Consider the following 113804-nt stretch of genomic DNA (forward strand, 5'->3'; position numbering starts at 1 on the left):
TCCACTGCCTGCCCAACGCCTGGCCATATCCCAGGAGTTGACGACCTGTCCTTATGTCACATTGACATGAGCCGCGAGTTCGTTCATATTTCTGCGCATGTGGTCTAGTCATGCCGCCTCCTGCAGCGCCGCCATCGAGCTGGCGCTGATCGGCGTGACCGCGCTCTGCGTGGCCGACATCCACTGTCGCTGACGCCGCCCCCTGGCGTTCGCGTCGCGACCTTTCTCCTTCCTCTCCGTCCGTGACCCCGGTCACGGATTTTTCGACGACCCGACGCCGGGGCCGACGTCTGTCCATGGACGTCTCACTCCTCGTCCACTTGTCTCACTCTTCGAGAAACCCTCGAACCATCCCCGAGAGGTCGTCATTCCGATGCGTCAACCGTCCGTCATAGCGCGCCGCGTGGCCGCGGCATCCGTCAGCCTGGTCGTGGCCGCGGGCGCCGCCGCCTGCGGTCCGAAGGACAGCGGTGCGAAGGGCTCCGGTGGCGACTCCACGCCCCACAAGGGCGGCACGCTGACGGTTCTGAACTCCGAGCCGCAGACCGACTTCGACCCCGCGCGCCTCTACACCTCCGGCGGCGGAAACGTCCCTTCGCTGGTCTTCCGCACCCTGACCACGCGCAACCGGGCGGCCGGCGCGGCCGGCGCCAAGGTGGTGCCCGACCTCGCCACCGACACGGGGCGTCCCAACAAGGACGCGACCGTGTGGACGTACACCCTGAAGAAGGGCCTGAAGTACGAGGACGGCACTCCGATCACCTCGGCCGACATCAAGTACGGCATCGAGCGCTCCTTCGCCCCCGAACTCTCCGGTGGCGCGCCCTACCTGCGCGACTGGCTGGTCGGCGCGGCCGGCTACCAGGGGCCGTACAAGGACAAGAAGGGCCTCGCGGCGATCGAGACGCCGGACGAGCGGACCATCGTCTTCCATCTGGACAAGCCCGAGGGCGAGTTCCCGTTCCTGGCCACCCAGACGCAGTTCGCGCCGGTCCCCAAGGCCAAGGACACCGGCACCAAGTACGAGGAGCACCCGGTCTCGTCCGGCCCCTACGAGGTCGTCAAGAACGAGAACGACGGCGAGCACGTGCTGCTCAGGCGCAACCCGAACTGGTCCGCGGCCACCGACGACCAGCGCAAGGCCTACCCGGACACCATCGACGTCCGCTCCGGCCTCGACTCCTCGGTGATCAACCAGCGGCTGTCCGCGTCCCAGGGTGCGGACGCCGCCGCCGTCACCACGGACACCAACCTCGGACCGGCCGAACTCGCCAAGGTGACCGGCGACAAGGAACTGGCCGCGCGCGTGGGCACCGGCCACTTCGGCTACACGAACTACATCGCGTTCAACCCGACCGTGAAGCCGTTCGACAACCCCAAGGTGCGCGAGGCCATCGCCTACGCCGTCGACCGCTCCTCGGTGGTCAACGCGGCCGGCGGCAGCGCCCTCGCCGAGCCCGCCACGACCTTCCTGCCGAACCAGAAGTCCTTCGGGTACACGCCGTACGACCCCTTCCCGGCGGGCGCGTCCGGCAACGCGGCCAAGGCCGAAAAGCTGCTGGCACAGGCCGGTTACAAGAACGGCCTCACCGTCACCCTGACGCACTCCAACGCCAAGGACTTCGCGACCAGCCCGGAGATCGCCACCGCCCTCCAGGACGCCCTCAAGAAGGCGGGCATCACGGTCAGGCTCCAGGGCCTGGAGGACAACGACTACCGGGACACCGTCCACAGCGTGAAGACCGAGCCCGGCTTCTTCCTCGCCGGCTGGGGCGCCGACTGGCCCTCCGGCGGTCCCTTCCTCGCCCCGATCTTCGACGGCCGGCAGATCGTCAAGGACGGCGCGAACTTCAACGCGAGCCGGCTCGACGACAAGTCGGTCAACGACGAGATTGACTCGATCAACAAGTTGACCGACCTCGACGCGGCCGCCAAGCGCTGGGGCGCCCTGGACAAGAAGATCGGCGGCAAGGCCCTCGTGGTGCCGCTGTTCCACCCGGTCTACAAGCGCCTCGTCGGCAAGGACGTCCGCAACATCGTCATCAGCGACTGGACCGGCGTACTGGACATCTCCCAGGTCGCGGTGAAGTGACGCCGTGACCGAGTCACCCCTCGCCGTCGAGGCCGCCGGGACGGGCATCCCCGTCCCGGCGGCCCCGGGGGCCCGTCGGTTCTGGCGGCGGCTGCGGGCGCAGCGCGCCGCCCTGGTCGCCGCGGCCGTCGTCGCGCTGCTCGTCCTGGTCGCGCTCGCCGCGCCGCTGCTCACCGCGCTGGAGGGCCAGGACCCCACCACCTACCACCCGTCCCTGATCGACTCGGCGCGCGGCGGTGTGCCGGTCGGCCCGCTCGGCGGCGTCGGCGCCGAGCACTGGCTGGGCGTCGAACCCCAGACCGGCCGCGACCTGTTCGCCCGCCTGGTGTACGGCGCCCGGGTCTCGCTCGGGGTCGCCCTGGCCGCCACCGTCATCCAGGTCGTCATCGGAGTCGTCGTCGGCGTGGCCGCCGCGCTCGGCAGTCAATGGGTCGATCAACTGTTGAGCAGGCTCACGGACATCATCGTCGCCATGCCGCTGATGATCATGTCGCTGGCCCTGCTGGCGGTCGTCCCGGCGAACTTCCCGCGGCCCGTCCTGGTCACCCTCGTCATCGGCCTGATCGCCTGGGGCAGCATCGCGAAGATCGTGCGCGCGCAGACCCTCTCCATGAAGGGGCTGGACTACGTCTCGGCCGCCCGGCTCAGCGGCTGGGGGACCTGGCGGATCGCCCGCCGGGAGCTGCTGCCCGGACTCGCCGCGCCGGTCATCACCTACGCGGCCCTCCTCGTCCCCATGAACATCTCGGTGGAGGCGGCCCTGTCCTTCCTCGGCGTGGGCGTCAAGCCGCCCACGCCCTCCTGGGGACAGATGCTCACGTCCGCCGACGTCTGGTACCAGGCCGCGCCGCAGTACCTGCTGCTGCCGGCCGGCGCCCTGTTCGTCACCGTCCTCGCCCTCACCGTGCTGGGCGACGGCGTGCGCACCGCCCTCGACCCGCGCGCCGCCTCCCGGCTGCGGGTCGGCACCGGCCGCGAGGACAGGAACGCGCGCGAGGACGCCGGTACGAAGGAGGCGACCGCATGAGCGGCTTCGGCGGATTCCTGCTGCGCCGGGCCGTGGGCACGGTGATCACCCTGCTCGCCATCTCGGTCATCGTCTACGTCGTCTTCTACGTCACCCCCGGCGACGTGGCCCAGATCACCTGCGGCCCGCGCTGCTCGCCGGAACAGGTGCGCCAGGTCGCCGCGCAACTGCACCTCGGCGATCCCCTCTATGTGCGCTACTGGCACTTCCTCCAGGGCCTGTTCGCCGGCCAGGACTTCTCCACCGGCACCTCGGTGGAACACTGCGCGGCGCCCTGCCTCGGGCAGTCGTACCAGACCGGGCAGCAGGTGCTGGACATCATCCTGGGCAAGCTGCCCGTCAGCCTGTCGCTGGTCCTCGGCGCCATGGTGCTGTGGCTCGCCCTCGGCGTCGGCACCGGCGTCCTCTCCGCCTGGCGGCGCGGTCGCGTCTCCGAGCGGGTGCTCACCGCGATCACCCTCGCGGGCACGGCCACACCCGTGTTCGTCATCGGCCTGGTGCTGATGATCGTCGTCTGCGGCGAACTCCAGCTGCTGCCCTTCCCGCAGTACGTCGCCTTCACCGACGACCCCGAACAATGGGCCTGGAACCTGCTGCTGCCCTGGCTGTCGCTGGCCCTGATCGAGGCCGCGACCTTCGCCCGGCTGACCCGCGCCGCGATGCTGGAGACCCTCGCCGAGGACCACGTGCGCACCTTCCGGGCGTACGGCGTCGGCGAGCGGGCCATCGTCGGGCGGCACGCGCTGCGCGGCGCGTTCGCCCCGGTCATCGCGCTCAACGCCAACAACGTCGGCTCCGCGGTCGGCGGCGCCGTCCTCACCGAGACCCTGTTCGGCCTGCCCGGCATCGGCCAGGAACTGGTGCACGCGGTCAAGGTGGTCGACCTGCCGGTGGTCGTCGGCATGGTCCTCGTCATCGCGTTCTTCGTGGTGCTCGCCAACGCCGTCGCGGACGTCCTGTACGCGGTGGCCGACCGACGGGTGGTGCTCGCATGAGCCTGGTGGAAGTGACCGACCTGACCGTGGGGTTCGGCTCCCTGCGGGCCGTCGACGGACTCTCCTTCGACCTGGACAAGGGCGCCGCCCTGGCCCTGGTCGGCGAGTCCGGCTCCGGGAAGTCCACCGTCGCGGGCGCCCTGCTGGGTCTGCACCGCGGCACCGGGGCCCGGGTCGGCGGCACCGTCCGCGTGGCCGGCACCGACGTCCAGGAGGCCACCGAGCAGGAGCTGCGGCGGCTGCGCGGCGCCAAGGCCGCCATGGTCTTCCAGGACCCGCTGTCCTCGCTCGACCCCTACTACGCCATCGGCGACCAGATCGCCGAGGTGTACCGGGTGCACACCCGCGCCTCGCGCCGGGCCGCCCGCGCGCGGGCCGTCGAGGTGCTGGACCGCGTGGGAATCCCGGACGCCGCCCGGCGCGCCCGTTCCCGGCCGCACGAGTTCAGCGGCGGCATGCGCCAGCGCGCGCTCATCGCCATGGCGCTGGCCTGCGAACCCGACCTGCTGATCGCCGACGAGCCGACCACCGCGCTCGACGTCACCGTCCAGGCCCAGATCCTCGACCTGCTGCACACCCTGCGCACCGAGACGGGCATGGGGCTGCTGCTGGTCACCCACGACGTGGGCGTGGCCGCGGAGAGCGTGGACGAGGTGCTGGTCATGCGGCACGGCAGGGCCGTCGAGCACGGCCCGGTCGGCACGGTCCTCGCGGCGCCCCGGGAGCCGTACACGCGGGAACTCCTCGACGCCGTCCCCCGTGTGGACGCCCGCCGCACCGGCTCCCCGGCCACCGACGAGATCGTGTTGGAGGCCACCGGCCTGCGGCGCGAGTTCGGGCGCGGCAAGCGGGCGTTCGCGGCCGTGGACGACGTCTCGCTGACCGTGCGCCGGGGCGAGACCCTCGGCGTCGTCGGCGAGAGCGGCAGCGGCAAGACCACGCTCGGCCGGATGCTGGTCGGCCTCCTGGAGCCCACCGCGGGCGGCATCCGTTACGCGGGCGAGCCGCACACCGGCGTGAACCCGGCCGTCCAGATGGTCTTCCAGGACCCCGTCTCCTCCCTCAACCCCCGCCGCAGCGTGGGCGAGTCCATCGCCGACCCGCTGCGCGCACGGGGCGAGAGGGGCGAGGGTGCCGAGGAGCGGATCCGGGCGCGCGTGACGGAGCTGCTGGAGCGCGTGGGGCTCGAAGGGGCGCACCACGACCGCTACCCGCACGAGTTCAGCGGGGGCCAGCGCCAGCGCATCGGCATCGCCCGCGCGCTCGCCGCCGACCCGCGCGTCATCGTCTGCGACGAGCCCGTCTCCGCGCTCGACGTCACCACCCAGGCCCAGGTGGTCGCCCTGCTCGGCGAGCTGCAACGGGAACTCGGCCTCGCGCTGGTCTTCATCGCGCACGACCTCGCCGTCGTCCGCCAGGTCAGCGACCGGCTCGCGGTGATGCGCCGGGGCCGGCTGGTCGAGTACGGCCCCGCCGACGAGGTCTACGACAGCCCGCGCGAGGCGTACACCCGGCAGCTGCTGGCCGCCGTACCCGCCCTCGACCCGGAACTGGCGGCCCGGCGCCGGGCCGCGCGCGGCGAACCGGCGGCGGCGTGACGGCACGCCGGTGACGGCGCGCCGGGCGTCCGGGCCCGGCGTGACGTTTCGTGCCCGCGTGACCGCCTAGCGCGACAAAACGCGGGCCGCACGAGAAAGTTACGCCCGTTCACCCCTTTTGGTGGCGCGACGGACAACCGTCCGTCGCGCCACCCGCTCGTCCCCTTACGTTCGTCCCGCTGTGAGCCGCCGGGTCCAACGGCGGCCGACCAGAAGGAAGATCGGGGGTGCACACGTGCGCGCAGGACTGCTGACAGAGGGTGGCTATCCGTATGTGAGCGGTGACGCCGGCCTCTGGTGCGACCGGTTGGTGCGCGGGCTCGGTCAGCACGAGTTCGACCTCTACGTGCTCGGCCGCGGCAGGCGCCAGGAGGAACAGGGCCTGCTCGCGCTCCCCCCGCAGGTGGCCCGGGTCCGTACCGCGCCGCTGTGGACGGCGGAGGGCGACGGAGGGGCGGTCGCGTACGGCCGGCGCGCGCGCCGGCGCTTCACCGAGCACTACGGCGAACTGGCCGGCGCGGTGTGCACGACGGGGGACGGTGGCGCCTCCGGCGCGGTGGCGGACCGTTTCGCCAACGCGCTGTACGGGCTCGCCGAACTCGCCCGCGAGGAGGGCGGACTCGGTGCCGCGCTGCGTTCGGACACCGCCGTCCGCACCCTGGAGCGCGCCTGTCACGCGCCCGGCGCGCCGCGCACGGCGCGCGAGGCGCGCGTGGCCGACCTGCTCACCGTCACCGGCCATCTCGAACGCGCCCTGCGTCCCCTGTCCCTCGACTGGTACGGCGACGACGCGCTCGGCGCGGCCGACCTCTGCCATGCCACCTCCGGTGGGCCCGCCGCCCTTCCCGGACTGCTCGCCCGGCACTTCCACGGGGTGCCGCTGCTGGTCACCGAGTACGGCGTCCACCTGCGCTCCCACTACCTGGAGCGCGGTCCCGACGCCGCCGCGCCCGCCGTGCGCGCCCTGCTCGCGGCCTTCCACGGGCGGCTCGCCACCGAGATCTACCGCCGCGCCGAGATCCTCACGCCCGGCAACGCGCACGCCCGCCGCTGGCAGGAGCGGTGCGGCGCCGACCGGGCCAGGATCCGCACCGTCTACCCCGGCATGGCGGCCGACGGCTTCACCGAGGCAGGCGAGTCCCCGGACCGCGCGGACCCGGACACCCTGGTCTGGGTCGGGGGCGTCGAACCCGCCAAGGACCTGATCTCCCTGCTGCACGCCTTCGCCGAGGTGCGCCGGGAGGAGCCCGGGGCCCGGCTGCGCATCGTCGGCGGGCCGAGCGGACCCGACGGGCCGGCGTACCTCGGCCACTGCCGGGCGCTCGCGGCCCAGCTCTTCCCGGACGAGGCGGAGGGGGCGCACGCGGTCGGCTCCAACCCGGTCTCCTTCGAGGAGATCGGGGGCCCCGAAGCCCCCACGCTGCCCGACGCGTACGCCTCCGGCGCCGTCGTCGTGCTGTCCAGCGTGGTGGAGGGCTTCCCGACCGGCCTCATCGAGGCCATGTTCTGCGGCCGGGCGACCGTCTCGACGGACGTCGGCGCGGTGGTCGAGGTGATCGGCGGTACGGGGCTCGTCGTGCCCCCGCGCAATCCGCGGGCGCTCGCCGACGCGTGCGTGGCGCTGCTGCGCGACCCCGAGCGCCGCGCGCGCCTCGGAGCCGCCGCGCGCGCCCGAGCGCTGGAGTTGTTCACCGTCGAGCAGAACGTGGCGGCCTTCCACGGCATCTACCTGGAGATCGTCTCCCACTGCCCGGTCCGCCGCGACCTCCTCGACGCGTCCGGCGCGCCGCTGCCCTTCGCGGCCCCCGCCGAATCCCACGTCCCCGCCCGCTGGCCCGCCACCCCCACCTGGGCCCTCTCCACCACGGAGCCCGCCCGATGACCGACACACCGAGAAGGCCGAGCGGCGCGGTGCCGTGGGGCACCGGGGCGGGGGAGCGGAGGGAGACGCCGGCCGGGGCGGCTCCGGGGACGGGAGACGGTGCGGCGCGGGACGCCGGGGCCGGTTCCGCGGGCGGGCCTGATCGGACCCGGCCGTCCGCCACCGGCGGGCCAGGTCCGGCCGGGGCCTTCGGTGAGGGCGTGAGCGGTCCGGCCGAGGCGGCCGTCCAGGCCTTGTGGGCCGGGGCGTCCGGTGCCGGGGCCCACTCTTCCGGGGCTCGTGCCGAGGGGCCGGGTCCGGCCGGGGTTTCCGGCACGGGCGGGGAGGGTTCGGCCGGCGCCCCGGTCGGCGAGCCGTACCGGGGCGGGTTCCGCGACGGCGGGGCACCGCGCGTCGACTCCCCGGTCGGGAGCCCACGTTCGGCCGGTGCCTCCGTCGGCGGACCGCACACGTACGGGACCTCCGCCGGGGTCCCGCGGGCGTACGGGACCTCCGCGGGGCGGCCGTACGACCGCGTGCCCCCGCCCGCCGCTCCCGGTACACCCGGCGGTGGCGCGCGAAAGCCTTCCTCGGCCCCCGGAACGGACCCCGCCCGCAGGGCCGTACCCCGGCGCGGCACCGGGGACCCCGTCAAGGCGCTGCTCCACCGGCACCGGGATCTGTGCGAACGGGCCGTGGACCCCCTGGAGATCGCGGCCGGCCTGGAAGCGCAGGGGATCACCGACCGTACGGCCGCCCGGTTCCGGCACCGGGACGTCTTCTCGCTCGCCGAGGAGCTGTACGCGCGGGTGCCGCGCGGCGGCGAGCCCCGCCCGGAGCCGGAGCCGCCGATGCCCGTGCCCCACGTGCGCGCCCGATGGGCGCTGTCGAGCCTTCTGCCCGGTGTCGCCGGTGCCGCCACCGTGGCCGGGACGCGCCTCACCCAGGGACAGCCCCGCCTCCTCGTGGCCGTGGCCGGGATCGTCGCCCTGGCCCTCGCCACCCGCGCGGCCCTGCGCACCGGACCCCTCGCGGGCCCCTACGGCTCGCGCGCGCCCCTCCCCGGACCGCGCGGCCCCCGCCCGTGGACCCTCTGGCTGCTCGGTTACGCCCTGTTCGGCGACGGCCTGCTGCACGACGTGCTCACCGGCGGCCCCGACGCGCTGCCGGACGGCGCCCCGGGCGGCGACTGGCCCACCGCCACCGTGCCCGTCCTGGCCCTCACCCTGTCGATCGCGCCGGCGGCCTGGTGCGCGCACCTCCTGACGGCGGGCGCGCGGCGCAGGCTCGCCGGCAGCAGGGGGCTGGGCGAGTTCACGGCCGCGGCGCGGCCGCTGCTGGTCGGCACGTTCGCGCTGTTCCTCGGCGCGCTCGCCGCGCTGCTCCTGCTGTGCGGGAAGGTGCTCAAGGAACCCGCGGCCTATCCGCAGGCGCTCACCCTCGGCGCCCTGCTCCTGCTCGCGCGCCTGCTCACCGTGCACCGGTACCGGCGCGCCCCCGCCCTCGTCCTCGGCGCCGCCGCGGCCACGGAGGCGGCGGCGCTCGCGCTGCCCCTCGCCGGGCGGCTGCCCCACCTCGGCTTCCTCGCGGTGCCGGTCCGCACCCTCGTGGACACCCTGGGCGAGCCCGCCGTACCGGCCCTCACCTGCGGCATCGCGGCCCTGACCCTGCTGCTGCACGCCACCCGCACCCTCACCCGCGCCTCGGCCCACGCACCCACCGGAGCACCCGAGTGAGCGCCCTGCCGAGCCACCGGTACGACGCGGTCGAGAGCCTGTCGAGCCGCCCGCACCACCCGGTCGTGCGCCTCTCGGGTCGCCCGCACGCCCTGGTCGAGCGCGCCTTCAGCCGCCCGTACCACCTCGTCGGGCGCCCCCTGGGCCACCGCCCCCTCCAGCGCCCCGTGAACCACCCGCACCACCCTGTCGAGCGCCCCCTGAGCCGCCCGCACCACCCCTGTGAAGGAGACCTCCAGATGTCCACCTCCCGCACGGGAGCCCCCGAACCCCTCACCCCCGGAGCCGCCCGATGAGGGTTCTGCTGATCGGAGCCAATGGATACCTCGGCCGGTTCGTCGCCGAGCGGCTGCTCGCCGATCCCGCCGTACAGCTCACCGCGCTCGGGCGGGGCGACGACGCGGACGTCCGGTTCGACCTCGCCACCGGCAGTCCGGGCGCGCTCACCCGGTTCCTGGGCGCGGTGCACCCAGGGGTCGTGATCAACTGCGCCGGTGCCACTCGCGGCGGTGCCCGGGAGCTGACCCGGCACAACACCGTCGCCGTGGCCACCGTGTGCGAGGCGCTGCGGCGCAGCGGCTGCGGCGCGCGGCTCGTGCAGATCGGCTGCGGCGCGGAGTACGGGCCCAGCCAGCCCGGCTCGTCCACCGCCGAGGACGCCGTACCGCGGCCCGGCGGGCCGTACGGCGTCAGCAAGCTCGCCGCCACCGAACTCGTCCTCGGCTCCGGCCTGGACGCCGTGGTGCTGCGCGTCTTCTCGCCCGCCGGGCCCGGCACCCCGGCCGGCTCCCCGCTCGGCCGGCTCGCGGAGGCGATGCGCCGCGCGATGCAGTCGGGCGACGGGGAGCTGAAGCTCGCCGGGCTCGGCGTGCAGCGCGACTTCGTGGACGTGCGCGACGTCGCACGCGCCGTGCACGCCGCCTCGCTCTCCGCCGCGCAGGGCGTGATCAACATCGGTTCGGGCCGCGCCGTGCGCCTCCGCGACGCCGCCGGGATCCTCGCGCGCGTGGCCGGTTACGGCGGTGCCCTGCACGAACTCGACGGGCCGCCCGGACCGCCGCGCGGCGCCCTCGGCCACCCGCGGCCCGAGGCGGAGCACGCGGGGCCGGCGGCGTTCCCGTACCCGGACGGCTGCGGCAGCTGGCAGCAGGCGGATGTGCGCACCGCGCGCGACCGGCTCGGCTGGCGCCCGCGCATCAACCTCGAAGAGTCCCTGGCCGACATCTGGATGGAGGCGGCATGCCGCATCTGACCAGCGGCGGCGGCGGCGCCCTCGGCACCGCCGTGCGCACCGCCCTCGGCACCGCCGTGCGCACCGCCCTCGGCGTCCCCGGTCACCCCCACCCGCTCGTCGCTCCCGCCCAGTGGGCCGCGCTCGCCCGTCCGGGCACCCCGCTCGACTGGGTGGTGCTCGACGTGGCCGGCGGACCCGGGGCCCGACCCGACCGGCACCGCCTGGAGGCCGTGGACCCGCTGCACCACGCGGGCGTCCGGGTCCTCGGCCGCCTCGACCTCGCGCAGGGCGCCCGCGCCCGCGCCGACCTGCTGCGCGACGCCCAGCACCACCTCGACTGGTACCGGGTCGACGGCTTCCTGCTCGACCGCTGTCCCATCGGCCGTGGGGAACTCGCCGAGGTCCGGCGGGTGCTCGCGGACCTGCGGGCGCTCACCGACAGCCCCCGTCTCGTCCTCGGCCACGGCACGCACCCGCACCCGGGCTACGCGGAGAGCGCCGACCAGCTGGTCACCTTCTCGGGCCCCTGGTCCGACTACCGCTGGTCGCAGGTCGCGGAGTGGACGACAGACCATCCGCCCGAGCGGTTCTGCCATTTCGTGCACGGCGTGCCGCGCGGGCACCTGGAGGAGGCGCTGCGCATCGCGCGCTGGCAGGGCGCGGCCACGATCTACTTCACGGACCGCACCGGAAGCCATGGTTCCGATGACCCGTGGGGGGCGGTGCCCGGGTACTGGGACGAGATCGTCTCGCGCCTCGGAACGGGTGTCTCGGAATGAAGAAGGGCGTGGCAGTGTTACGGGGAGAACAAACGTAGTGATTGACCGACCAACGGAGTCCCCGTGTCGCTGCCACCCCTGGTCGAGCCGGCTTCCGAGCTCACCGTAGACGAGGTCCGCAGGTACTCCCGCCACCTGATCATCCCCGACGTGGGCATGGACGGGCAGAAGCGGCTGAAGAACGCCAAGGTGCTGTGCGTGGGCGCCGGCGGCCTGGGCTCGCCCGCGCTGATGTACCTGGCCGCGGCGGGCGTCGGCACGCTCGGCATCGTGGAGTTCGACGAGGTCGACGAGTCGAACCTCCAGCGCCAGATCATCCACAGCCAGTCCGACATCGGCCGCTCCAAGGCCGAGTCCGCGCGTGACACCGTCAAGGGCATCAACCCTTATGTGAACGTGGTCCTTCACGAGGAGCGGCTCGAAGCCGAGAACGTGATGGACATCTTCAGCCAGTACGACCTGATCGTGGACGGCACGGACAACTTCGCCACCCGCTACCTGGTCAACGACGCCTGTGTGCTGCTGAACAAGCCCTACATCTGGGGTTCGATCTACCGCTTCGACGGCCAGGCCTCGGTCTTCTGGTCCGAGTACGGCCCCTGCTACCGCTGCCTCTACCCGGAGCCCCCGCCCCCGGGCATGGTCCCCTCCTGCGCCGAGGGCGGCGTGCTCGGCGTGCTGTGCGCGTCGATCGGCTCCATCCAGGTCAACGAGGCCATCAAGCTCCTCGCGGGCATCGGCGACCCGCTGGTCGGCCGGCTGATGATCTACGACGCCCTGGAGATGCAGTACCGCCAGGTCAAGATCCGCAAGGACCCGAACTGCGCGGTCTGCGGCGACAACCCGACCGTCACCGAGCTCATCGACTACGAGGCCTTCTGCGGCGTCGTCTCCGAGGAGGCCCAGGCGGCGGCGGCCGACTCCACGATCACTCCCAAGCAGCTCAAGGAGTGGATCGACGACGGCGAGAACATCGAGATCATCGACGTCCGCGAGCCGAACGAGTACGAGATCGTCTCCATCCCGGGCGCCAAGCTGATCCCGAAGAACGAGTTCCTCATGGGCGCCGCCCTGGAGTCGCTCCCCCAGGACAGGAAGATCGTCTTGCATTGCAAGACGGGTGTCCGCAGTGCGGAAGTCCTCGCGGTCCTCAAGTCCGCGGGCTTCTCCGACGCCGTCCACGTCGGCGGCGGCGTGATCGGCTGGGTCAACCAGATCGAGCCCCACAAGCCGGTCTACTGACCGACCCCCGCCGGGGAAGCCCGCGGCGCCTGGACCCGGTCCAGGCGCCGCGGGCTTTCCTCGTCACCGGCCTCCGCCCGGCGCGGGCGGGCCGCCTCGTCCGGGCCGGTTCGCGCGGAGGTCAGCCGCAGACCGCGCCCGCCTCCGGGATCGTCCCGTGCAGCAGGTAGGCGTTCACCTTGCTCTGGACGCACTTGTCCTTGCTGTCGTACGCGCCGTGCCCCTGGCCCTTGAAGGTCAGCTGGACGCCGACGCCCTTGCCGAGGGCTTCGGCCATCCGCCGCGCGCCCTCGTAGGGGGTGGCCGGGTCCCCGGTGTTGCCGACGACCAGGATCGGCGCCGCGCCGGGGGCGCTGACGTCGGGGTGGTTCGCGGCGCCGGGGACGGCCCAGTCGGTGCAGCCGATCATGCCCCAGGCGAGGAAGTCCCCGAACAGGGGTGAGGCGGCGCGGAACCGGGGCAGCGCGCGCTGGACGTCGGCGACGGTGTAACGGGGCTTCTCGTCGGCGCAGTTGATCGCCATGTTCGCCGACGTGATGTTGCTGTACCGGCCGTTCTCGTTGCGGCCGTTCATCGCGTCGGACAGCACCATCAGGACCCTGCCGTCACCGTCGTACGCCTGCTGCAGGCCCTCGGTGAGGTACTCCCAGAAGTCCTTGGAGTACAGGGACTGCGCGATGCCGTTGGTCGCGGCGGTCTGGGTGAGCCGGCGGGGGGCGATGCCCGGGATCGGCTTCCTGTCCAGGCTGTCGAGGAGTTTCGCGATGCGGTTCTCGACGTCCTGCGGGGTGTCCCCGATCGGGCAGCCGTCCGGTTTGGAGACGCAGTCCTCGGCGAAGTTGCCGAGCGCCAGCTGGAAGCCCTTCGCCTGGCCGAGCGCGCTCTCCTCGGGGTTCTCCGTGGGGTCCACCACCCCGTCGAAGACGGCCCGCCCGACGTGCCGGGGGAACAAGTGGGCGTAGACGCCGCCGAGTTCGGTGCCGTAGGAGATGCCGAAGTAGTGCAGCTTCGCGTCGCCGAGCACCTGCCGCATCAGATCGATGTCACGGGCCGCGTCGGTGGTGCGCACGTGCGGCAGCACCTGCCCGGCGTTCCGCTCGCAGCCCGCGTTGAAGTTCCGGGTGCGCCGCACGAGCTGGGTGCGCTCGGCGCTGTCGTCGGGGGTCGCGTCCTGCTGGAAGAACGTGTCGAGCTGGGCGTCGGTCTTGCAGACGACCGGCGCGCTGCGGCCGACCCCGCGCGGATCGAAGCTGACGAGGTCGTAGCGGGTGCGCAGGGCCGCGTAGTCCTGGGCGAACGCGGGCAGCGAGGTGACGCCGCTGCCGCCCGGCCCGCCGAAGTTGAAGACGAGCGAGCCGATCCGCTCGCTCGCCGGCCCGCTGGCCCTGGCCCGGATCAGGGCGATGCCGATCGTCGATCCCCGCGGCCTGCTCCAGTCCAGGGGCGCTCTCATGGTCGCGCACTCCCAGGTGGTGCCGTTCGGCAGCGGGGACGGCGCGCCGCCCCCGCCCTCCGCCTGGTCGGGGGCCGGGCAGGCCGTCCAGTCCAGGGTCTGCGCCGTGAGCGACGGGGTGGCGCCGGTGCCGAGATCGTCGTCGCCGCAACCGGCCAGGAGCGCGGCCAGCAGCACGGCGGCCGTCGTCAGGGCGGTGGCGCGCGGCCGGGGCAGAGCGGTGGCTCGCAGCCGGGAGTCAGAGGCCATGTCCCCATCCTGCGGGCGCGCCCGCCGGGCCGCGCGGGGCACGGGCCGTACGAGGTACGACCCTCCCGGGGGTGTCCCCGCGGGCGCCTACAGCGCTCCCTTGCGGGTCAGGTGGTTGAACGCCAGCCACCCCGGCAGCACCGGCAGCCACAGCGTCATCAGCCGGAACAGCAGCACCGCCGGTGCCGCGACCTCCTTGGGCAGGCCGAACGCGATCAGACCGAGGGTGAGGCTCGCCTCGACCGCGCCCACGCCACCGGGGGTGGGCGCCGCCGAGCCGAGCGCGTTTCCGGCGAGGAAGACGACGGCGACGCTGGCGATGCTCAGCGAGGTGGTGCCGTCGCCGAAGGCCCGCACGGAGGCGTCGAGGCACATGACGAAGCAGGCGGTCAGCAGCAGCATGCCGCCGATGCCGGTGACCAGCTTCTGCGGCCGCTGGAGCACATCGAGCATGCGGGGCACGACTCCGGCGAACAGCGACCTGACCCGGGTGACGACGAACTTCCGCAGGAACGGCACGGAGGTCACCACCAGCACCAGCACCGCGACGGTCAGCAGACCCGCGATGACGGTCCGGGACGGCGACAGCGTCGGCGTCTTCTCGGTGCCGGTCAGATAGCCGAAGGACAGCAGCATCAGGATGTGGCAGCCGAGCCCGAACAACTGCGAGGCGCCGACGCTCGCCACCGCGAGCCCCGGGCGCACGCCCGCGCGTTGGAGGAAGCGCGTGTTCAGCGCCACCCCGCCGACCGCCGCCGGCGCCACGATCTTCACGAAGGATCCGGCGACCTGCGCCGCCACCGTCCGCGGGAACGGCACCCGCTCCGGCACGAAGCCCAGCAGCGACATCGCCGCCGCGACATAGCTCAGCGCCGAGAACAGCACCGCCGCGATCACCCAGCCCCACTGGGCCTGCGAGAACAGCGTGCCGAACTGGATGTGCGTGAGCTGCGTCAGCAGGAAGTACGCGCCGATCGCGCCGGCGATGAAGCTGATCAGCGTGCGCGGCCGCACCCGCTCCAGCCGGGCCGGGTGCACCGGGGCCTGCGGCCTGATCCGCAGCACCTGGTGCCGGATCTGGGTGAGCAGATCCTCCTCGCGGGCCTCCTCTATGGCTTCGTCGATCGCCCGCCGTTCGGCCCGCTGCTCCGCCCGTACGGCCTTCTTGTCCGTCTTGTCGAGCCGCTCGCCGGCGTCTTCGAGTGTGGTGCCGTTCGCCTCCGCGGCCTCCCGCAACCGGGTCAGCTTGGCCTGACGGGACGCCTCCAGCACCGCCTCGCGCTCCCGCTGGGCGCGCTCGCGGCCCAGCCGGCGCAGTGTGTTGCGGGTGGAGCGGGTGAGCGCGATCGGCTGGAGCATCGGCAGGCAGTCGGCCACCGTGTCCGGGCCGAGCACCTCGACCGCCGAGGCCACCGCGCGCTCGGCGCCGACCCGCAGGCCCAGCGTGGTCAGCAGCTGGGCCACGTCCATGCGCAGCAGCAGGTCACCGGCCGCGATCTCGCCGCCGCGCAGCTCGGTGACGATCACCTCGCCGCGGCCGCCCACCAGGATCGCGTCCCCGGCCAGCCTGCGGTGCGCGATGCGCCGCGACTGCAGAGCGCGCACCTGCGACCAGGCGCTGCGCAGCAGCTCGTCGGTGATCTCCTCGTCGGCCAGCGTGTCCAGCCTGCGTCCCCCGGTGTGCTCGTAGACCAGCATCACCGCGTCCGGGCCCAGCTCCGAGGTGGCGATCAGCTTGGGCGCGTTGGCGCCCGCCGCGATCGCCGCGTACGCCAGCAGCGCCTCCTGCTCCAGGGCCTGGCGCAGCGACTGGAGGCTGGAGCGGGTGGCGAAACCGCGCAGGGTGAGGTTGCGCCACGCCCGGTAGAAGAAGCCCTGGGCCTGCTGCTCCCGGTCCACGACCGTGACGTCCAGCGGCGGGCCGTCCTCCAGGGTGACGAAGTAGCGCCGGCCCCGGTCGCCGTTCTCGCTCTCCACGGCCTCCTCGCGGGCCGCGCTGACCGGGCGGAAGCCGACGTGGCGCAGGCCCGCCATCAGGGTCTGGCCGGTGGGGCGGACATTGGGGGAGCCGACCGCGTACAGCGTGCCGTACGCCACCGACCAGCCGATCAGCACCGTCAGGACGATGGAGAAGGCGGTCGTGTAGCCGGTGACCAGCATCGAGAACGCGTCGAGCAGCAGTACGATCCACAGCACCGCGCGCCAGCGGGGCCTGCGGGACATGCCGACGGCCGTCATGTAGGCGATGACGGGCGCCAGATAGCCGTGCACCGGATCGGTCAGGGCGTGGACGTCGACCGGCGAGGGCTGGGTGAGGGCGTCCTGGATCGAGCCGGGGGCGGCCCGCGCGACCCACAGGTCGGTGGCGAGCGTCACCCCGTGCGCGAGGACGGCGGCGAGGACGCCGTCGGCGATGCGCAGCCCGTCCCGCTTGATCAGCCGTTCGATCGCGAAGGCGACCGGGACCAGCAGGATCGCGATGCTGGACGCCAGTCCGGCGAATCTGATCAGGATGTCGGGGGCCTGTCCGGTGCCCTTGTTGATGTCCTGTTCGAGGCCGGAGGTGGTCCCGTGCGCGAACGCGGCGACGGCGAGCAGCACCACGATGGCGAGCAGTCCGACCAGGAACCGCATCAGGTCGGAGGGCCGGTGCACCCGGGCCGGGAGCAGCGGCTCGTCGCCCTCCACGGCGTCGGGGTGCTCGGGGTCGTGGGGGTGTGCCTCCGGGCCCGCCTGCGGGTCGTGCTCCGCGTGCGGGTCGTCGCCCTCGGACCTCGGGTCCCCCGGCGGGTTCTGCGGGATGTGCGCCCCCTCGGTGCGTTCCGTGCCCGCCTCGTGCGGACCCCGGTGGGCGTCCTGGGCGTCCTGGTCGCCCCTGCCCGTACGGCCGGTCTTCGGGCGTGCGCCGGTGCCAGGTGTGCCCGCCCCGCTCTCGGGGTGCACGCCCTGCTGCTTCATGATCTCTTCTCGGTCTCGTATCACCGGTCACCGCCCGCACGATGGTGGCATGCCCCACCGACACACGCGGGCGTCAGGGTGCGGATGTGCGGTCGCACAGTCTGCCGGAAGCGCCGCCCGGGGGCGAGGGGACGTTCGCTGCGCGGCGCTCCGCGATGTCGGCGGGGTGCGGCAGGATGGGGCGAATGAGCGAGCAGAACCCCGGCGCGGAGCCCCGCGGGACGCACCCGGACGACCTGCCCGAGTACGCCGAGCGGGTCCTCCAGGTCGCCGAGCTGATCCCGCCGGGCCGGGTCATGACGTACGGCGACGTCGCCGAGTGGCTGGAGGAGGGCGGCCCGCGCCAGGTCGGTCGCGTGATGTCCCTGTACGGCGGCGCCGTGCCGTGGTGGCGCGTCGTACGGTCCGACGGGGCACTGCTGCCGGGCCACGAACTGCGCGCGCTCGCGCACTACCGGGACGAGGGCACACCGCTGCGCGAGGCGGGCAGGAGCGCCGAGGGCCACCTGCCGCGACTCGACATGCGCCGGGCCCGGTGGGACGGCGGTGCGGACGCGGGTCACACCTGACAGCTTCCGCCATCGGAGGCGGTCGGCGGCACCCTGTAGTCCGTACGGGTGATACCCGGGACGTCCGTGGCATGCCGTACGTTCGAGAGGCGGCGGTATCGCGCCGGTGGCCCGTGCGCCCCTCACCCGGAGCCCATCGTCCCGCGCGCGTGACCGCCCGCCCGCCCCCACCACCAGCAGTACGACCACCAGGACCGGCCGACCACGTGAGCTCCTCCTCCTCCACAGGACACCCGCCGCACCCCGAGGCGCGGCGGGGGAGCCGTGGCGCTTACCGACTGGTCCGTACCCCGCCGCCCCGCCCGGCCCCTCCTCTTCTGGACGCCGCCCAGCGCGCCGTGGTTGACCACCGCGCCGGGCCTCTGCTCGTCCTCGCGGGCCCCGGCACCGGCAAGACGACCACGCTGGTCGAGTCGGTGGCCGCGCGGATCGCCCGGGGCGCCGACCCGGAGCGCGTCCTGGTGCTCACGTTCAGCCGCCGGGCCGCCGTCGACCTGCGCGACCGGATGGCCCTGCGCATCGGCGCGGCCCGCGCCCCCCGGGCGACCACCTTCCACTCGTACAGCTACGCCCTGGTCCGCGCCCACCAGGACAGCGGCCTGTTCGTCGAGCCGCTGCGCCTGCTGTCCGGTCCCGAGCAGGACGTCGCGGTCCGCGAGCTGCTGGCCGGGCAGCCCGAGCTGGAGCGGCTGGGGCTCACCCATGTGCGCTGGCCGGACGAGCTGCGCGCCTGCCTGACCACGCGCGGCTTCGCCGACGAGGTCCGCGCCGTACTCGCCCGCAGCCGCGAGCTGGGCCTCGCCCCGGGCGCCCTGGACGCGTTCGCCCGGCGCATCGGCCGTCCCGACTGGCGCGCGGCGGCCGCCTTCCTCGCCGAGTACCTCGACGTGCTCGACCTCCAGGGCGTGGTCGACTACGCCGAGCTGGTGCACCGAGCGGTCCTGCTCGCCCGCCGCCCCGAGGTCGCGGCGGCGCTCGCCGCGCGGTACGACGCCGTGTACGTCGACGAGTACCAGGACACCGACCCCGCCCAGGTGCGGCTGCTGCACGCCCTGGCCGGCGGCGGCCGCACCCTGGTCGCGCTCGGCGACCCCGACCAGTCGATCTACACCTTCCGGGGCGCCGACGTGAACGGCATCCTCGGCTTTCCGGCGGCCTTCCCGCGCTCCGACGGGAGCCCGGCCCCCGTCCAGGTGCTGCGCACCAACCGCCGTTCCGGCGCCGCCCTGCTGGCCGCGACCCGCCTGATCACCCAGCGGATGCCGCTGCCCCGGCTGCCCGCGGACAAGGTGCGTGCGCACCGGGAGCCGGCCGCGGCCCGCGACGGCGGCCGCGTCGAGGTCTACACGTACCCGACCCAGGGCACCGAACAGGAGAACATCGCGGACATCCTGCGTCGCGCCCACCTGGAGGACGGGGTGCCCTGGCGCGAGATGGCCGTGCTCGTCCGCGCCGGCGCCCGGTCCCTGCCGACCCTGCGCCGCGCGCTGACCGCGGCGGGCGTCCCGCTGGACATCGACGGCGACGACCTCCCGCTGCGCCACGAGCCCGCGGTGGCCCCGCTGCTGACGGCCCTGCGCGCGGTCGCGACGGCGGAGGCGCGGGGGCGGGACGGGGAGATCCGGCGGCCGGGGCCGCAGGAGCACCGGACGGCGGACACCGGACCGGCCGGAGCCGGGAGCCCCCGGCCCGGGGAACGACCGGAGGCCGACGCGCGTCCGGACGCGGACGACACGTCGACGGCCGCGGAGCGAGCGGCCGGGGCGGGGCGGCCGGAGGCCGAGGAGCGGTCCGGGACGGGTGAGCGGCGGCTCGGGGCGGACGTGCGGTCCCGTACCGGTGAGTGGGCCGGGACAGGCGGGGGACCCGGGACCGACGAGCGTCCCGGGGCGGACGACCGGCCCGGGACCGGCGAGCGGACGCAGGCCGAGCCGTCCTCGGAGCCGGGCGGGCGGTCGCCGGCGGAGGAGCGTCCGGAGCAGGAGCCTCGAGAGCAGGGCGAACGGTCGGCTGCCGGGGAGCGCCCGGAGCAGGACCGACGCCCCGCCCCCGACGCGCGCCTGCATTCCGCCGGCCTTCCCGAAGAAGCCCCCTGGCTCGACACCGAGACCGCGCTGACCCTTCTCGCCTCGCCCCTCGCCGGCATGGACGCCGCCGACCTGCGTCGCCTGGGGCGGGCGTTGCGCGAGGAGGAGCGGGCCGCCGGGAACATGCTGCCGCCGCCCTCGGACGAGCTGCTCACGCGGGCGCTCGCCGAGCCCGAGCGACTGGTGGCGCACGACCCGGCGTACGCCCGCGGCGCCCAGCGGCTCGGCGCACTCCTGCGCAAGGCCCGCGAGCGGCTCGCGAACGGCGGTACGGCCGAGGAGGCGCTGTGGGACCTGTGGAACGGCACGCCCTGGCCCGGCCGACTGGAGCGGGCCGCCCGGCGCGGTGGCGCGGCGGGCCGGAACGCCGACCGGGACCTGGACGCGGTCTGCGCCCTGTTCGCCACCGCGGCGCGCGCCGAGGAGCGCACCGGCGGCCGCGGCGCCCTGAACTTCCTGGCCGAGATCGAGGCCGAGGACATCGCCGCCGACACGCTGACCCGCGGCGCGGTACGGCCCGACGCCGTCCGCCTGATGACCGCGCACCGTGCCAAGGGCCTGGAGTGGGGGCTGGTCGTCGTCGCCGGTGTCCAGGAGGGCCTGTGGCCCGACCTCAGACGCCGCGGCTCGCTGCTGGAGGCCGACCGCATCGGCCGTGACGGACTCGCCGAGCCGCTCACCCCGGGAGCGCTGCTCGCCGAGGAGCGCCGCCTGTTCTACGCCGCCGCCACCCGCGCGCGCGACCGCCTCGTCGTCACCGCCGTGAAGGCACCCGCCGAGGACGGCGACCAGCCCTCCCGGTTCCTGACCGAGCTGGGCGTCGAGCCCAGGGACGTCACCGGCCGTCCCCGCCGCCCGCTGGCCGTCGCCGCGCTCGTCGCCGAGCTGCGCGCCACCACCGTCGACCCGGCCGCCTCGGCCGCGCTGCGCGAGGCGGCCGCCCGTCGGCTGGCCCGGCTCGCCGCGCTCACCGACGAGGACGACCGTCCCCTCGTACCGGCCGCGCACCCCTCCCGCTGGTGGGGCATGTTCGAGCCGACCGAGAGCAAGGTGCCGCTGCGCCACCGCGACCAGCCCGTCGTGCTGTCCGGCAGCGCCCTCGACCAGCTCGCCAACACCTGCGCCCTCCAGTGGTTCCTGGGCCGCGAGGTGAAGGCCGACGCCCCCGCCACCGCCGCCCAGGGCTTCGGCAACGTCGTGCACGTCCTCGCCGACGAGGTCGCCTCCGGCCGCACCCCCGCCGACCTCGACGTCCTCATGGAGCGCCTGGACTCGGTGTGGAACGCGCTCGCCTTCGACGCGCCCTGGAAGTCCCGTCAGGAGAAGGACAACGCCCGCGCGGCGCTCGAACGCTTCCTCAACTGGCACGTCCTCGACCGCTCCACCCGGACGTCCGTCGCCAGCGAGCAGGACTTCGACGTCACCCTGGAGGCGGGCGAGTACCAGGTCCGCATCCGCGGCCAGATGGACCGCGTGGAGACGGACGCCGAGGGCCGCGCCTACGTGGTCGACTTCAAGACCGGGAAACAGGCCCCCACCGCGCGCGAGGTGGAGCGCCACCCCCAGCTCGCCGTCTACCAGCTCGCCGTCCGCGAGGGCGCCGTCGACACCGCCTTCGACGGCGCGCGCCCCGAGCCCGGCGGCGCCGAGCTGGTGCACCTGAGGCAGGGCGCCGCGGTGCGCGACGGCGGCGAGACCCTGCCCAAGGTGCAGACGCAGGAGCCGCTCACCGGGGAGTGGGTCGGCGAGCTGCTGGCCACCGCCGCGGGCAAGGTCCTGGACGAGCGGTTCAGCCCGAGCGCCGGGCAGCACTGCACCCACTGCGCCTTCCGCGCCTCGTGCAGCGCGCGGCCCGAGGGGCGGCACGTGGTGGAGTGACGTACCGCACGACGCCCCTGGACCTGCGCTTTTCTCCTCATCGAGGGCAGTCGTGCACCGGACTGTCAGTGCCCGCCGCTAGCCTTTTCCGACATGCCCGCCCATCTCACCGATCCCGAGCAGCTCAAGGAGCTCCTCGGCATCCCCTTCACCCCGGAGCAGACGGCCTGCATCACCGCGCCGCCGGCCCCGCAGGTGATCGTGGCCGGCGCCGGTTCGGGCAAGACCACGGTGATGGCGGCCCGCGTGGTCTGGCTGGTCGGCACCGGGCAGGTCGCCCCCGAACAGGTCCTCGGCCTGACCTTCACCAACAAGGCCGCGGGCGAACTGGCCGAGCGCGTCCGCAAGGCGCTCGTCAGGGCCGGCGTCACCGACCCGGAAGCCCTCCCGTCACCCGACGGCCACCCCTCGGCGACAGGGCTCCGCGCCGACCCCCCCTGGTGGGACCCGGACAACCCCCCGGGCGAGCCGGTCATCTCCACGTACCACTCCTTCGCCGGGCGCCTCCTCACCGACCACGGCCTGCGCGTCGGCCTGGAGCCCGCCTCCCGCCTGCTCGCCGACGCCACCCGCTACCAGCTCGCCGCCCGTGTGCTGCGCGAGGCCCCCGGCCCCTACCCGGCCCTCACCCGCTCCTTCGCCGACCTCGTCGGCGACCTGCTCGCCCTCGACTCCGAACTCGCCGAGCACCTGGTGGAGCCGGGCCGACTGCGCGCCTGGGACGAGGAGCTGCTCGAAACCCTCCAAGGCACCCGGCTCAGCAACGCCGAGCTGCGCAAGGTCCCCGAGACCGCGCACGCCCGCCGCGAACTCGCCGGACTGGTCCAGCGCTACCGGGCCGCCAAACGCGAACGCGACCTCCTCGACTTCGGCGACCAGATCGCCCTGTCCGCCCGCCTGGCCGCGCTGCCCGAGGTCGGCCGCCTGCTGCGCGAGGAGTTCCGGGTGGTCCTGCTGGACGAGTACCAGGACACCTCCGTCGCCCAACGCGTCCTGCTCGCCGGCCTGTTCGGCGCGGGAACCGGCCACCCCGTGACCGCCGTCGGCGACCCCTGCCAGGCCATCTACGGCTGGCGCGGCGCCTCCGTCGCCAACCTGGACGACTTCCCCGACCACTTCCGCCACGCCGACGGCCGTCCCGCCACCCGCCAGTCGCTTCGTGAGAACCGCCGCAGCGGCGGCCGGCTCCTCGACCTCGCCAACGGCCTCGCCGCCCCCCTGCGCGCCATGCACGCGGGCGTCGAGGCCCTTCGTCCGGCCCCGGGCGCCGAGCGCGACGGCACGGTCCGCTGCGCCCTGCTGCCCACCCACGCCGAGGAGTTGGACTGGCTCGCGGACTCCGTCGCCCACCTCGTGCGCACCGGCACCGCCCCCGGCGAGATCGCCGTCCTGTGCCGTACGGCCGCCGACTTCGCCGCGATCCAGGGCGCGCTCGTCGCCCGGGACGTCCCCGTCGAGGTCGTCGGCCTGTCCGGGCTGCTGCACCTGCCGGAGGTCGCCGACCTGGTCGCCGTCTGCGAGGTCCTCCAGGACCCGGGCGCCAACGCGAGCCTGGTACGGCTGCTGACCGGGCCCCGCTGGCGCATCGGCCCCCGCGACCTCGCCCTGCTCGGCCGCCGTGCCCGGCTGCTCGTCGCGCACGCGCGCGCCGGCGACACCGACGACCCGGACCGCCGGCTCGCCGCCGCCGTGGAGGGCACCGACCCGGCCGAGGTGATATCGCTCGCCGACGCCCTGGACACCTTCCTGGACGCCCGCGGCGGCGACGAGGACGGGCTGCCGTTCTCGCCGGACGCCCGCGTGCGCTTCGCCCGCCTCGCCACCGAGCTGCGCGACCTGCGCCGGGCCCTGTCCGACCCGCTGATGGACGTCCTGCACCGCGTCCTCGCCGTCACCGGCCTTGAGGTGGAGCTGTCGGCGTCCCCGCACGCCCTGGCCGCCCGCCGCCGTGAGACCCTCGCCAACTTCCTCGACGTCGCCGCCTCCTTCGCCGCGAGCGACGGCGAGGCCACCCTGCTCGCCTTCCTGGGCTTCCTGCGCACCGCCGCCCAGTACGAGAAGGGCCTCGACAACGCCCTGCCCGGCGGCGAGAACACCGTCAAGGTGCTCACCGCCCACAAGTCCAAGGGCCTGGAGTGGGACGTCGTGGCCGTGCCCGGCCTCGTCACCGGCACCTTCCCCAGCGCCCAGGGCCGCGACAAGTGGACCGCGCAGGCCAAGGTGCTGCCGCACGCCCTGCGCGGCGACGCTGCCACCCTGCCCGACGTCGACGGCTGGGACGCGCGCGGCATGAAGGCGTTCCACGAGGCCATGAAGGAGCACCAGCACACCGAGGAACTGCGCCTCGGTTACGTCACCTTCACCCGCCCCCGCTCCCTCCTGCTCGGCTCGGGCCACTGGTGGGGCCCCAGCCAGAAGAGGAAACGCGGCCCCTCCGACTTCCTCCGGGCCCTGTACGAGCACTGCGCCGCCGGATACGGCGAGATCGAGGCATGGGCCGACGAACCCGCCGACGACGAGGAGAACCCGGCCCTGCACCGGGCCGAGGCCGACCTGGCCTGGCCGCTGCCCCTCGACGCCGACGCCTTCGCCCGCCGCCACGCCGCCGCCCGGACGGTCCTCGCCCACCTCGACACCCTGACCGCCGCCGGGCCGTCGGCCGCCCCCGCCGACCCGGCCGTCTTCGAGGACCCGGACTGGCCGGTGCCGCCGGAGGAGCCGCCGTACGACGAGCCGTACGACGGGCCGCCGTACGAAGAACCGCCGTACGACGAGGTCGACGACGAACCGCCGTACGAGGAGCCGTACGACGACAGCGCGCGCGATGGCGCCTTGGACGACGCCTTGTACGGCGACTCGTACGGCGAGGCCCCGCGCGCTGACACCCCGTACGACGGCGCTCCCGCCGACCCCCACCAGGCCTCCGCCCCCCTCATCCCCCATCAGGCCCCGGCCCCCGAGCCGGACCCGTACCCCGTCCTCACCCCGGAGGAGTCCCGCCTGATCGCCTCCTGGGACCGCGATCTGGACGCGCTCGCCGGGGAGCTGCTGCTGGCCCGCCGTGCCGTCACGGACGTACCCCTGCCCGCCACGCTGACCGCCACCCAGCTGCTGCGCCTGGCCGAGGACCCGGACGGGCTCGCGCAGGAACTCGCGCGCCCCATGCCGCGCCCCCCGCAGCCCGCCGCGCGCCGGGGCACCCGCTTCCACGCCTGGGTGGAGTCGCGCTACGAGGAGTTGGCGCTGCCCCTGCTGGAGCCCGACGAGCTGCCCGGCGGCGACGCCGAGATCGCCGACGAACAGGACCTGGAGGCACTCAAGGAAGCCTTCGAACGTACCGAGTACGCCCGGCGCACGCCGTACCGCGTGGAGGAACCGGTCCAGCTCGTCCTCGCCGGGAGGGTCGTACGCGGCCGGATCGACGCCGTCTACAGGGAGGGCGAGGGTGCGGCGGCGACGTACGAGATCGTGGACTGGAAGACCGGCCGCGAGCACACCGCCGACCCGCTCCAGCTCGCCGTGTACCGGCTGGCCTGGGCCGAACAGCAGGGCGTCCCGCTCGACGCGGTCACCGCCACGTTCCTGTACGTGCGCACCGGGGAGGCCGTTCGCCCGGCGGACCTGCCGGACCGGCCCGCGCTGGAGCGGCTGCTCGGCGGGGAGCCCGGGGCGCGCGACGACGAGGGCACCGCGGTGATCCGGCGCGCCCCCCGAGTGTGACGAACCGCCCGCCGAGGATGTGGTCGCGGGCCGATAGGCTCGTGAGCATGAGCCAGACCCCGGACAGCGCCGTCCGCGCGTATATCGAGCAGCACCGCGCAGCCTTCCTCGACGACCTCACCGCATGGCTGCGCATCCCCTCCGTGTCGGCCCAGCCCGACCACGCGCCCGACGTGCGGCGCAGTGCCGACTGGCTCGCCGCCAGGTTGACCGCGACCGGCTTCACGACCGTCGAGGTCTGGCCCACCGAGGGCGCCCCGGCCGTCTTCGCCGAGTGGCCCTCCGGCGACCCCGGGGCGCCGACCGTGCTGGTCTACGGCCACCACGACGTGCAGCCCGCCGCCCGCGAGGACGGCTGGGACAGCGAGCCCTTCGAACCCGTCGTCCGCGGGAACCGCCTCTACGCGCGCGGCGCCGCCGACGACAAGGGCCAGGTCTTCTTCCACACCCTCGGCGTCCGCGCCCACCTCGCCGCCACCGGCCGCACCGCCCCCGCGGTCAACCTGAAGCTGCTGATCGAGGGCGAGGAGGAGTCCGGCTCCCCGCACTTCCGGGCCCTGGTCGAGGCGCGGGCCGGGCGCCTGGCCGCCGACGCCGTGATCGTCTCCGACACCGGCATGTGGGCCGAGGACACCCCGACGGTGTGCACCGGCATGCGCGGCCTCGCCGAGTGCGAGATCCGGCTGTACGGCCCCGACCAGGACATCCACTCCGGTTCCTTCGGCGGCGCCGTGCCCAACCCGGCCACCGCCGTCGCCCGCCTGGTCGCCGCACTGCACGACGAGCGGGGGCACGTGGCCGTCCCCGGCTTCTACGACGGCGTCGTGGAGCTGACCGACCGCGAGCGCGAGCTGTTCGCCGAACTGCCCTTCGACGAGGAGCGCTGGCTGCGCACCGCCAAGTCCCGCGCGACCCAGGGCGAGGCCGGGCACACCACCCTGGAGCGCGTCTGGGCCCGCCCGACCGCCGAGGTCAACGGCATCGGCGGGGGCTACCAGGGCCCCGGGAGCAAGACGATCATCCCGTCCTCCGCCGTGGTGAAGCTGTCCTTCCGGCTGGTCGCGGGCCAGGACCCCGACCACGTGGAGAAGGCCGTCCGCGCCTGGGCCGCCGAGCAGGTGCCCGCCGGGATCCGCTGCGAGATCGACTTCGGCTCGGCCACCCGGCCCTGTCTGACCCCGCTCGACCACCCGGCCCTCCAGTCCGTCGTCCGGGCGATGGGCCGCGCCTTCGAGGGCCCCGTCCTCTTCACCCGCGAGGGCGGCTCAGGGCCCGCCGCCGACCTCCAGGAGGTCCTCGGCAGCCCCGTGCTCTTCCTGGGCGTCTCCGTCCCCTCCGACGGCTGGCACGCGCCCAACGAGAAGGTGGAGCTGGACCTCCTCCTCAAGGGCGTCGAGACCAGCGCCTACCTGTGGGCCGACCTGGCCGAGAACTGGCGTCCCACGCCCTGACCCGGCGCACCGTACGGAAGGGCGCCACGGGCGCGAGGCACACTGGAGACACCGCCCGCCCGCGCCCGACCAGGTGCGTCGCCGTACGTCCTGTCGCACGTCCGCCCGAACCGCCCGCCGAACCGAACCGCCGTACTGGGGGAGTTGGAAGCACCCGTGACCACCTGGACCGACGACACAGCCGACCGTCCCATCTCGCTGACCGCCCCCTGCGGCATCGACCGCGCCGCCCACCACCGGCTGGACGAGGCCTGGCTCGCGGCGGCGTGGAGCCACCCCACGACCCGCTGTTTCGTGGTCTCCGGCGGCCAGGTGCTCATCGACGAGACGGCCGACGGGCGCACCGAACTCGTCATGACCCCCTCCTTCGAGGCGCCGCTCACCGAGGCGCACCGCTACTTCCTCGGCATCGACGAGGAGGGCGTCGCCTTCTTCGCGCTCCAGAAGGACGGGCTGCCCGGCCGCATCGACCAGTCCGCGCGCCCGGCGGGCCTGCGGGAGGCCGGTCTGCTGCTGTCCCCGCGCGACACCGCGCTCATGGTGCACGCGGTCGGCCTGGAGAACTGGCAGCGCACCCACCGCTTCTGCTCCCGCTGCGGCGAGCGCACCGTGATCGCCGCGGCCGGCCACATCCGCCGCTGCCAGGCCTGCGGTGCCGAGCACTACCCGCGCACCGATCCCGCCGTGATCATGGCGGTGACCGACGCCGAGGACCGGATCCTGCTCGGCCGCCAGGTCCACTGGCCCGAGGGCCGCTTCTCCACGCTCGCCGGCTTCGTGGAGCCGGGTGAGTCCATCGAGCACGCGGTGCGCCGCGAGGTCGCCGAGGAGGTCGGCGTCACCGTCGGCGGCGTCGAGTACGTGGCGAGCCAGCCCTGGCCCTTCCCCTCCAGCCTGATGCTCGGCTTCATGGCCCGCGCCACCTCCACCGACATCCAGGTCGACGGCGACGAGATCTCCGAGGCCCGCTGGTTCTCCCGCCAGGAGCTCCACGACGCCTTCGAGGCGGGCACGGTCCTGCCGCCCTACGGCATCTCCATCGCCGCCCGGCTGATCGAGATGTGGTACGGCAAGCCGCTCCCGACCCGCAGCTTCGTCTGAGCGGTGACATCCCCGTAGGCGTGGCGTACGGCACATGGAACGGCGGCTCCCGAGTCGCTCTGGACTCGGGAGCCGCCGTTTCGCAGCCCGGGGCGTTACGCGGCGAGCTTCTGCTTGACCTGGGCCAGCGAGGGGTTCGTCATCGTGGAGCCGTCCGCGAAGAGCACGGTCGGGACCGTCTGGTTTCCGCCGTTCGCCTTCTCCACGAAGGCCGCGGACTCGGGGTCCTGCTCGATGTTGATCTCGGTGTAGGCGATGCCCTCCCGGTCCATCTGGCTCTTCAGCCGACGGCAGTAACCGCACCAAGTCGTGCTGTACATCGTCACAGTGCCCTGCATGTCTCTCGCGCTCCTCAGGCAGCTCGGGAAAGGTCGTCCTGGAGGAGAACGTAAGCGGGTGCTCGGCCATTCCCACCGGGGGTATGCAGGTCTCCGCCGTGACGCCCGACGCTCGGGACGTGATGCCCGACGCTCGGGACGTGATGCCCGACGCACAGGGACGTGGTGCCCGACGTACGAGGCAGGACGTGGTGCCCGACGTATGAGCAGGACGTGGTGCCAGACGTATTAGTACGACCGCGAGGCCCCGCCTGTGGACAACCGCCGCGGGGGTCCCGGGCGACCTGGCAGCATGGCTGTGTGACAGCAGCAACGCACTCCACCCTCTTCCCGCAGGTACCGGACGTCCCGGACTCGGCCGACGCGGTGCTCGAAGGGCTCGACCCCGAGCAGCGCGAGGTGGCCACCGCCCTGCGCGGCCCGGTGTGCGTGCTGGCCGGCGCGGGCACCGGCAAGACCCGGGCGATCACCCACCGCATCGCCTACGGGGTGCGGGCCGGCATCCTCCAGCCCGCCAGCGTGCTCGCCGTCACCTTCACCAACCGCGCCGCCGGCGAGATGCGGGGCCGGCTCCGCCAGCTCGGCGCCCAGGGCGTCCAGGCCCGTACCTTCCACTCCGCCGCCCTGCGCCAGCTCCAGTACTTCTGGCCGAAAGCCGTCGGTGGCAGCCTGCCCCGGCTGGTCGACCGCAAGATCCAGCTCGTCGCCGACGCCGCCGCCGGTCTCGGCACCCGGCTCGACCGTGGCGAGCTGCGCGATGTCACCGCCGAGATCGAATGGTGCAAGGTCACCCAGACCATCCCCGCCGACTACCCGTACGCGGCAGCGAAGGCCGGCCGCGAGGCCCCCCGCGACCCCACCGAGATCGCCCACCTCTACGCGGCGTACGAGGACCTCAAACGCGACCGCGCGGTGATCGACTTCGAGGACGTCCTGCTGCTCACCGTCGCCATCCTCCAGGACCGCCAGGACATCGCCGAGCAGATCCGCGCCCAGTACCAGCACTTCGTGGTGGACGAGTACCAGGACGTCAGCCCCCTCCAGCAGCGCCTGCTGGAGCTGTGGCTCGGCGACCGCGACGACCTGTGCGTGGTCGGCGACGCCAGTCAGACCATCTACTCGTTCACCGGAGCCACCCCCGACCACCTGCTCGACTTCCGCACCCGCCACCCCGGCGCGACCGTCGTCAAGCTGGTCCGCGACTACCGCTCCACCCCCCAGGTGGTCCGCCTCGCCAACGGCCTGCTCGCCCAGGCCCACGGCCGCGCCGCCGACCACCGGCTGGAACTCGTCTCACAGCGCCCCCTCGGCCCCGACCCCGTGTACACCGAGTACACGGACGAGCCCGCCGAGGCCGAGGGTGCCGCCCGCCGCATCCGCGAGCTGATCGACGCGGGCGTCCCGGCCGCCGAGATCGCCGTCCTGTTCCGCACCAACTCCCAGTCCGAGACCTACGAGCAGGCACTCGCCGACGCCGGCGTCCCCTACCAGCTGCGCGGCGCCGAGCGCTTCTTCGACCGGCCCGAGGTGCGCAAGGCCGGCCTCGCCCTGCGCGGCGCCGCCCGCTTCGGGGGCAACGATTCCCTCCTGGACGACGTCGTGGACCTGCCCTCACAGGTGCGTGCCGTGCTGTCCGGCGAGGGCTGGACCACCCGGCCCCCGGCCGGCTCCGGCGCCGTCAGGGAGCGCTGGGAGTCCCTCGCCGCCCTGGTCAACCTCGCCCAGGACCTCGCCGCCGCCCGCCCCGGCGCCACCCTCGCCGACTTCGTCGCCGAACTGGACGAGCGGGCGGGCGCCCAGCACGCCCCCACCGTCCAGGGCGTCACCCTCGCCTCCCTGCACGCGGCCAAGGGCCTGGAGTGGGACGTCGTCTTCCTGGTCGGCGTCGCCGAGGGCATGCTGCCCATCACGTACGCGAGGACCGACGAGCAGATCGAGGAGGAGCGCCGCCTCCTCTACGTCGGCGTCACCCGTGCGCGCGAACGCCTCCATCTCTCCTGGTCCCTCTCCCGCTCACCCGGTGGCCGCCACAGCCGCAGACCCAGCCGCTTCCTCGACGGACTGCGCCCCGGCACCACGCCCACGGTCGGCCGCGGCGCGGGCGCCGCCGGGGGCGTCGCCGGGGGCGTCGAGCGCGGCATCCGCGGCTCCGGCACCCCCGTCGTGCCCCGGCGCACCCAGCGCACCCCGGCCCGCTGCCGGGTCTGCGGCCGCACCCTCACCGACGCGGGCGAGATGAAGCTGATGCGCTGCGAGGACTGCCCCTCCGACATGGACGAGGGACTGTACGAGCGGCTGCGCGAGTGGCGCGCCGTCCAGGCCGCGGACAGCGGACAGCCGGACTTCTGCGTCTTCACCGACCGCACCCTGATGGCCATCGCCGAGGCCCGTCCCGACAGTGCCGCGGAACTCTCCCGCATCCCCGGCGTCCTCAGCCGCAAGCTGCGCAGCTACGGAGCCGATGTGCTGGCCATCTGCGCAGGTCAGGAGCTTCATGGCGAGATCGGTGGGGACTGATACGAACTCGTCGCAAAAATAGTTTGCGCACGCGCCGGGAATCCCCATAGGTTCTAGGCACGGAAGCAGCGGCCTTCTCCGGGGCCGGGCCTCCGTGATGTACTTGCACATACGAAACGGATCGGTTCACCGGTCCCCGAGACGCCGAGAGGAGGCGAGTCCAGTGATCAGCATCAACATCAGCACCAACAGCACGGCCACGGCCAAACTGACCGATCGCTCGACCGTCTCCCTGTGCCTGCTCGGCGCCTCCGACCGGGGCACCGGTCTGTCCGGCATCCGTGCCGCGCGCCCGGCGTCCTCCCTGTCTCTCGCGGGCCTTCCCGTCCGTGATGAGCGCAATGAGCGACCGACCAAGGCACTGGAAGCGGTAGTGGCACAGGCAAAGGCCTATGCCTTTACGGCGACTGGTGCCGGATTCCGGAAGCAGACGACGCAGCACCACCAGATGTGGGCCTTCCGTGGGCCAGAACCCTGGAGTTATCCAGCCTGATTCGATCAGGCCGGCGCCTTCAGGGCCGCGGAACCCCATCCGGGATCCGCGGCCCTTCGGTTTTTCCCGAACGGGAAGGACGCAGCGAAGGGGCCTCGGGACAAGAAAAGAACCCGGTACCAGCCGACACCCGGTCAACCGGCCGGACGACCAGACGAGGAAAACCACCCGTGCAACTCGAAGCGCACGCCCCGTCCGTACCGCCTTCGCAAACGATCCCCCCGCCCGGCCTCACGGAGGACTCCACCTTGATCCCGCTCACCGCGCTCACCGCGCTCGACGACGCCATCGAGAACCTCGGCGTGCCCGTCCCGTGCCGTTCCTACGACCCGGAGGTCTTCTTCGCCGAGTCGCCCGCGGACGTGGAGTACGCCAAGTCCCTGTGCCGCACCTGCCCGCTGATGGAGGCATGCCTCGCCGGGGCGAAGGAGCGGCGTGAGCCCTGGGGCGTCTGGGGTGGCGAGCTGTTCGTCCAGGGTGTCGTCGTCGCCCGGAAGCGGCCGCGCGGCCGCCCGCGGAAGAACCCGGTCACGGCATGAACACCGCAGGAACAATCGACCGTCCCCTCACGCACGACCCCAAGAAGCAGGCCCCGATGAAGCCGTCCACCAGCGAGCCCGCAGGCTCCGCGATCCCAGACTCCACCACCACCGGCGCGACCGAAGCCCGCCAGAACAGGACCCGCGAGATGCAACTCATGCAAGAAGCCCTGGCCCGTGCGCATATGCACGACCGACTCCATGACGCCCACCAGGAACGCCAGGCCACCCGCCTGGCCGTCGCCCAGCGCATGCAGCGCCGCGCCGAACGCGCCTCCCGGCGTGCGCGCCGCGCGCTCGCCATGGCCGTCATGCAGTAAGACCCGCGCCCGAGGACGCCTCCCGGTGAGAGGCGTCCGAGCGACGCGGTGACTCCCCGCGGGGGCCGGTCCGGCCGAACGGACCGGCCCCCGCGGTGCGTTCTGCGTGCCGCCTGCCGGTACCGGAGTTATCGTCACCGGGTGACGAGTCTTCCCGCAGGAAGCGATCAGGGCGGCTCCGCGAAGCGCCCGGTGCCCCTCGTGTGCGCCCGCTGCGGTGTCCCCGCCCCCGCCCCCCACCCCGCCACCTGGACCTGCTCCGTGGAGGACGGCACCCCCCGCTATTTCTGCGCCGCCTGCTCCCGCGCCCATCTCCGCGCCATCGAGGGCCGCCTCGACTCGACGTGGTGGTGACCGCTCTCCCGCGGCGACCCGACCTGTCGCCCACCTCGTCACCGACCGGAAGCGGTCACCGTCGGCCTGGGCGATGACCCGCTTCTTCCCTATTCGAGCACGATGTGCGGGCCCGGGGCCCGGGGTTTTTCCAGGGACCCGGGCGTGTCACGCCTCCGCCGCGGACTCCTCGTCGAGGTCCTCCTCCGACAGCTCCCCCAACGGCTCCTCCGCGAGTTCCTCAAGGGTTTCGTCCAGCTCCTCCGTCGGCGCGAAGCCCGGCAGCCAGGAATCCAGTTCGTCCCGGAGGCGGACCGTGGCGCCCAGTTGGCACAGGACGCCGATGGTGCTCAGGGTGACGCGGTGGATGAGGAGGTACGCCGGGGGGAGGTTCAGCTGCTTGCCGAGCTGGTAGGCGGGGGAGCGCGGGTCGGCGATGCGGGCGGCCTGGCTGCGCATCCAGGAGCGGGTGAAGGTGAACGCGTCGACACGGGCCGGTTCGATGATCGGCAGCAGGTAGTCGAGGACCGCGTCGGGATCCAGCTCTATGGACTCCTTGACGAACCCCTCCTCGCACAGCAGCTCGTAGACCGTCTCGGCGTCGCCGTCCAGCGTCATCCGCAGGGAGATCCCGATCGGAGCCGGCAGCCCCCCGGGGAGCCGGTCGACGGTGCCGAAGTCCAGGACCCCGAGCCGCCAGTCGTCCTCGCCGTCCGGGCCGCCCGGCAGCAGCCGGAAGTTCCCCGGATGCGGGTCGGCGTGCAGCAGCCCGGTGCGGGCCGGGCCCGAGAACAGGAAGCGGGCGAGCAGCTGACCGGCCCGGTCCCGCTGCTCCGGCGTGCCGTCGGAGATGATCTCCGACAGCGGGATCCCGTCGATCCACTCCGTCACCAGCACCTGATCGCACTGGTGTACCACCGCCGGGACCACCACGTCCGGGTCGCCCGCGAACTCCTGCGCGTGCGCCGTCTGGGCAGCGGCCTCCAGTCCGTAGTCCAGCTCCTCGGAGACCCGGTCCCGCAACTCCGCGATCAGCGGCTTTATGTCCATGCCCGGGATGAGCGGCCCCAGCAGCCGGGCGAACCGGCCCAGTTGGATGAGATCGGACAGCAGGGCCTCGCCGGCGCCCGGGTACTGCACCTTGACCGCCACCTCGCGGCCGTCGTGCCACACCGCCCGGTGCACCTGGCCGATCGAGGCCGCGGCCGCGGGCTTGTCCTCGAACTCCTCGAACAGCTCCCGCCAGTCCGGGCCGAGCCGCTCCGCCAGTACGGCGTGCACCGTGCGGGTCGGCATCGGCGGCGCCGCCTCCTGGAGCTTGGTCAGGGCCGCCCGATAGGGTCCGGCGACCTCCTCGGGCAGCGCGGACTCGAAGACGGACAGCGCCTGCCCGAACTTCATCGCCCCGCCCTTCAGCTCGCCGAGCACCTTGAACAGCTGCTCCGCCGTGCGCTGTTGCAGCTCCCGGCCGACGATCTCCGCGGACTCGCCCACGATCCGCTTGCCCAGCCCCCAGGTCGCCCGCCCGGCGAAGCCGAGCGGGAGCGCGGCGAGCTTGGCGGTCCGGGTGACCGCCTTCCGGGGAAGATCAGACATGCGCCCTCCAGGTCCCTGTCGGCCGTGCCGCGCCCGCTTCGCGTGCCCGCTCCGTCGACGGCCGTTGCACCGCCATTGTCGCGCGTGACCGCCCGAGGGTTGAGGACTGTTCCCCCTCCGCTTTCTCATCCGCCCTCTCCGCGGCGCCGCAGCGGCAGGCCGGGTGCGGCAGGACCGGGCGGGCGTGCCAGCTCAGGGCGGGTAGGGACACCTCCCAGCGGGCTCCCGAGCCGGAGGGCGACGCGCCGTCCAGGTAGGCCAGGGCGTGGGCCGCGGCCAGGCCGGCGACCGTCGTGGAGAGAGCCATGTCACAGGCGCCGACCCGGCGGGGTCCGCCGCCGGAGCGCCACTGGGCGAGCAGCCGGGGCCAGGCCGGGTCCCGGTCCGTGCGCGCCTCGTGCAGGCACCCCGCGCAGGCCGTCTCGCCGGGCAGCACCAGCGGGCCCACGACACCGGTGCCCTCCACCACACCGGCGTACAGATGCGGGGTGCCGGAGGCCAGCAGCGGTTCCGCGGCGCGCGGGTCCGGGGCGTACACGGCCACGTCGTCCCGGGGCGCGAGGATCACCAGGGAGAGTCCGGGTTCCCCGGTGCCGGACCCGGGGGAGTGGGGACGGCGGGGCGGGCGGTCCGGGGCAGCCCGGCGGACGACCGCCGCGGCCGCCGTGTCCCGACGCCCACCGACCGCCTCCGCCGGCAGACCGCCCGGCGCCACGTCCCACGGCCGCACCCGGCCCTCGTCGCGCACCTCCACCTCGCCGACGCCCGCGCCGGACAGCACCGCCGCCACCACGGCGCCGACCCGCCCCGCGCCGTGCACCCGGACCCGCAGCGCCCTGCGGGCGGCGAGCCGCGCGAGCGCGCCGCCCGGCTCGGAGGTGGTCAGCGAGAGAGAGGCCAGGTCGGGGCGGAGCCTTCGCAGCACCTCCGTCCTCGCGCGCAGCGCGTCAGCCGCCGGTCCGCCGCCGCGGGCGTCGTCGAGGAGGCCCGCGCGGGCCAGCCGGTCGACCAGTGTGTCGACCCGGCCGTCCGGCAGGCCCAGCCGGCGGCCCTCCGCGCGCAGCAGCGGCAGCCCTCTGGTGCCGTTGAGCAGGTCCAGGAGGCCGCTCGTGGCGGTGTCCATCGGGCCCAGTGTCAGCGCGTGCGGGGGAGTCATCCCGAACTGCGCGGTGCCGAGATCACGCCAGCCGCGCCGCAGCGCGGGTTTCACCGTCGGATGCATGAAAGCCCCCTGTGTCCCTGTATCCGCATGACTGTCATGACATCGGCCGGATCGGTCGTGTTCCGCCGACATCCGCCAGCATGCCCGCCCGGCCCGCGGGGCGGGGAAAGTTATCCACAGGTGACGGGTGTTCTTCATATGAACCTGCGGGCGCGACGACCCGTCCGCGAGCCGGGACTTTGCCCGTGCCGAGCGGGTAACGTCGGGGCGTGTCCGCCGACCCACTGCAGCACCGCGCCGGAAAGACAGAGCGCAGCGCGACGAGCGCGATCGAGGTCCGCAGGAGCGCCCGCCGCCGCCGGACGGTCTCCGCGTACCGCGAGGGTGATCGCACTGTCGTACTGATCCCTGCCCGGATGTCGAAGGCGGAGGAGCAACGCTGGGTGACCGTCATGCTCGACAAGCTCGCCGCCCAGGAGAGCCGGCGGGTGCTCGGCGACACCGAGCTGACCGAGCGCGCCGAGCGGTTGTCGGCGCAGTTCTTCGACGGTCGCGCCCGCCCGGCCTCCGTCCGCTGGGTCACCAACCAGAACACCCGCTGGGGCTCGTGCACCCCGGCCGAGGGCAGCATCCGCCTCTCGCACCGGCTCCAGGGCATGCCCGAGTACGTCATCGACTACGTGCTCTGCCATGAGCTGGCACATCTCCTGGTGCCCGGTCACGGCGCCGACTTCTGGCGGCTCCTGGACGCCTACCCGCGCACCGAGCGCGCCCGCGGCTACCTCGAGGGCGTGGTCGCCGCCGCACGGCTGCCGCACGTCCCCGGCGCACGGGGCGAATGACCCGTCCCTGAACGCGGCCTCCCCTGAACCGGCCGCTCCCTGTGCGCGGCTCCCCTGAACCGGCCGCCCCGGTGCGCGGCCTCCCCCGCGCACCGCGTCCCCGCCCGTGGCCGCCATGTGCGTGGCCGGAACCGGTTGTGTACCGGGTGTGTACCGACCTGGACCGGCCGGGGTGGTCGTCGGCCACAGCCGCTAGCCTGGCGCGACGCACTCATATTTCGGGATGGGGGACGGTCGTATCGCATGGCCAGGGAATTCCAACGCGGCCACAAGGCCCGGATCAGTGACCTCACGGCGGGCACCGATCTGTACGTAGGCGTGCAGATCGCCGGACCCGGACTGACCTTCGACATCAGCTGTTTCGGCCTGGACGCCGACGAACGGCTTTCGGACGACCGTTACTTCGTCTTCTTCAACCAGCCGAAGTCGCCGGAGGAGTCCATCCAACTGCTCGGCGCCCAGGCGGGCGACACCGAGTCGTTCCGGGTCACGCTCGACCGGATCCCGGCGCGGATCCGCAAGCTGTCCTTCACGGCGACCCTCGACGGCGCCGGGCAGATGTCGCAGGCCGGCCCCGGTTACCTGCGGATCGTCGCGGGCGGCGAGGAGGTCGCGCGGTACTCCTTCGACGGCACGGAGTTCTCCACCGAGCGGGCCGTCATGCTCGGTGACATCTACTTCAAGGACGGCTGGCGGTTCGCCGCGGTCGGACAGGGCTTCGACGGCGGCCTCGAGGCGCTGCTGAAGAACTTCGGCGGCGAGGTGCTGGAGGAGGAGGCGCCCGCCGCCCCGCAGCAGCCGCAGTCCGGCGCCCCCGGTTTCGCCCCGCCCGCGTTCGCCCCGCCCGCCTTCGCCGCCCCGGCCCCCGCGCCTGTCCCGGCTCCCGCGCCCGCCCCCCAGGGCTACGCCCCGTCGGCCGGCCACACGCCCCCGCAGGGCTTCGCACCCCCTGGCGGCACGCCCCCGCAGGGCTTCGCACCCCCTGGCGGCACGCCTCCGCAGGGCTTCGCATCCCCCGGTCAGACCCCGCCGCCCGCCCCCGCGCCGAACGTGCACGGCGCGCCGACGGTCATCGCCCCGCTGACCCCGCCCGCCGGGCCGGCGGGCACCGTCCCGCCGCCCGCCCCGGCCCCCGCGCCCTACGGCCTGCCGCCGCAGCAGCCGTCGTACGGCGGTCAGCCCCCGCAGCCCTCCTACGGCGGTCTGCCCGGCGCCCCGATGCCTCCCGGCTACGGCGGCCCGCCCGGCGCCCCCATGCCCCCGGGCCACGACGGCCGGATCCCCGGTCAGCAGACGGCCCCCTACGGCGTGCCCCAGGGCGCCGCGCAGGGCGCCGCCGGGGTCGGGGCCGCGCTGCACCAGTTCAAGGAGACGCCCACCGGGCAGCGCTGGACGCAGCAGAACAAGAAGCTCATGCGCGTCGACCTCGGCATCGGCGGGCAGCCGGTGCTGGCCAGGCAGGGCAGCATGGTGCTCTACCAGGGCAAGGTCGATTTCGGCTACAAGGGCGCCGGTTTCGCCGGGCGCATCGTCGGCAACGCCACCGGCCAGGAGATGCAGCTGATGCGCTGCACCGGCCAGGGCCAGGTGTTCCTCGCCGAGAACGCGACCAACCTGCACCCGATCGAACTGCAGGGCGACGCGATCTGCGTGTCCGCGGAGAACGTGCTCGCCTTCGACGAGACCCTCCAGTACGAGGTCCGCCGCATCGAGGGCCACGGCATCCCGGGCGGCGCGCTGTTCACCATGCAGTTCCAGGGCACCGGCACCATCGTGGTCAAGACGCACGGAGCGCCCGTGGTGCTGCCGGTGACCCCGACCACCTTCGCCGACTGCAACGCGGTGGTGGCCTGGTCGGCGGCCTCCCAGGTGATCGTCTCCAGCCAGGTCCGCATGCGCCGCAACGCCTACCCCGGCGACACCGGCGAGACCGTCAACCTGCAATTCCGGGGCGCGCCCGGCAACTTCATCGTCGTCCAGCCGTACGAGGTCTGAGGGAGCCCGTCATGAACCAGCCGCTCGCGGGCTTCGCTCCCGCACCCGTCACCGCCCGCATGGAGAACCACGGGCACCACATGCTCAAGGTCGCCATGCAGACCGGCAACGACCTCTTCGCGCGCGTGGGCTCGATGGTCGCCTACGAGGGCTTCGTGCAGTACGAGCCCAACCCGCCGGCCGTCCGCCAGATCGCCCGGGACTGGCTCACCGGCGAGGGCGCCCCGCTGATGAAGTGCTCCGGCGACGGGCTGCTCTATCTCGCCGATTACGGCGCGAACGTCGTCGTGATCAACCTGAACGGCGACGGCATCTCCGTCAACGCCACCAACCTGCTCGCCTTCGACGCCCATCTGAACTGGGGCGTGGAGCGGGTCAAGGGGCTCGCGAAGTTCGCCGGTCAGGGCCTGTGGAACACGCGGATCTCCGGGCAGGGCTGGGTCGCGCTGACCTCCCGGGGCACGCCGATCGTCGTGGACTGCGGCGGCGGCGAGGACGAGACGTACGTCGACCCGGACGCGCTCGTCGCCTGGTCGCCGAACCTGAAGGTCAAGGGCAAGCGCAGCTTCAAGGCGCAGTCGCTGATCGGCCGGGGCAGCGGCGAGGCCTACCAGATGGCCTTCTCCGGACAGGGCATCGTCGTCGTCCAGCCCAGCGAGGACAGCACCGACCGCCTGCGGATCCGGGGCTGAGGGGGAGAGTCAACACGCCATGCAGAGCCCGATTTTCGCGTTCAACGACAATCAGACGCAGGAGCGCTGGAGCCTGCAGAACCCGCAGCTGCTCCGGGTCGTCCTGGAAGGGCACGACGACCTCCTCGCCCGCAAGGGCACCATGGTCGCCTACCAGGGCCTGGTCGAGTTCGACGCCGAGTACCAGGCCAACGGCCAGCGGCGCGCGCGTGCCCACACGGGCGAGGGCCTGGACCTGATGCGCTGCCACGGTCAGGGCACGGTCTACCTCGCCAACCTCGCCCAGCACGTGCACATCATGGACGTGGAGCAGGACGGGCTGACCGTCGACAGCTCCTACGTGCTCGCCATGGACTCCTCGCTGCACCACGAGGTCATCGCCGTCGACAGCCTCTACGGCATCTCCGGCTCCGGGAAGTACCAGCTCAACATCACCGGGCGCGGCCGGGTCGCCCTGATGACCTCCGGGTCGCCGCTGCTGATGCGGGTCACCCCGGACCGGTACGTCAACTGCGACGCCGACGCGATCGTGGCCTGGTCGACCGGGCTGCGGGTGCAGATGCAGGCCCAGACGCACTCCTCCGGGGTGTGGCGCCGACGCGGCAGCACCGGTGAGGGCTGGGAGCTGAGCTTCATGGGCTCCGGTTTCGCGCTGGTCCAGCCCAGCGAGCTGCTGCCGCCGCAGAACGCGGTGATCGGCCAGGGTCTCGCCGCCCAGTTCGGCATGGGCCAGCAGGGAGCGCGCGGCGCGAACCAGGGCAACGTCTGGAGCTGACCGCAAGAAGCACGTGTGTAAGGGGCGAGCGCCAAGGCGGTCGCCCCTTACACACGCGCAGGCACGGTCACAGGCGCGCGCGGGCGACCGCCAGCAGCCGCACGACCGAGTCGTCGGCGACGCCCGCCACCTCGTCGTAGGGGAACCAGCGCAGGTCGAGGGACTCGTCGCTGATCGCCTCGACGGCGCCGGAGGGGGCCAGGGCCGCGTACTGGACGTCGTAGTGCCAGTGGCACGGCGACGGGATCGGGTGCCGGTCCAGGCGCACCGGCCCGCCGGGCAGCAGCGTGAGTCCGGCCATGCCCGACTCCTCGGTCGCCTCGCGCAGCGCGGCCGCCGCCACGGTGGCGTCGCCCGGCTCGCAGTGGCCGCCCATCTGGAGCCACATCCGCAGCTTGCGATGGAGTGTGAGCAGCACCCGGCCGCGCTCCGGGTCGATCACCAGGGCGCTCGCCGTCACATGGCCCGCGTGGCAGGCCTTCCACATTCCGTCGGGATGGGCCGCCAGGTGGTCGAGATAGGACTGGCGCAGCTCGTCCTGGCCCTCGTACCCCTTCAGGACGAGGACCGCGTCGTCGTACAGGCTCACTCGCTGCCGTCGCCCTCGGACTCGTCGTCCTTCTTCCTCAGGTCCGGCTGGTCGGCGGCCTCGCCGAGGATCTTGTCCAGCTCCGAGAAGTCCAGCTGCTCGCGGTGCACGAAGCCGTCCGGGTCGTCCAGGTCGGTCGCGGTCGGCAGCATGTCCGGGTGGTGCCACAGGGCGTCCCGGCCGTCCACACCGCGGGCGTCCGTGAGCGAGGCCCACAGGCGGGAGGCGTCGCGCAGCCGGCGGGGGCGCAGCTCCAGACCGATCAGCGTGGCGAACGTCTGCTCCGCGGGGCCGCCGGTCGCGCGGCGCCGGCGCAGGGTCTCGCGCAGGGCGTCGGCGGACGACAGACGGGGCTTGGCGGCCGCGTGGACCACCGCGTCCACCCAGCCCTCCACGAGCGCCAGAGCGGTCTCCAGGCGCGCTAGGGCGGCCTTCTGCTCGGGCGTGTCCTCCGGCTGGAACATGCCCTGCTGGAGCGCGTCCTGCAACTGCTCGGGGTTCTGCGGGTCGAACTGGCCGACCACGTCCTCGAGCTTCGCGGTGTCGACCTTGATGCCGCGCGCGTAGCCGTCGACCGCGCCGAACAGGTGCGAGCGCAGCCACGGCACATGCGCGAACAGCCGCTGGTGGGCCGCCTCGCGCAAGGCCAGGTAGAGCCGCACCTCCTCCAGCGGAACCCCCAGGTCCTTGCCGAACGCCTCCACGTTGGCCGGCAGCAGCGCGGCCTTGCGGGCCGGGCCGAGCGGCAGGCCGATGTCCGTGGAGCCCACGACCTCGCCCGCGAGCACGCCGACGGCCTGCCCGATCTGCGTGCCGAACATGGCGCCGCCCATCGAGCGCATCATGCCGATCAGCGGGCCCGCCATGGCCTGCATCTCCTCCGGCAGCACATCGCCCATGGCCGCGCCGACCCGCTCGGCGACCGGGTCGACCAGCTCCTGCCAGGCCGGCAGGGTCGCCTCGACCCACTCCGCGCGCGACCAGGCCACCGCGGAGGCGGAGCCGGACGGCAGGGACGTCGCGTCGTCCAGCCACAGGTCGGCCAGGCGCACGGCCTCCTCGACGGCCCTGCGCTCGGCCGGGCCCACGCTGGCGTCCTTCGAGCCGTCCGCGGTGCCCTGTGCGACCGTCTGGCGGGCGATCTGCTTGGCCATGTCCCAGTTCACCGGGCCGCCCTCGTACGAGAGCATCTGACCCAGCTGCTGGAACGCGGCACCGAGGTCGGTGGGGTTCAGCGAACCGAACATGGCTGCGAGCGGATTGTCGGCGCCGGGGCCGCCAAAGCCACCGGCTCCGGGCATGCCGCCGAAACCGAACGGATTGGCCGGTCCCTGCCCACCACCGCTCTGCTGGTCCTTCTTCTTGCCCTCGTCGCCGTCCTCCGGCTCCTCCGGCGGAAGGCCGAAACCGAATGGGGTGTCACTCACGGGATTCCTCGGCTGGTAAGGCCACCGGTCTTCTCCGGCGGCGCGGCTGCCCGACAACACCACCCAGCGTAGACACCCGGACCCGATCGGGCCTCGATGCTTCGCCCGCGGAAGGCCTGCGGCAGGATGGATGCACCTCGTACGTGCGCGTCACTCACGCCCGTACAGAAGACAACCGCTGGAGATGCCGGGTGAGTTCCCCAGATCCGCAGGTTCGCGCAGCGCGAAACCACTCAGCCCCGTCCGCCGGGCGCCGACCCGCCGTGCGCGGGCCCGTCGTCGCGGTCACCGGCGCCGCGACCGGCGTGGGAGCCCTGCTCACGGCGCGGCTGGCCGCGTCGGAGGAGATCCGGCAGGTCGTCGCGATCGACGAGCGGCGCGGGGAGTGCGAGGAGGCGCAGTGGCACATCCTGGACGTGCGCGATCCGGCCATCGCGGACAAGTTGCGCGGCGCGGACGTGGTCGTGCACCTCGCGCTCGACCTGGATCTCGGCAGCGACGCGGCCGCGCGGACCGCTTACAACGTCCGGGGGACGCAGACCGTGCTGACCGCCGCGGCGGCGGCCGGGGTGCACCGGGTGGTGCTGTGCACGTCCGCGATGGTCTACGGCGCGCTGCCGGAGAACGAGCTGCCGCTGTCGGAGGACGCCGAGCTGCGCGCGACGGCCGAGGCGACGGGCGTCGGGGACCTGCTGGAGATCGAGCGACTCGCCCGGCGAGCGCCCCGCGCGCACCCCGGCCTGAACGTCACCGTCGTACGGCCCGCCCTGCTCGTCGGCGGCACGGACACCGCGCTGACCCGGTACTTCGAGTCGCCGCGGCTGCTCGTCGTGGCCGGCTCGCGGCCCGCGTGGCAGTTCTGCCATGTCGAGGATCTGTGCGGGGCGCTGGAGTACGCCGTCCTGGAGAAGGTCGACGGGGAACTCGCGGTCGGCTGTGACGGGTGGCTGGAGCAGGAGGAGGTCGAGGAGCTCAGCGGGATCCGGCGGATGGAGCTGCCGTCGGCGGTGGCGCTGGGCGCGGCGGCGCGGCTGCACCGCATCGGGCTCACGCCGTCCCCCGCGGGGGACCTCGCCTACACGATGTACCCGTGGGTGGTCAGCGGGAGCCGGCTGCACGACGCGGGATGGCGTCCGCGGTGGACCAACGAGGATGTGCTCGCGCAGCTGCTGGAGGAGGTCGCCGGGCGGCACACGGTGGCCGGGCGGCGGCTCGGGCGCAAGGACGCGACGGCCGCGGGGGCGGCGGGCGCGACGGTGGCGTTGCTCGGCGCGGCGGCGGTGGTACGACGGGCCCGGAAGGCGCGTCGGCGGTAGGCGCCCGGCGCGGGCCGGCGCGGCCGCGGCCGCTGGAGCAGCGTCCGGCACGGCTCCCGCCGGGACGGGTGAACCCGGTGTCCCTCGCTGTCGTACCCGTGCGGCACGATGGAGGCATGGCTGAGATGAGCGAGCATCCCGGGGAGCGGGGCGCGCAGGGGCCCGTGAAGTTGATCGGTGTGCGGGAGAGCGCGCTCTCGGTGGACGAGGTGTTCCGGGCGGTCGGGGATGCCGCGGCCGGGGGGATCGCGTTGTTCGTGGGGACGGTGCGCAATCACGACGGGGGTGCCGACGTGGACGCGCTCGGGTACTCCAGCCATCCCAGTGCCGAGGCCGAGATGCGGCGGATCGCCGAGAAGGTCGTCGCGGACTATCCGGTGCGGGCCCTGGCCGCCGTGCACCGGGTCGGGGAGCTGGCCGTCGGGGACATCGCCGTGGTCGTCGCGGTGGCGTGTCCGCACCGGGCCGAGGCATTCGAGGCATGCCGCAGGCTGATCGACGACCTCAAGCACGAGGTGCCGATCTGGAAGCACCAGAGGTTCTCGGACGGCACGGAGGAATGGGTCGGCGCGTAGCGCCGTCGAGGCGGGGTGGTGGTCGGGTGACGGGAGGGCGGGTCGGCGCGTAGCGCCGTCGAGGCCCGTGGTGGTCGGGTGACGGGAGGGGGCGACGCCCGCTGAACGCGCGGCCACTGCGCCGAACCGGTCACTCCGGGCCCACCGGTTCCTCCGGTTGCGTAACCGCCCCCCACCCGTGAGCGTTGTGAGTGCGGATGGTTAATCTGCTGATCAGTCAGTTGCGAACGCTCACGGCGTTGGGAGGTCGGCATGGGCGCGCTTGTCTGGCTGCTGATTCCGCTCATGGGTGCGATCGGCGGCGGGCTGTGGGGCAGTTGGGCCAACCGGACGCGCAAGGCGCGCAGCGACGGTCCCGAACTCGACGGGTACGCGCGGTTCCGCGAGGCGATGGAGCGGTCCCACACGGGCGCCGGCGGCGCCTGACGGGGGTGCCCTGACAGTGCGCGGACAGAGGCGTCACGTACTGTCGAGGCATGCCACGCCGCACCGCGACGATGCTCGCCTCCACCCTGATGCTGATCGCGCTCCTGTGCGCCGGAGTGCTCATCCCCGTCCCGTACGCGGAGATGTCCCCCGGCCCGACCGTGAACACGCTCGGGGAGCACCAGGGCGAGCCGGTGCTGCAGATCTCCGGACGCAAGACGTATCCGACCGACGGCCACCTGAACATGACCACGGTCCGGGTGACCAGCGTGGACTTCCGGATGAACCTGGTGGAGGCCGTCTACGGCTGGCTGTCGCGCGACAGCAAGGTGGTGCCGCACGACACGCTCTACCCGAAGGGCACGACGGAGGAACAGTCCTCGCAGCAGAACGCCGAGGAGTTCAGCCAGTCCCAGGAGAGCGCCAAGGTCGCCGCCCTGAAGCAGCTCGACGTCCCGGTGAAGTCCTGGGTGATCGTCTCGACCGTGATCAAGGACTCCCCGGCCGAGGGCAGGCTGCACGCCGGTGACGTGATCAGGGCGGTCGACGGCAACGCGGTCAAGCAGCCCTCCGACGTCGCCAAGTTCGTCACCCGGCACAAGGCGGGCCAGAAGGTGGTCTTCACCGTCGTGCCCGCCAAGGAGCAGGCCGCCGCGGAGAAGGCCCACAGGACGGCCACCACGACGCGGGACGTCACGATCACCACCGCCGCCTCCGACGACAGCGGGCCCAAGCGGGCCATCGTCGGGATCTCGGCCGGGACCGATCACACGTTCCCGTTCAGCATCGACATCAAGCTCGCCGACGTCGGCGGGCCAAGCGCCGGCCTGATGTTCGCGCTCGGCATCTACGACAAGCTCACCCCGGGCAGCCTGACCGGCGGCAGGTTCGTGGCCGGCACCGGGACCATCGACGACAACGGCACGGTCGGGCCGATCGGCGGCGTCGACATGAAGACCCTCGGCGCGCGCGGCATGGGCGCCCAGTACTTCCTGACGCCCGCCGACAACTGCGCCGAGGCCGCGGCGGACAAGCCGGGCGGGCTCACCCTGGTCAAGGTCAAGACGATCAAGGACGCGCTGAACGCGCTGGAGGACATCCGGAGCGGTGACACCGCGGCGCTGCCGAAGTGCGCCGCCAAGGGCTGATCAACCCCCGGTGACATGGCCGGGGCGCCCGCCGGCCGAGGGGCGGCCCCTCACGCCGTGACCGATGACGGCGGCGCCCCCGCCGTCGTGAACCGATGACGGCGGCGCCCCCGCCGTCGTGACCGGCGAGCGGTGCCCCCGCCGCCGGGAGGGGCGAGTGGCGGCCCCCCTCCCGCCGCGGCGCGGATCAGTCGGCGAACGTCGCCGTCAGCGCCTCCGCGAGGCCCGGGACGAGGTCGGGGCCGGTCAGGACCTCTGTCGGGGAGTCCTTCTCGCGCAGCCGCAGCGCCGACTCGCGGGCGCCGTCGCGCAGCACCGCCACCGTCATCCGGACCTCCTGGCGCTCGGGGTGGTCCGCCACCCACTTGGCCAGCCTGGCCTCGCTGAGGTTCTTCGGGACCTGCGCCTCGGCGGACGGCGGCAGCATCAGCCGCTCCACGGTGAGCGCGCAGCCGGCCACCGCGTCGGGCCAGGCGATGGTGGCGAGGAACTCGTCGAGCGGCTTGCCGGACGGGATCTCGTCCTGCTCGATCGGGGTGAGACCGGCGGTCTCGGACTCGACCTCGAGGCCCAGCTGGGCCGCAAGCGCGGGTTCCTGGCTGCGCAGCCGAGCGGTGTCTACGAGGGCGAAGAGGCGAGCGGGCTGGTCCCAGCCGAGGCCGGAGGCGTACTCGTCGATCTCGAGTACGGCCCGGGTGAGCGGGCTCGCTGCCATGGGAGTGTTGGACATGGTCACAATCCTGCCTCGTTCCCCACCGGAATCGGGAACCGATCAGAGCCTGAGTAAGTTGCATATGTGTCGGCCCGCGATCACGGGGGGCCACCGGGGCCCCGGAGCACGGGGCCCGAGGGATCGAGAGCGAACTTCGAGGGGCGCACCTTGGCTTTCCAGATGCCGGACCGCGGCCAAGGCCCTGCGGGGCCACGGACGGGGGCGGGCCGCCCGTCCCGGCGGGTGAGGGTCCTGCTCCTGACGCTGGGCGTGCTCGCCATCCTCGGTATGACGTTCAGCATGTTCGCCGGCTTCTGGACGAACTGGCTGTGGTACCGGTCGGTGCACTACTCGTCCGTGTTCACCACCACACTGTGGACCAAGATCGGGCTGTTCTTCGTCTTCGGTCTGCTCACGGCGTTCGCGGTCGCCCTCAACATCTGGCTCGCGCACCGGCTGCGGCCCCCGCTGAGCGCCATGTCCACGGAGCAGCAGAGCCTGGACCGCTACCGGATGGGCCTCGCGCCGTACAAGACCTGGCTGCTGCTCGGGGTCAGCGCCCTGGTCGGACTGATCGCGGGCGCCTCGGCGGCCGGCGAGTGGCGCACCTGGCTGATGTGGGTGAACGGAGTTCCCTTCCACCAGAAGGACCCCCAGTTCCACCTCGACATCTCCTTCTACGCCTTCGACCTGCCCTGGTTCCGGTTCCTGCTGGCCTTCGGCTTCGCCGCCGTGATCCTGTCCCTGATCGCCGCCGCCTTCACGCACTACCTGTACGGCGGCCTGCGCCTCACCAGCCCCGGGGCGCGCGCCACCGCCGCCGCGACCAGTCACCTCTCGGTGCTGCTCGGTCTGTTCGTCGCCCTCAAGGCGGTCGCCTACTGGCTCGACCGGTACGGCCTGGCGGTGAAGTCGAGCGACTTCAAGACCACGGGCGACTGGACCGGGCTGCGCTATGTCGACGCCAACGCCTATCTGCCGGCCAAGACGATCCTCTTCTGCATCGCCGTCATCTGCGCGCTGCTGTTCCTCGCCACCCTGTGGCGGCGCACCTGGCAGCTGCCGGTGATCGGCTTCGGCCTGATGGTCCTCTCCGCGATCCTGATCGGCGGGCTCTACCCGGCGATCGTGCAGAAGTTCCAGGTCGAGCCCAACGAGCAGGCCAAGGAAGCCCCGTACGTGAAGAAGAACCTCACGGCGACCCGCGAGGCGTACGGCATCGACGACACCGAGGTCACCAAGTACGACGGCAAGTCCACCACCTCGGACAACGCCAGACTCCGCGCGGACGCGAACGACGCGGCGAGCATCCGGATCATGGATCCGAACATCGTCTCGCCCACGTTCGAGCAGGCGCAGGAGATGAAGGACTACTACAGCTTCCCTGCCAACCTGGACGTCGACCGGTACCCCACCGAGGACGGCAAACTCCAGGACACCGTCATCGGGCTGCGCGAGCTGAACCTGAAGGGCGTCCCGAAGCACAACTGGATCAACGACCACTTCCGTTACACGCACGGTTACGGCGTGGTCGCCGCCAAGGGCACCGAGGCCGCCGACGGCCAGCCCGTCTTCACCGAGTACGACCTGCCCTCCAAGGGCGACCTGCCCACCTACGAACAGCGGGTCTACTACGGCGAGAAGACCACCACCTACTCCATCGTCGGGGGGCCCCAGAAGGAGGTCGACCGTCCCACCGACAACAACGGCGAGGTGACGACCAGTTACGCCGGCAGGAGCGGGGTGGACCTCGACAGCCCGCTGAACCGGGCGGCGTACGCGATGGCGTTCAACGAGCCGCAGATCCTGTACTCGGGCGCGATCGGCAAGGGATCGCGGATCCTGTACAACCGCACGCCCAAGGAGCGCGTCGAGGCGGTCGCCCCCTGGCTGACCATCGACGGCGACGCCTACCCGGCCGTCGTCAAGGGCCGCATACAGTGGATCGTCGACGGCTACACGACGTCGAACGGCTACCCGTACTCCTCGCGTACGACCCTCGGCGACACCACGGCCGACTCGCTGACCGCCGGCAGCGACAACCGCAGCGTGGTGGCCCCGCAGAACCAGGTCAACTACATCCGCAACTCCGTGAAGGCGACCGTCGACGCGTACACCGGCGAGGTCGAGCTGTACCAGTGGGACACCCGGGACCCGGTGCTGAAGACCTGGATGAAGGCGTTTCCCGGCACGGTGCGGCCCAAGAGCGCGATCTCCCCGCAGCTGCTGTCCCATCTGCGCTACCCCCAGGACCTGTTCAAGGTCCAGCGCGAGCTGCTCACCCGCTACCACGTGACCGACCCGCAGACGTTCCTCACCGGCAGTGAGGTGTGGCAGGTGCCGAACGACCCGACCAACAAGTCGGGCGACGCGGTGCCGCCGTACTACCTGAGCATGAAGATGCCCGGCCAGACCAAGCAGGCGTTCTCGCTGTCGACCACGTTCACGCCGACCGGCCGGTACAACCTCAGCGCCTTCATGTCGGTCGACTCCGAGGCGGACAGCAGCGACTACGGCAAGATCAGGATCCTGAAACTGCCGACCAGTACGACGGTCGACGGGCCCAGACAGGTCCAGAGCCAGTTCAACTCCGAACAGGACGTCGCCGCCGCGATCAAGCTCCTCAAGGGCGGCGACTCCGAGGTGGAGTACGGCAATCTGCTGACCGTGCCGCTGGACGGCGGACTGCTCTATGTGGAGCCGGTCTACGTACGCGGCGGCGGCCTGAAACTCCCCTTGCAGCGCAAGGTGTTGGTCACCTACGGGGACCGGCCGCCGGCGTTCGAGAACACGCTCGGCGAGGCGCTGGACAAGCTCTTCGGTACCAGCTCGGCCGCCGCCGGGCCGCCGGACGGCGGCACCAAGGCACCGCCCGCGTCGAGCGATCCGACCGTCCAGCAGGCACTCGCCGACGCCCAGAAGGCGTTCGACGCCGGACAGCGGGCGTTGAAGCAGCCCGACGGCCCCGACTGGGGCGCTTACGCCAAGGCCCAGAAGGACCTCAAGGCGGCGCTGGAACGCGCGCAGGCCGCGGAGAAGCAGCCGAAGCACAAGGGCTGATCGGCCCCGCCCCGCGTCGTGATACGGTTGGCTCACAACGACGCGGGGTGGAGCAGCTCGGTAGCTCGCTGGGCTCATAACCCAGAGGTCGCAGGTTCAAATCCTGTCCCCGCTACGGAAAGTCGAAGGCCCGGATCCTTTCAGGATCCGGGCCTTCGTGGTGTGTGAACACGCGGCGGGCGAACACAAGTTGGGAAAGGAGCCACCGCCGCGCCGCCGTGAGGAGTTGGGCGCTGTGTGTTTGACTTGTCGTCCTGTGGGCATGTCGACAAAACGCTGAAGTGACCTCACGGGGTGGGGTATACCGGGTGTACCCAGGTTGCGGGTGGTGCGACGATGGACGTTATGGGGGACAAGGCAACTCTGTTCGAGTCAGGGCGATTTGTACAGACTTTCGGTGAGGGGCCGGCCCGCGACGAGGTGGGCGACATGGCGGACGCCGCCGACGAGGTGCGCCTCGCGCTCGCCGCACGCAGCGGCGACGCGGAGGCCGCCAGCGTCCTCGGCGCCATGCTGCTGCGCCGCGGCGACCTCGACGGGGCGGAGTCCCATCTGAGGGCAGCCACCGCGGCCGGTGACCGGGCCGCGGCCAACAACCTGGGCGTCCTGCTGCACCAGCGCGGGTACGCCGACGAGGCGGCCGGGTGGTGGCGCATCGCGGCCGTCGCCGGTTCCGCCGCCGCCGCGCACGCGCTCGGCCGCTACCACCGCGAACGCGGGGACGAACCCGCCGCCGAGTACTGGCTGCGCCAGTCCGCCGAGCAGGGCCACGTCCTCGGCGCCTACGCGCTGGCCGACCTCCTGGAGCACCGCGGGGACGCCGGGGCCGGGCGCTGGATGCGGCTCGCCGCCGAGCGGGGGCACCGGGAGGCCGCCTACCGGGTGGCGCGTGCGCTCGACCGCGGGGCCGAGGACCGGGGCGGGAGTGGGGGTGACAACGCTGTCGCGGAGGCCGAGCAGTGGTACCGGCAGGCCGCGGCGCGCGGGCACCGGCGCGCCGCGCTGCACCTCGGGGCGATCCTGGAGCAGCGCGGGGAGCTGAAGGAGGCCGGGCGCTGGTATCTGACCTCCGCCAAGGACGGCGAACCGCGGGCCGCCTGTGCCCTCGGCTTCCTGCTGCGGGACGCCGGGGACACCGAGTCCGCGGCCGTGTGGTGGCTGCGCGCCGCCCAGGAGGGCGACGGCAACGCGGCCAACGCGCTCGGCGCGCTGCACGCCGAGCGGGGCGAGACCCAGACCGCCGAGCGCTGGTACCGGGCGGCGCTGGACGCGGGGGACGACAACGGCGCGTACAACCTCGGCCTGCTCTGCGCCGAGCAGGGGCGCACCGCGCAGGCCGAGCAGTGGTACCGGCGCGCCGCGTACGCCGGGCACAGGGAGGCCGCGAACGCGCTGGCCATCCTGTTGCTCCAGGTCGGCGACACGTCCGGGGCGGAGCCGTGGTTCTCCAAGGCGGCCGAGGCGGGGAGCGTCGACGCGGCGTTCAACCTCGGCATCCTCTACGCCGGCCGCGGCGAGGAGGCGGTGGCGCTGCGCTGGTACGAGCGGGCGGCCGCCGCGGGGCACACCGAGGCCGCGCTCCAGGTCGGCATGGCACGGCTGCGCGAGCGGGACGAGAGGGCGGCCGAGCGGCATCTGCGCTGTGCGGCGGGGGGCGGCAGCGCGGAGGCGGCATACCGGTTGGCCGCCCTGCTGGACGCCCGCAGGCCGCCGCGGCCCGCGCACGAGCTGGGGGAAAGCGCGCACGAGAAGGCCGAGTGCGAGGAGTGGTACGAGCGGGCGGCGCAGCAGGGGCACCGGCGTGCGCAGGTGCGGGTCGGCATGCTCGCGTCCGCGCGGGGGGACGTGGTGGAGGCGGCGCGGTGGTACCGGGCGGCGGCGGAGGCGGGGTCGCGGAACGGAGCGTTCAACCTGGGCCTGCTCCTGGCCCGCGAGGGCAGCGAGCCGGAGGCGGCGGTGTGGTGGACGCGGGCGGCCGACGCCGGTCACGGCCGCGCGGCCCTGCGCCTGGCTCTCGTCTACGCCCGCCGCGGCGAGCTGGCCGAGGGCCAGCGCTGGGCGACCCGCGCGGCGGAACTGGGGCCGGCGGAGGTGACGGAGCGGGCGGGCCGGCTGCGGGACGCGCTGCGCGAGGAACTGTCGGCCTGAGTGGCCCCGGTCACTCGGGCCTGAATGGATTTGCCTCCGTCGGCTTCCCTCGCGTAGTGTCGTGTTCACCGACGCGGGGTGGAGCAGCTCGGTAGCTCGCTGGGCTCATAACCCAGAGGTCGCAGGTTCAAATCCTGTCCCCGCTACTGAAGACCGAGGGCCGGAATCCAGAAATGGGTTCCGGCCCTCAGTCGTGTCCGGGGCATGGAGTGTCGGGCTGCGCGCAGGCCCATGGGAAGCGGAGGTCCGCGGAGGACGGAGGCTCCAGCGCGAGGAAAAAAGGGGGCTCGCGCCCCCTGGAGCCTGGAACGGGAGCGTCAGGCGCCCGCGCAGTCCGGGCACAGTCCCCGGTACGTCACCTCGACGTCCGACACCGTGAAGCCGAAGCGCTCGGTGTCGGGGAGGTCCGCCAGGGGGTTGCCCGTGGGGTGGACGTCGCGGATCGCGCCGCAGCGGGCGCAGACCAGGTGGTGGTGCGGCCGGTGCGCGTTCGGGTCGTACCGCTTCGCGCGCTTGTCGGTCGAGACTTCCAGCACCTCGCCGAGCGTGACCAGCTCGCCCAGCGTGTTGTAGACGGTGGCCCGGGAGATCTCCGGCAGCTTCGCGACGGCCCGCGCGTGCACCTCGTCGGCCGTCATGTGGACGTGCTCGCCGTCGAGGACCTCGGCCACCACGCGTCGCTGCGCGGTCATCCGCCATCCGCGTCCACGCAGCCGTTCCAGAAGGTCGCTCATGGCTACCAGCCTAACAGCAAGGGAGACCAGGACGGGAATGGGTGTGAGTTTGGAACCCCATTTGACTTGGACTTAGTCCAATGTAGGATCTGGACTGGCTTTGGCCAAGGGACAGCATTGGCCGGCGTAGACGCAGGAGGCGCACGTGACGCAGGGACCGCTCACCACGGAGGCCGGAGCTCCGGTCGCCGACAACCAGAACAGCGAGACGGCGGGCGTCGGCGGCCCGGTGCTGGTCCAGGACCAGCTGCTGCTGGAGAAGCTGGCGCACTTCAACCGCGAGCGCATCCCGGAGCGGGTCGTGCACGCGCGCGGCGCCGGTGCCTACGGCACCTTCACGGTGACCGCCGACGTCACCCCGTACACCAGGGCCGCCTTCCTCTCCGAGGTGGGCAAGGAGACCGAGGTCTTCCTGCGCTTCTCGACGGTGGCCGGCAACCTGGGCGCGGCGGACGCCGTCCGTGACCCGCGCGGTTTCGCGGTGAAGTTCTACACCGAGGAGGGCAACTACGACCTCGTCGGCAACAACACCCCGGTCTTCTTCATCCGGGACGCGATCAAGTTCCCCGACTTCATCCACACCCAGAAGCGCGACCCCTACACGGGCAGCCAGGAGGCCGACAACGTGTGGGACTTCTGGGGGCTGTCCCCGGAGGCCACGCACCAGGTGACCTGGCTGTTCGGCGACCGCGGCATCCCCGCGTCGTACCGGCACATGGACGGCTTCGGCTCGCACACCTTCCAGTGGAACAACTCCGACGGGCCGGACGGCGAGGTCTTCTGGGTCAAGTACCACTTCAAGACCGACCAGGGCATCAAGAACCTCACCGCCAGTGAGGCCGCGGTGCTCGCGGGCACCGACCCCGACTCCCACCAGCGCGACCTGCGCCAGGCGATCGAGCGGGGCGAGTTCCCGAGCTGGACCGTGGGCGTGCAGATCATGCCGGCGGCGGACGCGGCGTCGTACCGCTTCAACCCGTTCGACCTGACCAAGGTGTGGCCGCACGCGGACTACCCGGTCATCGAGATCGGCAGGCTGGAGCTGAACCGCAACCCGCGCAACGTCTTCGCCGAGGTCGAGCAGTCGATCTTCAGTCCCTCGCACTTCGTGCCGGGCATCGGCCCCTCGCCCGACAAGATGCTCCAGGGCCGGCTCTTCGCCTACGGCGACGCGCACCGCTACCGCGTCGGCGTCAACGCCGACCACCTGCCGGTCAACCGCCCGCACGCCACCGAGGCGCGCACCCACTCCCGTGACGGCTTCCTCTACGACGGCCGGCACGGCGGCGCGAAGAACTACGAGCCCAACAGCTTCGGCGGGCCCGAGCAGACCGGGCGCGCGCTGTGGCGGTCGTACGACGGTTTCGCCCCCGGCACCGGCGACCACCCGACCCCGCGGCACGCCGAGGACGACGACTTCGTGCAGGCGGGAAACCTCTACCGGCTGATGTCGGAGGGGGAGAAGGAGCGGTTGATCGCCAACCTGGCCGGGTCGATCTCCCAGGTCTCGCGCGAGGACATCGCCGAGCGCGCGATCGCCAACTTCGCGGCCGCGGACGCCGACTTCGGCAAGCGTCTGGAGGCGGCGGTGCGGGCGCAGCGCGGCTGAGGCGGCGGCGCGGAGGGCCCTTCGGGCGGGCCGGAGTCCCTGGGGCTCCGGCCCGCCCGCGCCTTCCGGAGCCCGCTGTCCTCAGGCGCCCGCTCGGGCCAGTGGGGCGCGCTCACGGGCCGGGGACCAGCAGCGGATGATGTCCCGGACCGAGACGATGCCGGCGACCTCGCCGCGGTCGAGCACGATCAGATGCCGGAAGCCGCCGTGCGTCATCGCGTCGGCGGCCTCCTCCAGCGTCCAGGTCGGCGCGGCGAAGACGACGTCGGTGGTGGTGTGGGCGTGGGCGCGCTCGGTGTCCGGGTCCTGGCCGAGGCCGACGGAGTTGAGGATGTCGCGCTCGGTGAGGATGCCGATGCCGCCGGCGTCCGGATCGAGGATCACGGCGGCGCCGACGCGCCGGGCGGACATCAGCGTGGCTGCCTCACGGAGGGTGTGGGTGGGACCGAGGACGAGGATCACCGTGCTCATGGCGTCGCGGACCAGCATGGGTGGGGCCACCTCCTGGGGGTCCGGGGCCTTGTCCCCGGATTCACAAATTCACAAGTGGGGGTAGCCTCAGGGTCTCAGGTCAAGGCCGGGTCAACAAGAGGGCGCGCGTTGGTCATCGGGGGGCGTGCGCAGGCGTCCCGCAGACCTCACTGGCGCCGGTTGAGATACCCCAGCAACTCTTCGTGCAGCAGGCCGTTGGACGCGGCCGCGTTGCCGCTGTGCGGGCCGGGGCGGCCGTCGAGCCCGGTGAAGGTGCCGCCGGCCTCGGTGACGACGATGGCGGGGGCGGCCATGTCCCACAGCGACAGCTCCGGCTCCGCGCAGATGTCCACGGAGCCCTCGGCGACCATCATGTACGACCAGAAGTCGCCGTACGCGCGGGTGCGCCACACCTCGCGGGTGAGGTCCAGGAACCCGTCGAGGCGGTCCTGCTCCTCCCAGCCGGAGAGGGACGAGTAGGTGAACGAGGCATCCGCGAGGGTGTTGACGCCGGAGACGTGGATACGGCTCGCCGAGGTCAGGTTGCGGCCGCTGAAGGCGCCGTGGCCCTTCGCGGCCCACCAGCGGCGGCCGAGGGCCGGGGCGGAGACGAGGCCCACGACGGGGTGGTAATCCTCCCCGTTCCCGGCTTCGCCCGAGCGGGAGGTGCCCCCGCCGCCCGCCTCCATCAGCGCGATCAGGGTGGCCCAGACGGGGACGCCGCGCACGTAGTTCTTCGTACCGTCGATCGGGTCGATCACCCAGCGGCGGGGGCCGGATCCCTCGATGCCGTACTCCTCGCCGAGGATCGCGTCCCTCGGGCGGGCGCGCTGGAGCCGGTCGCGGATGAGCTTCTCGGCCGCCTTGTCCGCCTCGCTCACCGGTGTCATGTCCGGCTTAGTCTCCACCTTCAGGTCCAGCGCCTTGAAGCGGTCCATGGTGGCGGCGTCGGCCGCGTCCGCGAGGACGTGGGCGAGGCGGAGGTCGTCGAGGTAGTCCGGCATGCACGCCACGCTATCGGTCGGGGCCGGGGCGGGGCCAACACGGGGGTGTCCGGGCGGTTCGCGGGGGCTCGGTGCCGCGCGGCGCACGACCCGCGTATCCGGCACACGGCCTTCCGTTCCCCTGTGACCGCCCCCTTGACACCACCCGAAAGCCCGTCAAATCTGGGCGGAACGCCGTTTACCCCAGGGAGGCGACGATGGCTGCGGCCCGGGAGTCCCTGCTGGACGCCGCTTACACGGCGCTGGCGCGTCGGCCGTGGTCGGCGGTGCGCATGGTGGAAGTCGCCGCCGCGGCGGGCGTGTCCCGGCAGACCCTGTACAACGAGTTCGGCAGCAAGGACGGCCTCGCGCGGGCGCTGGTACGGCGGGAGGCCGACGGCTATCTCGCGGGCGTGGAGCGCGCCCTCGCCGGCGCCGGCGGCACCTGGGAGCGGCTGACCGCCGCCGCCGAGTGGACGGCCGCCGCGGCCCGGGACAACGCGCTGGTACGGGCGTTACTCACCGGCTGCTGGACCGAGCGGCTGCCCGCCCCGCCCCGGGGCCGCGCACCGACCGCCTCCCCGGTCCCGGCCCAGCGCCGCGCGGAGGCGCCGCTGCCCTCGCCCCGCGACCTCGTACGGATGGTCCGCGACCGCGCCGTCACCGCGCTGTCCGGACCCGGCACGGGCCCCTCGGCCACCGTCGAACTCGCCCGCTCCTGCGAACTGGCCGTCCGTCTCGCCCTCTCCTGCGTCGCGGCACCGCCGGGGGAGGGCGGGGTCGCCGAACTGATCCGCGCCGTGGCCCCGCGCCAGACGGTCTGACCCACGCGCCCCGGCGCGCCTCCCGCGGTCCCGGCGGGCCCCGGGCGGTTTCCGCCCACCGGCGCCGCGGTTCACCCACGGGCGCGGGCGCGACCGGGCCGCCACCCCGTTTCCGGTGCGCCGCGGCGAGGTCCTAGCGCGCCGACCCCGACAACTGGAGCCCGATGATCCCCACGATCACGAAGCCGATGGACACGATCTTCAGGGTGGAGGCCACATCGCCGAGGAAGACCATGCCGTAGATCGCCGTGCCGGTCGCGCCGATGCCGGTCCAGACGGCGTACGCGGGGCCGACGTCGAGTTTGCGCAGGGACAGGGTCAGGAGGCCGAAGCTGCCGAGGGCGAAGGCGGCGAAGGCGATGGTCGGCCACAGGCGGGTGAAGCCGTGGGAGAGCTTGAGGCACACGGCGAAGCCGGTCTCCAGTATTCCGGCCACGATCACCAGCAGCCACGCCATGTGCCGTCCTCCCGTTGATCCGGATCTCCGGTCCGGTGCGATTATGCACTTGCCGCACCGCCGACCGGGCGAACAACGCGAAGGTCAGTCGCCTTCCGTGCGCTCCCGCGTGGCGAGCAGCCGCCGCAGCGAGTACAGCCGGGCCGGATCCGCGTGCCCCGCCTCCACCCACGCGTCCAGCGCGCAGTCCGGCTCGTCGTGGCTGCACGCGCGCGGGCAGTCCGCGGTGCCGGGCTCCAGGTCCGGGAAGGCGTGGATGACCCGGGACGGATCGACGTGCGCCAGGCCGAAGGAGCGTACGCCCGGGGTGTCGATCACCCAGCCGTCGTCGCCCGCCAGCGGCAGCGCCAGTGCCGACGTGGTGGTGTGCCTGCCCCGCCCCGTCACCGCGTTGACGTGTCCCGTCGTACGCCGACGGTCCTCGGGGACCAGCGCGTTCACCAGCGTCGTCTTACCGACGCCGGAGTGCCCCACGAACGCGGTGATCCGGCCGTCCAGCAGCTCCCGCACCCGGTCCGCGGCGTCCCCGTTCTCCAACTCCTCGCGGCTGGTGACCACATAGGGGATGTCCAGATCGCCGTACAGCTCCAGCAGCTTGTCCGGCGGTGCCAGGTCCGACTTGGTCATCACCAGCAGGGGTTCGAGGCCGCCGTCGTACGCCGCCACCAGACAGCGGTCGATCAGACGGGGGCGGGGTTCGGGGTCGGCGAGGGCCGTGACGATCGCCAGCTGGTCCGCGTTGGCGACCACCACGCGCTCGTACGGGTCGTCGTCGTCCGCCGTGCGCCGCAGCACCGACTCGCGCTCCTGGATCCGCACGATCCGCGCGAGCGTGTCCTTCCTGCCGGACAGATCGCCGACCAGTGCCACCCGGTCGCCGACCACCGCCGCCTTGCGCCCCAGCTCCCGTGCCTTCATCGCCATCACGACCCGGTCCTCGACCAGGCAGGTCAGCCGCCCCCGGTCCACGGTGAGGACCAGCCCCTCGGCCGCGTCCTCGTGTTTGGGCCGGATGTTCGTCCTCGGCCGGTTGCCCCTGCGGTTGGGGCGGGTGCGGATGTCGTCCTCGTCGGTGTGCTTGCCGTAGCGGCGCATGGCGTGTCCCTACTGCCCGAGCATCCCGGTCCACAGCTCGGGGAAGTCCGGCAGGGTCTTCGCCGTCGTCGCGATGTCCTCGATGCGTACGCCCTCGACCGCCAGGCCGATGATCGCGCCGGCGGTGGCCATGCGGTGGTCCTCGTAGGTGTGGAACGTGCCGCCGTGCAGGGCGCGCGGGCGGATGTGCAGACCGTCGGCCGTCTCCGTGACGTCGCCGCCGAGTTCGTTGATCTCCTTGGTGAGCGCGGCGAGCCGGTCCGTCTCGTGCAGCCGCAGATGGGCCACGCCTCGCAGCGTCGAGGGGGAGTCGGCGAGCGCGGCGACGGCCGCGATGCCCGGGGTCAGCTCGCCGACGTCACCGAGGTCGACGTCGATACCGTGGATGGCGCCGGAACCGGTGAACACCAGCCCGAGGTCGGTGAGTTCGCAGGAACCGCCCATCTCGGTGAAGATCTCCCGCAGCCGGTCACCCGGCTGGGTGGTGCGCTCCGGCCAGTCCGGGATCAGCACCTTGCCGCCGGTCACCAGGGCCGCCGCAAGGAAGGGCTGCGCGTTGGACAGGTCCGGCTCGATCGTCAGGTCCCGGCCGAGCAGCGCGCCGGGCGTCACCCGCCACACGTTCGGCTCGCCGCCCGACTCGGGGGTGTCCACCTGGGCGCCGACCGCGCGCAGCATGTCCACCGTCATCCGGATGTGCGGCATGGACGGCAGGCTCGCGCCGGTGTGCCGGACCTCGACGCCCTGGTTGAAGCGGGGGCCCGAGAGCAGGAGCGCGGAGACGAACTGCGAGGAGGACGACGCGTCGATCGACACCGGGCCGCCGTCCAGCGCCCCGCCGCCGTGCACGGTCAGCGGCAGCGCGCCCCGGCCGTCGTCGTCGATGCGCGCGCCGAGCCGGCGCAGCGCGTCGATCACGCCGTGCAGGGGACGCTCGTACGACCGCGGGTCCCCGTCGAACCGGACGGGACCGTCGGCCAGCGTGGCCACCGGCGGCAGGAACCGCATCACGGTGCCCGCGTTGCCGACGTCCACCGTGGCCGGGCCGTGCAGACCGGTCGGCAGCACCCGCCACGCCTCGCCGGTGCCGTCCGGGCCGACGCCCTCCTCGATCTCGACGCCCATCGCGCGCAGCGCGCCCGCCATCAGCAGGGTGTCCCGGGAGCGCAGCGGGCGGCGCAGCCAGCCGGGCTCGGAGGCGAGGGCGGCCAGCACCAGGGCGCGGTTGGTGACCGACTTGGACCCCGGCACGTGGACGGTGGCGTCGACGGCGCCGCTCGCGTGCGGAGCGGGCCAGAGGGCGGAGGAGGCGGTGTTCGGGGCCATGGGCCCACTTTATAAGGAGGGCAGGGGCTCAACCTTCCGGCGTCCGCCGCCGCTGCCGTCGCGAGGAGCCCCGGACACCCTCGCCAGAAGCCCCGGACACCGAGGCGAGGAGCCCCGGAAACCGGCCGCGAGTGACTCCGGACGACCGGCGGCCGACCATCTCCGGACCTCTCGGCGGCCGGCCGACCCGGGCCTCCCGTGGCCGACCGGATGTCCGCGGCCGACGCCCCTGGCCCACGGCAGCCGGTGTCCTCAGACCCTCAGCAGCCAGCGCCCCCCGCCGATCAGCGAGCACAGCGACACCGCGTGGAACAGGAACAGCCACAGCCCCGCCGGGACATGCGTCAGCCGCGACAACTGGTCCGCGTCCGAGTCCCCGGCCCGGCCCCGTATCCGCTTGGCCTGGAGCTCGAACGGCGGCCGTACGCCCCCGAACAGCAGGAACCACACCACCGCGTACGCGAACGCCGCCTGCACCTGCGGCCCCGTGAGCCAGGACACCAGCAGGAACGCCCCGCCCGCGAGCACCACGGTCAGCACGCCGTACGCGTTGCGGATCATCACCAGCATCACCGCCAGCAGGGCCGTGGCCGCCCACAGCAGCAGCGTGATGCGGCCCGCGGCGAGCAGCGCGGCGCCGCCGAGACCGAGCAGCGAGGGGGCGGTGTAGCCCGCGGCCGCGGTGAGGATCATGCCGAGCCCGTACGGCTTGCCCCGGCTCACCGTGAGCCCGCTGGTGTCCGAGTGCAGCCGGATGCCGGTGAGCTGCCGGCCGGTGAGCAGGGCGATCAGCCCGTGGCCGCCCTCGTGCGCGATGGTGATCGCGTTGCGCGACACCCGCCACAGCTGATGCGGTACGACCACCACGAGCGCGGCGGCCAGGGTGGCGAGCACCACCCAGAGGTCGGGGTCGGGCTGGATACCGGTGAGCCGGTCCCAGAGACCGGGCAGCGCGAGGGCGGCGAGGCTGTCCATGTGTCCGAGTGGCTCCCTGGTGTCGTGCGGAGTCTGGCAGTGTGGCACGTATGTGCGGACGGTATGCAGCCAGTCGTAGGCCCGAGGACCTCGCCGGAATCTTCGGGATCGAGAAGTGGGACGCCGAGGAGACCCTGGAGCCGGACTACAACGTGGCCCCCACCAAAGAGGTCCACGCCGTGCTCGACCGTCCTGTGAAAGACGCGGACTCCCCGCGTCCGGTTCGCCAGCTGCGCAAGCTCAGGTGGGGGCTGGTGCCGTCCTGGTCCAAGACTCCCGAGGGCGGCGCCCGGATGATCAACGCGCGCGCGGAGACGGTGCACGAGAAGCCGTCCTACCGCCGCGCCTTCGCCGCCCGCCGCTGCATCCTGCCCGCCGACGGCTACTACGAGTGGGTGACCGGCGAGCAGGAGCGGGACCTGGAGGTCGAGGGCAGGAGGAAGCGGCCCCGCAAGCAGCCGTACTTCGTGCTGCCCGCCGACGGCTCGGTGTTCGCGATGGCCGGCCTGTACGAGTTCTGGCGCGACCGCACCCTGCCCGACGACCACCCCCACGCCTGGTGGGTCACCTGCTCGGTGATCACCACGGAGGCCGAGCGGACCCCGCTGGCCGTCGCTCCCGCCGACGGCCCGCGTTCGCTCGCCGACATCCACCCCCGGATGCCGCTGATGCTCACCCCGGACCGGTGGGACGCCTGGCTCGACCCCTCCCGCACCGACCCCGACGACCTGCGGGCGCTGCTCGCCCCGCCCCCGCCGGGGCTGATGCGCGCCTACCCGGTCGCCACCGCGGTCAGCAACGTCCGCAACAACGGACCGGAGCTGCTCAAGGAGCTGGAAGCGCCGGAAGAGGGCACACTCTTCTAGCGTGATCGAGATTGTGGAGACCGACGCCGGAACCGCCCGCATCACCTGGTACCGGGCGACCGATCCCAGGCTCGTCCTCGCGCTGGGCCACGGCGCGGGCGGCGGCATCGAGGCGCGCGACCTCCAGGCGCTCGCCGGGACCCTCCCGCGGCACGGCGTGCACGTGGCGCTCGTCGAGCAGCCCTGGCGGGTGGCGGGCAAGAAGGTGGCGCCCGCCCCGAAGACGCTGGACGCCGGGTGGCGCGGCATCTGGCCCGCGCTGGCCGGCATGGAGCTGCCGGTGATCTCCGGCGGGCGCAGCGCCGGCGCCCGCGTCGCCTGCCGCACGGCCACCGAACTGGGCGCCCGTGCCGTCCTCGCCCTGAGCTTCCCGCTGCACCCGCCGGGCAAGCCCGAGAAGTCCCGCGCACAGGAGCTGCTGGGCACCGGCGTGCCCACCCTCGTCGTGCAGGGCGGAAACGACCCCTTCGGCAAGCCCGCCGAGTTCCCCGAGGGCGGCTTCCGGCTGGTCGAGGTGCCGGACGCCGACCACGGCTTCGCGATCCCCAAGCGCGCCGGGATCGACCAGGAACGGGCCCTGGCGATCATCACCGACGGTGTCGTGGGGTGGACCGCGTCACTCGGGTGACGGGCGGGAATGCCGCGCGGCGCAGCGCTGTTGTGACGCACAGAAGTGCTGAGGCCTCGGCACCGACGTCGTGGGAAGGGATCCGCCGCATGGGTTCGACCATCTGCCCGCCCGCCGCCCACCACCCTGGTGGGGACGCGCTGCGCGCGGCACCTGTTGAATCCCGTCAGACCAGTACCGACCTGGACTGGACGGTGCTCCACGCGCCCAGGACCGCCTCAATTCGAGGGGCGGCGGGTACGGGTCGTGTTCTATCCTCCGAATCGAGTGGGGCCGCTCTCGGTCCTGCCCGGGATCTTGAGGAGGTGGGTCCGGTCACTGGGACCGACGCGGGGACCGACAACGGCCAGGCGGAGCAGCCCGAGGGCCGGGGCACGAGCGCGGAGGCGTCCTCCGAGTCGACCGCAGAGCGCAGCGCGCGCTTCGAGCGGGACGCGCTCGAATTCCTCGACCAGATGTACTCGGCCGCCCTGCGCATGACGCGCAACCCGGCCGACGCCGAGGACCTCGTGCAGGAGACGTACGCCAAGGCATACGCCTCCTTCCACCAGTTCCGCGAGGGCACCAACCTCAAGGCGTGGCTGTACCGGATCCTCACCAACACGTTCATCAACTCGTACCGCAAGAAGCAGCGCGAGCCCCAGCGCTCCGCCGCGGAGGAGATCGAGGACTGGCAGCTCGCCCGTGCCGAGTCGCACATGTCGACGGGGCTGCGCTCCGCCGAGTCGCAGGCGCTCGACCATCTGCCCGACTCGGACGTGAAGGAAGCGCTCCAGGCGATCCCCGAGGAGTTCCGCATCGCCGTGTATCTCGCGGATGTGGAGGGGTTTGCCTACAAGGAGATCGCGGACATCATGGGGACACCCATCGGTACGGTGATGTCCCGGCTGCACCGGGGCCGCCGTCAACTGCGCGGCATGCTGGAGGACTACGCCCGTGAGCGCGGGCTGGTCCCGGCGGGCGCCGGAGAGTCGGACGAAGCGAAAGGCTCGGGCTCATGAGCTGCGGAGAGCCGCACGAGACGGACTGCGGTGAGGTCCTCGACCATCTGTACGAGTTCCTCGACAGCGAGATGCCGGACGTCGATCGCGACAAGTTCCGGCACCACTTCGAGGAGTGCTCGCCGTGCCTGGAGAAGTACGGGCTGGAGCAGGCCGTGAAGAAGCTGGTCAAGCGCTGCTGCGGCCATGACGACGTGCCCGCGGACCTGCGTGCCAAGGTCATGGGGCGGCTCGAACTGCTCCGCTCCGGGCAGCCCGCGCCCGACCGCGACGTCACCAGCACGGCCAAGGACAGCTGAGCCCCGCCCCGCACACCGTGTTCCCCGGACACCCGCCGAGCCCCGCCCGGTTCCGCGTCGGCGAGACGTACGGCACTGTCTGATCCCGCCCGCACCTGGGTAACCCATGGGTAATGAGCGCCGTTCCCACCGCACGTGGTTGGATGCGAGGGAGAGGGCGCCCGGGGGCGAAGCCAGCCCACTGTGCGGAACTGGAACTGGCAGGCGGGAATCGTGAGGATCTTCGGCAAGGGACGGCACCGGCCCTCCGCCTCCTGGCGGCAGGCCACCGACCGCGCGTTCACGCTCATCGGCGACGGCCGGTACGAGGACGCGGGCGAACTGCTGACCCGCGCCGCCGATCTGGAGCCCTGGCTGTCGGAGTCCTGGTTCAACCTCGCGCTGCTGCACAAGTTCCGGCACGACTGGGAGCAGGCCCGCGCCGCCGGGCTGCGCGCCGTGGCCCTGCTCGACCGCGAGACGGGCGCGCCCGACTGGTGGAACGTGGGCATCGCCGCGACCGCCCTCCAGGACTGGCCGCTGGCCCGCCGCGCCTGGCAGGCGTACGGCCTGAGGGTGCCCGGGGGCGCGACCGCCGCCGGGGAGCCGCTCGGCATGGAGCTGGGCAGCGCGGCCGTACGGCTCTCTCCCGAGGGGGAGGCCGAGGTGGTGTGGGGCCGTCGGCTGGACCCCGCGCGCATCGAGGTGCTGTCCATCCCGCTGCCCTCCTCGGGGCGGCGCTGGGGCGAGGTCGTGCTGCACGACGGGGTCCCGCACGGGGAGCGCACCACGTCCGCCGGGCACAGCTACCCCGTCTTCGACGAGATCGAGCTGTGGGCGCCCTCGCCCGTGCCCACCTGGGTGGTCCTCCTGGAGGCGGCCACCGAGGCGGACCGGGACGCGCTGGAGCAGCTGGCCGCGGACGCCGGGTTCGCCGCGGAGGACTGGTCGTCCTCGGTGCGGCTGCTGTGCCGGATGTGCAGCGAGTCCCGGATGCCCTCGGACGAGGGCGAGGGGGAGCACCTCGACCCGCACGACCACAGCGAACCCGGTCACCCCGGACCCCTCGGCCACCGCACGGACGGACAGCTGTGGGTGCCAGAGCGGGAGTGCGGGGTGGCGGCGCCGCCCTCGCTGGTGCGGGGGCTGCTCGACGGCTGGGTCGCGGACAGTCCGGATTCGAGGGACTGGCGGGACCTGGAAGAGGTTTGCTGAGCAGCCGGTGACCGGCCACCTTTAGGCTGTACCCGCAGAATTTTCCAGGCTTGCAGGAAGGCGTACGTCGGTCATGGCGCAGCAGGACACCGATCAGCAGCACGCGGGCGTGCTCCCCGTCGACGACGACGGCTATGTCGTGGACACGGAGGACTGCGAGGGGCGCGAGAAGGCCTGGCGGGAGAGCGGGACCTCGCGGCCGATCACGGTCGTCGGCAACCCGGTCCTGCACAAGGAGTGCAGGGACGTCACGGAGTTCGGCGAGGAGCTGCGGCAGCTGGTCGCCGACATGTTCGCCAGCCAGCGCACCGCCGAGGGCGTGGGCCTGGCCGCGAACCAGATCGGCGTCGACCTGAAGGTCTTCGTCTACGACTGCCAGGACGACGAGGGCACCCGGCACGTCGGCGTGGTGTGCAACCCGAAGCTGGTCGAGCTGCCCGCCGAGCGGCGCCGGCTCGACGACAACAACGAGGGCTGCCTGTCGGTGCCCGGGGCCTACGCCGAGCTGGCGCGCCCCGACTACGCCGAGGTGACCGGTCAGGACGAGCAGGGCAACCCGATCAAGGTCCGCGGCACCGGATACTTCGCTCGGTGTTTGCAGCATGAGACCGACCATCTCTACGGCTACCTGTACATCGACCGGCTGTCCAAGCGCGACCGCAAGGACGCGCTGCGGCAGATGGCCGAGAACGAGCCGCGCTACCCCGTGGTCGCCAACGACTGACGTCCGCCGGGCCGTTGGGCGCCCCGCCGGGAACACTCCGGCCGGGCGCCCTTCTTCTTGCCTTTATTCGCTCATCAGTACGTCGCACAAATGGTCGCTTCTGTGGGGCCGGTGGTCATTAACCGGTCACACGAGGGGGGAATCTCGGCATCATGGGTAGTGAGTGACCCAAATCCGTTCCCACGGGGGGCAGTTGTGGTGCTGAATGGGAAGTGCGGGATAGGTGAAGACGCGCACCGGACCCACCCGGGCGGCGCGTATCCGGCGGCTGAGAGGGGTTTGTTCTGTGCAAGCTTTCCCACACAGCACCACAGAGGCGACAACGGCGGTCGTGGTACCACCCTCACTGGCACTACCGGTGATCGAGTCCGGCTTTCCACGGCAACTGCATCCGTATTGGCCGCGGCTCCAGGAGAAGACCCGCCTGTGGCTGCTGGAAAAACGCCTGATGCCGGAAGACAAGGTGCGGGAGTACGCGGACAGTCTGCGCTACACCGACCTGATGGCGGGCTACTACACGGACGCCGCCGACGAGGTACTCCAGGCCATAGCGGACTACAGCGCCTGGTTCTTCGTCTGGGACGACCGGCACGACCGGGACATCGTGCACGCCCGCGCGGGCGACTGGCGGCGGCTGCGCCACCGGCTGCACACGGCACTCGACGCCCCCCGGCACCATCTGCACCACCCGGACCCGCTGGTCGCGGGCTTCGCCGACAGCGTGCTGCGGCTCTACGGATTCCTGCCTGGCACCTGGAACCAGCGTTTCGCCCGGCACTTCCACGCGGTCATCGAGGCCTATGACCGTGAATTCGACAATCGCATCCAGGGATATGTTCCCGACGTCGATGAATACCTCGCCCTGCGTCGGCTGACCTTCGCACACTGGATCTGGACCGACCTGCTCGAACCCAGTGCCGGATGCGAACTCCCGGACCCCGTGAGGAAAAATCCCGCGTATCGCCGGGCCGCACTGCTGAGTCAGGAATTCGCCGCCTGGTACAACGATCTGTGCTCACTCCCGAAGGAAATAGCGGGCGACGAGGTCCACAATCTCGGAATCAGTCTCATCACCCATGAGGGGCTGTCTCTGGGGGAGGCGGTGGACGACCTCAGACGGCGCGTCGAGACATGTGTCGACGAGTTCCTCGAAGCCGAAAGCGAAGCCCTTCGGTTCGCGGATGCACTTGCCGACGGCACAGTCCAGGGAAAGGAGTGGAGCGCCGCCGTCCGCACGTGCGTCGGCAACATGCGCAACTGGTTCAGCTCGGTCTACTGGTTCCACCACGAGTCCGGCCGGTACATGGTGGACAGCTGGGCCGACCGCTCCACGCCCCCGTACGTCACGAACGAAGCGGCAGGTGAGAAATGACCGTAGAGTCCGTCCAGCCCGAGACCTCCGCCGCCCCGGCGGAGCTGCGTGAACCGCCCCTGGCCGGCGGTGCCGTACCGGTCTTCGGACACGGCCTCCAACTGGTGCGCGATCCGCTGGACTTCATGTCCTCGCTGCGCGCCCACGGCGACATCGTGCGCCTCAGGCTCGGTCCCAAGACCGTCTACGCCGTCACCACCCCGGAGCTGACGGGCGCGCTCGCCCTCAGTCCCGACTTCAAGATCGACGGCCCGGTGTGGGAGTCGTTGGTGGGCCTGCTCGGCGAGGAGGGCGTGGCCACCGCCAACGGCCCCCGCCACCGCCGCCAGCGCCGCACCATCCAACCCGCGTTCCGGATGGACGCCATACCCAACTACGGCTCGATCATGGAGGAGGAGGCGCACGCGCTGACCGAGCGCTGGCGCCCCGGCGAGGTCATCGACTGCACGTCCGAGTCCTTCCGGGTGGCCGTGCGCATGGCCGCCCGCTGCCTGCTGCGCGGCGAGTTCATGGACGAGCGCGCCGAGCGGCTGAGCACCGACCTCGCCACCGTCTTCCGTGGTATGTACCGCCGGATGGTGGTGCCGCTGGGACCCCTGTACAAGCTGCCGTTTCCGGCCAACCGCGAATTCAACCGCGCACTGGCCGATTTGCATCTGCTCGTGGACGAGATCGTCGCCGAGCGGAGGGCGTCCGGTCAAAAGCCGGACGATTTGCTGACGGCATTGCTGGAGGCGAAGGACGACAATGGCGACCTCATCGGGGAACAGGAGATCCACGACCAGGTGGTCGCGATAATCACCCCCGGCGCCGAAACGATCGCGTCCACGATCATGTGGCTGCTCCAGGCGCTCGCGGAACACCCGGAGCACGCGCAGAAGGTGCGCGCCGAGGTCGAATCCGTGACCGGCGGTCAGCCCGTTGGATTCGAGCACGTCCGCTCCCTCAGGCACACCAACAATGTGATCCTGGAGGCCATCCGGCTGCGTCCCGCCGTATGGATTCTGACCCGCCGGGCGACCGCCGACACCGCGCTCGGGGACTATCGCATTCCGGCTGGGGCGGACATCATCTACAGCCCGTACGCCATTCAGCGCGACGCCCGCTCGTACGACCGCCACCTCGACTTCGACCCGGACCGCTGGCTTCCGGACCGGGCCAAGGACGTGCCGAAGTACGCCATGAGCCCCTTCAGCGTCGGCAACCGCAAGTGCCCCAGCGACCACTTCTCGATGGCCCAGTTGAGTCTGATCACCGCGGCGATCTCGGCCAAGTACCGCTTCGAGCCGGCCGAGGAGTCCGACAGCGCCATCCGGGTCGGCATCACGCTGCGCCCGAACAACCTGCGGCTGCGGCCGCGGCCCTGGTGAGGGACCCGGGGTGACGCCGCTACCGGCGCGCGGTCAGGCGGCCTGCGGGCCCCGGAACGCGCGCCGGTAGGCGTTCGGCGTGGTGCCGAGCGCCCGCACGAACTGGTGGCGCAGCGCGGCCGCCGTACCGAACCCGGTGCGCGCGGCGATCGCGTCCATCGTCTCGTCCGTGCCCTCCAGCAACTCTTGTGCGCGCAGCACCCGTTGGCGCAGGATCCAGCGGTAGGGCGTGGTCCCGGTCTCCTGCTGGAAACGGCGGGCGAAGGTGCGCGGCGCCATGTGGGCGCGGGCGGCGAGCTGTTCGACGGTCACCTCCACGTCGAGGTGCCCCTCCATCCACACCAGGACCTCGCCGACGGTGTCGCACGGGGCCTTGGGCAGCGGCCTCTCGATGTACTGGGCCTGGCCGCCGTCCCGGTGCGGGGGGACCACCATCCGCCGGGCGATCTTGTTGGCGACCTCCGGGCCCTGCTCCTTGCGCACCAGGTGCAGACAGGCGTCGATACCGGCCGCGGTACCCGCGGAGGTGATCACGGGGTCCTCGTCCACGTACAGCACGTCCGGTTCGACGGCGAGCCGCGGATAGCGCCGGGCCAGCTGCTCGGCGTGGTGCCAGTGCACCGCGCACCGCCGCCCGTCCAGCAGCCCCGCGGCGGCCAGCACGAAGACCCCGGAACAGACGCTGAGCACCCGGCAGCCCCGCTCGACCGCCCGTCGCAGCGCCGCGAGCAGCTCGGGCGGATACTCCCGGTCCACATAGCTCTCGCCGGCGGGCACGGCGATCAGATCGGCCTCCTCCAGCCGCTCCAGGCCGTGCGGCGTGGAGACGGTGAACCCGCAGTGGGTGCCGAGTTCGGGTCCCTCGGCCGAGACCACGGCGAAGTCGTACACCGGCAGCCCCTCGTCGCTGCGGTCGATGCCGAAGACCTCGCAGACGACGCCCAGCTCGAAGGGGTGCACTCCGTTCAGCAGCACGGCGGCCACGTTCTTGAGCATGCCACCAGTATGCCTCGATGCTGGCAGTAATTCGATGGAGTGCGGCAGTCCTGCCACTCCCGGACAGCAGTGTCCGGCAGGACAGTGGTGGCATGACCGGAAACCAGATCCAAGGCCTGATCGGAATGACCGCCACCCTCGCGATCCTCGTCCTCCTGGTCCTTCCCTCCGTGCTCGGCATCCTGCGCGACAGGCGCATCGACCGGCAGATCAGGAAGGCCCAGGAGGCCCGGGAGACTCGCGGAGAGAAGGAGGCTCAGAAGTCCTCGTCCAGGTCGACGGTGCCCTCCACCGCCACCTGGTACGCCGACGGACGGCGCTCGAAGAAGTTGGTCAGCTCCTGAACGCCCTGGAGCTCCATGAAGGAGAAGGGGTTCTCGGAGCCGTAGACCGGCGCGAAGCCCAGCCGGGTCAGACGCTGGTCGGCCACGCACTCCAGGTACTGCCGCATCGAGTCGGTGTTCATGCCCGGGAGGCCGTCACCGCACAGGTCGCGCGCGAACTGCAGCTCGGCCGCGACGGCCTCCCGCAGCATGTCGGTGACCTCCTGCTGGAGCTGGTCGTCGAACAGCTCCGGCTCCTCCTTGCGGACGGTGTCGACCACCTCGAAGGCGAAGGACATGTGCATCGTCTCGTCGCGGAACACCCAGTTGGTGCCGGTGGCGAGCCCGTGCAGCAGACCCCGGCTGCGGAACCAGTAGACGTACGCGAACGCGCCGTAGAAGAACAGGCCCTCGATGCACGCGGCGAAGCAGATCAGGTTGAGCAGGAAGCGCCGGCGGTCCGCCCGCGTCTCCAGGCGGTCGATCCTGTCCACCGAGTCGATCCACTTGAAGCAGAACTCGGCCTTCTCCCGGATCGAGGGGATGTTCTCGACGGCCGCGAACGCCGCCGCGCGGTCCTCCGGGTCGGGCAGGTAGGTGTCCAGCAGCGTCAGATAGAACTGGACGTGCACCGCCTCCTCGAAGAGCTGACGGCTCAGGTACAGCCGCGCCTCGGGGGAGTTGATGTGCTTGTACAGGGTCAGCACCAGGTTGTTGGCGACGATCGAGTCACCCGTCGCGAAGAACGCGACCAGGCGGCCGATCAGGTGCTGCTCGGCAGGGCTCAGCTTCGCGAGGTCGGCGACGTCCGAGTGGAGGTCGACCTCCTCCACGGTCCAGGTGTTCTTGATGGCGTCCCGGTAGCGCTCGTAGAAGTCCGGGTAGCGCATGGGACGCAGGGTCAGTTCGAAGCCCGGGTCGAGGAGGTTCTGGTTACGGGTCATCGCTGTCGGCGCGGAGCGCCGTCCTCCAGGGGTGGTGGTCGGGTGACGGGCGGGCATTACTGGCAGGCCTCGCAGGACTCGGGGTTCTCCAGGGAGCAGGCGACGGCATCCGGGTCGGCGACCTGCTGGACGGGGATGGTCTTCTGCGCCTGGGCGGCGCGGGCGATGCGGGTCGCCGGGCGCGAGCGCAGGTAGTACGTCGTCTTCAGCCCGGACTTCCAGGCGTAGGCGTACATCGAGGAGAGCTTGCCGATCGTCGGCGTCTCCAGGAACAGGTTCAGGGACTGCGCCTGGTCGAGGAACGGGGTGCGCGCCGCCGCCATGTCGATCAGGCCGCGCTGCGGGATCTCCCACGCCGTGCGGTACAGCTCGCGCACGTCCGCCGGCACCCAGGTGAAGCCCTGCACCGAGCCGTTGGACTCGCGCAGCGCCTCCCGGGTCTGCGCGTCCCACACGCCGAGCTTCTTCAGGTCGTCGACGAGGTACGAGTTGACCTGGAGGAACTCACCGGACAGCGTCTCGCGCTTGAACAGGTTGGACACCTGCGGCTCGATGCACTCGTAGACGCCCGCGATGGAGGCGATGGTGGCCGTCGGGGCGATGGCCAGCAGCAGCGAGTTGCGCAGGCCGACCGCCGCGATGCGCGTCCGCAGCGCCGCCCAGCGCTCGGGCCAGGTCTCCTCGACGTCGTAGTGGTCGGGGTGCAGCACACCGCGCGCGGTACGGGTCTTGTCCCAGGCCGGCAGCGGGCCGTTGCGCTCGGCGAGGTCGGCGGATGCCTCGTAGGCGGCGAGCATGATCCGCTCGGCGATCCGGGTGGACAGGGCCTTCGCCTCGGGGGAGTCGAAGGGCAGGCGCAGCTTGAAGAAGACGTCCTGCAGTCCCATGGCGCCGAGGCCGACCGGGCGCCACTTGGCGTTGGAGCGGCCCGCCTGCTCGGTCGGGTAGAAGTTGATGTCCACGACGCGGTCGAGGAAGGTGACGGCGGTGCGGACGGTCTGGTCCAGGCGCGTCCAGTCGATGTCCCCGTCGGCCACGAAGGCCCCCAGGTTGACGGAGCCCAGGTTGCAGACCGCCGTCTCGCCGTCGTTCGTGACCTCCAGGATCTCCGTGCAGAGGTTGGAGGAGTGGATGACCTGGCCCGGCTCGGCGGTCTGGTTGGCGGTGCGGTTGGCGGCGTCCTTGAAGGTCATCCAGCCCTGGCCGGTCTGCGCGAGGGTGCGCATCATGCGGCCGTACAGCTCACGGGCGGGCATGGTCTTCTTCGCGAGTCCCGCCTCCTCGGCCCCGCGGTAGGCGGCGTCGAACTCCGCGCCGTACAGGTCCACCAGCTCGGGCACGTCCGCCGGGGAGAACAGCGACCACTGCTCGTCGGCGTTGACGCGGCGCATGAACTCGTCCGGCACCCAGTGCGCGAGGTTCAGGTTGTGCGTACGGCGGGCGTCCTCACCGGTGTTGTCCCGCAGCTCCAGGAACTCCTCGATGTCCGAGTGCCAGGTCTCCAGGTACACCGCGGCCGCGCCCTTGCGCCGGCCGCCCTGGTTCACGGCGGCGACCGAGGCGTCCAGGGTCTTCAGGAACGGCACGATGCCGTTGGAGTGCCCGTTGGTACCCCGGATCAGCGAACCGCGGGCGCGGATACGGGAGTACGAGAGACCGATGCCGCCGGCGTGCTTGGAGAGCCGGGCGACCTGGTGGTAGCGGTCGTAGATGGAGTCCAGCTCGTCCAGCGGGGAGTCGAGGAGGTAGCACGACGACATCTGGGGGTGCCGGGTGCCGGAGTTGAACAGCGTGGGCGAGGAGGGCAGGTAGTCGAGCCGGCTCATGAGCCGGTAGAGCGCGGCGACCTCGTCCACCGAGCGGACGGAGTCGTCCTCGGCGAGCCCGGCGGCGACCCGCAGCATGAAGTGCTGGGGGGTCTCGACGACCTTGCGGGTGATGGGGTGGCGCAGCAGGTAGCGGCTGTGCAGGGTGCGCAGGCCGAAGTAGCCGAAGCGGTCGTCGGCGGCCGTGTCGATCAGGGCGTCGAGGCGGGCGGCGTGGACGCGCGCGAACTCGGCCGTCCGGTCGGCGATGAGCCCCTCGCGGTGTCCGACGGCGACCGACTCGGTGAACGAGGTCACGCCCTGCGAGGCGGCCTCGTCGCGGATGGAGAGGGTGAGCAGCCGGGCGGCGAGCCGCGAGTACGCGGGGTCGTCGGAGATCAGTCCGGCCGCGGCCTCCGTCGCGAGTTCGCGCAGCTCCGCCTCGTCGGCGTGGGCCGAGCGGCCGCGCAGCGCGGCGGCGGCGATCCGGCCGGGGTCGGCGTCGGGGAGGTCCCCGGTCAGCTCGGTCAGGGTCCGCAGCAGCGCGGCACCGGGACCGTCGTTCTCCAGGCCTGGGGCTGAAGCCGGGTCTGCTGGCGCGATGGTCACGTGGGGCTCTCCCTCGCTCGGCACGGGGCCTGGCGGAGGGCAGGGGGCAGCCACGAGCGCGCACGGCGTCGCGTCCACCGGCCCACTCCACGAGGCCCGGACGTCTCAGAGCGCCCGAACCGGCCGGCCGGGCGCGTGCTGCCGGCAGGTCCTCGGACTGACTCCTGTGCGCGGATGCGCACAAGTACACCGTTGCGGGACAGTTCCGGATTCCCACCGGATTCCCCTGCGACGACAGCGAGCATGAGCATACATCTAGTGCCGGGCCGTCATGCCACCCCCAGATGTTGTGTCGCCACCGGTATCAGAGCGTCAACTCATAGGTGAGCAGAGTGATGTCGTCCAGCTCCGGGAGGGGCTGCCAGTCCCGCTCGGGCGTGCGCGTGAAGCCCAGGCGCTCGTAGATGCGGTGGGCGCCGCGCATGGTCCGCTGCGTGGAGAGCACGATCGCGCGGCAGCCCTCCCTGGCGCGCGCCCGCTCCACACAGGCCCGCACGAGCGCCTCGCCGGCACCCCGGCCGCGGGCCGCCTTGTCCACGGCCAGCATGCGGATCTCGGCCTCTTCGGGGCGGGCGATGTCGGCCATGGCGCCGGGGGAGGGTACGAAGGTGACACCGCCGAGAAGGACGTCGTCGGCGGTGGCCACGAGGACCTCGGCCGCCGAGGCCCTCTTGGCCACGTCCTTGAGTTCGTCGAGGTAGCTGTCGCTCTCGCCGAAGTCCAGGAGACCGTCGTCGAGGTAGGCCCGCGCGGTGATCTCGCCGAGTGCGTCGTATTCGGCGGGGAGGGCGCGGCGGATGTGAAGGGTCATGGCGGTGAGTCTGCACGACGGCGGGCCGCCGGAGCATGTGCTTTCCGGCGGCCCGCCGCGGGTTGTCCGTGGTGGGCGGTGTTCACGCGGCGCAGCCGCATGCCGATACCGCCCCGCGCCTCTTCGGGGCGCTCTAGTGGGTGCTTCCGGCGGTGGCCGGCGGGAGTTCCACCTCGACGCCCGGGTCGCCCGCGTCCGCCGTGTAGTCCTCGGGGCGGGTCTCGTCGATGCCCTCGGGGGCCTTGACGGCCTTGAGGACGACGGTGAGGACGACGGTGACGAGGACGTTCAGGACGAACGCCGTCATGCCGATGTAGCCGATCTGCCCGATGCCCGGGATCTCGTCGGCGGAACCGCCGAAGTGCTTCTGGGCCGGGGAGGCGACGCCGTACGCGGCGAGGGTGCCGTAGACCATGCCGACCGCCCAGCCCGCGAGCAGCGCCCAGCGGTGGAACCAGCGGGTGAACAGGCCGCCGACCAGCGCCGGGAACGTCTGAAGGATCCAGATGCCGCCGAGGAGCTGGAAGTTGATGGCGACCGTCTTGTCCATGCCGAGCACGAAGATCAGCGCGCCGACCTTCACCAGCAGCGACACGATCTTGGAGACCTGCGCCTCCTGCTTCGGCGTGGCGTCCGGCTTGATGAAGTCCTTGTAGATGTTGCGCGTGAACAGGTTCGCCGCCGCGATCGACATGATCGCCGCCGGCACCAGCGCGCCGATGCCGATCGCCGCGAACGCCACACCCGTGAACCAGTCCGGGAACATGTCCTCGAACAGCTGCGGGATCGCCAGCTGACCGTTGGTGACCTTCACCCCGGCCGCGATCGCCATGAAGCCCAGTAGCGCCAGCAGACCGAGCATCAGGGAGTACAGCGGCAGGATCGTGGTGTTGCGGCGGATCACGTTGCGGCTCTTGGAGGAGAGCGTCGCGGTGATCGAGTGCGGGTACATGAACAGCGCGAGCGCCGAGCCGAGTGCCAGCGTGGCGTACGTCCACTGCCCCGCCGGCGCCGGCGCGAGCGCCCCCCGCGGCTTGCCCGTCGCCGGGTTCACCTGGCCGAACGCGTGGGCCGCCTTCGCGAAGACGTCGTCGAACCCGCCCAGCTTGATCGGGATGTAGATGATCGCCACCGCGATCACGATGTAGATCAGCCCGTCCTTGACGAACGCGATCAGCGCGGGCGCCCGCAGACCCGAGGAGTACGTGTACGCCGCCAGCACCGCGAACGCGATCAGCAGCGGCAGGTCCTTCACGAACGCGTTGGTGTTGTCACCACCGCCGACGCCCATCACGTCCAGCACCGCCTGGATGCCGACGAGCTGGAGCGCGATGTACGGCATCGTCGCGAGGATGCCGGTCAGCGCCACCGCGAGCGACAGCCCCTTCGAACCGAACCGGCCGCGCACGAAGTCCGAGGTGGTGACGTACCCGTGGCGGTGCGAGACCGACCACAGCCGCGGCAGGAAGGTGAAGATCAGCGGGTAGACCAGGATCGTGTACGGCACCGCGAAGAAGCCGGCCGCGCCGGCCGCGTAGATCGCCGCCGGCACGGCCACGAAGGTGTACGCCGTGTACAGGTCGCCGCCGAGCAGGAACCAGGTGATCCAGGTGCCGAACGACCGCCCGCCCAGGCCCCATTCGTCCAACGAGTGCTCGTTCTCGGCCCGACGCCAGCGCGCGGCGAGGAAGCCGAGCACCGTGACGGCGAGGAAGAAGAAGATGAAGACGCCGAGCGCGACGCCGTTGACCCCGGTCTTCACTTCGCCGCACCCCCCTGCGCGTCACGGCGGGAGCGCTGGTCGCGCTGCCACAGCTTGTACGCGATCATGGTGAGGGCGGTGGAGATCAGCACCCACATCATCTGGTACCAGTAGAAGAACGGGATTCCGATGAGCGTCGGGTCCGTCTTCGCGTACGAGCCGACCCACAGCATCGCCACGAAGGGCGCGACGAGACAGATACCGATGACCACGCGCACCGGTGTCACCACCGGTGGTCTGACTTCGGGCGTTTCTGACATGCTGCGGCTCCGTCCCTCGTTGATCACCTGTGTAATGCGCAGGCAATCTAGGTGACGGTATCCAGCCAGTGGAAGACCCTGTCTCAAGCTGTCTATATCGATTCGGCGAAGGAACGGACGCGTCCGGAAACGCCCGCGCCTAATCCACCGGGCGCTTGAGACGGGCGACGAACTTGTAGCGGTCGCCGCGGTACACCGAGCGCACCCACTCCACCGGCTGGCCGTCGCGGTCCACCGAATGCCGGGACAGCATCAGCATCGGCAGGCCGACGTCCGTACCCAGCAGGCTCGCCTCGCGCGGGGTGGCCAGCGAGGTCTCGATGGTCTCCTCGGCCTCGGCGAGGTGGACGCCGTACACCTCGGCGAGCGCGGTGTAGAGGGAGGTGTGCTTCACCAGCGAGCGGCGCAGCGCGGGGAAGCGCTTGGCGGACAGGTGCGTGGTTTCTATGGCCATGGGCTCGCCGTTGGCCATGCGCAGCCGCTCGATGCGCAGCACGCGCCCGCCGGCGGAGATGTCGAGCAGCTCGGCGAGCCGGTCGTCGGCGGTGATGTACCCGACGTCCAGCAGCTGGGAGGTCGGCTCCAGGCCCTGGGCGCGCATGTCCTCCGTGTAGGAGGTGAGTTGCAGCGCCTGGGAGACCTTGGGCTTGGCGACGAAGGTGCCCTTGCCCTGGATGCGCTCCAGACGGCCCTCCACGACCAGTTCCTGCAGCGCCTGGCGGACGGTGGTGCGGGAGGTGTCGAACTCCGCGGCCAGCGTGCGCTCCGGCGGGACCGGCGTGCCCGGTGCCTGCGTCTCCGTCATGTCGAGCAGGTGCTTCTTCAAGCGGTAGTACTTCGGCACGCGCGCGGTACGGACGGTCGTGCCGGCCTCGTTCTCCGCACTGCTGACATCGGTGCTCATGCTCTGCCTTCCCGGCTCCGGATGCCGAAAGCGACCGACATCCCCGTCGGCCACGGCTCACATCGTGGCACGGCTTGCCGTGTCAGGACTCCACCCGGACGCTCCGTGATCTCCTCTGTATACCGTCGCACCCTTGGTTGGTCTGGTCCAACAGGGGCCGGCGGGGGCGCCGCCGCCGGCCCTCGCGCGGGTGCGGCTAGATCCCCTGCCACTGCGGCTTGTTCGCGTACGCGTGCCGGAAGTAGTCCGCCAGCTTCAGCTTCGAGGCCGCCGCCTCGTCCACGACCACCGTCGCGTGCGGGTGCAGCTGGAGCGCCGAGGCCGGACACACGGCGGCCACCGGGCCCTCCACGGTCGCCGCGACCGCGTCCGCCTTGCCCTCGCCGGTCGCGAGCAGCACCAGGTGGCGGGCCTCCAGGATGGTGCCGATGCCCTGGGTGATGACGTGGTGCGGGACCTGTTGGATCTCTCCGTCGAAGAAGCGTGCGTTGTCCACCCGGGTCTGCTCGGTCAGGGTCTTGATCCGGGTGCGGGAGGCGAGCGAGGAGCAGGGCTCGTTGAACCCGATGTGCCCGTCGGTGCCGATTCCGAGCAGCTGGAGGTCCACCCCGCCGGCCGCGGCGAGCGCGCGGTCGTACGCCGCGCACGCCGCCTGGACGTCCTCGGCGGTGCCGTCGGGGCCGAGGAAGGAGTCCATGCCGATGCCCAGCGGCTCCAGCACCTCGCGGCGCAGTACCGAGCGGTAGGACTCGGGGTGGTCGGCGGCCAGCCCCACGTACTCGTCGAGCTGGGCTATGCGGGCCCGTGAGGCGTCCACGGCGCCGGAGCGCACCTTGCCCGCGAGCGCCTGGTAGACGGGCAGCGGGGTGGAGCCGGTGGCGACGCCGAGCAGGGCGTCGGGCTTGCGTCGCAGCAGTTGCGCCATGGCCTCGGCGATCAGCTCGCCACCCGCCGCGGCGTCCGGAACGATGACAACTTCCACGCTGGGCCTGCCGTTCTGGAGAGGGCTCGTGCGTCTATGTGGTTTAGACCAATCTAACAGAGCGGGCCCCCCGCGCCGATGCCCCGGTGCGCGGGGTAACGGAAATTACCGCCGCCTTCTGTCCCCATGGTCGACCCGGGCGGGCTAGGCTGCGTGGCATCGAGTGCCATGGGGTTCGCATGCCGGTCAGGGCATGGACATGCCCCTTGGTCCAGTCCACAATCGAAGAGGCTGTTCGGCCAAGTGGCGCGAGCGAACAGCACGAAGCGAACAAGCCCCGTCTTCCCCGCACAGGAAGGCGGATCGAGGAACCGGCGCTCTCTGCCCTGACTGCCCCGGCTCCTCGAACCTTCGGCCGACCGGGACCGCACACCCCACGGCCGATGATGCTCCGGGCTGCGGTGCCGGGAGGGTTGAGGGTCCCTTCCAGGCGCCGCGGCCCGCGGGTGTTTTTCGGCCACAACGAGGCCCGGGTACGCTCGCAAGCGTGCCCTCCATGAACGAGCTGGTCCGCCAGCACACCGGCCTCGACGACTCCGATCTCGAGTGGCTCCACCTGCTGGTCTCGGAGTGGCAGCTGCTCTCCGACCTCTCCTTCGCCGACCTGGTCCTGTGGGTCCCCACCCGGGACGGCACCCGGTACGTCTCGGTGGCCCAGATGCGCCCCAACACCGGCCCCACCTCCTACCAGGACGACATGGTCGGCCATCTCGTCCCGCGCGGCCGGCGGCCCATGCTGGACGTGGCCCTCGACGAGGGCCGGATCGTGCGCGAGGGCGACCCGGAGTGGCGCGAAGAGGTCCCCGTACGGGTCGAGTCCATCCCGGTACGACGCGAAGGCCGGATCCTCGGGGTGATCGCCCGCAACACCAACCTGCTCACCGTGCGCACCCCGAGCCGCCTGGAGCTGACCTACCTCCAGAGCGCTTCCGACCTCGCCCAGATGATCGCGGCCGGTTCCTTCCCGTTCCCCGGCCAGCAGGTCGACATGGACGCCTCGCCGCGGGTCGGCGACGGGCTGATCCGGCTGGACGCCGACGGCATCGTCCAGTACGCCTCGCCGAACGCGCTGTCCGCCTACCACCGCCTCGGTCTCGCCGCCGACCTGGTCGGGCACCACCTCGGGCAGACCACCGCCGAGCTGGCGCCCACCCGGGGTCCGGTGGACGAGGCGCTGGCCAAGGTGGCCAGCGGCTGGGCGCCGCGCGAGTTCGAGATCGAGTCGGGCGACGGGGTGATCCAGTTCCGGTCCATCCCGCTCAAGCCCAAGGGCACCCGCATCGGGGCACTGGTGCTGTGCCGGGACGTCACCGAGCTGCGGCGCCGCGAGCGCGAGCTGATCACCAAGGACGCCACCATCCGGGAGATCCACCACCGGGTGAAGAACAACCTCCAGACGGTGGCCGCCCTGTTGCGCCTCCAGGCCCGGCGCATCGACTCGGAACGCGGGCGCGCGGCCCTGGAGGAGGCGGTGCGCCGGGTCGGCTCCATCGCCATCGTGCACGAGACGCTCTCCCAGAACCTGGACGAGCGGGTGGAGTTCGACGAGATCGCCGACCGGGTGCTGTCGATGGTCGCCGAGATCTCGCCGGGCAAGGTGACCGGACGGCGCAGCGGGCGGTTCGGGGTTCTCGACGCCGAGGTGGCGACGCCCCTGTCCATGGTGCTCACCGAGGTCCTCCAGAACGCCCTGGAACACGGCTTCCGCGAGGGCGAGACCGGCACGGTGGAGGTCACGGCGGTGCGCGGCGGTACGACGAAGGAGGCCCGCCTCCTCGTCACGGTCCAGGACGACGGGGTCGGCCTGCCCGAGGGGTTCGACCCGCACCGCTCGGGCAACCTGGGACTCCAGATCGTGCGGACCCTCGTGGAGGGCGAGTTGGGCGGTACGTTCGACATGGTCCCGGCGCCGGAGCGGGGGACCAGGGTGATCCTCGACATCCCGGTGCGCGCGCAGAAGTAGTCAACCGGGCCCGCCGGGCGGTCCGTTGGTATCGACCAATGGCACCGGCCGGGTTCGGGTCGGCCGGTGCCGGGGCAGCAAAAAGCCCCGGACCGGCTTTGGTCCGAGGCTCGTGCTCGTTGCTGCGCTGCTGTTCGCTGGCGGCATCGGGGGATACTGCGCGCTGCTGCTCGGGGGCGGGAGATGCGTGCGCGATGCACGCGCCGCCAAGCTCAGGCTGTCAGCTGGGGTGGGTGCGTCAGGCGGAGGCCTGGCGGGCCCGGTTGCGGGCGGCACGGCGCTTCATCGCGCGACGCTCGTCCTCGCTGAGGCCACCCCAGACGCCGGAGTCCTGGCCGGACTCAAGCGCCCACTGCAGACACTGCTCGATCACCGGGCAGCGACGGCAGACGGCCTTGGCTTCCTCGATCTGCAGCAGCGCGGGACCGGTGTTGCCGATGGGGAAGAAGAGCTCGGGGTCTTCCTCGCGGCAAACGGCGTTGTGACGCCAGTCCATGGCTGCTACCTCTCCTTGGTATTACGTGCAAGTTGCTTGTGAATGTGAACGCTTTCACGAATCCCTCGACAAGGGAAGGGCCGATCGCCGGGTCTTCCCCGGCGTGGTCCTTGGTATGAAGAGGGGTTCTGGTGATCAGCGGAGGCCGGTCCTGCGGGCCGTCCCGATCACCACGTAGAGACTCGCAAACCTCAGCGGCGGATACAACCCCTTCCGGAAAGTTTTTTTTGATTCCTCGGTGTCGACTGGGTCACAGCCGTACTTCCATGGGGTGGATCCTGGCCTAAACGTTCGAGTGAAAGGACTTTCGCCTCTTCCGCTCACACAATCACACGCAGTGCGCGGCGTACGCCTGTGAACGTCACGCTTCTGCGCAGCCCCAGGTGGTCACCGTCCATCTGCAGAGGCAGAGGCGCCTTCGAATGCAAGGTGAAGCGGTCCAGATCATGGAGTGAGACGACATGCCTGCCATGGGGTCCGCGCTCGGGGGACGAAGTGAGCAACTGGGTGCCATACCGGGCAACCGCGGCCGTCGACAGGCGGCTGAGACCGAGCACGTCGATGCCCGAGTCGAACGAGGCCTTAGGTGACGCGTATATAGGGCGATTGCCGAGATACGTCCAAGGGGATGTGTTCGAGACTATGGCGACAACAAGATCCTCGATCGGGTCCTCGCCGGGTCGTTCGAGCGTGATCGCGCCGTGCCGGCGATTGGCTTCGCCGAGGAACTGACGGATCACCTGGCGTACATAGAGCGCGTGGGTCGACTTCTTTCCGCGCTCGCGCTGCTGCTCCACCCGGCCGACGACGCCGGCGTCGAAACCGAGCCCGGCGTTGAAGGTGAACCAGCGCGCCGGTACGGCCTCGTCCTCGGTGCCGGGGGTTCCGGAGGCGAGGCCGAGGCCCACCACGCGCTCCCGGCCTTCGCGCAACGCGTCCAGCAGGGCGCCGGTGGCCTCGACCGGGTCGTTGGGCAGACCCAGGGCGCGGGCGAAGACATTGGTGGAACCGCCCGGTACGACGGCGAGGCCGGGGAGCCGGTCCAGGTCGGGGCCGGCGTGCAGCAGCCCGTTGACCACCTCGTTGACGGTGCCGTCGCCGCCGAGGGCCACGACCATGTCGATGTCGTCGCTCTCCGCCGCCTGCCGGCCCAGGTCCCGCGCGTGCCCGCGGTACTCGGTGGTGACCGCCTCCAGCTTCATCTCGCTGGCCAGGGCGTGGATCAGCACATCACGCCTGCGTGCGCTTGTGGTGGTTGCCGCCGGATTGACCACGAGAAGAGCACGCATGCAAGGCAGCGTACCTACCCGGCGGTACCGGGCCCAGCCCGAGGTAGGGATCGGGTAAGAGCGGGCCGCTCGCCGGGGCGGCCTGGGCGGGGCCGAGTCCATGGGGTGCGGACGGGTTCTCGGGGCGGGCGCCGTGCGATGAGGGCCGGGTTGGGGAGGTTCGCGAGGCCGGCGAGGCGGGGGAGGGTTGGTGAGGCTCGGGTGGGCGCCTGGGCCGATGGCGCCGGTCCGGGTGCCGGGAGTGCCGGGGTCCGTTGCCTGCGGCCGTTGGGGCCGTCGCCGCTGCGGGCGATCGTTCCCCGGGCGGCAACGGGCGGGTGCCGGGTGCGCCTCTCCGCGCGAGGCGGGCGAGGCCGGCGAGGACCGCGAGGACTGCGAGGCTCGGGTGGGCGCCTGGGGCCGATGGCGCCGTTCCCCGTGCCGGGAGTGCCCGGGACCGTTGCCTGCGGCCGTCAGGGCCGTCGCCGCTGCGGGCGATCGTTCCCTGGGCGGCAACGGGCGTGCCGGGTGCGCCTCTCCAAAGAAAGCAATGCGAGGCGGGCGAGGCCGGCGAGGACCGCGGGGCTCGGGTGGGCGCCTGGGGCCGTTCCCCGTGCCGGGAGTGCCGGGGGCCGTTGCCTGCGGCCGTCAGGGCCGTCGCCGCTGCGGGCGATTGCTTCCTGGGCGGCAACGGGCGGGTGCCGGGTGCGCCTCTCCGGGGGAGGTGCGCGAGACCCGCGAGGTACCCGGCCGGTCCGGGGAGGTACCGGGCAGGCGCTGGTGAGCGAGACCCACCGCCGGCGGGGGTCGACGAGGCCCCCGACCGACCGGTGCCGGTGAGCGACCCGGCGCCCCGCCGAGGGGACGCCGGCGGCTACCCTGCTGGGGTGAGCAGTGAGCAGAAGCCTGTGCAGGATGCTGACGGCGCCGAAGGCACCCGGCCCCGTCGGCTGACGTACGCCGCCGTGCTGGCCGGCCTGGAGGGCGTCGTGTTGCTCGTCGGCGGCCTGTGGGTCCTCGTGCTCGGCATCACCGGCGCCCCCGACGACCGGCAGCAGGCCGTGACGCTCGGGATCACCCTCGCCGTGCTCGCCCTGCTCCCCCTCCTCGCCGCCCGCGGCCTCCTGCTGCGCCGGGGCTGGAGCCGGGGCCCCGCCGTGATCACCCAGCTGATGGCCCTGCCCGTGGCCTACAACCTGCTCAAGTCCGGCGGCGTGGCCGTCCCGGTCGGCATCGTCCTCGCGGTCGTGGCCGTCGCGGCGCTCGTCCTCCTCGTGAACCGCGAGACGACCCAGGCCCTCGGCATCAAGGGTCCGGGCCGCGCCGAGTAAGCGGTGGGGGGCGCTCTACTCCTCCACGAGCAGCTTCTCCCGCAGCTGCGCCAGCGTCCGCGCCAGCAGCCGGGAGACGTGCATCTGCGAGATGCCGACCTCCTGCGCGATCTGCGACTGCGTCATGTTCCCGAAGAAGCGCAGCAACAGGATCCGCTTCTCCCGCGGCGGCAGATCCTCCAGCAGCGGCTTGAGCGACTCCCGGTACTCCACCCCCTCCAGCGCCTCGTCCTCCGCGCCGAGCGTGTCGGCGACCGCGGGGGACTCGTCGTCGGTGTCGGGGACGTCCAGGGAGAGCGTGGAGTACGCGTTCGCCGACTCCAGGCCCTCCAGGACCTCCTCCTCGGAGATGGCGAGCTTCTCGGCCAGCTCGTGCACCGTCGGCGAGCGGCCGTGCAGCTGGGACAGCTCCGCCGTCGCCGTGGTCAGCGCGAGCCGCAGTTCCTGGAGCCGGCGCGGCACCCGGACCGCCCAGCCCTTGTCCCGGAAGTGCCGCTTGATCTCGCCGACCACGGTCGGAGTCGCGTACGTGGAGAACTCCACGCCCCGCTCCGGATCGAACCGGTCCACCGACTTGATCAGACCGATGGTGGCGACCTGGGTGAGGTCGTCCAGCGGCTCGCCGCGGTTGCGGAACCGGCGCGCCAGGTGCTCCACGAGCGGCAGATGCATGCGGACCAGCTGGTTGCGCAGTTCCGCGTACTCCGCGCTGCCCGCGTCGAGCCCGCGCAGCTCGACGAACATCGCGCGGGCCCCGCTGCGGTCCTGCGGGTCGTGCGGTGCGGCCTGCACGGCCTCCGCGCCCAGCGCGTCGTCGTCCGCGTATCGCTCGTGCTCGCTCATCGTCCCGCCCGTAGCCCTTCCCCGAGCCCTCGCCCCCGCGCGGTCGGCGGGAGCGGCCCCGCCGCGCGCCTTCGGCGGGACGCCAGGGCCTGCGCCCGCACCGCCGGGCCGTGCGGAGTGGTCCTCCGGGTGCGGCCTGGCCTGCTCGGGGATGCCGTCGATGCCGTCCGCCATGCGCCGGGAACCGTCGCGGGGGCTCTCCCCGGAAGTCTCGGCCGCACTCGACCAGGGGGCACCCCCGTCCCCGGTCGGCAGCTCTCGCGTGCCGCGCTCTTCGTCCCGCACCGGACCGTCCCCGTTCTCCCTCACGCCGGCCCGGGACCCGCGCCGCGCTGTTTGTAGAGGCTGATGGACACCGTCTTGTCCTCGTCGACGGCGGACGAGACCTTCCCCGCGAGGGCCGACAGCACGGTCCAGGCGAAGGTGTCCCGCGAGGGGGCGTGGCCGTCCGTGGTCGGTGCCGACACGGTGACTTCCAGCGAGTCGTCGACGAGCCGGAAGACACAGCTGAGCACCGAGCCCGGCACGGCCTGCTGGAGCAGGATCGCGCAGGCCTCGTCCACGGCGATGCGCAGATCCTCGATCTCGTCCAGGGTGAAGTCCAAGCGGGCCGCCAGACCGGCCGTGGCCGTCCGCAGCACCGACAGGTAGGCACCCGCGGCCGGCAGTCGGACCTCCACGAAATCCTGGTTCGCCGCGGGTTCGCCTGCGATCTGGGACACCCTCACCTCCATGGTGGTACAAGCTTTACGGGGCCGAGGGTCGCCCCCCGGGCTAACGCGTAGGTGGTTCAAGCGGTGACGCTATCGCGCGCCGAATGTTCCTGTCCCCGGGACCCCAACCCCCTGGCGTCACTCACAGTAAAACTGTGGATACGCTCCGTGTCTAGGGGGTGTGCGGTCCCAAATCGGGAGAGCGCGCGCCGGGTTGACGTACCCAGACGTCAGACGCCCGAACCGTCGTGCGTCCGCCGCCGCATGCAGTGTCACACGACACGGCACCCTAACGGGAACACGATCAGCGATCGGGTGCCACCGCGACGCCTCCGGGCACGGTCCCGACCGTCCCCCGCCGGGTTCGGGCGGGATTCGGGCGCGGCCCCGACGGGCCCGGCAGGGCCCGGACCGGATCCGGGCGGGAACCGGACGTGGATCGCGCTCAGACGAGTACGTGGTCCACGAAGCACCACCGCCAGTCCTCGCCCGGTTCGAACGACCGCATCACCGGATGACCGGACCGCTCATGGTGCCCGGTCGCGTGCCGGCCCGGCGAGGAGTCGCAGCAGCCGACGTGGCCGCAGGTGAGGCAGAGCCGCAGCTGGACCGGGTGCGTCCCGTTCGCCAGGCACTCCGGACACGTCGCGGACCGCGGCTCGGGTTCCGGATGTGGCAGCGCGTCGGCGTGCGTGCACTGTTTCATGATTGCCAGATTACGACGGGTGTGCGGATGGCCGCGCGGAAAAACGAGGGTGGGCGAGAAGCATGGACGTGATGCCCCTGCTGTTGCTGGTCGCGGGCAGTGCCGCGGTCGCCGGGGCCGCCCGGCGCACCCCGGTGCCCGCACCGCTGCTCCTGGTCGCGGTGGGCCTGGCGGTGTCGTACGTCCCCGGAATCCCCGACTACACCCTCGAACCCGACGTGGTCCTGCCCCTGGTGCTGCCCCCGCTGCTCTACAAGGAGGGCACCGAAAGCTCCTACCTGGACCTGCGCGCGCAGATGCGCCCCGTGGGACTGCTCTCCGTCGGGTACGTCCTCTTCGCGACCTTCGTCGTCGGCTGGGCCGCCTATCTCGTCGTACCGGGGCTGCCGCTGCCCGCCGCGCTGGTGCTCGGCGCGGTCGTGGCGCCCACCGACGCGGTCGCGGCCGCCGCGATCGCCCGCCGGGTCGGGCTGCCGTCCCGGATCACCACGATCCTCCAGGGCGAGTCCCTGCTGAACGACGCCACCGCCATCACCGCCTACAAGGTCGCCGTCGCGGCCGCCGTCGGCGCGGGCTCCACCTGGGCGGGCGGCGTCGAGGAGTTCCTGCGCGCCGCGGTCGGCGGCGTGGTCGTCGGCCTGGTGCTCATGGTCCCGATCCACTGGCTGCGCACCCGCCTGACCGAGGCCCTGCTGCAGAACACCCTCTCCCTGCTGATCCCGTTCGTCGCCTACGGGGTCGCCGAACAGCTGCACGCCTCGGGTGTGCTCGCGGTCGTCGTGGTCGCCGTCTACCTCGGCCACCGCGCCTGGGAGGTCGACTTCGCCACCCGGCTCCAGGAGGAGGCCGTGTGGCGGATGGTCGCCTTCGTGCTGGAGTCGGCCGTGTTCGCCCTGATCGGTCTCCAGCTGCCGCCCATCCTCCAGGGCCTCGCCGCCTACCACGGGGCCGACGCGGCCTGGTACGCCGTCGCCGTCTTCCTGGTCGTGGTGGCGGCCCGGTTCGCGTGGACGTTCCCGGCGACCTTCCTGCCGCGCTTCCTCTCCCGGCGCGTCCGGGAGCGCGAGGAGGACCCCACCTGGCGGGCGCCGGTCGTGGTCTCCTGGGCCGCGATGCGGGGCGTGGTGTCCCTGGCCATCGCCTTCTCCGTCCCCGAGACCGTGCGGGGCGGCGCACCCTTCCCGCAGCGCAACCTGATCCTCTTCCTGACCTTCACCACGGTCATCGGCACCCTGGTCGTGCAGGGACTCACGCTCGCCCCGCTGATCCGCCTGATGAGGTTCCCCGGCCGCGACCGCCAGGCCGAGACGCTGGCCGAGGCCAACGCCCAGGCGCAGGCGTCCCTGGCCGCCGAACGCCGCCTGGACGAACTCCTCGCCGACGAACGCAACGCCCTGCCGCCGCCGCTCGCCGACCGGCTGCGCGACGTCCTGGAGCGCCGCCGCAACGCCGTCTGGGAGCGCCTCGGCCAGGTGAACCCCATCACCGGCGAGTCCGTGGACGACACCTACCGCCGGCTGTCCCGCGCGATGATCAGCGCCGAACGCGAGGTCTTCGTGCGGCTGCGCGACCGCCGCTACATCGACGACGAGATGCTGCGCGCCCTGCTGCGCCACCTCGACCTGGAGGAGGCGGCGGCCTACCGGGAGGCGGCGTAGGGCTCAGGGCCCTCCGGGGAACGGCCGGCCGGTGACGACGGCCGCGAGCGTCGTGCCGCGCGGGAAGGCACCCTCCTCGGCGAGGGCGACAAGTCCGTAGAGCGACTTGGCGACATAGAGACGTTCCACGGGCAGTCCGTGCCGGTCCTCGAAGTCCTCGGCGAACGCGTCGAGTTCGGGAGTCGTACGGGCGTATCCCCCGAAGTGGAAGCGGTCGTCCAGGGACCAGTCGCCGGTACGGCCGCCGAAGGCACGTTCCTGCAACGCCTGTACCTCGGCCGCCAGGAAGCCGCCCTTGAGGACCGGCACGCCGAGCGCTCGCTGCCCCCGCCCCAGCCCGGCGGCGAGCCCCGCGAGCGTGCCGCCGGTGCCGCAGGCGACCGCGACGACGTCGGCATGCCCGCGCAGCTCCTCCCCGAGGGCCGTGCAGCCGCGCACCGCCGCGGCGTTGCTGCCGCCCTCGGGCACGACGTACGCCCCCTCGGCACCGGCCGCGCGCAGGATCGCCGCCAGCGTCTCCGGCTCGGCCTTGCGCCGATAGGTCGACCTGTCGACGAAGTGCAGCCGCATCCCGTCGGCCGCGCACCGGGCGAGGGAGGGGTTGAGCGGCCGATCGGCCAGCTCCTGCCCGCGCACCACGCCGGTGGTGGCCAGTCCGAGCAGCCGCCCGGCCGCCGCGGTGGCCCGCAGGTGGTTGGAGTAGGCCCCGCCGAAGGTGACCAGCGCCCGCCCGCCGGCCGCACCGATGTTCGGTACGAGCTTGCGCCACTTGTTGCCGATCAGCTCGGGGTGAATCAGGTCGTCCCGCTTGAGCAGCAGCCGGAGCCCGCGCCGCTCGAACCGCTCGTCCCGCAGCTCCCGCAGGGGGGAGGGGAGGCGGGGGGCGAGGGGATCGCTGCTGGTCACGGTGCCATTGTCGCCGACGGCGAGGGAACCGGCCACCACGCGCCCGCCTCCGGCCGACGCCCCGCGGACCTCGACAGAGTTCGCCTTTCTGCCCACTAGTCCGATGATCCATTCCCCCTCTTTCGGGTAATGGCGTGACAACCGTGCGTGATGGGACGCTCGATGCGAGACCGGTCCGTTGCGGCCGGTGCGTTACATGGGAGGGCATTTCCATATGTCGGTAGGCGAAGAGGTCCGCACGGATCAGGGCAAGCCGCAGCAGTCCCTCGGGACCGCGGCAGCGCGGAACCTGGCCACCACCACCAAGTCCGTTCCGCAGATGCAGGAGATCAGCTCCCGCTGGCTGCTGCGCACGCTCCCCTGGGTGGACATCCAGGGCGGCACGTACCGGGTGAACCGCCGGCTGACCTACGCCGTAGGCGACGGCCGCATCACCTTCGTCAAGACCGGGGGCCAGGTGGAGGTCATCCCGGCCGAACTCGGCGAACTCCCGGCCCTGCGGTCGTACGAGGACGAGGACGTGCTCGCCGAGCTGGCCCGGCGCTGCCGCCAGCGCGACTTCGCACCCGGCGAGGTGATCGCCGACTTCGGCAACCGGAACGACGGGGTGTACCTGCTCGCCCACGGCCGCGTCGAGAAGATCGGCACCGGTCCCTACGGCGACGACTCGGTCCTCGGTGTCCTCGCCGACGGCGCCTACTTCGGCGACCAGGCGCTGCTGGATCCGGACGCCATCTGGGAGTTCACGGTCCGCGCGGACACGGCCAGCACCGTGCTGATCCTCAGCCGCCAGGACTTCGAGCAGATCGCGGAGCGCTCGGACTCGCTGCGCGCCCACCTGGAGCGGCTGCGCTCGATCCCGGAGCAGCGCACCAACAGGTACGGAGAGAAGGAGGTCGACCTCGCGGCCGGCCACTCCGGGGAGCCCGACATCCCGCACACCTTCGTCGACTACGAGCCCCGGCCCCGCGAGTACGAGCTGAGCATCGCCCAGACCGTGCTGCGCATCCACTCCCGCGTGGCCGACCTCTACAACCAGCCGATGAACCAGACCGAGCAGCAACTGCGGCTCACCGTCGAGGCGCTGAAGGAGCGCCAGGAGCACGAGCTGATCAACAACCCGGAGTTCGGCCTGCTCAGCAACTGCGAGTACGACCAGCGGATCCAGCCGCACGACGGCGTACCCGGCCCGGACGACATGGACGAGCTGCTCAGCCGCCGCCGCGGGACCAAGCTGTTCCTCGCCCACCCGCGCGCGATCGCCGCGTTCGGACGCGAGCTGAACAAGCGGGGCCTGGTGCCGGAGACCATCGACATGGGCGGCAACCGCATCCCCACCTGGCGCGGGGTGCCCCTCTTCCCGTGCAGCAAGATCCCGATCAGCGAGGCGCGCACCACCTCGATCATCGCGATGCGCACCGGCGAGGAGGAGCAGGGCGTCATCGGCCTGCGCCAGTCCGGCATCCCGGACGAGATCGAGCCGAGCCTGTCCGTCCGCTTCATGGGGATCAACGAGCAGGCGATCATCAAGTACCTGGTCACGGCCTACTACTCGGCCGCCGTCCTGGTCCCCGACGCGCTCGGCGTGCTGGAGAACGTCGAGATCGGCCGGTGGAGGTGACGTTTCCGCACGTCGCGGCCGTGTTCCCGGCAGCCGGGAGGGGTACATCCTCGGGGTACGCGTCCGGCCGGGCCGGTACCGCCGGTGCCCGCGGACCTGTCGAGGGGGAGACATGGCCGAGTTCATGACGGAGACCGAACAACGTCTTCCCGGTGTGCCGCACCCCGGCACACCGGGGGACCGGTCGGGGACCGGTGACGCCGGCCCCGGCCCGCTCGACGGGCAGGAGGCGCCCGCGCTGCTGGAGCGGACCCGGGGCCTGGTCGACCCGGCGATGCGTGCCGCCGTCGAGTCGCTGCCCGGCTCCATGCGTCGGATCGCGCGCTACCACTTCGGCTGGGAGCACGCGGACGGCACCCCGGCCGCGGGCAACGCGGGCAAGGCGATCCGCCCGGCCCTGGTGCTCGCCGCGGCCACCGCGCTCGGCGGCACGGAGGCCCGGACGGCCGCCGTGCGGGCCGCGGCGGCGGTGGAACTGGTCCACAACTTCACACTGCTGCACGACGACGTGATGGACCGGGACCCCACCCGCAGGCACCGGCCCACGGCGTGGACCGTCTTCGGGGACACCGACGCGATCCTCGCCGGGGACGCGCTCCAGGCGCTCGCGCTGCGGCTGCTGGCCGAGGACCCGCACCCGGCGGCGGCGCCGGCCGCCGCCCGGCTGGCGGACTGCGTGGTGCAGCTGTGCGCCGGCCAGCACACCGACACCGACCTGGAGCAGCGCGCCCCGGACGAGGTCACGCTGGACGAGGTGCTGGCCATGGCCGAGGCGAAGACCGGCGCGCTGCTCGGCTGCGCCTGCGCCCTCGGCGCGCTGTACGCCGGGGCGGGGCCCGAGGAGGTGGCCGCGCTGGACGGTTTCGGCCGGCAGGCGGGGCTCGCCTTCCAGCTGATCGACGACGTCATCGGCATATGGGGCGACCCGCTGCGCACCGGCAAGCCGGCCGGTGCGGACCTCGCGGCCCGCAAGAAGTCCCTGCCGGTGGTGGCGGCGCTCGTCTCCGGCACTCCGGCGGCGGCCGAACTGGCGGCGCTGTACGGGAAGCCGCACATCGCCGGGGACAGCGAGGGGATCGCGCGGACCGCGCTGGCCGTGGAACAGGCCGGCGGCCGGGACTGGGCGCAGGCGGAGGCGGCCGACCGCATGGCCCGTGCGATGCAGGAGCTGGCGCGGGCGATCCCCGACCCGGAGGCGGCGGGCGGGCTGCTGGCCCTCGCCGAGTTCGTGACCCGGCGCAGCAGTTGAGCACCCGGGCCCGCGCCGCCGGTCCGTCCGGCGGCCCGAAGGTCCCGGAGTCCCCGGGCCCGTGCGGCTCCTGACCCCGCACGGTGTCCCCGGGGCTCCGGTCAGGCGGGCCCCGCGCACCCCCACAGTGCGCGGGACCCGCCGTCTACCGTGGAGCCATGCCGAAACCGTCCCGCATCCTGCACCTCACCGAGCGCTCCCTGTGGGAGACGGCCCGCGAGCGCGGCACCTACGAGCTGTCGACCCGGGGCCGCACCCTTGAGCAGGTGGGCTTCATCCACTGCTCCACCCGCGAGCAACTTCCGCGCGTCGCCGCCTTCTTGTACGGCGAGTACGACGGCCCGGACGAGCTGGTGGTCCTGGTGGTGGACCCGGCCCTCCTGGACGTGCCGTTGAGGTACGAGGCGGCGGAGCCGGGGGGCGAGGAATTCCCGCATCTCTACGGCCCGTTGAAGGTCGCCGCCGTTGTGGATGTGGAGCCCTGGGAGTGAAGTGCCGCGTGCCGTGAGGGAGCCCGGGTCGCCGGGGGGTTCAGTCCGCCGGACGCTGGAAGCAGCGCAGCAGGTTGCCCGCCGGGTCGCGGAAGGCGCAGTCGCGGACGCCCCACGGTTGGTCGGTCGGCTCCTGGAGCACGTCGGCGCCGGACTCGCGCAGCCGTTCCCACAGCGCGTCGCAGTCGTCGGTGGCCAGGATGACGCCGCGCAGCATGCCCTTGGCGAGCAGTTCGGCGAGCGCCTGCCGGTCGGCCGGGGAGGCGTCCGGGTTGGCGCCCGGGGGCTCCAGCACGATCTCCACGTCCGGCTGGAGCGGCGAGCCGACGGTCACCCATCGCATCCCCTCGAAGCCCACGTCGTTGCGGACCTCCAGACCGAGGATGTCGCGGTAGAAGGCGAGGGCCTTGTCGTGGTCGTCCACGGCGACGAAGCACTGTGCGAGTCGTACGTTCATGCGGTCACGCTAAGGCGCTCGGGGCGTCGGCGCGCGCGGCTCGCGAAGATCAGTAAGGGCGGCGGCCGGGCCGGGTGAACGTGCGCGCCACGCAGGACGGGATCACCGCGGCCGGCTCGTGCGAGGCCGCCCGGTAGGCGCTCGGCGTCTGGCCGACCAGCTCGGTGAACCGGGAACTGAAGGACCCCAGCGACGAACACCCCACGGCGAGGCACACCTCGGTCACCGTGAGATCGCCCCGGCGCAGCAACGCCTTGGCCCGCTCGATCCGGCGCGTCATGAGATAGCTGTACGGCGTCTCCCCGAACGCCTTGCGAAAGCTGCGCTGGAAGTGCCCGGCCGACATCAGCGCGCCGCGCGCCAACTCGCCCATCTCGAGCGGCTCGGCATACTCCCGGTCCATCCGATCCCGCACCCGTCGCAACCGCCGCAGATCCTCCACGTCCACACCCCCAGCTTGGCACAGCCCACCGACACCGGACCGGGGTTTCGGAAGGCGGGACTGGCCGGCGGGCGGCGGCGCACGGCGGCCGCGGCCCGGCGTCCCCTGCCTCCCACCGTCCCGGCACCCCCCGGCTCCCGCCCCGCGTGCCCTACGGCCATGACGCCGGCCCGCTGCGACTGCCGTGTCCTCCGCGGCAACGGCCCCTGCCTCGCTGTCACCGGCCCAGCTTCCCGTCGACGCCGTGAGCAGTCGCGGCCCCCGGCCCTTTCCCGCCCGCCCAGCGCGACGTATGGGATATTCCGCACATAGCCCCTAAGTGGACCTACAGGAGGCATGACATGAAGGTCGCGGTCATCGGCGGTACCGGTCTGATCGGGTCGCAGGTCGTCGAGAAGCTGAACGCCGCCGGGCACGAGGCGGTGCCGTACTCGAAGTCCACCGGCGTCGACGTCCTCAGCGGTCGGGGTCTGGACGAGGCGGTCGCGGGAGCGGACGTCGTCGTCAACCTGACGAACTCGCCGACCTTCGACGAAGCCTCCCTCGCCTTCTTCCGGACCTCGATGGACAACCTCGTGGCCGCCGCGAAGAAGGGTGGCGTCGGCCACGTCGTCGTCCTGTCGATCGTCGGCGTGGACCGGGTGCCGGAGCTGGACTACTACCGCGCCAAGCTGCTTCAGGAAAACATCCTCGCGGCCGGGGGAATCCCCTATTCCATCGTCCGGGCGACCCAGTTCATGGACTTCATGGAGGCCGTCATCTCCTGGACCGCCGACGCCCACTCCGTCCGGCTGCCCGCCACGCCCATCCAGCCCATCGCCTCCGGGGACGTGGCCGCCGCGGTGGCGGACGTCGCCGCGGGCCCCCCGCTCGACGGCATCCGCAACATCGCGGGACCCGACGTCTTCACCCTGGACGAGCTGGGCCGGATCACCCTGTCCCGCAAGGGCGACGGCCGTACGGTCGTCACCGACCCCACGGCCGGCATGTTCGCCGCCGTCGAGGGGGACGTCCTCACGGACCGCCGGGCCCGACTCGCCCCCACCCACTACCGCGACTGGCTGTCCTGACCTCCCGTGCCGCTGTCCCAGCCACGTCCCGTCGCGCATGACGACCCTGCCGCGCAGTTCCCGCTCGCCGCGCCAAGCGCGCACACTCCTCGGCACCACGCGCACGTACAGGAAGGAACCCTCCTCCGCACGCGGGTCCCACCCGAACTTGGCGGCGAACGCCTCCGCCGCGCCCTCGGGCACCTCCTCGTCCAAGAAGCACTCCGCCGCACCCCGGAGAAGCACCACATCGAAGGTGTCCGGCAGCGCCAGGCGCACGCGCGGCTCCGCGCGGACGTTCCGCGCGGTCGCGGACGTGGCACCGGTGCACATCCGCACCGCTCGCCCGTCCCACAGGAACCACAGCGGCGCCTGTGCGGCCCGTGATCGGGATGTGCCGTCGACACCCACACATCCCGCTCGGCGGCGAGCCGTTCCAGGGTGTCGCGCCTACGCTCCGCCGCCCGGCGGGGAGCAACCCCCGTGTCCTGCATGGGGAGACCTTGACCGGCGGACTCACGGCGCGCATGGGGCGACGGACCTGCTCCCGGCGACCGGTGGACCCCTCAGCCCCGCGAGCCGGGACGGCCGACCGGGGTGCTCGGCGCCGAAGGGAGCGGCCGGGGCCGGGGAAAAAGACCGCACCCGGACCCCCGAGGACGCCGGAGCGTCCCGCGGGCCGGGTGCGGGCAGGTGGACCAGGCGATGAGAGGAATCGCAGGTCGAGGTGGCGCGACCCAGAGGTCAGGCCTTCTTGGTCTCCCAGAAGATCTTGTCGATCTGGGCGATGTAGTCGAGCGCCTTCTGGCCCGTCGCCGGGTCGGTGGACGCCTTGGCGGCCGAGAGGGCCTTCAGGGTGTCGTTGACCAGCTGGTGCAGCTCGGGGTACTTCTCGAAGTGCGGGGCCTTGAAGTAGTCGCTCCAGAGGACGGAGACGTGGTGCTTCGCGAGCTCCGCGCGCTGCTCCTTGATGATGGTGGCGCGGGCCTGGAAGTGGGGGTCGTCGTTGCCGGCCATCTTCTCCTGGACGGCCTTCACCGACTCCGCCTCGATGCGGGCCTGGGCCGGGTCGTACACGCCGCAGGGCAGGTCGCAGTGGGCGCTGACCTTGACCTTGGGGGCAAACAGGCGGGAAAGCATGGAGCATTCCTTCCTCGTGATCGTCTTCTCAGGTGCGACATTACTCCCTGAGGGACCTGTTTTCCCGAGTGCCCCCTAGGGCTTAGGACAAAAGTCCGGGGTCAGACTGGGACTGGTGGAGGAACGGACCGGGGAGGTGCCGGGAATGCCGGAGCTGTCGCAGGAGAGCGAGCGGGGGAGGTCGCCCGCGCCGTTCGGGCTGGCCGAGGTGACGGGGCCGTCCATGGTGCCCACGCTCCGGCACGGCGACCAGCTGCTGGTGCGGTACGGGGGCGTCGTCAGGCCCGGTGACATCGTCGTGCTGCGGCACCCCTTCCAGCAGGACCTGCTGGTCGTCAAGCGGGCCGTGGAGCGGCGCGAGGGCGGCTGGTGGGTGCTCGGGGACAATCCGTACGCCGGTGGGGACAGTACCGACTACGGGGTCGTGCCCGAGGAGCTGATCCTCGGGCGGGCCTGGCTGAGGTTCAGGCCGTTCGAGGCCGGTCAGCGCTCGCCGCTGGCCGTGCTGCGCTGGGCGGTCTGCGCCGCGCGGCCGCTGCTCGGCGACCGGTCGGCCTCCAGGCGCTTGCGGGCCCGGTAGGCGGCCACGTTGGCCCGGGTGGCGCAGCGGTCGGAACAGTAGCGCCGGGAGCGGTTGGTCGAGGTGTCCAGGTAGGCGTTGCGGCACGGGGCCGCCTGGCACAGGCCGAGGCGGTCCACGCCGTACTCGGTGAGGTGGAAGGCGAGGCCCATCGCCGCGATCGCCGCGTAGCCCGCGGTGGCGTTGGAGGGGTGGTCGGCCAGGTGCATGTGCCACAGCGGGCGGTCGTCCTCGTCCCGGTGGTCGTGGCCGGAGATCTGGGGGCTGACCGGGAACTCCAGCAGGAGTGAGTTCAGCAGGTCCACGGCCAGCGTCTCGTCGCCCCCGTCGGCCGCCTCGAAGACCGCGCGCAGCCGTCCCCGCACCGAGCGGAAACGGGTGACGTCCGCGTCGGTGGCGCGGCGTGCCGCGGACGCGTTGTCGCCGAAGAGGTCGCGGACGGCCTCGACCGAGGTCAGACAGTCCTTGCCCCGGGTCGGTTCCTCGGTGTTGACGAGTCGCACGGCGTAATCCGAGTAATAGGCCAGTTCCACTTGTAGTCCTTACGGAGGCGCTCTATCGTCGTACGAGCGGTCGGGTAACAGCCGATCGCGCTTCCAGGGTATTACGCGACCGCGGGGAAAGGCGGGTTCCATGACGACGGGTACCGGAACCGACTGGGCGGCCTGGCAGAACAGCTGGGACCGGCAGCAGGAGTGGTACATGCCGGACCGGGAGGACCGCTTCCGGATCATGCTCGACATGGTCGAGGCCCTCGTCGGTACGGCCCCACGCGTGCTCGACCTCGCCTGCGGCACCGGCAGCATCACCGCCCGGCTGCTGGCACGGTTCCCCGAGGCCACGAGCACCGGCGTCGACCTCGACCCGGCCCTGCTCGCCATCGCGCGCGGCACCTTCGAGGGCGACGACCGGGTCTCCTTCGTGAGCGCCGACCTCAAGGACCCCGACTGGGCGGCGCGGCTGCCGTACGACTCGTACGACGCCGTACTGACCGCGACGGCCCTGCACTGGCTGCACAGCGAACCCCTCGCGGCCCTCTATGGCCGGCTCGCGGAACTCGTCCGCACCGGCGGTGTGTTCATGAACGCGGACCACATGATCGACGAGAGCACGCCCCGGATCAACGCGGCCGAGCGAGCCCAGCGCCACGCCCGTATGGATCAGGCCAAGCGGGACGGCGCCCTCGACTGGGCCGAGTGGTGGCAGCTCGCCGCGAAGGACCCGGTGCTCGCCGAGCCGACCGCCCGCCGCTACGAGATCTACGGCGAGCACGCCGACGGCGACATGCCCTCCGCGGCCTGGCACGCCCGGGTCCTGCGGGAGAAGGGCTTCGCCGAGGCCAGGGCCGTGTGGTGTTCCCCGTCGGACAGTCTGGTCCTCGCGCTCAAGTAGGCCGGGGCACGGGAAAGGGGCGGTGCGCGCACCGCCCCTTTCCCGTGTGTCCGGTTACAGCACCTTCGAGAGGAACGACTGCGTCCGCTCGTGCTGCGGATTCGTCAGCACCTCCCGCGGATGGCCGGATTCGACCACGACACCGCCGTCCATGAACACCAGGCTGTCGCCCACCTCCCGGGCGAAACCCATCTCATGGGTGACGACGACCATCGTCATGCCGGACTCGGCGAGGTCGCGCATGACGTCCAGGACGTCGCCGACCAGCTCCGGGTCCAGCGCCGAGGTCGGCTCGTCGAACAGCATCAGCTTGGGGTCCATGGCGAGCGCACGCGCGATGGCCACCCGCTGCTGCTGACCGCCGGACAGCTGCGAGGGGTAGTTGCCGGCCTTGTCGGCCAGGCCCACCCGTTCCAGGAGCTGCATGGCGCGCTCCCGCGCCGCGGCCTTGGCCACGCCCTTGACCTGGACCGGCGCCTCCATGACGTTCTCCAGCGCCGTCATGTGCGGGAACAGGTTGAAGCGCTGGAAGACCATGCCGATGTCCCGGCGCTTCATGGCGACTTCGCTGTCCTTGAGCTCGTACAGCTTGCCGCCCTTCTGGCGGTAGCCGACCAGCTCGCCGTCGACGTACAGCCGTCCGGCGTTGATCTTCTCCAGGTGGTTGATGCACCGCAGGAAGGTGGACTTGCCGGAGCCCGAGGGCCCGATGAGGCAGAACACCTCGCCCGGCCGCACCTCCAGGTCGATGCCCTTGAGCACCTCCACATGCCCGAACGACTTGTGGACGCCCTCCGCCTTGACCATCGGGGCGGTGCCCGCCGCCGCGGAGTCCTGCTTGTTCAGCTTGTCGCTCATGCCATGACCTTCCTGCTGGAGAAGGTCGTCAGATGCGCCCTGACCTTCTGCCACGGGGTGGGCGGGAGGCTGCGACTGGAGCCGCGGGCGTAGTACCGCTCGATGTAGTACTGGCCCACGCTGAGCACCGAGGTCATGATCAGGTACCAGGCAGCGGCCAGGAAGTACATCTCCACCGGCGCACCGGAGTTCTGGCCGATGTCCTGGGCGTAGCGGAACAGCTCGGGATACTGGACGGCCGCCACGAGCGAGGTCGTCTTCAGCATGTTGATGACCTCGTTGCCGGTCGGCGGCACGATCACCCGCATCGCCTGCGGGATGACGACCCGGCGCAGCGTCCTGCTGTGGCTCATGCCCAGCGCGTGGGCCGCCTCGGTCTGGCCCTCGTCCACCGCGAGCAGGCCCGCGCGGCAGATCTCGGCCATGTACGCCGCCTCGTTCAGACCCAGGCCGAGCAGCGCCGTCAGCAGCGGCGTCATGAAGTTCGACCAGTAGTCCTTGTAGAAGGGCATCAGGTTGATGTACTCGAAGACCAGGCCCAGGTTGAACCACAGGAACAGCTGGACCAGGACCGGGGTGCCGCGGAAGAACCAGATGTAGAACCACGCGATGGACGAGGTCACCGGGTTCTTCGACAGCCGCATGACGGCCAGGACGACGCCGCCGACGATGCCGATCAGCATCGACAGGACCGTCAGCAGAAGCGTTTTGCTTACACCGGTCAGGATCCGGTGGTCGAAGAAGTAGTCCGGCACCGCGTGCCAGTTGATCTTGCCCTGGCTGAACGCGTAGATGATCGCGACGAGGATCGCGATGGCGACGACGGCGGACACGTAGCGCCCGTAGTGCCGCACCGGGATGGCCCTGAGGGTTTCCGGGCCGGCCGGGGGAGTGCCCTGTTCCCCGGCCGTCTTCTCTATGTCAGTCACGGATGTGCTGCCTCTCGGTGGCCGCTGGCGTTGCGCCGCGGGTCACTTGCCGCCGTTGATCACGGATTCCTTGACGGCGCCGTCCTGGGCGCCCCACTTCTCGAGGATCTTCTGGTACTCGCCGCTCTTGATGATCGCGTTCATCGCGGCCTGGAGCGCGTCGCGCAGCTGGGTGGCCTCCTTGGAGACCGCGATGCCGTACGGCGCCGCCGAGACCTGGTCGCCGACGATCTGGAAGTCCTTGCCGCCGCCCGAGGTCTTCGCCGCGTACGCCGCCACCGGGAAGTCGGAGGAGGCCGCGTCCACGCCGCCCGAGCGCAGCCGGGTCTGGGACTGCTGGTCGTCGTCGAAGGGCTCGATGGACAGCTTCTTGCCGGCCGGACACTTCTTGGCCTCGGACTTGGCCAGGTCCTCCGAGACGGTGCTGCGCTCGACGGCGATCTTCTTGCCGCACAGGTCGGGCCAGCCGGTGATGCCCTGGGTGTCGCCCTTGCGCGTGTAGATCGAGACACCGGCGGTCAGGTAGTCGACGAAGTCGACGCCCTCGCCGACCTTCTTGCCGGTGTCCGGGTCGACACCCTGCTGGCGGTTCTTGCTGTCGGTCATCGCCGACATCGCGATGTCGTAGCGGCCCGAGCGCAGGCCGGTGAGCAGGGAGTCGAAGGTGCCGTTCCGGAACTCGAACGTCACGCCGAGCTGCTTGCCCAGCGCCGCCGCCAGGTCCGGGTCCAGGCCGACGGCCTTGCCGCTGGAGTCCTTGAACTCCACCGGGGCGTACGCGATGTCCGAACCGACAAGGATCTTGCCCTTGCCGCGGATGGCCTGCGGGAGCTTGCTCGCGAGCGGGGCGCCGGCAGAGGCGCCGCCGCCCGCCTCGTTGTTCTTGTCCTTCGTCTGGTCACCGCAGCCGGTGAGCAGCAGGGCGCCCGCGACCGCGATCGCACCGACCGCAGCCAGCCGGGGGTGCGTGGCGGTCGAACGACGGGTGGAGCTTGCGGTCATGGTGGATTCCTCCGGCGTATGCGAAGAGTTTGCCGCTGGGTAGACGAGAACACACACCATTGGGTGGCGCGACCTCGCGGGTTTACGGCATCTTGCCATTCGGACTACGCCATTCAGGGGCGCGGATATGTCAAAATCGGATAACGGGTGACCCCCGAACCCCACCAGGTCGGTACATCCTTGGTCTCTCGGCGCCCTACCGCGCCGGACCATCTGCGCGATTCCCGTCCCGCCGCCGGAAAATCTTCGGCACGTCTCGAAATGTGGACGGCCGGACGGGTGAGTGGTGTCATACGCCACTTCCTCCGCCCGGAGCCCCGTCGAGTCCCTCCGGACCTCCCGCCGCCGGTGGCGCGTCCGTCAGTGGCGTGTCACCTCTGTGTGGCTTTCTGGTTCCGAGATGTGACCTTGCACCTATTGGACTCGTCGTGGGCGCCGTCCGTCCGGTAAGAAGGTTCTTTACACCCCTCATCCGGGGCTCAGGGCGCGTGTGCGGCGCGCCCGTCGCGCATGACCCGTGCGTATCCGCAATCGGGCCCTGCGCGGTGCCCGCCCACCCCTCACCAGGAGTGGTCGACCCTCAAACCATGCATACCTAAGGGGTAGAACAAGTGGCAGCGGAGATCGTCAATCCTCGCAGCGACGTCGGTACGGACCAGGACGGCGGGGCCGAGCCCCTCGACTCCTTCGATCCGGCGTTCGCTCTGCACCGTGGCGGCAAGATGGCTGTGCAGGCCACCGTGCCGATCCGCGACAAGGACGACCTTTCCCTCGCGTACACGCCCGGCGTCGCTCGCGTGTGCACCGCGATCGCGGAACAGCCGGAGCTGGTCAACGACTACACGTGGAAGTCCTCCGTCGTGGCCGTCGTCACCGACGGCACGGCGGTGCTCGGCCTCGGGGACATCGGTCCCCAGGCCTCCCTCCCCGTGATGGAGGGCAAGGCGATCCTGTTCAAGCAGTTCGGTGGTGTCGACGCGGTCCCGATCGCGCTCGACTGCACCGGTGTGGACGAGATCGTGGAGACCGTCGTCCGGCTCGCTCCCTCCTTCGGCGGAGTCAACCTCGAGGACATCTCGGCGCCCCGGTGCTTCGAGATCGAGCGCCGCCTCCAGGAGCGTCTCGACATCCCGGTCTTCCACGACGACCAGCACGGCACGGCCGTGGTGACGCTCGCGGCGCTGCGGAACGCGGCGCGGCTCAGCGGCCGGGAGATCGGTCAGCTGCGCGCCGTGATCTCGGGCGCCGGCGCGGCCGGTGTCGCCATCTCCAAGATGCTGATCCAGGCCGGCATCGGCGATGTGGCGGTCGCGGACCGCAAGGGCGTCGTCTCCGCCGACCGCGAGGACCTGACCCCGGTCAAGCGCGAGGTGGCCGGTTTCACCAACAAGGCCGGGATCAGCGGCACCCTGGAGGACGCGCTCAAGGGCGCGGACGTCTTCATCGGCGTCTCCGGCGGTACGGTCGCCGAGGAGGCCGTGGCTTCCATGGCCGAGGGCGCCTTCGTCTTCGCGATGGCCAACCCGAACCCCGAGGTGCACCCCGAGGTCGCGCACAAGTACGCGGCGGTCGTCGCCACCGGGCGCTCCGACTTCCCGAACCAGATCAACAACGTGCTGGCCTTCCCCGGGATCTTCGCGGGCGCGCTCCAGGTGCGGGCCTCGCGGATCACGGAGGGGATGAAGATCGCGGCGGCGGAGGCGCTGGCCGCGGTCGTCGGGGACGATCTCGCGGCGGACTACGTGATCCCTTCGCCGTTCGACGAGCGCGTCGCTCCGGCGGTCACCGCGGCGGTGGCCGCGGCCGCCCGCGCGGAGGGCGTTGCCCGTCGCTGACGTCGGCGAGACGGCCCCGCCCCGTTCGGGCGGGGCCGTTCTGCTTCCCGCCCGCGCACCGCAGACCCGGGTGACGGGGGCGCCCCCCCCCGGGGTCTCGCGGCGGGCTGCGCCGCCCGGGTGTCCCTGGGTAAGAGGGCATGTGTCACAGGGCGGCCAGGTTCCGTCGGGGCGCCGGCGCACCTATCGTCGGCAGCATGTTCGCTGTCTACGCCGCCCGAATCGACCGCGACCAGCCGCTCACCGGCCTTGAGTTGGGGGAGCGTCCGGCTCCCGAGGCCCGTCCCGGCTGGAGCACCATCGATGTGCGCGCCGCCTCCCTCAACCACCATGACCTCTGGTCCCTGCGGGGCGTCGGCCTCCCGGAGGACCGCCTGCCGATGATCCTCGGCTGTGACGCCGCCGGGGTCGACGCGGACGGCAACGAGGTCGTCCTGCACTCCGTCATCGGCCAGACCGGTCACGGCGTCGGCCCGAAGGAGCCGCGGTCCATCCTGACCGAGCGCTATCAGGGCACCTTCGCCGAGCAGGTCGCCGTGCCGACCTTCAATGTGCTGCCCAAGCCGAAGGAGCTGTCCTTCGCCGAGGCCGCCTGTCTGCCGACCGCGTGGCTGACGGCGTACCGGATGCTGTTCACCAACGCCGGGGTACGCCCCGGGGACTCGGTCCTCGTGCAGGGCGCGGGCGGCGGGGTCGCCACGGCCGCGATCGTGCTCGGCAAGGCGGCGGGGCTGAAGGTGTTCGCCACCAGCCGCGACGAGGCGAAGCGGAAGCGGGCGCTGGAGCTCGGGGCGGTGGAGGCCGTGGAGAGCGGGGCGCGGCTGCCGCAGCGGGTGGACGCGGTGATCGAGACGGTGGGCGCGGCGACGTGGTCCCACTCGGTGAAGTCGCTGCGGCCCGGCGGGACGATCGTCATCTCCGGCGCGACCAGCGGGGACCGGCCCGCGCACGCCGAGCTGACACGGATCTTCTTCCTGGAGCTGAAGGTGGTCGGCTCCACCATGGGCACCAAGGACGAGCTGGAGGACCTGCTCTCCTTCTGCGCCACGACCGGGGTACGGCCCGTCATCGACGAGGTGCTGCCGATGGACCGGGCGCGGGAGGGCTTCGAACGGATGGAGTCCGGCGAGCAGTTCGGGAAGATCGTGCTGACGACGTCCTGAGTTCCCCGGGGGGAGCCGGGGGCGGGTCCGGGGTTCCGGACCCGCCGGGGCGCGGTGAGCCCGTGCCACCGGACGCGGTCGGCCGGGTGCCGTCCCTTTGCGGCGCGGTGCCGGACAGCCGGCCCGGGAACTACCCCTTCGCCGGCCGCAGGATCGATGCGATGTCCGCCGCCGCTCGCGACAAGTGCTCCCGGCTCGCCCGGAGTTGCTCCGGGGTCACCCCGTGGTCGCGGGACAGGTCGCGGATGTCGTCGCGGAAGCGGTCGAGCAGGCGGTCGAGGTCGCGGGCGGGGTCGTCGGTGGTGGGTTCGTGGGTCCAGGCGGGGATGTAGTCGGCGGGGAAGTCGGTCGTGGGGGCGGTGTAGGCCGGGGTGGGGCGGGGGGTCGTCCAGTCCTTGCTCAGGTCGCCCAGTTCCCTGGCCAGTTCGGTCAGGCCCTCGCGGACGCCCGCCGGCCAGTTGCCGCGCGCGAAGTGGTCCTGGACGCGGCGGGCGACACGCTGCATCTCCTCCTGCGCCTGGGCGCGGGCGCGGGCCTGGGCCTCCTGGGCCTGGTGGCGGGCGCGCTGGGCCTCCTCGCGGGCCCGGCGGCTCTCGTCCTTGGCGCGGCGGGCCTGCTCCTTCCACTCCTGCCGCACCCGGCGCATCTCCTCCTTGGCGACGCGCCAGGCATCCTTGTCGTCCCCGGCGGCGCCCCCCTCGCGGGCCTCGGACGCCGCGGCCCGCATCTCGCGGCGCAGATCACCCGCCGCCCCGCGCACGTCGGCCTTGATCTCGGCCGCCAGTTCCGCCACCGACTCGCGGATCTCCAGCTCCAGGTCGGCCAGCTCGCCACCGCGGTCGGCCAGTTCGGCGCGGCCCGCGTCCGTGATGGAGTACACCTTGCGGCCGCCCTCGGAGGTGTGGGTGACCAGACCCTCGGCCTCCAGCTTGGCCAGGCGGGGGTAGACGGTGCCGGCCGAGGGGGCGTACAGCCCCTGGAAGCGCTCCTCCAGGAGGCGGATCACCTCGTAGCCGTGGCGCGGGGCCTCGTCCAGCAGCTTGAGCAGGTACAGGCGCAGGCGGCCATGGGCGAAGACGGGAGGCATGTCAGAGCACCTTCTTGTCGGTCGGGCCGTCGGTCGGGCCGTCGGTCGGGCGGGTGTCCTGCCCGTCCTCGGCGGACGGGCGCCGCAGCAGAGCGATCGCACCGGAGACCGTGGTGGCCCGCAGGCGGCCCGTGCCCGCGCCCAGACGGCCGGTGATCTTGTGGGCTCCCCACTGGCCGTGCACCCGCAGCCCTTCGAAGGCGTTGGAGATCCGGCCGCTCGCCGTGTTCGCCTCCACCTCCGCGTCCGCCGGGTGCGGCAGCCGGATGGCGATCTCGCCCGAGACGCTGGTGAGGTGGACGTCCGTCGGGCCCTCCGGGTCCAGGTCCACGATCATCGAGCCGCTGAGCGAGTCCGCCCGGACCGAGGGGCCCGAGCCCTCTATGACGGTCAGGTCGCCGGAGACCGAGGTGAAGCGCAGCTCGCCGGTGACCGCCTGCGCCTCCAGGTTCCCCGACACGGTGTTCGCCTGGACCGGCCCGGAGAGGCCGACCAGGGCGGTGTCGCCGGTGACGCCTCTGACCACCGTCGCGCCCCGGATGCCGGAGACCACGGCGCCGGCGCCGACCGCGCCCACCTCCACCCGGGTGTCCGCGGGGACCGTCAGGGAGACGACCGCGCTGCGGCGCAGGCTCCCGCGGTCCAGGAGCTTCGTGAAGCCCTGCCAGGTGAGGTCCTCGTACCCCACCGTCAGGACCTCGCCCTCCTGGGTGACGGTCAGCGGCGGGCCCTTGATGTCGGACACCTCCAGGCGCGCGGGGCCCTCCTCCACCCCCACCACGTTCACCGTGCCGCCCGCGATGCGGACCTGGACGGTGTCCACAGGCGTGTCGAAGGTCAGCTTCTGCGGCTCGGCGACGGACCACTCGGACATGGGGACCTCCTCGGCCGTACGGCACCGGACGCGCCATATCGCGTCCGACGAGAAACACGATATATCGTGCCCTCGCGAAGTCAAGACACTCTTCGGGGTGAGCCGCCCCGCGCATTGCATACGCTGGTGACGACGCCGGCGCCCGTCCCGCCGGCTCGGACGCATACGCACACCCAGGAGACGCAACCCCATGTACTTCACCGACCGCGGCATCGAGGAGCTGGAGAAGCGGCGCGGCGAGGAGGAGGTCACCTTCGAGTGGCTCGCCGAGCAGCTGCGCACCTTCGTGGACCTCAACCCCGACTTCGAGGTGCCCGTGGAGCGCCTGGCCACGTGGCTCGCCCGCCTCGACGACGAGGACGACGAATAAGCGGGGGAGGGAAGCGGGGAGGAAGCAGACGAAGGGCCCGGTTCCGTGAGGAACCGGGCCCTTCGGCGTCGCCGTGCCGGAGGCCTACGCCTCGAACACCTCACGCACCAGCTGCTCCTGCTCGGCCTGGTGGCGCTTGGCGGAGCCCACCGCCGGCGACGAGGAGTGCGGGCGGGAGATGCGCCGCAGCCGCTCGCCGGCCGGGATGTCCGCGCCGACCGCCAGGTCGAGGTGGTCGATCAGGTTGAGCGCGATGAACGGCCAGGCACCCTGGTTCGCCGGCTCCTCCTGGACCCACAGGTACTTCTCGGCGTTCGGGTACTTGTTGACCTCCGCCTGGAGCTCGGCACCCGGCAGCGGGTACAGGCGCTCGATGCGGATGATCGCCGTCTCCGCGGCCGCGGGGTCCGTGGCACCCCGCTTCTTCCGCTCGGCCTCGAGGTCGTAGTAGACCTTGCCCGAGCAGAAGACGACCTTGCGGACCGCGGCCGGGTCGACCGAGTCGTCGCCGATGACCGGGCGGAAGCCGCCGGTCGTGAACTCCTCCGCCTTGGAGGCGGCGGCCTTCAGGCGCAGCATCGACTTCGGGGTGAAGACGACCAGCGGCTTGTGGGCCGGGTTGTGCACCTGCCACCGCAGGAGGTGGAAGTAGTTCGACGGCGAGGTGGGCATGGCCACCGTCATGTTGTTCTGGGCGCACAGCTGGAGGAACCGCTCCGGGCGCGCGGACGAGTGGTCCGGGCCCTGGCCCTCGTAACCGTGCGGCAGCAGCAGGACGACGCCGGAGGTCTGGCCCCACTTCTGCTCGGCCGAGGAGATGAACTCGTCGACGACGGTCTGGGCGCCGTTGACGAAGTCGCCGAACTGGGCCTCCCACATCACCAGCGCGTCGGGACGCGCGAGCGAGTAGCCGTACTCGAAGCCCATGGCCGCGTACTCGGACAGCAGCGAGTTGTAGACGTTCAGCCGCGCCTGGTCCTCGGAGAGGTACTGGAGCGGGGTGTACTCCTCGCCGGTCTCCCGGTCGATCAGCACCGCGTGGCGCTGGCCGAAGGTGCCGCGCTGGGAGTCCTGGCCCGCGAGGCGGACCGGGGTGCCGTCGAGCAGCAGGGAGCCGATGGCCAGCGTCTCGCCCATGCCCCAGTCGATGGTGCCGTCCTCGACCATCGCCGCACGGCGCTGCAGCTGCGGCAGCAGTCGCGGGTGCACGGTGATGTGCTCGGGGAGGTTGACCTGGGACTCGGCGATCCGCTTGACGACCTCGGCGGACACGGCGGTCGGCACCGTGGCCGGGAAGCCGTCCTGGGCCTCCTGGGGGGCACCGGCGGCCGGCTGCGAGGTGGCCTCGCGGACCTCGGTGAAGACCTTCTCCAGCTGGCCCTGGTAGTCCTGAAGGGCCTGCTCGGCCTCTTCCAGGGTGATGTCGCCACGACCGATCAGGGACTCGGTGTAGAGCTTGCGCACCGAGCGCTTCTTGTCGATCAGGTCGTACATCAGCGGCTGGGTGAAGGCCGGGTTGTCCGACTCGTTGTGACCGCGGCGGCGGTAGCAGATGAGGTCGATCACCACGTCCTTGTTGAACGCCTGGCGGAACTCGAACGCCAGTCGGGCGACGCGGACGACGGCCTCCGGGTCGTCGCCGTTCACGTGGAAGATCGGGGCCTCGATCATGCGGGCCACGTCCGTCGCGTACATGGAGGAACGCGAGGACTCGGGGGCGGCGGTGAAGCCGACCTGGTTGTTGATGACGATGTGCACGGTGCCGCCGGTGCGGTAGCCGCGCAGCTGCGACATGTTCAGGGTCTCGGCCACCACGCCCTGGCCCGCGAAGGCCGCGTCGCCGTGGATCGCCACCGGCAGGACGGTGAAGTCCGTGCCGCCCTTGTTGATGATGTCCTGCTTGGCGCGGGCGACGCCCTCCAGGACCGGGTCGACCGCCTCCAGGTGGGAGGGGTTGGCGACCAGCGAGACCTTGATCTGCTCGCCGTCCAGGCCGGTGAAGGTGCCGTCGGCGCCCAGGTGGTACTTCACGTCGCCGGAGCCGTGCATCGACTTCGGGTCGAGGTTGCCCTCGAACTCGCGGAAGATCTGCGCGTACGACTTGCCGACGATGTTGGCGAGCACGTTCAGGCGGCCGCGGTGGGCCATGCCGATGACGACCTCGTCCAGGCGGGACTCGGCGGCGGAGTCGATGACCGCGTCGAGCAGCGGGATGACGGACTCGCCGCCCTCAAGGGAGAAGCGCTTCTGGCCGACGTACTTGGTCTGCAGGAAGGTCTCGAACGCCTCGGCGGCGTTCAGCCGGCGCAGGATGCGCAGCTGCTCCTCGCGCTCCGGCTTGGCGTGGCCGCGCTCGACCCGGTCCTGGATCCACTTGCGCTGCTTGGGGTCCTGGATGTGCATGAACTCGATGCCGGTGGTGCGGCAGTACGAGTCGCGGAGCACACCGAGGATGTCGCGCAGCTTCATCATCGACTTGCCGGCGAAACCACCGACGGCGAACTCGCGCTCCAGGTCCCACAGGGTGAGGCCGTGCTCGACGATGTCCAGGTCGGGGTGCTTGCGCTGGCGGTACTCCAGCGGGTCGGTGTCGGCCATGACGTGGCCGCGGACCCGGTAGGAGTGGATCAGTTCGAAGACGCGGGCGGCCTTGGTGACGTCGTCGTCGTGGGACGCGTCGATGTCCTTGAGCCAGCGGACCGGCTCGTAGGGGATGCGCAGCGCCTCGAAGATCTCGTCGTAGAACTTGTTCTCGCCGAGCAGCAGGTTGGCGACCTGGCGCAGGAACTCGCCGGAGGCGGCGCCCTGGATGACCCGGTGGTCGTAGGTCGACGTGAGGGTCATGACCTTGGAGACACCGAGCTTGTTCAGGGTGTCCTGGCTGGTGCCCTGGAACTCGGCCGGGTAGTCCATGGAGCCGACGCCCATGATCACGGACTGGCCGGGCATCAGACGCGGCACGGAGTGCACGGTGCCCAGGCCGCCGGGGTTGGTCAGGGAGACCGTGACCCCGGTGAAGTCGTCCATGGTCAGCTTGCCCTCGCGGGCGCGGCGGACGATGTCCTCGTAGGCCTGCCAGAACTCGAAGAAGTTCAGCGTCTCGGCCTTCTTGATCGCCGCGACGACGAGCTGGCGGTCGCCGTTGGGCTTGACCAGGTCGATGGCGAGACCGAGGTTGACGTGGGCCGGCTTGACCAGGGTCGGCTTGCCGTCCTTGACGGCGAACGAGTGGTTCATCGCCGGCATGGCCTTGATGGCCTGCACCATCGCGTACCCGATGAGGTGCGTGAAGGAGATCTTCCCGCCGCGGGCGCGCTTGAGGTGGTTGTTGATGACGATGCGGTTGTCGAACAGCAGCTTCACCGGGACGGCGCGGACCGAGGTGGCGGTCGGCATCTCCAGCGAGGCGTCCATGTTCTTGGCGACCGCGGCGGCCGGGCCGCGCAGGGTGACCTGCTCGGGGCCGACGGGGGCCTCGGCGGCGGGAGCGGCCTTCGCGGGCGAAGCGGGCGCCTGTGCGGGTTGCGCCGGCTTGGCCGGGGAGGGGGCCGCCTTCGCCGCGGGGGCCGCGGGAGCGGGCGCCGGAGCCGCGGCGGGCTTCGGGGCCGCGGGCGCCGGGGCGGTCTGAGGCGCCGGGGCGGGGGTCTGCGCGACCCCCGCGGCCGCAGTACCCGCCGGCGCGGGCGTCGCGGGCGCGCCCGGCTTGTAATCGGCGAAGAAGTCCCACCAGGCGCGGTCTACCGAATTCGGGTCCTGGAGGTACTGCTGATAGATCTCGTCGACGAGCCACTCGTTCGCGCCGAACGCGGCCGCGGGGTTCTTCCCGGCGGCTTGGTCGTCGGTGGAGATGCTCGAGTTACTGGGGGACTGTGGCGACACGGCGGCAACCGCCCTCTTCCGCTTCACAAGGTGATGGACAGCGGGAATAAAGGCTACGCCTTGGAGACGGGGAAGGTCAGGTCGGGCCCGTTCATCGTCGTGTAAGTCACACCGAAAATCTTGTTTCAGGGCTTGAAATGGCGGGAAACAAGCGAGGTTCCGGACGTACGAGGGTGCACCGGTCCGGCCCTGCGCCCCCGGCTTCTGCGGGCGGCGCGGGCCTCGCGCCGATCACACGTGTCCAGCTGCGCGGGAAGGGCGCGGACAGTCGTGGATCTTGTGCTTCCGCCGGAACTTTACGTCAACTTGAAAGGGAGTCCAGCCCCGGAAGGGTGACGATGATCCGGCAGCCCCGCTCGGATTCGGCCACGCCGATCCGGCCGCCGTGCAGATCCACCGCCCAGCGGGCGATCGCGAGCCCGAGACCCGTGCCCCCGTCGCTGCCGGGGCCGTGCGGCCGGGTCACCGCGCCCCGGTTGAACCGCTCGAAGACGCGGTGCCACTCCGAGCGCGGGATACCCGGGCCCTCGTCCAGCACCTCCAGCTCCAGGGACTGGGGCTGGGGCCCGCGCCGGGCCTTCACGGTCACCCGGCCGTGCGGCGGGCTGTGCTTGACCGCGTTGTCGATCAGGTTGGCGACGACCTGGTGGATGCGTTCGGGGTCCGCGTGCGCGGTCAGCTCCGGCGGGGAGACGTCCAGGTGCAGATGGACGTCGGTACGCGTGTGGCTGCCGGAGCCGGTGGCCATGCCCGCGCGCGCCGAGGCGACCATGTTGGCCTCCTTGAGCACGCCCGACAGGTACGGCCACACCTCGAAGCGCCGCATCTTCAGGGGTACGACGCCGTTGTCGAGCCGGGACAGGTCCAGCAGCGTCTCCACCAGGCGGCCGAGCCGCTCGGTCTGCTTCAGGGCCGTCCGCATGGTCTCCGGATCGGCCTCGGTGACGCCGTCGACGATGTTCTCCAGCACGGCGCGCAGCCCGGCGATGGGGGTGCGCAGCTCGTGCGAGACGTTCGCGACCAGCTCCTTGCGCTGGCGGTCCTGGGCCTCCAGCTCGTCGGCCATGACGTTGATCGTCTGCGCCAGGTCGCCCAGCTCGTCCCGCCGGGTCTCGCGCACGCGGCGGGTGTAGTCGCCCTCCGAGATGGCACGGGCGACCGTGTTCATCTCGTCCAGCGGCATGGTGAGCGAGTGCGCCACGAACTGGGTGATCAGCAGGGTGGCGATCATCGAGAACACCGTGATGAAGCGCAGCTCCGTCTTGGTGTGCACGGCGACGATCGACAGGCCGGTGGTGATCAGCACCGAGATGACGACGAGCGCGCCCAGTTTGGTCTTGATCGAGAACGGGCGTACGCCGCCCCAGGGCTCCTCCGTGCGGACCCCGGGGCTCCTCCGTGCGGCCTGGCGCCCGCTCGCGCTCACGGGTTCGGCGTCTCCAGCGCGTAGCCCACACCGTGCACGGTGCGGATGCGCTCGGCGCCGATCTTGCGGCGCAACGCCTTGATGTGGCTGTCGACGGTGCGCGTGCCGGAGGCGTCCGCCCAGTCCCACACCTCGGCCAGCAGCTGCTCCCGGGAGAGCACCGCGCGCGGGGTGTTGGCCAGGCACACCAGCAGGTCGAACTCGGTCGGCGTCAGGTGGACGTCCTCGGCCTTCACCCGCACCCGGCGCTGCGCGTGGTCGATCTCCAGCTCGCCGAGGCGCAGGATGCCGGAGCGCGGCGTGGAGGCGGCGATGGCGGCCCGCTCCACCCGGCGCAGCAGCACGTGCACCCGCGCGGCCAGCTCGCGCATGGAGAACGGCTTGGTCATGTAGTCGTCGGCGCCGACCCCGAGCCCGACCAGCATGTCCGTCTCGTCGTCCCGCGCGGTCAGCATCAGCACCGGCACCGGCCGCTGGGCCTGCACGCGCCGGCAGACCTCCAGGCCGTCGAAGCCCGGCAGCATGATGTCGAGGATCAGCAGGTCGGGCTGCCATGCCTCGGCCGTGTCCACGGCGGCCGGTCCGTCGGCCGCCGTCTGCACGAGGAAACCCTCGGCACGGAGCCGGGCCGCGATGGCGTCGACGATCGTGGGGTCGTCCTCGACGACCAGCACCCGGCGCTGGGCGCCCGGGGTGGTGGTCGTCGCCGCCGCGCCGCTCTGGGAGGTGTGTGTCTGCTCCATCGCCCGCCCCTGCTTGTTGCTTTCCGGAACCCGTGGGGTGATCCCATGTCTGCGATCGACGCGAAAGATCCGCGTCAGGGCAGCACATTACGGGGATCGGCCGTGCCGTCGCTATCCAGGGCGGACGCCGAGGTGCACGGCGTCCGGAACTCCCCGGGCAACGGGCACCTCTTCGGTACGCACCCGATGGAACCCGGCATTCCGCAAGGTTCCTTCAAATTCCGGGGACGGCTCGGCAGACCATACGGCAAGTACCCCACCGGGCCTCAACACCCTTGCGCAGGCGGCCAGTCCGGCCAGTGAGTACAGGCTTTCGTTGTCCTCGGTGACCGTCCATCCGGGGCCGTTGTCGATGTCGAGACACAGGGCGTCGAACGTGTCCGATGTCTCATTGACGTAACGGACCAGATCGGACTCGAGGATCTCGGTGCGCGGGTCGGCGAGGGCGGCGGAGGTCAGCTCGGACAGGGGTCCGGCGCGGTGCCAGTCGATGACGGCGGGCTCCCGCTCCACCACCGTGATCCGCCCCCAGCGGGGGTCCTCGGACGCGTGTGCGAGTGAGAATCCGACGCCCAGGCCGCCGATCAGCACGGCCGGTGCCGGGCGCCCGTCGAGGGCGCCGTACGCCGCGTCGATCAGCAGCCGCTCCGAGCGGCCGTCCGAAGTGTCCATGAGGAAGCAGCCGTTGGCGATGATCTGGAGCAGCGTGCCGTGCCTGCGCAGCGCCACCTCGCCGTACGGCCCCTCGCGCCGGTCCAGCACCACGGGTGAGTCGTCTGGGGCAGCCATGGTTCCATCCTGCTTGAACGAGGCTTTGCTTTCACGGCAATTACGGATGTCGGGCCGGGTGCGCGGGCCGCGGACGCCGCCGGAACGTATGAGGTTGCCGTGAAACCGCTCTCCCGTGACGCCGGTCATGGACAGCGGCTTCCCGCGGCGCCGAGGGTGGGGGGCGACGGAAGGAGCGCCACCGTGGAACGGATCGCGCCGGACCTCGTGGGCGCCGACCTGCTGGACGGTGTGCCCCGCCAGCGGGCCGCCGTGGCGGCGGAGCCGCCGGCCCGCCGCCTCGCGGTGCCGCGCGTACGGCCCTGGCGGCTGCTGCCGACGCCCGCCGGCACGCCGTTCACCTTCGGCTACGCGGCCCTGCTCGCCGTCACCTCCCTGTTCGCCGCCCTGGCGCCCCCCTCCCTGGTGTACGCCCTCTACCAGGGCTCCAGCACGGACGTGTCCCACCTGGTGCGCTCGCCCGCCGTGGTGCTGGTGACCAGCGCGCTGTGGATCGCGGGCGGCCTCGTCTCGCCGTACGCCGTCGCGTTCGTCCTCGTGCTGACGGCCCTGGAGCGGCGCATAGGCGGTGGCCGGGCGGCCTGCGTCTTCCTGGCCGGGCACGTCCTCGCGACCCTGGCCACCGAGGTCCCGGTGGGCCTCGCGGTCCTGGCCGGCCGTCTCCCGGCCACCTCCCTGCACCGCCTGGACTACGGCATCAGCTTCGGCGTGGCCGCGAGCACCGGCGCCCTGACCGGCCTCCTGGCCCCGTGGCTCCGCTGGCCCCTCCTCGCCGCCGTGGCGGGTGACCTCCTGGAGGACCTGCTGGCCTACGAGGACCCCATGACGAACTGGGGTCACCTGATCGCCCTCGCGATCGGCGTGTCTGCCTGGCCCGCCGCGCGCCGTTGGGCGGGCGCGCGAAACCCTCTCCCACCTGCGCGGACGAAGTGATCGCTGACAGCGAACATGTCGCCGGGAACAATCCCCGTGCATCAAACATTGAGTCGGCATAACTCAAGTTGACTGCCTAAGGGGAGATCATGGGTGCTGAGTCACCGGCGTTCACGCTCGTCCTGCCCGTGCTGCCGCTCGACGACGAGGTCGTGCTGCCCGGCATGGTGGTCCCGCTGGACCTGAGCGATGCCGAGGTCCGCGCCGCGGTGGAGGCCGCACAGGCCGCCGCGCGCTCGGAACCCGGCAAGCCCAAGGTGCTGCTGGTGCCACGCGTCGACGGCACGTACGCCAAGACCGGTGTGCTGGGCACGGTCGAGCAGGTCGGCCGACTCGCCGACGGCGACCCCGGCGCGCTGATCCGCGGTCGCAGCCGCGTCCGCATCGGTGCCGGGACCACCGGCCCCGGCGCCGCCCTGTGGGTCGAGGGCGCGCAGGTGGACGAGACCCTGCCCGACCCGCTGCCCGGCCAGGTCGCCGAACTCGTCAAGGAGTACAAGGCGCTGGCCACCAGCTGGCTGCGCAAGCGCGGCGCCTGGCAGGTGGTGGACCGCGTCCAGGCCATCGACGGCGTCGCCGCGCTCGCCGACAACTCCGGCTACTCGCCCTTCCTGACCACCGAGCAGAAGGTCGAACTCCTGGAGACCGCCGACCCGGTGGCCCGCCTCAAGCTCGCCACGCAGCTGCTGCGCGACCACCTCGCCGAGCAGGAGGTGGCCGAGACCATCGCCAAGGACGTCCAGGAAGGCGTCGACAAGCAGCAGCGCGAGTTCCTGCTGCGCCGTCAGCTGGAGGCCGTCCGCAAGGAGCTGCGCGAGCTGAACGGCGACCAGGAGGGCGAGGAGTCCGACGACTACCGCGCCCGCGTGGAGGCCGCCGACCTGCCCGAGAAGGTCCGCGAGGCCGCGCTCAAGGAGGTCGACAAGCTGGAGCGGTCCTCCGACCAGTCCCCCGAGGGCAGCTGGATCCGCACCTGGCTGGACACCGTCCTGGAGATGCCCTGGAACGAGCGGACCGAGGACGCGTACGACATCCGGGGCGCCAAGTCCGTGCTCGACGCGGAACACGCGGGCCTGGAGGACGTCAAGGAGCGGATCACCGAGTACCTGGCCGTGCGCAAGCGGCGCGGCGACCGCGGCCTCGGCGTGATCGGCGGCCGGCGCGGGGGCGCGGTGCTCGCGCTCGTCGGCCCGCCCGGCGTCGGGAAGACCAGCCTGGGCGAGTCCGTCGCGCACGCCATGGGCCGCAAGTTCGTCCGCGTCGCGCTCGGCGGCGTCCGCGACGAGGCCGAGATCCGCGGTCACCGCCGTACGTACGTCGGCGCGCTGCCCGGCCGGATCGTGCGCGCCGTCAAGGAGGCCGGGTCGATGAACCCGGTGGTGCTCCTGGACGAGATCGACAAGGTGGGCTCGGACTTCCGGGGCGACCCGGCCGCCGCCCTCCTGGAGGTGCTCGACCCGGCGCAGAACCACACTTTCCGCGACCACTACCTGGAGGTCGAACTCGACCTGTCCGACGTCGTCTTCCTGGCCACCGCCAACGTCCTGGAGGCGATCCCGGAGGCCCTCGCCGACCGCATGGAGATCGTCCGCCTGGACGGCTACACCGAGGACGAGAAGGTCGTCATCGCCCGGGACCACCTGCTCCCGCGCCAGCTGGAGCGGGCCGGTCTCGACGAGGGCGAGGTCACCCTGGAGGAGAGCGCGCTGCGCAAGCTCGCGGGCGAGTACACGCGCGAGGCGGGCGTGCGCACCCTGGAGCGCTCGATCGCCCGGCTGCTGCGCAAGATCGCGGCCCAGCACGAACTGGGCGAGCGGGAGCTGCCGTGCGCCGTCACGGACGAGGACCTGCGCGACCTGATCGGGCGGCCGCACCATGTGCCCGAGTCGGCGCAGGACCCGGCCGAGCGCCGTACGGCCGTTCCCGGGGTGGCGACCGGGCTCGCGGTCACCGGCGCGGGCGGCGACGTGCTCTTCGTGGAGGCATCCCTCGCCGACCCCGAGACGGGCGCGGCGGGTCTGACCCTCACCGGTCAGCTGGGCGACGTGATGAAGGAGTCGGCGCGGATCGCGCTGAGCTTCCTGCGCAGCCACGGCGCCGAGCTGGGGCTGCCGGTGACCGACCTGAAGGACCGGGGCGTGCACGTCCACTTCCCGGCGGGCGCGGTCCCGAAGGACGGTCCGAGCGCGGGCGTCACGCTGACCACCGCCCTCGCCTCGCTTCTCTCGGGGCGCCAGGTGCGCACGGACGTGGCGATGACCGGCGAGGTCTCGCTGACCGGCCGGGTACTGCCCATCGGCGGCGTGAAGCAGAAGCTGCTCGCCGCCCAGCGCGCCGGGGTGACCACCGTGATCATCCCCAAGCGGAACGAGGCCGACCTGGACGACGTCCCGGCCGAGGTGCTGGAGAAGCTCGACGTCCACACCGTGACCGACGTCCGCCAGGTCCTGGAGCTGGCGCTCGCGCCCGCGGCCGAGGGCGCGGCGCCGGAGGTTCCCCTGGCGGCGTGACGCGGAGCCCCCGACCGGGCTCCGCCCGCGGGCGGGGTGACGGGCGGGACCGGGTCCCGTGAGGGAGGCCCGGGTCCCGCCGCGCGCACGCCCGGCTCGGTGAGCCGGGCGTGGCGGGGCGTGGGTGCGCGGAGCCGGGGGCCGCGGCCGGGCCGTCAGCCGTTGGCGAGCGCCTGGACGCGGTCGAGCGCGCCGTTGAAGTAGTCGTGGTCGCCGACGGTCGGGCCGGAGGAGGTGTACTGCCACATCGTGTAGTAGGACCATCCGGCCGGCAGCGTCCCCACGGTCGAGGCGTAGCGGGCGACCCACAGCGGGTTGCTGCTCGCGAAGCCCGCGTAGTTGCCGGTGCACTCGGTCCACCAGCTGGTGGCCGTGTAGATCACGGCGTCACGGCCGGTGAGGGACTTGTAGGTGTTGAGGAAGTCCGCGATCCAGCTGACCATCTGGCCGGCCGTCTTGCCGTAGCAGTCGGCGCCGTACGGGTTCCACTCGATGTCGAGCACGCCCGGCAGGGTCTTGCCGTCCTTGGACCAGCCGCCGCCGTGCGCGACGAAGTAGCTCGCCTGGGTGGCGCCGCTGGTGGTGTCCGGGGTCGCGAAGTGGTACGCGCCGCGGATCATGCCCACGTTGTACGAGCCGTTGTACTGCTGGGCGAAGTACGGGTTCGTGTAGTACGTGCCCTCCGTCGCCTTCGTGTACGCCCAGCGGACACCGCTGTTGTACAGGGTGGACCAGGCGACGTTG

At 72.1% G+C, this 113804-nt stretch carries 99 protein-coding genes, 2 tRNA genes, 1 pseudogene and 1 riboswitch (2 of these 103 running past the window's edge); of the genes and pseudogenes, 58 read left to right on the plus strand and 44 right to left on the minus strand.

Annotated elements, in window-relative coordinates:
* The 12 genes from QSK45_RS22670 to moeZ all read left to right on the plus strand — a co-directional run.
* A protein-coding gene (locus tag QSK45_RS22670) for a DUF3152 domain-containing protein (protein ID WP_490993602.1) crosses the window boundary here: on the plus strand, positions 1-41 show its 3' portion. It extends 1390 nt beyond the left edge of the window; only the last 41 of its 1431 coding nucleotides appear in the window; the start codon falls outside the window, past its left edge; it ends in the stop codon at positions 39-41.
* Positions 42-97: 56 nt separating this feature from the next.
* The gene (locus QSK45_RS38595) at positions 98-193 is read left to right on the plus strand and encodes an Ms4533A family Cys-rich leader peptide (protein WP_395483756.1); all 96 of its coding nucleotides are present in this window, start codon (positions 98-100) and stop codon (positions 191-193) included.
* 180 nt (positions 194-373) lie between these two features.
* A complete protein-coding gene (locus QSK45_RS22675; RefSeq protein ID WP_285559696.1) occupies positions 374-2092 on the plus strand; it encodes an ABC transporter substrate-binding protein in 1719 nt (572 codons plus the stop codon).
* A 4-nt stretch (positions 2093-2096) separates the two neighbouring features.
* Positions 2097-3119 carry an ABC transporter permease gene (locus QSK45_RS22680; protein WP_285559697.1) on the plus strand — a complete coding sequence of 341 codons (1023 nt, stop codon included), beginning with the start codon at positions 2097-2099 and terminating at the stop codon, positions 3117-3119.
* Complete coding sequence (locus QSK45_RS22685; RefSeq protein WP_285559698.1) at positions 3116-4114, plus strand: ABC transporter permease; 999 nt, start codon at positions 3116-3118, stop codon at positions 4112-4114. Before QSK45_RS22680 ends, QSK45_RS22685 begins: the two co-directional genes overlap by 4 nt.
* Positions 4111-5712 carry a dipeptide ABC transporter ATP-binding protein gene (locus tag QSK45_RS22690; protein ID WP_285559700.1) on the plus strand — a complete coding sequence of 534 codons (1602 nt, stop codon included), beginning with the start codon at positions 4111-4113 and terminating at the stop codon, positions 5710-5712. Before QSK45_RS22685 ends, QSK45_RS22690 begins: the two co-directional genes overlap by 4 nt.
* Before the next feature lie 235 nt (positions 5713-5947).
* On the plus strand, positions 5948-7594 hold the full coding sequence (locus QSK45_RS22695; protein WP_285559701.1) for a DUF3492 domain-containing protein: 1647 nt from the start codon (positions 5948-5950) through the stop codon (positions 7592-7594).
* Positions 7595-8268: 674 nt separating this feature from the next.
* A complete protein-coding gene (locus tag QSK45_RS22700; RefSeq protein ID WP_395483758.1) occupies positions 8269-9309 on the plus strand; it encodes a hypothetical protein in 1041 nt (346 codons plus the stop codon).
* Positions 9306-9605: a hypothetical protein gene (locus QSK45_RS22705; RefSeq protein WP_285559705.1), complete on the plus strand. Its 300-nt coding sequence runs from the start codon at positions 9306-9308 to the stop codon at positions 9603-9605. Before QSK45_RS22700 ends, QSK45_RS22705 begins: the two co-directional genes overlap by 4 nt.
* Positions 9602-10561, plus strand: coding sequence for an NAD-dependent epimerase/dehydratase family protein (locus tag QSK45_RS22710; protein ID WP_285559707.1), 960 nt, complete (start codon positions 9602-9604; stop codon positions 10559-10561). The genes QSK45_RS22705 and QSK45_RS22710 overlap by 4 nt, the downstream gene beginning before the upstream one ends.
* Entirely contained in the window at positions 10549-11322 is a 774-nt protein-coding gene (locus QSK45_RS22715; protein ID WP_285559709.1) for a spherulation-specific family 4 protein, read from the plus strand. Before QSK45_RS22710 ends, QSK45_RS22715 begins: the two co-directional genes overlap by 13 nt.
* Before the next feature lie 63 nt (positions 11323-11385).
* On the plus strand, positions 11386-12564 hold the full coding sequence (moeZ, locus tag QSK45_RS22720; RefSeq protein ID WP_285559711.1) for an adenylyltransferase/sulfurtransferase MoeZ: 1179 nt from the start codon (positions 11386-11388) through the stop codon (positions 12562-12564).
* A 121-nt stretch (positions 12565-12685) separates the two neighbouring features.
* On the opposite strand, the gene QSK45_RS22725 is transcribed toward moeZ, so the two are convergent.
* Together QSK45_RS22725 and QSK45_RS22730 are read right to left on the minus strand one after the other, a co-directional pair.
* A complete protein-coding gene (locus QSK45_RS22725; protein ID WP_285559713.1) occupies positions 12686-14266 on the minus strand; it encodes an alpha/beta hydrolase in 1581 nt (526 codons plus the stop codon).
* Between the two features lie 87 nt (positions 14267-14353).
* Positions 14354-17224, minus strand: coding sequence for a lysylphosphatidylglycerol synthase domain-containing protein (locus tag QSK45_RS22730; protein WP_285559715.1), 2871 nt, complete (start codon positions 17222-17224; stop codon positions 14354-14356).
* A gap of 185 nt (positions 17225-17409) precedes the next feature.
* Between QSK45_RS22730 and QSK45_RS22735 the strand changes: the two genes are divergently transcribed.
* The 5 genes from QSK45_RS22735 to nudC all read left to right on the plus strand — a co-directional run bounded on the left by QSK45_RS22735 (position 17410) and on the right by nudC (position 28030).
* On the plus strand, positions 17410-17793 hold the full coding sequence (locus QSK45_RS22735; protein ID WP_285559716.1) for an MGMT family protein: 384 nt from the start codon (positions 17410-17412) through the stop codon (positions 17791-17793).
* A 206-nt stretch (positions 17794-17999) separates the two neighbouring features.
* On the plus strand, positions 18000-21758 hold the full coding sequence (locus tag QSK45_RS22740) for a UvrD-helicase domain-containing protein (RefSeq protein WP_285559718.1): 3759 nt from the start codon (positions 18000-18002) through the stop codon (positions 21756-21758).
* A gap of 93 nt (positions 21759-21851) precedes the next feature.
* Entirely contained in the window at positions 21852-25478 is a 3627-nt protein-coding gene (locus QSK45_RS22745; protein WP_285559720.1) for a UvrD-helicase domain-containing protein, read from the plus strand.
* Between the two features lie 47 nt (positions 25479-25525).
* Positions 25526-26929, plus strand: a complete 1404-nt coding sequence (locus tag QSK45_RS22750) for a dipeptidase (RefSeq protein WP_285559721.1) — start codon at positions 25526-25528, stop codon at positions 26927-26929.
* Between the two features lie 156 nt (positions 26930-27085).
* The gene (nudC, locus tag QSK45_RS22755) at positions 27086-28030 is read left to right on the plus strand and encodes an NAD(+) diphosphatase (protein WP_285559723.1); all 945 of its coding nucleotides are present in this window, start codon (positions 27086-27088) and stop codon (positions 28028-28030) included.
* 95 nt (positions 28031-28125) lie between these two features.
* On the opposite strand, the gene QSK45_RS22760 is transcribed toward nudC, so the two are convergent.
* A complete protein-coding gene (locus tag QSK45_RS22760) occupies positions 28126-28368 on the minus strand; it encodes a mycoredoxin (RefSeq protein ID WP_285559725.1) in 243 nt (80 codons plus the stop codon).
* A 300-nt stretch (positions 28369-28668) separates the two neighbouring features.
* Here QSK45_RS22760 and QSK45_RS22765 point away from each other — a divergent pair, with 300 nt between their 5' ends.
* The 5 genes from QSK45_RS22765 to QSK45_RS22785 all read left to right on the plus strand — a co-directional run bounded on the left by QSK45_RS22765 (position 28669) and on the right by QSK45_RS22785 (position 32591).
* A complete protein-coding gene (locus tag QSK45_RS22765; RefSeq protein ID WP_285559727.1) occupies positions 28669-30885 on the plus strand; it encodes an ATP-dependent DNA helicase UvrD2 in 2217 nt (738 codons plus the stop codon).
* Positions 30886-31048: 163 nt separating this feature from the next.
* On the plus strand, positions 31049-31378 hold the full coding sequence (locus QSK45_RS22770) for a hypothetical protein (protein WP_285559729.1): 330 nt from the start codon (positions 31049-31051) through the stop codon (positions 31376-31378).
* A gap of 170 nt (positions 31379-31548) precedes the next feature.
* A complete protein-coding gene (locus QSK45_RS22775; protein ID WP_037660091.1) occupies positions 31549-31917 on the plus strand; it encodes a WhiB family transcriptional regulator in 369 nt (122 codons plus the stop codon).
* Positions 31914-32237: a putative WhiB-interacting protein gene (locus tag QSK45_RS22780; protein WP_285559733.1), complete on the plus strand. Its 324-nt coding sequence runs from the start codon at positions 31914-31916 to the stop codon at positions 32235-32237. Before QSK45_RS22775 ends, QSK45_RS22780 begins: the two co-directional genes overlap by 4 nt.
* 141 nt (positions 32238-32378) lie before the next feature.
* Positions 32379-32591, plus strand: coding sequence for a hypothetical protein (locus QSK45_RS22785; RefSeq protein WP_285559735.1), 213 nt, complete (start codon positions 32379-32381; stop codon positions 32589-32591).
* A gap of 147 nt (positions 32592-32738) precedes the next feature.
* Here QSK45_RS22785 and QSK45_RS22790 read toward each other — a convergent pair whose 3' ends face one another.
* Both QSK45_RS22790 and QSK45_RS22795 read right to left on the minus strand, forming a co-directional pair.
* The gene (locus tag QSK45_RS22790) at positions 32739-34166 is read right to left on the minus strand and encodes an ABC1 kinase family protein (protein WP_285559736.1); all 1428 of its coding nucleotides are present in this window, start codon (positions 34164-34166) and stop codon (positions 32739-32741) included.
* Positions 34159-35388, minus strand: a complete 1230-nt coding sequence (locus QSK45_RS22795; protein ID WP_285559739.1) for a TOMM precursor leader peptide-binding protein — start codon at positions 35386-35388, stop codon at positions 34159-34161. The genes QSK45_RS22790 and QSK45_RS22795 overlap by 8 nt, the downstream gene beginning before the upstream one ends.
* A gap of 209 nt (positions 35389-35597) precedes the next feature.
* On the opposite strand from QSK45_RS22795, the gene QSK45_RS22800 reads away from it, so the two are divergent.
* The 4 genes from QSK45_RS22800 to QSK45_RS22815 all read left to right on the plus strand — a co-directional run bounded on the left by QSK45_RS22800 (position 35598) and on the right by QSK45_RS22815 (position 39632).
* A complete protein-coding gene (locus QSK45_RS22800; protein WP_285559741.1) occupies positions 35598-36170 on the plus strand; it encodes a M48 metallopeptidase family protein in 573 nt (190 codons plus the stop codon).
* A gap of 243 nt (positions 36171-36413) precedes the next feature.
* Positions 36414-38165: a TerD family protein gene (locus tag QSK45_RS22805; protein ID WP_285559742.1), complete on the plus strand. Its 1752-nt coding sequence runs from the start codon at positions 36414-36416 to the stop codon at positions 38163-38165.
* An 11-nt stretch (positions 38166-38176) separates the two neighbouring features.
* Positions 38177-38857: an AIM24 family protein gene (locus tag QSK45_RS22810; RefSeq protein ID WP_285559744.1), complete on the plus strand. Its 681-nt coding sequence runs from the start codon at positions 38177-38179 to the stop codon at positions 38855-38857.
* A 19-nt stretch (positions 38858-38876) separates the two neighbouring features.
* Positions 38877-39632 (plus strand): AIM24 family protein, encoded by a 756-nt coding sequence (locus tag QSK45_RS22815; RefSeq protein ID WP_285559751.1) that lies wholly within the window; start codon positions 38877-38879, stop codon positions 39630-39632.
* A 67-nt stretch (positions 39633-39699) separates the two neighbouring features.
* Here QSK45_RS22815 and QSK45_RS22820 read toward each other — a convergent pair whose 3' ends face one another.
* Together QSK45_RS22820 and QSK45_RS22825 are read right to left on the minus strand one after the other, a co-directional pair.
* The gene (locus tag QSK45_RS22820; RefSeq protein ID WP_285559753.1) at positions 39700-40221 is read right to left on the minus strand and encodes an NUDIX hydrolase; all 522 of its coding nucleotides are present in this window, start codon (positions 40219-40221) and stop codon (positions 39700-39702) included.
* Positions 40218-41648 (minus strand): zinc-dependent metalloprotease, encoded by a 1431-nt coding sequence (locus tag QSK45_RS22825; RefSeq protein WP_285559755.1) that lies wholly within the window; start codon positions 41646-41648, stop codon positions 40218-40220. The genes QSK45_RS22820 and QSK45_RS22825 overlap by 4 nt, the downstream gene beginning before the upstream one ends.
* Positions 41649-41839: 191 nt before the next feature.
* Here QSK45_RS22825 and QSK45_RS22830 point away from each other — a divergent pair, with 191 nt between their 5' ends.
* The 4 genes from QSK45_RS22830 to QSK45_RS22845 all read left to right on the plus strand — a co-directional run bounded on the left by QSK45_RS22830 (position 41840) and on the right by QSK45_RS22845 (position 45113).
* Positions 41840-42964, plus strand: coding sequence for an SDR family oxidoreductase (locus QSK45_RS22830; protein WP_285559757.1), 1125 nt, complete (start codon positions 41840-41842; stop codon positions 42962-42964).
* 116 nt (positions 42965-43080) lie between these two features.
* Entirely contained in the window at positions 43081-43539 is a 459-nt protein-coding gene (locus tag QSK45_RS22835; RefSeq protein WP_285559759.1) for a molybdenum cofactor biosynthesis protein MoaE, read from the plus strand.
* 252 nt (positions 43540-43791) lie between these two features.
* A complete protein-coding gene (locus tag QSK45_RS22840; RefSeq protein WP_285559761.1) occupies positions 43792-43965 on the plus strand; it encodes a hypothetical protein in 174 nt (57 codons plus the stop codon).
* Positions 43966-44015: 50 nt separating this feature from the next.
* Positions 44016-45113, plus strand: a complete 1098-nt coding sequence (locus tag QSK45_RS22845) for a YlbL family protein (protein WP_285559762.1) — start codon at positions 44016-44018, stop codon at positions 45111-45113.
* A gap of 187 nt (positions 45114-45300) precedes the next feature.
* Here the strand turns inward: QSK45_RS22845 and QSK45_RS22850 are convergent, their stop codons facing one another.
* Positions 45301-45843, minus strand: a complete 543-nt coding sequence (locus QSK45_RS22850; RefSeq protein WP_285559764.1) for a PPA1309 family protein — start codon at positions 45841-45843, stop codon at positions 45301-45303.
* Positions 45844-46005: 162 nt separating this feature from the next.
* Here QSK45_RS22850 and QSK45_RS22855 point away from each other — a divergent pair, with 162 nt between their 5' ends.
* The 4 genes from QSK45_RS22855 to QSK45_RS22870 all read left to right on the plus strand — a co-directional run bounded on the left by QSK45_RS22855 (position 46006) and on the right by QSK45_RS22870 (position 51179).
* A complete protein-coding gene (locus QSK45_RS22855; RefSeq protein WP_285559939.1) occupies positions 46006-48885 on the plus strand; it encodes a UPF0182 family membrane protein in 2880 nt (959 codons plus the stop codon).
* A 41-nt stretch (positions 48886-48926) separates the two neighbouring features.
* Positions 48927-49000 (plus strand) — tRNA-Met (locus QSK45_RS22860).
* A gap of 221 nt (positions 49001-49221) precedes the next feature.
* On the plus strand, positions 49222-51033 hold the full coding sequence (locus QSK45_RS22865) for a tetratricopeptide repeat protein (RefSeq protein WP_285559766.1): 1812 nt from the start codon (positions 49222-49224) through the stop codon (positions 51031-51033).
* A 72-nt stretch (positions 51034-51105) separates the two neighbouring features.
* Positions 51106-51179: transfer RNA gene (locus QSK45_RS22870), tRNA-Met, on the plus strand.
* A gap of 171 nt (positions 51180-51350) precedes the next feature.
* Here the strand turns inward: QSK45_RS22870 and QSK45_RS22875 are convergent.
* Entirely contained in the window at positions 51351-51767 is a 417-nt protein-coding gene (locus QSK45_RS22875) for a Fur family transcriptional regulator (protein WP_285559767.1), read from the minus strand.
* A 145-nt stretch (positions 51768-51912) separates the two neighbouring features.
* Here QSK45_RS22875 and QSK45_RS22880 point away from each other — a divergent pair, with 145 nt between their 5' ends.
* Positions 51913-53376 (plus strand): catalase, encoded by a 1464-nt coding sequence (locus QSK45_RS22880; RefSeq protein WP_285559770.1) that lies wholly within the window; start codon positions 51913-51915, stop codon positions 53374-53376.
* An 81-nt stretch (positions 53377-53457) separates the two neighbouring features.
* Here QSK45_RS22880 and QSK45_RS22885 read toward each other — a convergent pair whose 3' ends face one another.
* Entirely contained in the window at positions 53458-53865 is a 408-nt protein-coding gene (locus QSK45_RS22885) for a CBS domain-containing protein (RefSeq protein ID WP_285559772.1), read from the minus strand.
* A 149-nt stretch (positions 53866-54014) separates the two neighbouring features.
* A complete protein-coding gene (gene hisN / locus QSK45_RS22890) occupies positions 54015-54851 on the minus strand; it encodes a histidinol-phosphatase (protein ID WP_285559774.1) in 837 nt (278 codons plus the stop codon).
* Positions 54852-55048: 197 nt separating this feature from the next.
* Here hisN and QSK45_RS22895 point away from each other — a divergent pair, with 197 nt between their 5' ends.
* Entirely contained in the window at positions 55049-55654 is a 606-nt protein-coding gene (locus tag QSK45_RS22895; RefSeq protein WP_285559776.1) for a TetR/AcrR family transcriptional regulator, read from the plus strand.
* A 133-nt stretch (positions 55655-55787) separates the two neighbouring features.
* Here the strand turns inward: QSK45_RS22895 and QSK45_RS22900 are convergent, their stop codons facing one another.
* The 4 genes from QSK45_RS22900 to QSK45_RS22915 all read right to left on the minus strand — a co-directional run bounded on the left by QSK45_RS22900 (position 55788) and on the right by QSK45_RS22915 (position 59507).
* Positions 55788-56111, minus strand: a complete 324-nt coding sequence (locus QSK45_RS22900; protein WP_285559778.1) for a DMT family transporter — start codon at positions 56109-56111, stop codon at positions 55788-55790.
* An 84-nt stretch (positions 56112-56195) separates the two neighbouring features.
* On the minus strand, positions 56196-57206 hold the full coding sequence (gene rsgA / locus QSK45_RS22905) for a ribosome small subunit-dependent GTPase A (protein ID WP_285559780.1): 1011 nt from the start codon (positions 57204-57206) through the stop codon (positions 56196-56198).
* Between the two features lie 9 nt (positions 57207-57215).
* Complete coding sequence (gene aroA / locus QSK45_RS22910; RefSeq protein WP_285559782.1) at positions 57216-58532, minus strand: 3-phosphoshikimate 1-carboxyvinyltransferase; 1317 nt, start codon at positions 58530-58532, stop codon at positions 57216-57218.
* A 252-nt stretch (positions 58533-58784) separates the two neighbouring features.
* Entirely contained in the window at positions 58785-59507 is a 723-nt protein-coding gene (locus QSK45_RS22915) for a M50 family metallopeptidase (protein WP_285559784.1), read from the minus strand.
* Positions 59508-59557: 50 nt separating this feature from the next.
* On the opposite strand from QSK45_RS22915, the gene QSK45_RS22920 reads away from it, so the two are divergent.
* The 8 genes from QSK45_RS22920 (at position 59558) to QSK45_RS22955 (ending at position 66961) form a co-directional block, all read left to right on the plus strand.
* A complete protein-coding gene (locus QSK45_RS22920) occupies positions 59558-60373 on the plus strand; it encodes an SOS response-associated peptidase (RefSeq protein ID WP_285559786.1) in 816 nt (271 codons plus the stop codon).
* A 1-nt stretch (position 60374) separates the two neighbouring features.
* Positions 60375-61001 carry an alpha/beta hydrolase family protein gene (locus QSK45_RS22925; protein WP_285559787.1) on the plus strand — a complete coding sequence of 209 codons (627 nt, stop codon included), beginning with the start codon at positions 60375-60377 and terminating at the stop codon, positions 60999-61001.
* A gap of 305 nt (positions 61002-61306) precedes the next feature.
* Positions 61307-62002: an RNA polymerase sigma factor SigR gene (gene sigR / locus QSK45_RS22930; protein WP_285559789.1), complete on the plus strand. Its 696-nt coding sequence runs from the start codon at positions 61307-61309 to the stop codon at positions 62000-62002.
* Positions 61999-62301 carry a mycothiol system anti-sigma-R factor gene (gene rsrA, locus QSK45_RS22935; RefSeq protein ID WP_285559792.1) on the plus strand — a complete coding sequence of 101 codons (303 nt, stop codon included), beginning with the start codon at positions 61999-62001 and terminating at the stop codon, positions 62299-62301. The genes sigR and rsrA overlap by 4 nt, the downstream gene beginning before the upstream one ends.
* 213 nt (positions 62302-62514) lie before the next feature.
* Positions 62515-63495, plus strand: a complete 981-nt coding sequence (locus QSK45_RS22940) for a hypothetical protein (protein WP_285559794.1) — start codon at positions 62515-62517, stop codon at positions 63493-63495.
* 73 nt (positions 63496-63568) lie between these two features.
* Positions 63569-64219 (plus strand): peptide deformylase, encoded by a 651-nt coding sequence (gene def / locus QSK45_RS22945; RefSeq protein ID WP_285559796.1) that lies wholly within the window; start codon positions 63569-63571, stop codon positions 64217-64219.
* Positions 64220-64505: 286 nt separating this feature from the next.
* Positions 64506-65591 carry an epi-isozizaene synthase gene (gene cyc1 / locus QSK45_RS22950; protein ID WP_490993605.1) on the plus strand — a complete coding sequence of 362 codons (1086 nt, stop codon included), beginning with the start codon at positions 64506-64508 and terminating at the stop codon, positions 65589-65591.
* A complete protein-coding gene (locus QSK45_RS22955; protein WP_285559799.1) occupies positions 65588-66961 on the plus strand; it encodes a bifunctional albaflavenone monooxygenase/terpene synthase in 1374 nt (457 codons plus the stop codon). Before cyc1 ends, QSK45_RS22955 begins: the two co-directional genes overlap by 4 nt.
* A gap of 33 nt (positions 66962-66994) precedes the next feature.
* Here QSK45_RS22955 and QSK45_RS22960 read toward each other — a convergent pair whose 3' ends face one another.
* The 8 genes from QSK45_RS22960 to nagB all read right to left on the minus strand — a co-directional run bounded on the left by QSK45_RS22960 (position 66995) and on the right by nagB (position 76357).
* Positions 66995-67957 carry a GlxA family transcriptional regulator gene (locus tag QSK45_RS22960; RefSeq protein ID WP_285559800.1) on the minus strand — a complete coding sequence of 321 codons (963 nt, stop codon included), beginning with the start codon at positions 67955-67957 and terminating at the stop codon, positions 66995-66997.
* A gap of 256 nt (positions 67958-68213) precedes the next feature.
* A complete protein-coding gene (locus tag QSK45_RS22965; protein WP_285559802.1) occupies positions 68214-69224 on the minus strand; it encodes a ribonucleotide-diphosphate reductase subunit beta in 1011 nt (336 codons plus the stop codon).
* A gap of 56 nt (positions 69225-69280) precedes the next feature.
* Positions 69281-71638 (minus strand): ribonucleoside-diphosphate reductase subunit alpha, encoded by a 2358-nt coding sequence (locus tag QSK45_RS22970; protein WP_285559804.1) that lies wholly within the window; start codon positions 71636-71638, stop codon positions 69281-69283.
* Positions 71639-71764: 126 nt separating this feature from the next.
* A riboswitch (cobalamin riboswitch) is annotated at positions 71765-71924 on the minus strand.
* 18 nt (positions 71925-71942) lie between these two features.
* Complete coding sequence (locus QSK45_RS22975) at positions 71943-72449, minus strand: GNAT family N-acetyltransferase (RefSeq protein ID WP_285559806.1); 507 nt, start codon at positions 72447-72449, stop codon at positions 71943-71945.
* A 133-nt stretch (positions 72450-72582) separates the two neighbouring features.
* Positions 72583-74211, minus strand: coding sequence for a monocarboxylate uptake permease MctP (mctP, locus tag QSK45_RS22980; protein ID WP_285559808.1), 1629 nt, complete (start codon positions 74209-74211; stop codon positions 72583-72585).
* Positions 74208-74471, minus strand: coding sequence for a DUF3311 domain-containing protein (locus QSK45_RS22985; protein ID WP_285559809.1), 264 nt, complete (start codon positions 74469-74471; stop codon positions 74208-74210). Before QSK45_RS22985 ends, mctP begins: the two co-directional genes overlap by 4 nt.
* A 139-nt stretch (positions 74472-74610) precedes the next feature.
* The gene (locus QSK45_RS22990) at positions 74611-75375 is read right to left on the minus strand and encodes a GntR family transcriptional regulator (protein WP_285559811.1); all 765 of its coding nucleotides are present in this window, start codon (positions 75373-75375) and stop codon (positions 74611-74613) included.
* A gap of 196 nt (positions 75376-75571) precedes the next feature.
* Positions 75572-76357, minus strand: a complete 786-nt coding sequence (nagB, locus tag QSK45_RS22995; RefSeq protein ID WP_285559813.1) for a glucosamine-6-phosphate deaminase — start codon at positions 76355-76357, stop codon at positions 75572-75574.
* 496 nt (positions 76358-76853) lie between these two features.
* On the opposite strand from nagB, the gene QSK45_RS23000 reads away from it, so the two are divergent.
* Entirely contained in the window at positions 76854-78320 is a 1467-nt protein-coding gene (locus QSK45_RS23000; RefSeq protein ID WP_285559941.1) for a sensor histidine kinase, read from the plus strand.
* 238 nt (positions 78321-78558) lie between these two features.
* Here the strand turns inward: QSK45_RS23000 and QSK45_RS23005 are convergent, their stop codons facing one another.
* Together QSK45_RS23005 and QSK45_RS23010 are read right to left on the minus strand one after the other, a co-directional pair.
* Positions 78559-78816 (minus strand): WhiB family transcriptional regulator, encoded by a 258-nt coding sequence (locus QSK45_RS23005; protein WP_003992873.1) that lies wholly within the window; start codon positions 78814-78816, stop codon positions 78559-78561.
* A 320-nt stretch (positions 78817-79136) separates the two neighbouring features.
* Positions 79137-80105: a diacylglycerol/lipid kinase family protein gene (locus QSK45_RS23010; RefSeq protein WP_285559815.1), complete on the minus strand. Its 969-nt coding sequence runs from the start codon at positions 80103-80105 to the stop codon at positions 79137-79139.
* Between the two features lie 866 nt (positions 80106-80971).
* Between QSK45_RS23010 and QSK45_RS23015 the strand changes: the two genes are divergently transcribed.
* Complete coding sequence (locus QSK45_RS23015; protein ID WP_285559817.1) at positions 80972-81415, plus strand: hypothetical protein; 444 nt, start codon at positions 80972-80974, stop codon at positions 81413-81415.
* A gap of 15 nt (positions 81416-81430) precedes the next feature.
* On the opposite strand, the gene QSK45_RS23020 is transcribed toward QSK45_RS23015, so the two are convergent.
* From QSK45_RS23020 to QSK45_RS23030, 3 genes are all read right to left on the minus strand, one after another.
* Positions 81431-82543, minus strand: a complete 1113-nt coding sequence (locus tag QSK45_RS23020; RefSeq protein ID WP_285559818.1) for an RNA polymerase sigma factor SigF — start codon at positions 82541-82543, stop codon at positions 81431-81433.
* Between the two features lie 20 nt (positions 82544-82563).
* Positions 82564-82980: an ATP-binding protein gene (locus tag QSK45_RS23025; protein ID WP_009190566.1), complete on the minus strand. Its 417-nt coding sequence runs from the start codon at positions 82978-82980 to the stop codon at positions 82564-82566.
* 436 nt (positions 82981-83416) lie between these two features.
* Positions 83417-83677: a UBP-type zinc finger domain-containing protein gene (locus QSK45_RS23030; RefSeq protein WP_285559822.1), complete on the minus strand. Its 261-nt coding sequence runs from the start codon at positions 83675-83677 to the stop codon at positions 83417-83419.
* 62 nt (positions 83678-83739) lie between these two features.
* Between QSK45_RS23030 and QSK45_RS23035 the strand changes: the two genes are divergently transcribed.
* Positions 83740-85335, plus strand: coding sequence for a Na+/H+ antiporter (locus QSK45_RS23035; RefSeq protein ID WP_285559823.1), 1596 nt, complete (start codon positions 83740-83742; stop codon positions 85333-85335).
* A 3-nt stretch (positions 85336-85338) separates the two neighbouring features.
* Here QSK45_RS23035 and QSK45_RS23040 read toward each other — a convergent pair whose 3' ends face one another.
* Entirely contained in the window at positions 85339-86241 is a 903-nt protein-coding gene (locus QSK45_RS23040; RefSeq protein WP_285559825.1) for a 1-aminocyclopropane-1-carboxylate deaminase/D-cysteine desulfhydrase, read from the minus strand.
* 214 nt (positions 86242-86455) lie between these two features.
* On the opposite strand from QSK45_RS23040, the gene QSK45_RS23045 reads away from it, so the two are divergent.
* The 3 genes from QSK45_RS23045 to QSK45_RS23055 all read left to right on the plus strand — a co-directional run bounded on the left by QSK45_RS23045 (position 86456) and on the right by QSK45_RS23055 (position 89602).
* Entirely contained in the window at positions 86456-87862 is a 1407-nt protein-coding gene (locus QSK45_RS23045; protein ID WP_285559826.1) for a family 2B encapsulin nanocompartment shell protein, read from the plus strand.
* 112 nt (positions 87863-87974) lie between these two features.
* Positions 87975-89111, plus strand: coding sequence for a family 2 encapsulin nanocompartment cargo protein polyprenyl transferase (locus tag QSK45_RS23050; protein ID WP_285559828.1), 1137 nt, complete (start codon positions 87975-87977; stop codon positions 89109-89111).
* A 158-nt stretch (positions 89112-89269) separates the two neighbouring features.
* On the plus strand, positions 89270-89602 hold the full coding sequence (locus QSK45_RS23055) for a DUF952 domain-containing protein (RefSeq protein ID WP_285559831.1): 333 nt from the start codon (positions 89270-89272) through the stop codon (positions 89600-89602).
* A 40-nt stretch (positions 89603-89642) separates the two neighbouring features.
* Here the strand turns inward: QSK45_RS23055 and QSK45_RS23060 are convergent, their stop codons facing one another.
* Positions 89643-90059 carry a VOC family protein gene (locus QSK45_RS23060; protein ID WP_285559832.1) on the minus strand — a complete coding sequence of 139 codons (417 nt, stop codon included), beginning with the start codon at positions 90057-90059 and terminating at the stop codon, positions 89643-89645.
* Between the two features lie 49 nt (positions 90060-90108).
* Positions 90109-90462 (minus strand): helix-turn-helix transcriptional regulator, encoded by a 354-nt coding sequence (locus QSK45_RS23065; protein WP_395484914.1) that lies wholly within the window; start codon positions 90460-90462, stop codon positions 90109-90111.
* Positions 90463-90842: 380 nt separating this feature from the next.
* On the opposite strand from QSK45_RS23065, the gene QSK45_RS23070 reads away from it, so the two are divergent.
* Entirely contained in the window at positions 90843-91571 is a 729-nt protein-coding gene (locus tag QSK45_RS23070; protein ID WP_285559836.1) for an SDR family oxidoreductase, read from the plus strand.
* An 18-nt stretch (positions 91572-91589) separates the two neighbouring features.
* Here the strand turns inward: QSK45_RS23070 and QSK45_RS23075 are convergent.
* A pseudogene (locus tag QSK45_RS23075) lies at positions 91590-92044 on the minus strand (pyridoxamine 5'-phosphate oxidase family protein); the annotation flags it as partial.
* 250 nt (positions 92045-92294) lie between these two features.
* Positions 92295-92690 carry a superoxide dismutase, Ni gene (gene sodN, locus QSK45_RS23080; RefSeq protein WP_046418451.1) on the minus strand — a complete coding sequence of 132 codons (396 nt, stop codon included), beginning with the start codon at positions 92688-92690 and terminating at the stop codon, positions 92295-92297.
* Between the two features lie 145 nt (positions 92691-92835).
* Here sodN and sodX point away from each other — a divergent pair, with 145 nt between their 5' ends.
* Positions 92836-93270: a nickel-type superoxide dismutase maturation protease gene (sodX, locus tag QSK45_RS23085; RefSeq protein ID WP_285559943.1), complete on the plus strand. Its 435-nt coding sequence runs from the start codon at positions 92836-92838 to the stop codon at positions 93268-93270.
* Here the strand turns inward: sodX and QSK45_RS23090 are convergent.
* On the minus strand, positions 93174-93803 hold the full coding sequence (locus tag QSK45_RS23090; protein ID WP_285559841.1) for a CGNR zinc finger domain-containing protein: 630 nt from the start codon (positions 93801-93803) through the stop codon (positions 93174-93176). The genes sodX and QSK45_RS23090 overlap by 97 nt on opposite strands.
* Positions 93804-93903: 100 nt before the next feature.
* On the opposite strand from QSK45_RS23090, the gene QSK45_RS23095 reads away from it, so the two are divergent.
* Positions 93904-94662: a class I SAM-dependent methyltransferase gene (locus QSK45_RS23095; RefSeq protein WP_285559842.1), complete on the plus strand. Its 759-nt coding sequence runs from the start codon at positions 93904-93906 to the stop codon at positions 94660-94662.
* Positions 94663-94716: 54 nt separating this feature from the next.
* Here the strand turns inward: QSK45_RS23095 and QSK45_RS23100 are convergent, their stop codons facing one another.
* Genes QSK45_RS23100 through QSK45_RS23110 form a run of 3 tightly spaced genes read right to left on the minus strand, consistent with a single transcriptional unit; the run spans position 94717 to position 97451 of the window.
* Complete coding sequence (locus QSK45_RS23100) at positions 94717-95469, minus strand: amino acid ABC transporter ATP-binding protein (RefSeq protein WP_285559945.1); 753 nt, start codon at positions 95467-95469, stop codon at positions 94717-94719.
* Between the two features lie 47 nt (positions 95470-95516).
* On the minus strand, positions 95517-96449 hold the full coding sequence (locus tag QSK45_RS23105; RefSeq protein WP_285559844.1) for an amino acid ABC transporter permease: 933 nt from the start codon (positions 96447-96449) through the stop codon (positions 95517-95519).
* A 42-nt stretch (positions 96450-96491) separates the two neighbouring features.
* Positions 96492-97451, minus strand: a complete 960-nt coding sequence (locus QSK45_RS23110) for an ABC transporter substrate-binding protein (protein WP_285559846.1) — start codon at positions 97449-97451, stop codon at positions 96492-96494.
* Between the two features lie 611 nt (positions 97452-98062).
* Between QSK45_RS23110 and QSK45_RS23115 the strand changes: the two genes are divergently transcribed.
* Together QSK45_RS23115 and QSK45_RS23120 are read left to right on the plus strand one after the other, a co-directional pair.
* Complete coding sequence (locus QSK45_RS23115; RefSeq protein ID WP_285559848.1) at positions 98063-99286, plus strand: NAD(P)-dependent malic enzyme; 1224 nt, start codon at positions 98063-98065, stop codon at positions 99284-99286.
* A 197-nt stretch (positions 99287-99483) separates the two neighbouring features.
* Entirely contained in the window at positions 99484-100449 is a 966-nt protein-coding gene (locus tag QSK45_RS23120) for a zinc-binding dehydrogenase (protein WP_285559850.1), read from the plus strand.
* A gap of 130 nt (positions 100450-100579) precedes the next feature.
* On the opposite strand, the gene QSK45_RS23125 is transcribed toward QSK45_RS23120, so the two are convergent.
* Both QSK45_RS23125 and QSK45_RS23130 read right to left on the minus strand, forming a co-directional pair.
* Positions 100580-101536 carry a PadR family transcriptional regulator gene (locus QSK45_RS23125; RefSeq protein ID WP_285559852.1) on the minus strand — a complete coding sequence of 319 codons (957 nt, stop codon included), beginning with the start codon at positions 101534-101536 and terminating at the stop codon, positions 100580-100582.
* Between the two features lies 1 nt (position 101537).
* The gene (locus tag QSK45_RS23130; protein WP_285559855.1) at positions 101538-102410 is read right to left on the minus strand and encodes a DUF4097 family beta strand repeat-containing protein; all 873 of its coding nucleotides are present in this window, start codon (positions 102408-102410) and stop codon (positions 101538-101540) included.
* Positions 102411-102600: 190 nt separating this feature from the next.
* Between QSK45_RS23130 and QSK45_RS23135 the strand changes: the two genes are divergently transcribed.
* Complete coding sequence (locus QSK45_RS23135) at positions 102601-102780, plus strand: DUF6104 family protein (protein ID WP_003992906.1); 180 nt, start codon at positions 102601-102603, stop codon at positions 102778-102780.
* A gap of 84 nt (positions 102781-102864) precedes the next feature.
* On the opposite strand, the gene QSK45_RS23140 is transcribed toward QSK45_RS23135, so the two are convergent.
* The 4 genes from QSK45_RS23140 to QSK45_RS23155 form a co-directional block, all read right to left on the minus strand.
* Positions 102865-106659: a multifunctional oxoglutarate decarboxylase/oxoglutarate dehydrogenase thiamine pyrophosphate-binding subunit/dihydrolipoyllysine-residue succinyltransferase subunit gene (locus QSK45_RS23140; protein WP_285559858.1), complete on the minus strand. Its 3795-nt coding sequence runs from the start codon at positions 106657-106659 to the stop codon at positions 102865-102867.
* A gap of 301 nt (positions 106660-106960) precedes the next feature.
* The gene (locus QSK45_RS23145) at positions 106961-108085 is read right to left on the minus strand and encodes a HAMP domain-containing sensor histidine kinase (RefSeq protein WP_285559860.1); all 1125 of its coding nucleotides are present in this window, start codon (positions 108083-108085) and stop codon (positions 106961-106963) included.
* A complete protein-coding gene (locus QSK45_RS23150) occupies positions 108082-108828 on the minus strand; it encodes a response regulator transcription factor (RefSeq protein WP_285559862.1) in 747 nt (248 codons plus the stop codon). Before QSK45_RS23150 ends, QSK45_RS23145 begins: the two co-directional genes overlap by 4 nt.
* A gap of 111 nt (positions 108829-108939) precedes the next feature.
* A complete protein-coding gene (locus tag QSK45_RS23155; protein ID WP_285559946.1) occupies positions 108940-109617 on the minus strand; it encodes a spermine/spermidine synthase domain-containing protein in 678 nt (225 codons plus the stop codon).
* Between the two features lie 183 nt (positions 109618-109800).
* On the opposite strand from QSK45_RS23155, the gene QSK45_RS23160 reads away from it, so the two are divergent.
* Together QSK45_RS23160 and lon are read left to right on the plus strand one after the other, a co-directional pair.
* A complete protein-coding gene (locus QSK45_RS23160; RefSeq protein ID WP_285559864.1) occupies positions 109801-110550 on the plus strand; it encodes a rhomboid-like protein in 750 nt (249 codons plus the stop codon).
* A gap of 89 nt (positions 110551-110639) precedes the next feature.
* Positions 110640-113060, plus strand: a complete 2421-nt coding sequence (gene lon, locus QSK45_RS23165) for an endopeptidase La (protein ID WP_285559866.1) — start codon at positions 110640-110642, stop codon at positions 113058-113060.
* A gap of 155 nt (positions 113061-113215) precedes the next feature.
* Here the strand turns inward: lon and QSK45_RS23170 are convergent, their stop codons facing one another.
* Positions 113216-113804: the 3' portion of a lysozyme gene (locus QSK45_RS23170; protein ID WP_285559868.1), read on the minus strand. 236 nt of this gene lie beyond the right edge of the window; the window shows 589 of its 825 coding nt (coding positions 237-825); the start codon falls outside the window, past its right edge — the gene reads right to left on this strand; it ends in the stop codon at positions 113216-113218.

The sequence above is a fragment of the Streptomyces hygroscopicus subsp. hygroscopicus genome, from assembly GCF_030269125.1.
Lineage (GTDB): Bacteria > Actinomycetota > Actinomycetes > Streptomycetales > Streptomycetaceae > Streptomyces > Streptomyces hygroscopicus_C.

Bases quoted from the DNA above. Each gene is read 5' to 3' on its own strand.
- QSK45_RS38595 (WP_395483756.1), top strand. From the start codon at position 98: ATGTGGTCTAGTCATGCCGCCTCCTGCAGCGCCGCCATCGAGCTGGCG.
- QSK45_RS22675 (WP_285559696.1), top strand. From the start codon at position 374: ATGCGTCAACCGTCCGTCATAGCGCGCCGCGTGGCCGCGGCATCCGTC.
- QSK45_RS22685 (WP_285559698.1), top strand. From the start codon at position 3,116: ATGAGCGGCTTCGGCGGATTCCTGCTGCGCCGGGCCGTGGGCACGGTG.
- QSK45_RS22690 (WP_285559700.1), top strand. From the start codon at position 4,111: ATGAGCCTGGTGGAAGTGACCGACCTGACCGTGGGGTTCGGCTCCCTG.
- QSK45_RS22710 (WP_285559707.1), top strand. From the start codon at position 9,602: ATGAGGGTTCTGCTGATCGGAGCCAATGGATACCTCGGCCGGTTCGTC.
- QSK45_RS22715 (WP_285559709.1), top strand. From the start codon at position 10,549: ATGCCGCATCTGACCAGCGGCGGCGGCGGCGCCCTCGGCACCGCCGTG.
- QSK45_RS22725 (WP_285559713.1), bottom strand. From the start codon at position 14,266: ATGGCCTCTGACTCCCGGCTGCGAGCCACCGCTCTGCCCCGGCCGCGC.
- QSK45_RS22730 (WP_285559715.1), bottom strand. From the start codon at position 17,224: ATGAAGCAGCAGGGCGTGCACCCCGAGAGCGGGGCGGGCACACCTGGC.
- QSK45_RS22735 (WP_285559716.1), top strand. From the start codon at position 17,410: ATGAGCGAGCAGAACCCCGGCGCGGAGCCCCGCGGGACGCACCCGGAC.
- QSK45_RS22745 (WP_285559720.1), top strand. From the start codon at position 21,852: ATGCCCGCCCATCTCACCGATCCCGAGCAGCTCAAGGAGCTCCTCGGC.
- QSK45_RS22750 (WP_285559721.1), top strand. From the start codon at position 25,526: ATGAGCCAGACCCCGGACAGCGCCGTCCGCGCGTATATCGAGCAGCAC.
- QSK45_RS22760 (WP_285559725.1), bottom strand. From the start codon at position 28,368: ATGCAGGGCACTGTGACGATGTACAGCACGACTTGGTGCGGTTACTGC.
- QSK45_RS22780 (WP_285559733.1), top strand. From the start codon at position 31,914: ATGAACACCGCAGGAACAATCGACCGTCCCCTCACGCACGACCCCAAG.
- QSK45_RS22790 (WP_285559736.1), bottom strand. From the start codon at position 34,166: ATGTCTGATCTTCCCCGGAAGGCGGTCACCCGGACCGCCAAGCTCGCC.
- QSK45_RS22795 (WP_285559739.1), bottom strand. From the start codon at position 35,388: ATGCATCCGACGGTGAAACCCGCGCTGCGGCGCGGCTGGCGTGATCTC.
- QSK45_RS22805 (WP_285559742.1), top strand. From the start codon at position 36,414: ATGGCCAGGGAATTCCAACGCGGCCACAAGGCCCGGATCAGTGACCTC.
- QSK45_RS22810 (WP_285559744.1), top strand. From the start codon at position 38,177: ATGAACCAGCCGCTCGCGGGCTTCGCTCCCGCACCCGTCACCGCCCGC.
- QSK45_RS22815 (WP_285559751.1), top strand. From the start codon at position 38,877: ATGCAGAGCCCGATTTTCGCGTTCAACGACAATCAGACGCAGGAGCGC.
- QSK45_RS22835 (WP_285559759.1), top strand. From the start codon at position 43,081: ATGGCTGAGATGAGCGAGCATCCCGGGGAGCGGGGCGCGCAGGGGCCC.
- QSK45_RS22840 (WP_285559761.1), top strand. From the start codon at position 43,792: ATGGGCGCGCTTGTCTGGCTGCTGATTCCGCTCATGGGTGCGATCGGC.
- QSK45_RS22845 (WP_285559762.1), top strand. From the start codon at position 44,016: ATGCCACGCCGCACCGCGACGATGCTCGCCTCCACCCTGATGCTGATC.
- QSK45_RS22850 (WP_285559764.1), bottom strand. From the start codon at position 45,843: ATGTCCAACACTCCCATGGCAGCGAGCCCGCTCACCCGGGCCGTACTC.
- QSK45_RS22855 (WP_285559939.1), top strand. From the start codon at position 46,006: ATGCCGGACCGCGGCCAAGGCCCTGCGGGGCCACGGACGGGGGCGGGC.
- QSK45_RS22865 (WP_285559766.1), top strand. From the start codon at position 49,222: ATGGACGTTATGGGGGACAAGGCAACTCTGTTCGAGTCAGGGCGATTT.
- QSK45_RS22875 (WP_285559767.1), bottom strand. From the start codon at position 51,767: ATGAGCGACCTTCTGGAACGGCTGCGTGGACGCGGATGGCGGATGACC.
- QSK45_RS22885 (WP_285559772.1), bottom strand. From the start codon at position 53,865: ATGCTGGTCCGCGACGCCATGAGCACGGTGATCCTCGTCCTCGGTCCC.
- hisN (WP_285559774.1), bottom strand. From the start codon at position 54,851: ATGCCGGACTACCTCGACGACCTCCGCCTCGCCCACGTCCTCGCGGAC.
- QSK45_RS22895 (WP_285559776.1), top strand. From the start codon at position 55,049: ATGGCTGCGGCCCGGGAGTCCCTGCTGGACGCCGCTTACACGGCGCTG.
- QSK45_RS22900 (WP_285559778.1), bottom strand. From the start codon at position 56,111: ATGGCGTGGCTGCTGGTGATCGTGGCCGGAATACTGGAGACCGGCTTC.
- rsgA (WP_285559780.1), bottom strand. From the start codon at position 57,206: ATGCGCCGCTACGGCAAGCACACCGACGAGGACGACATCCGCACCCGC.
- aroA (WP_285559782.1), bottom strand. From the start codon at position 58,532: ATGGCCCCGAACACCGCCTCCTCCGCCCTCTGGCCCGCTCCGCACGCG.
- QSK45_RS22915 (WP_285559784.1), bottom strand. From the start codon at position 59,507: ATGGACAGCCTCGCCGCCCTCGCGCTGCCCGGTCTCTGGGACCGGCTC.
- QSK45_RS22920 (WP_285559786.1), top strand. From the start codon at position 59,558: ATGTGCGGACGGTATGCAGCCAGTCGTAGGCCCGAGGACCTCGCCGGA.
- rsrA (WP_285559792.1), top strand. From the start codon at position 61,999: ATGAGCTGCGGAGAGCCGCACGAGACGGACTGCGGTGAGGTCCTCGAC.
- def (WP_285559796.1), top strand. From the start codon at position 63,569: ATGGCGCAGCAGGACACCGATCAGCAGCACGCGGGCGTGCTCCCCGTC.
- QSK45_RS22955 (WP_285559799.1), top strand. From the start codon at position 65,588: ATGACCGTAGAGTCCGTCCAGCCCGAGACCTCCGCCGCCCCGGCGGAG.
- QSK45_RS22960 (WP_285559800.1), bottom strand. From the start codon at position 67,957: ATGCTCAAGAACGTGGCCGCCGTGCTGCTGAACGGAGTGCACCCCTTC.
- QSK45_RS22965 (WP_285559802.1), bottom strand. From the start codon at position 69,224: ATGACCCGTAACCAGAACCTCCTCGACCCGGGCTTCGAACTGACCCTG.
- QSK45_RS22975 (WP_285559806.1), bottom strand. From the start codon at position 72,449: ATGACCCTTCACATCCGCCGCGCCCTCCCCGCCGAATACGACGCACTC.
- QSK45_RS22985 (WP_285559809.1), bottom strand. From the start codon at position 74,471: ATGTCAGAAACGCCCGAAGTCAGACCACCGGTGGTGACACCGGTGCGC.
- QSK45_RS22990 (WP_285559811.1), bottom strand. From the start codon at position 75,375: ATGAGCACCGATGTCAGCAGTGCGGAGAACGAGGCCGGCACGACCGTC.
- QSK45_RS23000 (WP_285559941.1), top strand. From the start codon at position 76,854: ATGAACGAGCTGGTCCGCCAGCACACCGGCCTCGACGACTCCGATCTC.
- QSK45_RS23005 (WP_003992873.1), bottom strand. From the start codon at position 78,816: ATGGACTGGCGTCACAACGCCGTTTGCCGCGAGGAAGACCCCGAGCTC.
- QSK45_RS23010 (WP_285559815.1), bottom strand. From the start codon at position 80,105: ATGCGTGCTCTTCTCGTGGTCAATCCGGCGGCAACCACCACAAGCGCA.
- QSK45_RS23030 (WP_285559822.1), bottom strand. From the start codon at position 83,677: ATGAAACAGTGCACGCACGCCGACGCGCTGCCACATCCGGAACCCGAG.
- QSK45_RS23035 (WP_285559823.1), top strand. From the start codon at position 83,740: ATGGACGTGATGCCCCTGCTGTTGCTGGTCGCGGGCAGTGCCGCGGTC.
- QSK45_RS23045 (WP_285559826.1), top strand. From the start codon at position 86,456: ATGTCGGTAGGCGAAGAGGTCCGCACGGATCAGGGCAAGCCGCAGCAG.
- QSK45_RS23050 (WP_285559828.1), top strand. From the start codon at position 87,975: ATGGCCGAGTTCATGACGGAGACCGAACAACGTCTTCCCGGTGTGCCG.
- QSK45_RS23055 (WP_285559831.1), top strand. From the start codon at position 89,270: ATGCCGAAACCGTCCCGCATCCTGCACCTCACCGAGCGCTCCCTGTGG.
- QSK45_RS23060 (WP_285559832.1), bottom strand. From the start codon at position 90,059: ATGAACGTACGACTCGCACAGTGCTTCGTCGCCGTGGACGACCACGAC.
- QSK45_RS23065 (WP_395484914.1), bottom strand. From the start codon at position 90,462: ATGGACCGGGAGTATGCCGAGCCGCTCGAGATGGGCGAGTTGGCGCGC.
- QSK45_RS23070 (WP_285559836.1), top strand. From the start codon at position 90,843: ATGAAGGTCGCGGTCATCGGCGGTACCGGTCTGATCGGGTCGCAGGTC.
- sodN (WP_046418451.1), bottom strand. From the start codon at position 92,690: ATGCTTTCCCGCCTGTTTGCCCCCAAGGTCAAGGTCAGCGCCCACTGC.
- sodX (WP_285559943.1), top strand. From the start codon at position 92,836: ATGCCGGAGCTGTCGCAGGAGAGCGAGCGGGGGAGGTCGCCCGCGCCG.
- QSK45_RS23095 (WP_285559842.1), top strand. From the start codon at position 93,904: ATGACGACGGGTACCGGAACCGACTGGGCGGCCTGGCAGAACAGCTGG.
- QSK45_RS23100 (WP_285559945.1), bottom strand. From the start codon at position 95,469: ATGGTCAAGGCGGAGGGCGTCCACAAGTCGTTCGGGCATGTGGAGGTG.
- QSK45_RS23110 (WP_285559846.1), bottom strand. From the start codon at position 97,451: ATGACCGCAAGCTCCACCCGTCGTTCGACCGCCACGCACCCCCGGCTG.
- QSK45_RS23120 (WP_285559850.1), top strand. From the start codon at position 99,484: ATGTTCGCTGTCTACGCCGCCCGAATCGACCGCGACCAGCCGCTCACC.
- QSK45_RS23125 (WP_285559852.1), bottom strand. From the start codon at position 101,536: ATGCCTCCCGTCTTCGCCCATGGCCGCCTGCGCCTGTACCTGCTCAAG.
- QSK45_RS23130 (WP_285559855.1), bottom strand. From the start codon at position 102,410: ATGTCCGAGTGGTCCGTCGCCGAGCCGCAGAAGCTGACCTTCGACACG.
- QSK45_RS23135 (WP_003992906.1), top strand. From the start codon at position 102,601: ATGTACTTCACCGACCGCGGCATCGAGGAGCTGGAGAAGCGGCGCGGC.
- QSK45_RS23150 (WP_285559862.1), bottom strand. From the start codon at position 108,828: ATGGAGCAGACACACACCTCCCAGAGCGGCGCGGCGGCGACGACCACC.
- QSK45_RS23155 (WP_285559946.1), bottom strand. From the start codon at position 109,617: ATGGCTGCCCCAGACGACTCACCCGTGGTGCTGGACCGGCGCGAGGGG.
- lon (WP_285559866.1), top strand. From the start codon at position 110,640: ATGGGTGCTGAGTCACCGGCGTTCACGCTCGTCCTGCCCGTGCTGCCG.